This is a genomic window from Paenibacillus barengoltzii G22 (assembly GCF_000403375.2).
GTDB lineage: Bacteria > Bacillota > Bacilli > Paenibacillales > Paenibacillaceae > Fontibacillus > Fontibacillus barengoltzii.
On record NZ_KE159655.1, the window covers coordinates 210,833 to 298,083 of the forward strand.

General features: G+C 52.3%; 82 protein-coding genes and 1 pseudogene. 23 read left to right on the forward strand and 60 right to left on the reverse strand.

The window, feature by feature from the left end:
* The 9 genes from C812_RS18730 to C812_RS18770 all read right to left on the reverse strand — a co-directional run.
* Positions 1 to 1,215 (reverse strand): DEAD/DEAH box helicase (locus tag C812_RS18730; protein ID WP_016314213.1); only part of this gene is annotated, 1,215 nt, incomplete at its 3' end.
* 45 nt (positions 1,216 to 1,260) lie between these two features.
* Positions 1,261 to 2,931, reverse strand: coding sequence for an ABC1 kinase family protein (locus C812_RS18735; RefSeq protein ID WP_016314214.1), 1,671 nt, complete (start codon positions 2,929 to 2,931; stop codon positions 1,261 to 1,263).
* Positions 2,932 to 2,935: 4 nt separating this feature from the next.
* On the reverse strand, positions 2,936 to 3,244 hold the full coding sequence (locus C812_RS18740; RefSeq protein WP_016314215.1) for a phasin family protein: 309 nt from the start codon (positions 3,242 to 3,244) through the stop codon (positions 2,936 to 2,938).
* Positions 3,245 to 3,299: 55 nt separating this feature from the next.
* Positions 3,300 to 4,157 (reverse strand): uroporphyrinogen-III synthase, encoded by an 858-nt coding sequence (locus C812_RS18745; protein WP_016314216.1) that lies wholly within the window; start codon positions 4,155 to 4,157, stop codon positions 3,300 to 3,302.
* An 87-nt stretch (positions 4,158 to 4,244) separates the two neighbouring features.
* The gene (locus tag C812_RS18750; RefSeq protein WP_016314217.1) at positions 4,245 to 5,321 is read right to left on the reverse strand and encodes a GerAB/ArcD/ProY family transporter; all 1,077 of its coding nucleotides are present in this window, start codon (positions 5,319 to 5,321) and stop codon (positions 4,245 to 4,247) included.
* A gap of 32 nt (positions 5,322 to 5,353) precedes the next feature.
* A complete protein-coding gene (locus C812_RS18755) occupies positions 5,354 to 5,581 on the reverse strand; it encodes a hypothetical protein (protein ID WP_016314218.1) in 228 nt (75 codons plus the stop codon).
* Positions 5,574 to 6,779 (reverse strand): Ger(x)C family spore germination protein, encoded by a 1,206-nt coding sequence (locus C812_RS18760; RefSeq protein WP_167669341.1) that lies wholly within the window; start codon positions 6,777 to 6,779, stop codon positions 5,574 to 5,576. Before C812_RS18760 ends, C812_RS18755 begins: the two co-directional genes overlap by 8 nt.
* Before the next feature lie 5 nt (positions 6,780 to 6,784).
* Positions 6,785 to 8,308, reverse strand: coding sequence for a spore germination protein (locus C812_RS18765; protein WP_016314220.1), 1,524 nt, complete (start codon positions 8,306 to 8,308; stop codon positions 6,785 to 6,787).
* 125 nt (positions 8,309 to 8,433) lie between these two features.
* A complete protein-coding gene (locus tag C812_RS18770) occupies positions 8,434 to 9,687 on the reverse strand; it encodes a methyl-accepting chemotaxis protein (protein WP_016314221.1) in 1,254 nt (417 codons plus the stop codon).
* A 710-nt stretch (positions 9,688 to 10,397) separates the two neighbouring features.
* On the opposite strand from C812_RS18770, the gene C812_RS21650 reads away from it, so the two are divergent.
* Entirely contained in the window at positions 10,398 to 11,321 is a 924-nt protein-coding gene (locus tag C812_RS21650; RefSeq protein WP_016314222.1) for a transposase, read from the forward strand.
* A gap of 526 nt (positions 11,322 to 11,847) precedes the next feature.
* Here the strand turns inward: C812_RS21650 and C812_RS18780 are convergent.
* The 5 genes from C812_RS18780 to C812_RS18800 all read right to left on the reverse strand — a co-directional run bounded on the left by C812_RS18780 (position 11,848) and on the right by C812_RS18800 (position 17,576).
* A complete protein-coding gene (locus C812_RS18780; RefSeq protein ID WP_244268364.1) occupies positions 11,848 to 12,663 on the reverse strand; it encodes a response regulator transcription factor in 816 nt (271 codons plus the stop codon).
* The gene (locus C812_RS18785) at positions 12,645 to 13,034 is read right to left on the reverse strand and encodes a Fur family transcriptional regulator (protein WP_016314224.1); all 390 of its coding nucleotides are present in this window, start codon (positions 13,032 to 13,034) and stop codon (positions 12,645 to 12,647) included. The genes C812_RS18780 and C812_RS18785 overlap by 19 nt, the downstream gene beginning before the upstream one ends.
* 462 nt (positions 13,035 to 13,496) lie before the next feature.
* Positions 13,497 to 14,609 (reverse strand): GerAB/ArcD/ProY family transporter, encoded by a 1,113-nt coding sequence (locus C812_RS18790; RefSeq protein WP_016314226.1) that lies wholly within the window; start codon positions 14,607 to 14,609, stop codon positions 13,497 to 13,499.
* 14 nt (positions 14,610 to 14,623) lie between these two features.
* Positions 14,624 to 15,832 (reverse strand): Ger(x)C family spore germination protein, encoded by a 1,209-nt coding sequence (locus C812_RS18795; protein ID WP_016314227.1) that lies wholly within the window; start codon positions 15,830 to 15,832, stop codon positions 14,624 to 14,626.
* Positions 15,822 to 17,576 carry a spore germination protein gene (locus tag C812_RS18800; protein ID WP_016314228.1) on the reverse strand — a complete coding sequence of 585 codons (1,755 nt, stop codon included), beginning with the start codon at positions 17,574 to 17,576 and terminating at the stop codon, positions 15,822 to 15,824. Before C812_RS18800 ends, C812_RS18795 begins: the two co-directional genes overlap by 11 nt.
* 187 nt (positions 17,577 to 17,763) lie before the next feature.
* On the opposite strand from C812_RS18800, the gene C812_RS18805 reads away from it, so the two are divergent.
* The 4 genes from C812_RS18805 (at position 17,764) to C812_RS18820 (ending at position 21,471) form a co-directional block, all read left to right on the forward strand.
* Entirely contained in the window at positions 17,764 to 19,332 is a 1,569-nt protein-coding gene (locus C812_RS18805; protein ID WP_016314229.1) for an FAD-dependent oxidoreductase, read from the forward strand.
* 239 nt (positions 19,333 to 19,571) lie between these two features.
* A complete protein-coding gene (locus C812_RS18810; RefSeq protein ID WP_016314230.1) occupies positions 19,572 to 19,898 on the forward strand; it encodes a PadR family transcriptional regulator in 327 nt (108 codons plus the stop codon).
* Positions 19,895 to 20,524: an HAAS signaling domain-containing protein gene (locus C812_RS18815; protein ID WP_016314231.1), complete on the forward strand. Its 630-nt coding sequence runs from the start codon at positions 19,895 to 19,897 to the stop codon at positions 20,522 to 20,524. The genes C812_RS18810 and C812_RS18815 overlap by 4 nt, the downstream gene beginning before the upstream one ends.
* Complete coding sequence (locus C812_RS18820; protein ID WP_016314232.1) at positions 20,521 to 21,471, forward strand: DUF4097 family beta strand repeat-containing protein; 951 nt, start codon at positions 20,521 to 20,523, stop codon at positions 21,469 to 21,471. The genes C812_RS18815 and C812_RS18820 overlap by 4 nt, the downstream gene beginning before the upstream one ends.
* A gap of 50 nt (positions 21,472 to 21,521) precedes the next feature.
* Here the strand turns inward: C812_RS18820 and C812_RS18825 are convergent, their stop codons facing one another.
* The 3 genes from C812_RS18825 to C812_RS18835 all read right to left on the reverse strand — a co-directional run bounded on the left by C812_RS18825 (position 21,522) and on the right by C812_RS18835 (position 23,879).
* A complete protein-coding gene (locus C812_RS18825) occupies positions 21,522 to 22,277 on the reverse strand; it encodes an amino acid ABC transporter ATP-binding protein (RefSeq protein ID WP_016314233.1) in 756 nt (251 codons plus the stop codon).
* 15 nt (positions 22,278 to 22,292) lie between these two features.
* Positions 22,293 to 22,961: an amino acid ABC transporter permease gene (locus tag C812_RS18830; protein ID WP_016314234.1), complete on the reverse strand. Its 669-nt coding sequence runs from the start codon at positions 22,959 to 22,961 to the stop codon at positions 22,293 to 22,295.
* Positions 22,962 to 23,024: 63 nt separating this feature from the next.
* Positions 23,025 to 23,879, reverse strand: a complete 855-nt coding sequence (locus C812_RS18835) for an amino acid ABC transporter substrate-binding protein (protein WP_016314235.1) — start codon at positions 23,877 to 23,879, stop codon at positions 23,025 to 23,027.
* Between the two features lie 251 nt (positions 23,880 to 24,130).
* Between C812_RS18835 and C812_RS22975 the strand changes: the two genes are divergently transcribed.
* The 7 genes from C812_RS22975 (at position 24,131) to C812_RS18865 (ending at position 29,824) form a co-directional block, all read left to right on the forward strand.
* Positions 24,131 to 24,238 (forward strand): RAxF-45 family protein, encoded by a 108-nt coding sequence (locus tag C812_RS22975; protein ID WP_333556856.1) that lies wholly within the window; start codon positions 24,131 to 24,133, stop codon positions 24,236 to 24,238.
* Positions 24,239 to 24,329: 91 nt separating this feature from the next.
* Entirely contained in the window at positions 24,330 to 26,324 is a 1,995-nt protein-coding gene (gene abc-f, locus C812_RS18840) for a ribosomal protection-like ABC-F family protein (protein WP_016314236.1), read from the forward strand.
* Between the two features lie 14 nt (positions 26,325 to 26,338).
* Positions 26,339 to 27,025 carry a DNA-3-methyladenine glycosylase family protein gene (locus C812_RS18845; RefSeq protein WP_016314237.1) on the forward strand — a complete coding sequence of 229 codons (687 nt, stop codon included), beginning with the start codon at positions 26,339 to 26,341 and terminating at the stop codon, positions 27,023 to 27,025.
* Positions 27,026 to 27,118: 93 nt separating this feature from the next.
* Complete coding sequence (locus tag C812_RS18850; protein WP_016314238.1) at positions 27,119 to 28,417, forward strand: ArnT family glycosyltransferase; 1,299 nt, start codon at positions 27,119 to 27,121, stop codon at positions 28,415 to 28,417.
* Positions 28,414 to 29,139, forward strand: coding sequence for a glycosyltransferase family 2 protein (locus C812_RS18855; protein WP_016314239.1), 726 nt, complete (start codon positions 28,414 to 28,416; stop codon positions 29,137 to 29,139). The genes C812_RS18850 and C812_RS18855 overlap by 4 nt, the downstream gene beginning before the upstream one ends.
* On the forward strand, positions 29,140 to 29,493 hold the full coding sequence (locus tag C812_RS18860; protein ID WP_016314240.1) for a DUF2304 domain-containing protein: 354 nt from the start codon (positions 29,140 to 29,142) through the stop codon (positions 29,491 to 29,493).
* Entirely contained in the window at positions 29,477 to 29,824 is a 348-nt protein-coding gene (locus tag C812_RS18865) for an EamA family transporter (RefSeq protein WP_016314241.1), read from the forward strand. Before C812_RS18860 ends, C812_RS18865 begins: the two co-directional genes overlap by 17 nt.
* 16 nt (positions 29,825 to 29,840) lie before the next feature.
* Here the strand turns inward: C812_RS18865 and C812_RS18870 are convergent, their stop codons facing one another.
* Positions 29,841 to 30,293, reverse strand: a complete 453-nt coding sequence (locus tag C812_RS18870) for a V4R domain-containing protein (RefSeq protein ID WP_016314242.1) — start codon at positions 30,291 to 30,293, stop codon at positions 29,841 to 29,843.
* A 198-nt stretch (positions 30,294 to 30,491) separates the two neighbouring features.
* Between C812_RS18870 and C812_RS18875 the strand changes: the two genes are divergently transcribed.
* Entirely contained in the window at positions 30,492 to 31,202 is a 711-nt protein-coding gene (locus C812_RS18875; protein ID WP_016314243.1) for a Crp/Fnr family transcriptional regulator, read from the forward strand.
* Between the two features lie 957 nt (positions 31,203 to 32,159).
* Here the strand turns inward: C812_RS18875 and C812_RS18880 are convergent.
* The 5 genes from C812_RS18880 to cidR form a co-directional block, all read right to left on the reverse strand.
* Positions 32,160 to 34,055, reverse strand: a complete 1,896-nt coding sequence (locus tag C812_RS18880; protein ID WP_016314244.1) for an ABC transporter ATP-binding protein — start codon at positions 34,053 to 34,055, stop codon at positions 32,160 to 32,162.
* The gene (locus C812_RS18885) at positions 34,052 to 35,782 is read right to left on the reverse strand and encodes an ABC transporter ATP-binding protein (protein ID WP_016314245.1); all 1,731 of its coding nucleotides are present in this window, start codon (positions 35,780 to 35,782) and stop codon (positions 34,052 to 34,054) included. Before C812_RS18885 ends, C812_RS18880 begins: the two co-directional genes overlap by 4 nt.
* A 29-nt stretch (positions 35,783 to 35,811) precedes the next feature.
* Positions 35,812 to 36,282: a MarR family winged helix-turn-helix transcriptional regulator gene (locus tag C812_RS18890; protein ID WP_016314246.1), complete on the reverse strand. Its 471-nt coding sequence runs from the start codon at positions 36,280 to 36,282 to the stop codon at positions 35,812 to 35,814.
* 186 nt (positions 36,283 to 36,468) lie between these two features.
* Positions 36,469 to 37,299 (reverse strand): delta-lactam-biosynthetic de-N-acetylase, encoded by an 831-nt coding sequence (gene pdaA / locus C812_RS18895; protein WP_416285466.1) that lies wholly within the window; start codon positions 37,297 to 37,299, stop codon positions 36,469 to 36,471.
* A 75-nt stretch (positions 37,300 to 37,374) separates the two neighbouring features.
* A complete protein-coding gene (gene cidR / locus C812_RS18900; protein ID WP_036625991.1) occupies positions 37,375 to 38,268 on the reverse strand; it encodes a cidABC operon transcriptional activator CidR in 894 nt (297 codons plus the stop codon).
* A gap of 139 nt (positions 38,269 to 38,407) precedes the next feature.
* Between cidR and C812_RS18905 the strand changes: the two genes are divergently transcribed.
* On the forward strand, positions 38,408 to 38,779 hold the full coding sequence (locus tag C812_RS18905; RefSeq protein WP_028539199.1) for a CidA/LrgA family protein: 372 nt from the start codon (positions 38,408 to 38,410) through the stop codon (positions 38,777 to 38,779).
* Entirely contained in the window at positions 38,776 to 39,459 is a 684-nt protein-coding gene (locus C812_RS18910; RefSeq protein WP_016314250.1) for a CidB/LrgB family autolysis modulator, read from the forward strand. The genes C812_RS18905 and C812_RS18910 overlap by 4 nt, the downstream gene beginning before the upstream one ends.
* Before the next feature lie 197 nt (positions 39,460 to 39,656).
* On the opposite strand, the gene C812_RS18915 is transcribed toward C812_RS18910, so the two are convergent.
* The 3 genes from C812_RS18915 to C812_RS18925 all read right to left on the reverse strand — a co-directional run bounded on the left by C812_RS18915 (position 39,657) and on the right by C812_RS18925 (position 43,307).
* Positions 39,657 to 39,869, reverse strand: coding sequence for a cyclic nucleotide-binding domain-containing protein (locus C812_RS18915; protein ID WP_016314251.1), 213 nt, complete (start codon positions 39,867 to 39,869; stop codon positions 39,657 to 39,659).
* A 12-nt stretch (positions 39,870 to 39,881) separates the two neighbouring features.
* Positions 39,882 to 42,191 carry a nitric-oxide reductase large subunit gene (locus tag C812_RS18920; protein ID WP_016314252.1) on the reverse strand — a complete coding sequence of 770 codons (2,310 nt, stop codon included), beginning with the start codon at positions 42,189 to 42,191 and terminating at the stop codon, positions 39,882 to 39,884.
* Positions 42,192 to 42,329: 138 nt separating this feature from the next.
* A complete protein-coding gene (locus C812_RS18925) occupies positions 42,330 to 43,307 on the reverse strand; it encodes a Gfo/Idh/MocA family protein (protein WP_016314253.1) in 978 nt (325 codons plus the stop codon).
* Between the two features lie 177 nt (positions 43,308 to 43,484).
* On the opposite strand from C812_RS18925, the gene C812_RS18930 reads away from it, so the two are divergent.
* Together C812_RS18930 and gdhA are read left to right on the forward strand one after the other, a co-directional pair.
* A complete protein-coding gene (locus C812_RS18930) occupies positions 43,485 to 44,135 on the forward strand; it encodes a nitroreductase family protein (RefSeq protein ID WP_016314254.1) in 651 nt (216 codons plus the stop codon).
* Positions 44,136 to 44,409: 274 nt separating this feature from the next.
* Positions 44,410 to 45,786, forward strand: coding sequence for an NADP-specific glutamate dehydrogenase (gene gdhA / locus C812_RS18935; protein WP_016314255.1), 1,377 nt, complete (start codon positions 44,410 to 44,412; stop codon positions 45,784 to 45,786).
* A gap of 78 nt (positions 45,787 to 45,864) precedes the next feature.
* Here gdhA and C812_RS18940 read toward each other — a convergent pair whose 3' ends face one another.
* The 11 genes from C812_RS18940 to C812_RS18990 form a co-directional block, all read right to left on the reverse strand.
* Positions 45,865 to 47,043, reverse strand: a complete 1,179-nt coding sequence (locus tag C812_RS18940) for an NAD(P)/FAD-dependent oxidoreductase (protein ID WP_016314256.1) — start codon at positions 47,041 to 47,043, stop codon at positions 45,865 to 45,867.
* A 15-nt stretch (positions 47,044 to 47,058) separates the two neighbouring features.
* A complete protein-coding gene (locus tag C812_RS18945; RefSeq protein WP_016314257.1) occupies positions 47,059 to 47,499 on the reverse strand; it encodes a DUF1641 domain-containing protein in 441 nt (146 codons plus the stop codon).
* A 219-nt stretch (positions 47,500 to 47,718) separates the two neighbouring features.
* Positions 47,719 to 48,618 carry a glutamate biosynthesis transcriptional regulator GltC gene (gltC, locus tag C812_RS18950; RefSeq protein WP_016314258.1) on the reverse strand — a complete coding sequence of 300 codons (900 nt, stop codon included), beginning with the start codon at positions 48,616 to 48,618 and terminating at the stop codon, positions 47,719 to 47,721.
* A 458-nt stretch (positions 48,619 to 49,076) separates the two neighbouring features.
* Positions 49,077 to 50,885, reverse strand: a complete 1,809-nt coding sequence (cydC, locus tag C812_RS18955; RefSeq protein WP_016314259.1) for a thiol reductant ABC exporter subunit CydC — start codon at positions 50,883 to 50,885, stop codon at positions 49,077 to 49,079.
* Entirely contained in the window at positions 50,882 to 52,618 is a 1,737-nt protein-coding gene (cydD, locus tag C812_RS18960; protein ID WP_016314260.1) for a thiol reductant ABC exporter subunit CydD, read from the reverse strand. The genes cydC and cydD overlap by 4 nt, the downstream gene beginning before the upstream one ends.
* Positions 52,618 to 53,634 carry a cytochrome d ubiquinol oxidase subunit II gene (cydB, locus tag C812_RS18965; protein WP_036626110.1) on the reverse strand — a complete coding sequence of 339 codons (1,017 nt, stop codon included), beginning with the start codon at positions 53,632 to 53,634 and terminating at the stop codon, positions 52,618 to 52,620. The genes cydD and cydB overlap by 1 nt, the downstream gene beginning before the upstream one ends.
* Positions 53,621 to 55,030: a cytochrome ubiquinol oxidase subunit I gene (locus C812_RS18970; protein WP_016314262.1), complete on the reverse strand. Its 1,410-nt coding sequence runs from the start codon at positions 55,028 to 55,030 to the stop codon at positions 53,621 to 53,623. Before C812_RS18970 ends, cydB begins: the two co-directional genes overlap by 14 nt.
* A gap of 183 nt (positions 55,031 to 55,213) precedes the next feature.
* Entirely contained in the window at positions 55,214 to 55,594 is a 381-nt protein-coding gene (locus C812_RS18975) for a nitrous oxide-stimulated promoter family protein (RefSeq protein ID WP_016314263.1), read from the reverse strand.
* 1 nt (position 55,595) lies between these two features.
* The gene (locus C812_RS18980) at positions 55,596 to 57,251 is read right to left on the reverse strand and encodes a hypothetical protein (protein WP_016314264.1); all 1,656 of its coding nucleotides are present in this window, start codon (positions 57,249 to 57,251) and stop codon (positions 55,596 to 55,598) included.
* A 2-nt stretch (positions 57,252 to 57,253) separates the two neighbouring features.
* Positions 57,254 to 58,042, reverse strand: coding sequence for an ABC transporter ATP-binding protein (locus C812_RS18985; protein ID WP_016314265.1), 789 nt, complete (start codon positions 58,040 to 58,042; stop codon positions 57,254 to 57,256).
* 134 nt (positions 58,043 to 58,176) lie between these two features.
* Entirely contained in the window at positions 58,177 to 59,640 is a 1,464-nt protein-coding gene (locus C812_RS18990; RefSeq protein WP_016314266.1) for a catalase, read from the reverse strand.
* A 283-nt stretch (positions 59,641 to 59,923) separates the two neighbouring features.
* On the opposite strand from C812_RS18990, the gene C812_RS18995 reads away from it, so the two are divergent.
* Positions 59,924 to 60,757: an aldo/keto reductase gene (locus C812_RS18995; protein WP_036625997.1), complete on the forward strand. Its 834-nt coding sequence runs from the start codon at positions 59,924 to 59,926 to the stop codon at positions 60,755 to 60,757.
* Between the two features lie 153 nt (positions 60,758 to 60,910).
* Here C812_RS18995 and tnpA read toward each other — a convergent pair whose 3' ends face one another.
* Positions 60,911 to 61,384 (reverse strand): IS200/IS605 family transposase, encoded by a 474-nt coding sequence (tnpA, locus tag C812_RS19000; RefSeq protein ID WP_016311435.1) that lies wholly within the window; start codon positions 61,382 to 61,384, stop codon positions 60,911 to 60,913.
* A 216-nt stretch (positions 61,385 to 61,600) separates the two neighbouring features.
* Positions 61,601 to 61,753: pseudogene (locus C812_RS22005) on the reverse strand (Gfo/Idh/MocA family oxidoreductase); the annotation flags it as partial.
* A gap of 157 nt (positions 61,754 to 61,910) precedes the next feature.
* Here C812_RS22005 and C812_RS22010 point away from each other — a divergent pair.
* Entirely contained in the window at positions 61,911 to 62,039 is a 129-nt protein-coding gene (locus C812_RS22010; protein ID WP_016314269.1) for a DUF4023 family protein, read from the forward strand.
* Positions 62,040 to 62,122: 83 nt separating this feature from the next.
* Here C812_RS22010 and C812_RS19015 read toward each other — a convergent pair whose 3' ends face one another.
* Positions 62,123 to 62,308 (reverse strand): hypothetical protein, encoded by a 186-nt coding sequence (locus C812_RS19015; protein WP_009223642.1) that lies wholly within the window; start codon positions 62,306 to 62,308, stop codon positions 62,123 to 62,125.
* Between the two features lie 209 nt (positions 62,309 to 62,517).
* On the opposite strand from C812_RS19015, the gene C812_RS19020 reads away from it, so the two are divergent.
* Positions 62,518 to 63,027: a hypothetical protein gene (locus C812_RS19020; protein ID WP_009223641.1), complete on the forward strand. Its 510-nt coding sequence runs from the start codon at positions 62,518 to 62,520 to the stop codon at positions 63,025 to 63,027.
* Positions 63,028 to 63,061: 34 nt separating this feature from the next.
* Here the strand turns inward: C812_RS19020 and C812_RS23110 are convergent, their stop codons facing one another.
* The 7 genes from C812_RS23110 to menA form a co-directional block, all read right to left on the reverse strand.
* On the reverse strand, positions 63,062 to 63,271 hold the full coding sequence (locus tag C812_RS23110; protein ID WP_157274754.1) for a helix-turn-helix domain-containing protein: 210 nt from the start codon (positions 63,269 to 63,271) through the stop codon (positions 63,062 to 63,064).
* A gap of 121 nt (positions 63,272 to 63,392) precedes the next feature.
* Positions 63,393 to 63,677, reverse strand: a complete 285-nt coding sequence (locus C812_RS19025; protein WP_051135024.1) for a helix-turn-helix domain-containing protein — start codon at positions 63,675 to 63,677, stop codon at positions 63,393 to 63,395.
* Positions 63,678 to 63,898: 221 nt separating this feature from the next.
* Positions 63,899 to 64,573: a hypothetical protein gene (locus C812_RS19030; RefSeq protein ID WP_016314271.1), complete on the reverse strand. Its 675-nt coding sequence runs from the start codon at positions 64,571 to 64,573 to the stop codon at positions 63,899 to 63,901.
* 34 nt (positions 64,574 to 64,607) lie between these two features.
* Positions 64,608 to 65,099, reverse strand: a complete 492-nt coding sequence (locus C812_RS22420; RefSeq protein ID WP_016314272.1) for a DUF7689 domain-containing protein — start codon at positions 65,097 to 65,099, stop codon at positions 64,608 to 64,610.
* Between the two features lie 466 nt (positions 65,100 to 65,565).
* Positions 65,566 to 65,850: a helix-turn-helix domain-containing protein gene (locus C812_RS19035; protein ID WP_051135024.1), complete on the reverse strand. Its 285-nt coding sequence runs from the start codon at positions 65,848 to 65,850 to the stop codon at positions 65,566 to 65,568.
* 144 nt (positions 65,851 to 65,994) lie between these two features.
* Positions 65,995 to 67,095, reverse strand: a complete 1,101-nt coding sequence (locus tag C812_RS19040) for a Gfo/Idh/MocA family protein (protein WP_016314273.1) — start codon at positions 67,093 to 67,095, stop codon at positions 65,995 to 65,997.
* A gap of 82 nt (positions 67,096 to 67,177) precedes the next feature.
* On the reverse strand, positions 67,178 to 68,125 hold the full coding sequence (gene menA, locus C812_RS19045; RefSeq protein WP_016314274.1) for a 1,4-dihydroxy-2-naphthoate polyprenyltransferase: 948 nt from the start codon (positions 68,123 to 68,125) through the stop codon (positions 67,178 to 67,180).
* Positions 68,126 to 68,327: 202 nt separating this feature from the next.
* Between menA and C812_RS19050 the strand changes: the two genes are divergently transcribed.
* Positions 68,328 to 68,621, forward strand: a complete 294-nt coding sequence (locus C812_RS19050; protein ID WP_036626122.1) for a hypothetical protein — start codon at positions 68,328 to 68,330, stop codon at positions 68,619 to 68,621.
* A 1-nt stretch (position 68,622) separates the two neighbouring features.
* Here C812_RS19050 and C812_RS21655 read toward each other — a convergent pair whose 3' ends face one another.
* The 13 genes from C812_RS21655 to C812_RS19115 form a co-directional block, all read right to left on the reverse strand.
* Positions 68,623 to 70,008: a sensor domain-containing diguanylate cyclase gene (locus C812_RS21655; protein WP_016314276.1), complete on the reverse strand. Its 1,386-nt coding sequence runs from the start codon at positions 70,006 to 70,008 to the stop codon at positions 68,623 to 68,625.
* A 180-nt stretch (positions 70,009 to 70,188) separates the two neighbouring features.
* The gene (locus C812_RS19060; RefSeq protein WP_016314277.1) at positions 70,189 to 70,752 is read right to left on the reverse strand and encodes a hypothetical protein; all 564 of its coding nucleotides are present in this window, start codon (positions 70,750 to 70,752) and stop codon (positions 70,189 to 70,191) included.
* Positions 70,753 to 70,900: 148 nt separating this feature from the next.
* Complete coding sequence (locus C812_RS19065) at positions 70,901 to 72,190, reverse strand: NCS2 family permease (protein ID WP_084770908.1); 1,290 nt, start codon at positions 72,188 to 72,190, stop codon at positions 70,901 to 70,903.
* Positions 72,191 to 72,412: 222 nt separating this feature from the next.
* Positions 72,413 to 73,909, reverse strand: coding sequence for an MDR family MFS transporter (locus tag C812_RS19070; protein WP_425270103.1), 1,497 nt, complete (start codon positions 73,907 to 73,909; stop codon positions 72,413 to 72,415).
* Positions 73,910 to 74,124: 215 nt separating this feature from the next.
* Positions 74,125 to 74,694 (reverse strand): TetR/AcrR family transcriptional regulator, encoded by a 570-nt coding sequence (locus tag C812_RS19075; protein ID WP_016314280.1) that lies wholly within the window; start codon positions 74,692 to 74,694, stop codon positions 74,125 to 74,127.
* Between the two features lie 105 nt (positions 74,695 to 74,799).
* Entirely contained in the window at positions 74,800 to 75,657 is an 858-nt protein-coding gene (locus tag C812_RS19080; RefSeq protein ID WP_016314281.1) for a GNAT family N-acetyltransferase, read from the reverse strand.
* Between the two features lie 29 nt (positions 75,658 to 75,686).
* Positions 75,687 to 76,667 carry an aldo/keto reductase gene (locus tag C812_RS19085; protein WP_016314282.1) on the reverse strand — a complete coding sequence of 327 codons (981 nt, stop codon included), beginning with the start codon at positions 76,665 to 76,667 and terminating at the stop codon, positions 75,687 to 75,689.
* A 215-nt stretch (positions 76,668 to 76,882) separates the two neighbouring features.
* On the reverse strand, positions 76,883 to 77,281 hold the full coding sequence (locus C812_RS19090; RefSeq protein ID WP_016314283.1) for an ArsR/SmtB family transcription factor: 399 nt from the start codon (positions 77,279 to 77,281) through the stop codon (positions 76,883 to 76,885).
* Between the two features lie 3 nt (positions 77,282 to 77,284).
* Complete coding sequence (locus C812_RS19095) at positions 77,285 to 77,710, reverse strand: SRPBCC family protein (protein WP_016314284.1); 426 nt, start codon at positions 77,708 to 77,710, stop codon at positions 77,285 to 77,287.
* Between the two features lie 386 nt (positions 77,711 to 78,096).
* Positions 78,097 to 80,199, reverse strand: coding sequence for a glycoside hydrolase family 36 protein (locus C812_RS19100; RefSeq protein ID WP_016314285.1), 2,103 nt, complete (start codon positions 80,197 to 80,199; stop codon positions 78,097 to 78,099).
* Positions 80,200 to 80,306: 107 nt separating this feature from the next.
* The gene (locus C812_RS19105) at positions 80,307 to 81,629 is read right to left on the reverse strand and encodes an ABC transporter substrate-binding protein (RefSeq protein ID WP_016314286.1); all 1,323 of its coding nucleotides are present in this window, start codon (positions 81,627 to 81,629) and stop codon (positions 80,307 to 80,309) included.
* A 124-nt stretch (positions 81,630 to 81,753) separates the two neighbouring features.
* On the reverse strand, positions 81,754 to 83,406 hold the full coding sequence (locus tag C812_RS19110; protein WP_016314287.1) for a response regulator transcription factor: 1,653 nt from the start codon (positions 83,404 to 83,406) through the stop codon (positions 81,754 to 81,756).
* Positions 83,399 to 85,228, reverse strand: coding sequence for a sensor histidine kinase (locus C812_RS19115; RefSeq protein ID WP_016314288.1), 1,830 nt, complete (start codon positions 85,226 to 85,228; stop codon positions 83,399 to 83,401). Before C812_RS19115 ends, C812_RS19110 begins: the two co-directional genes overlap by 8 nt.
* Positions 85,229 to 85,415: 187 nt before the next feature.
* Here C812_RS19115 and C812_RS19120 point away from each other — a divergent pair, with 187 nt between their 5' ends.
* Both C812_RS19120 and C812_RS19125 read left to right on the forward strand, forming a co-directional pair.
* A complete protein-coding gene (locus tag C812_RS19120) occupies positions 85,416 to 86,303 on the forward strand; it encodes a carbohydrate ABC transporter permease (RefSeq protein WP_016314289.1) in 888 nt (295 codons plus the stop codon).
* Positions 86,303 to 87,133 (forward strand): carbohydrate ABC transporter permease, encoded by an 831-nt coding sequence (locus C812_RS19125; RefSeq protein ID WP_016314290.1) that lies wholly within the window; start codon positions 86,303 to 86,305, stop codon positions 87,131 to 87,133. The genes C812_RS19120 and C812_RS19125 overlap by 1 nt, the downstream gene beginning before the upstream one ends.
* Positions 87,134 to 87,251: the final 118 nt, after the last annotated feature.

The window sequence follows — 87,251 nt, forward strand, 5'->3', positions numbered from 1 at the left end:
CCCGCCGGCCGCATCGCTGCGGCGGCCCGGGCCGCCCTCGCCCGCGCCGGTGCGGCGGGCGGCGGCTTGTTTCTCGGCGCCCGTGCCAGCGGCGCCGCTCTTCTCGTATCGCTGCCGCTCCAACTTGCGGCCGATGCCCCGCTCGATCAGACGCAGCGCCTCCATATCCTTCGGCGCTGCGAAGGTCACGGCCACGCCCTTCTCCCCGGCGCGGCCGGTCCGCCCGATGCGATGGATGTAGCTGTCCACATCGTGCGGAATGTCGTAATTGAAGACGTGGGTGACCCCTTCCACGTCGATGCCGCGCGCGGCAACGTCTGTCGCGACCAGCAGCTCCAGCTTCGCGCTGCGGAACGCGCGCATGACCTGCTCGCGCTTCGCCTGCGACAGATCGCCGTGCAGCTCGTCCGACTGAAAGCCCGCGGCTTGCAGCGCTTCATTCAACGTGCTCGCCCGGCGCTTCGTGCGGCAAAAGATCACGGCCAGATACGGACGCTGGCTGCGGATCGATTCGATCAGCGCGCTCTGCTTAGTGCGGTCCGTGCATTCCACCAGGATCTGCCGGATGCTGTCCAGCGTCACGCGCGAGGTTTCAGCGATCTGGATGTCGCGCGGCTTGTCCATATACGTTTTCGCCAAGCGCTTCACATTGCCCGGCATCGTTGCCGAGAATAACATCGTTTGACGGCTGCGCGGCACGAGCGACAGAATCTCCTCCACCTCCGCCAGGAAGCCCATATGCAGCATTTGATCCGCTTCATCGAGCACCAAGTAGCGAACGGCTCCCAGCGTCAGCGAGCCCCGCCGCAAATGATCCAGCAGCCGGCCCGGCGTGCCGATGACCAGCTGCGCGCCGTTCTTCAGCTTGCGCAGCTGCCGCTCCACGTCCTGACCGCCGTAAGCAGCCAGGACGGAGAGACCTTCAATGGCCTCCGCAAGCTTGCGAGCCTCCGCCGTAATTTGAATCGCCAGCTCCCGCGTCGGGGTAATGATCAACGCCTGCGCCTCAGGGCGTTCCGGGCGAATCTTTTCCAAAATCGGCAGCAGAAACGCCAGCGTCTTGCCTGTACCGGTCTGCGCCTGCACGATTGCGTCCTCGCCCGATTGCAGCACAGGGATCGCTGCCGCCTGCACCGGCGTTGGGTTCACGATACCTTGTCCCTGCAGCTTGCGGACCAGGAGGGGCGATACATTTAAACTTTCAAAAGTTGTCAACAGGTTTCACCTCATCTTCTTCAGCTTCCCTATTGTAACACATCCTCAAAACCTGCCCGAGCGGAAGATGGAGTAAAGCAGCCACAGGAACATCAGCGTCGCGACCACAAAGCCGATTTCGATTGCCGGAATATTCCAAAGTAAAGTCGGCATCCGCGAAAGGGAAGAGCCGATGATGAGGCCCACCATAATGATGCTGAAAGCCAGCAATACAATGCTAAACGACAAACGGTTGCTGATTTGGTCCAGCTTACGAAGCAGCTGCTCCATCTCCGGAACGTTCATGTCCATCTTCAGCTTGCCGCGAGCTAGCGCGCTCGACAGTTTGCGGACCTGCTGCGGAAGATCCACGATCGAATCCGTCAGCTCGGCAGCTTCGTCAATCAGCTTCTTGCCAATTCGTCGCGCAGCATATTTGTCACGCATCAGCTTGCGTCCAAAAGGCTCCGCTAAATCCAAAATGCGGAGGTCCGGATCGAGTGCCAGCGCCACCCCTTCAACAGTGAGCAGCGCTTTGCCTAGCAGCAAAAGGTCAGCGGGCAACACGACTTGATGCTTCTGGGCCGTTGCAAATAGATCCTGCAATGCTTGACCGATTTGGATTTCCGCAAACGGGATATCGTAGTACCGTTCACGCAGCCGATCCAGATCCATGCGCAGTCCGGTCGTATCCGCATCGTCTCCGATGAGGCCCATGCGCAGGATCGCTCGCACCATCCCCTCCGTACTGCGCCGCATTAAGGCGATCACCAGCGAGGACAGGTGATCTTTCATCTCCTGGCTGAGCCGCCCAATCATACCGAAGTCGATGAAGGCGAGCTCCCCTTTGTTGGTCACCAGCAGGTTGCCAGGATGGGGATCTGCATGGAAAAACCCTCCCTCAAAAATTTGCTTCAGCAGCGCATTCACCAACCGCTCCGCTAACTCCTTACGGTTGTACCCCAGCGCATCAATCGCCAGCAAGCGGTTGAGGTGCTCCCCCTCTATGAATTCCATGGTTAACACGCGGGAGGTCGTGAGCGGCCAATGGACTTCCGGAATATAGATCCCCTCATCCGCCGTGAATTGCCGGCGAATTCGTTCCATGTTCCGGCCTTCGAAGCCGTAATCCAACTCCGCACGAATCGAACGGGCGAACTCCTCAACCATTTGGGGGATTTGATATCGGGATACCCAGGACCAGCGTTTGTTCGCCAGCGTCGTCAGATGCTGCAGGATGTCGAGATCCGTCTCGATGACCGGGGCGATGCCGGGCCGTTGGACTTTGATCGCAACCGGTTCTCCTGTAATTAGGCGGGCCCGGTGCACCTGGCCAATCGAAGCTGCCGCGAGCGGTGTCTCGTCGAAGCTCTGGAACAGTCCCGCCAGCGGCTGGTCCAGCTCCGCCTCCAAAATAGCGCGGGCCTCCGCCGCCGGAAACGGCGCCACCTGGTCCTGGAGCTTGATGAGCTCTTGGATGATCGCCTCCGGCAGCAAATCCGAGCGTGTGCTGGCCAACTGTCCGACCTTCACGAAGGTCGGACCCAGCTCCTCCAGCACGAGCCGAATTCGCTCGGCCAGGGTCCGCGAATTCCGCTCGCTGGTGTGCCGCCGCCGCGAGGGCAAGCGGATCAGCCGAGCCAAACCGATCTCCTCGGCCAAATAGCCAAAGCCATGGCGCCCAAGCGCCATGGCGATTTCACGATAACGGCCGGTATGTCGAACGAAGCTGCTCATTGCTTTAAGGCTGCTGCAGCTCGGCGAGCTGAATTTCCAGCTCCGCTACCCGCCGTGTCAACTCCTCTACCTCTTTTGCCGTGGCCAAGCCCATGTTCTGCAACGCGGACCGAACCTGCTCATTCACCAACTCCTTGAACTTGCTTTGTTCCTCGGAACCGCGTTCAATCAGCTTCTCCACCAGCTGTTTCGATTCGGAAGGGGCCAGCTCTCCGCGTTTCACCAAATCATCGACGATACTTTCGACCTTCTCCTTACTCATGATCGTCAAACCCCAACCCAGCGAAATCGCTTTTTTCAGTAAATCGCTCATTGCCCATCATCCTTTCATTTGAGGTTTGTAGTACCTATACCTATCATTACCCAATTTAAGCGCGTTGTTCATCCCCGCCGCTGGGAGCTGCAAAGAGCGGTTCAGCTTCCCCCGCATAATAGCGGGCTAACTCCACCATCATGCTGCCCATCCGTTCTTCCTTGGGGGCTAACACCCGGGGCACCCCCGCCTCGTACAGTCCGGCTGCCGTCACTTTGCCCACCGCCACCGCGAGTACTGGACCTTTCAGCGCCTCCAGCAAAGCGTCAAGTTGTCCTTGGCGCGCTGCGTGCTCCATCAGAAAGCGCACCTGCGGTCCGCTTGTAAACGTCACTGCATCAATTTCTCCAGCCAAAATATCGCTTAACAACTTCTCTAACTCCGCTTCAGGAGGTGCAATATGCTTGTAGGGCAGCAACTGGCGGCAACTCGCCCCTTGCTCCTCTAACCACGCAACCAATCGGGGCGCTGGGTCGCCGTGCAGCTGCAACAGCACACTCGCTCCGCGCAATTCATGTTGCGCTAACCCGCGAATGAGGCCCTCTGTGCTGCCGTCATCGTCGCGGACGATCGGGGTCAATCCCCGCTTTTTCAGCGCATTCACCGTCTTGTAGCCCCGAGCGGCAATGTTCTCTTCTTGAAGGCGCTCCAGCAATTGATCGGCAACCCCCATCTCCTGAGCCATATCGAACAGCGCATCCAACCCCATGCCCGTCGTAAAAATCGACCAATCCGGCGGATGCTCCACCCAATCGACAATGCCGCTTCGTAACGCCTGATCGTCGAGCAACACGGTTCCCTGTGCCGGACGGTACAGCGGGATGCCTCCCATATTCTCTACCAGCTTGCCTAGTTCCTCTGCCCGACGGGGTCCGGTTAATGCAACTCTTTTCCCTTCCAGTCTCCGTGCCATCGTATACCTCCCAGGTTTATCCTATTAACTACCTTCAGCTTATACGACGGAGAAAGTGAAGTAAATTGCCATTTCGGCGATCGGCCGTTATCCTGCCTTCGGTTCCGGTTTACTTCCCCGTGGTCGCAGCACGGCAAAGAACAGGATCGGAATGACAAGGTAGAAGGTAATGGCGATCAGCGGAAGCACGAAGTTAAAGTGAAACAGCTGCAACGCATTTTTAAAGAACCAGATGGAGCAGGCAAAAGCCAGTGCGCCAGCGGGAGCCGTCATGAGCCGACCCGACAGCTTGGGGACGACAATTTGCAAGGTGTAGCACAACACATAGAGATCGAACGCAATTTTGCTCAAGGCCATGGGGTACCAGAATCCCAGGAGCAGCAAATCGAAGCGGTCGATAAAATCGGTGATCTGAATTTGACGGACCAGCTCATAACCGGGATGAATCAATCTTTCGGCCAAAGGAATCCCCAACACCATCTGTGTTAACAGCAACATCACCGCCATCAAGACGGTGCCTATGGCCAAGCCGACATAGCCTGAGATAGCCTTGTAGTATTTACCCGAAATCACGAGCGGAAGCACCAAAATTTCCGCCTGATAGGGGAAGACAAACCAGGCGCCCTCTGTAATCCCAGTCCAATCCATTGAAAAATAAGGTACCAGGTATGTCGGGTGCAGGTCCCGCAGTAATACCAAAACCACAAAAAACATGGAGGCGATAAAAATCGGTGCGTAAATTTCGCTGAGTCCCAGAAAAGCCCGAATGCCCCCCTGACAGATGTAAACCGCCGTTGCGGTAACCATCAACCCGAGTATCGGGACCGGTGTCCGATTAAGCAACACCGTATTGGTAAAATCCGAGATAATTCGGATGTCTCTTGCACAAATAAACAGGAGAAACAAGAGGTAGATGACCAGCAGGACTCTTCCAAAAATCGGAAACCTCCCAGCCAACGCCTGCAGCAAATTGCGGTCTGAGAATCGCTTCAGCGTCGTGGCGACCAACCACAACGACAGAAGGCAAATCAGCCCGCTGATGATATAACTGATAACAGCGTGCTGGCGAGCCGCTTGAGTCGCTAACGTGTACGTGTGCAGATACGAAATCGATCCGATGTACAGGACACCAAGCAGAGTGATTTGCCGTTTGGTTATTTTCATGACAGAAACACTCCTCCGTATTCGGTAGGGTATCAATGATGATGATCAAAGGGGAGCAACGGCTGTAACACCCGTCCCAGCCACTCTGTGGGATAGAACACTTGAGGGGACCAGGTCACATAGATCAAAATTCCGAAGGAAACGACCATCACTGAACCAAACGCCCATCGGCTCAGTACTCCTCCTTCCCGAAGTGACCCCCAGTCCCTCCAGCAGCTGAAAACAATCAACAGCAGCAATCCTATGTAGGAACTAATCATTCTTAAGCAGCCCCTCCTTAATCCCTAACGAGTCGATTAATTCGCCGCTATTCTCCAGATGAACCTTTGTACGGACGCGAACCTCGACCTCCGGCAGCAGATCACGCCAGCGATACTTAATTTTGTTCCATTCTTCAGGGTACTTTCTGATCAGAGCGGTGCTAAATCCATAAATATCCGCTCGGTGCTTTTGGAACGTTTCTTGAATCACAGCCTGGATCTCCTTATCCAGTAACGCATTGGCATGCTTCTCCAGCGAGATCATCATCGTATGTTCGAAACTTTGCCGGGTCGTATTTTCCAAGATTAATCCGGTCGCCTCGATCTCCAAGTCGAAGGAGATGCGCTCATCCTTCAGATGAGGCTGAACTTTCCTATGGATTTGGTTTAATACGATCGTCGCCGACTCTTGTGGTTGATGTTCGCCTAGCACTACCGTGATTTTAGGATTCAAAGCTTGCCCCATCGCGATCAGCGCCATGGGCGTTTGCTTATCGGTCAAATAACCTGAGAGCTTGTCACCATGAAAAACACCTAATCCATCCAATTTAACTAAGCTTTGCCCATTCGCGACCTTTTCGGGAACACTGAGTGTTGTCACCATGACTGGAAGTGCAATATCACTTCCTTCGGTTAGCAGGGCATTGGCCAGGCTTTGGATGGAGATCGGCTCTTGCATCGACGACTTGGCCAACTCGCGAATCATTTCCGAAGGGGATTGCTCAATCGGGGCATCAATATCCAACAATTTATACCCTGGCCCTCGGCTAAGTACAATGTAAGTCGTTAGCCGATTTTGCGGAAACCGAGCCCAGATGTCAATTGACTCGGATATCCCCGATTTGGCGAACTCTTCCCCAAGAATCGTAACCCTCCGGTGTGAGAAGTTGATCACCCGCGACAAACTGTCTTGTACCTTTTTGTTGGCCTGATATGCCGTAGGCGCTGTTTGGGAAACCAGCAGGTAAGTTTTGTTCCCGGACGTACCGCCGCCGCCCCCTTGGCTGCCTGCGCCCCCAAGCGAGCTTGGCAAAGCGATTTGTGTAGTTGACCGAATTTGTCCCTGATCCATATCCGTCGCAGATGCCAAAACAAAGGCGACATCATTCACTTCAATGCGATCCCAGCAGCCCGTCAGCAGGCAGGGAAGCAAGACGAACACGCTAATCGTTCGAACTAGGGCTAGACTTGCTTTCACGAACGTCACCATCCTTCATTGGAATCACTCCCCAATGGACGGGATTTTCCGATTCGACGAACGTTCCCTCGGGTTGCGTCCGAAGGCCGGTTCTTCATCTTCCAGATCGGCACCCTGCTGAAAATATCCTTCATATCTCTTGGTTCATATGGGGCTACCCCCTTCATGTAAGGCACGCCAAACGATTTTAACTGCGTCAGGTGAACGACGATCCAAATGGCGCCGATGACGATGCCAAATAATCCGAAGGCGCTGGCCAGCAGCATAATCGGAAAACGCAGCATCCGAACCGTCACCGCAAGACTAAAACGTGGAATCGTAAAAGAGGCGATCCCGGTCAGTGAAACGACGATAACCATCGGCGCGGACACGATACCGGCCTGGACGGCGGCTTGCCCAATGACCAGCGCCCCCAAGATGCTGACCGCTTGCCCAACCGTTTTGGGCAGGCGAATGCCGGCCTCCCGCAGCGCTTCAAAAGAAATTTCCATAATAAACGCCTCCACCAAAGCGGGGAATGGAATGGCTTCCCGGGAGGCAGCGATACTTAAGATTAAAGTCGAAGGCAGCATATCCTGATGGAATGTCGTGACCGCGATGTACAAGCTGGGCAGAAACAGGGCCAGAAACAAGAAAAAAATCCGAATCCAGCGAATCATATTGCTGATGAAAAAGCGTTCGTAATAATCCTCGCTGGCCTGCAGAAGCTGCCACAACGTCACAGGAGCGATCAGCACAAACGGCGTGCCGTCTACAAAGATAGCGATCCTTCCTTCCAACAGCTGCGCTGCAACGGAGTCTGGCCGTTCAGAATATTGCATCTGCGGAAACGGGGACGAAGGATTATCCTCAATCCATTCCTCGATGTATCCGGATTCCAAAATCCCATCGATATCGATGCTTTCGAGGCGGTCTTTTACGTCGGCAATCAGCGAATCTTCGGCCACGCCCTCGAGATAGGCAATCGCGACGTCCGTCTTGGTCATCGTACCGATCACCATGTCGATTAACTTCAGCTTCTCCGATTTGATTTTAAATCGGATCAAGGCGGTGTTGATCCGGAGCGACTCCGTGAAGCCTTCACGCGGACCGCGGATCACCGCTTCGGTCTGCGGCTCCTGAACGCTCCGCCGCGAGCCGCCCTTGACGCTGAACAGCAACACCTCGTTCATACCCTCAACGAAAATAGCCACGTTTGCTGTTAATACTCCATTTATCACCGTCGGCCAGTCGGTAGCAGCCTCTGCTTGGCTTAATGATATTCTCGTAAGCGATAATGGATAGATGTCCCCGTTCGCTTGCGGGTGCTTGGCTAGTCCCTCGATCAATGGACGAAGGATATGCTGCTGAACGTCCTCAACTTTAGCGATCCCTTCAATGTATACCAACAAACCGCGGATATCTTCGGTAAGTTGAAGCTCGCGGTAGATGACGTCGGAACAGTCCTGGAATACGTTTTTCACTTGCTTGATATTTTCCGTTAAATCTCGGCTGATTAGATTCTCTTGTTTTCGTTCCTTGGTCTTCATGGGAACAACTCCTTGCTGGTCCGCCGATTCATGGTGATATGATGTAGAATGTACCATTTTGGAAAATGTATGTAGACAAAAAAAAGCCCTCCGGCCCAATACCGGAGAGCAATGCAGTTGATGAATCAGATTTTACGATCCATCTGGAACTTGTCCACTTTGGCTTTTAATTGTTCAGCGATTTGAGCCAGCTGGGCAGCAGAAGAGGTGATTTTCTCAACGGAAGCAAGCTGCTCCTCCGCAGCGGCGGAAATCGTTTGGGTTTTGCTGGCGAGTTCCTGGGATATCTGACGATCCCCTTGAATGGCATCTTTGGCAAATGCCGTACCGGAAGCCACCTCTTTAACACTTGTAACGAGGCCTTCCATCTTGTCTGCAGCACTGCGAACCGCTTTGCGAATCCGCGAGAACGAGCGGCCCGAGGTATCAACCGCGAGAATTCCTTCATGAACGCCCTGCTTGGCCTCCTCCATGGAGACGACCGCGCGTTCGACTTCCGCCTGCACGCTGCTGATCAGCTCCGCGATTTGCTTGGCCGATTGCTCGGAACCTTCCGCCAGCTTGCGCACCTCTGAAGCCACCACGGCGAACCCGCGGCCTTCCTCACCAGCCCGCGCCGCTTCGATTGAAGCGTTTAGCGCCAGCAGGTTCGTCTGCTGGGCAATACCTGTAATCACTTCGATAATCCCGCCGATATTGGCCGTATGCTCGCCTAACGTTTGGATGACCTCACCCAATTCATCGACGGTTTGCTGAATTCGTTCCATCTTCTCCACAACGCTCAGCACGGAAGTATTCCCTTCCTCTGCTGCGGCAGTCGTCTTCTCCATCGTCTCCGTAAGGTTAACGATTTGCTCCGACATTTGGCTCGCCTGACGAGACATCTCACCCATGTTTTGGGCACCGGCTTCCAGTTCAGACAACTGCCGTTCGCTGCCGGCTGCAATCTCCTGAAGGGCACCATTAACTTGTCCGATCGTGTCCGCCGTTTGCTTCGCACCGGTAGACAGTCGTTCGGACGTAGTCACGACTTGGTTCGTTATATCGCGTATGCCGGTGATGATCCCCCGAAGATGGTCGACCATCCGTTGATATTGGTTCGCCATAGCGCCAATCTCATCCGTCCGGTTTAAATAGTCCAAGCGCCGGGTCAAATCCCCTTCACTTATCCGCTTGGCTGTTTCCGTCAAGCGTTCCAGCGGGACAGCAATCATGCGAATGAGTACGATGGCTGCTACAATCGCAAGCACAATAGAGATGCCCGTAATGAGATACCAGGTTGATCCGACCCCGCCGTTGATAACCAGCGCTAGAATGCAAGGAACCACTGCCAACAGAATCGGTATCAATAATAGTGCTAACCTAACGCGTTTTTGCATTCATGACCTTCCTTTTCTTACATAATAAATAAGCTATTATACTAGATTATACTCGTTGAACCATGTCTTGAATATAGATGCAAAAAAAGCAAATATATTCTGACAGCTTCTGCCCGTTGCAGACAGCGTTTTGCCAACTGCCTACTTCCCCTCGCAATACCTCAATCCCCCATGATCCCTGTTAACTCTCCGCCCCGTATGGTCTTTCGCGCACTTCTTTTTATGATTATCCCTTTCGTTCAGAAATAGAGAGATCGAGTTTTTCAACGTCTCTTTCAACGTCTTTTTCCACATCTCTGTTCGAATCTATTTCCGCACCTCATTTACACGATTATCCCCTTTACTCAGAACTGTGGAGATTTGGATAGGGATTTCTGGGATTTGTGGGATTTGTGGGATTTGTGGATCTTCTGGAGCTTCTGGATCTTCTAGATCTCTAAATTTTCTAGAACTTCTAAATTTCTAAACCTCCTGATTCTTTTAGTTTTTTAGTTTTTCTGCTTCTTTTGCCACCTCTTTGCACCATTATCCCTTTTGTTCAGTATAGAGGAACTCAATAGACGGCATTGTAGGTTACTGGAATCTGATCATTTCTATTATTTATGGAATTTTTTTCTTGCTTTAAGAACATGTGTTTGGTATAATGAAGAAAAATCAGAACGTATGTACGCATTCTTTGGGTTTAGGAAAATGAATTGGAGGGATCGGACATGGAGTTTGGTATGAATACGGAGTTGTTTCAAACTGTCAGCAGCCGCTTTCAAAGCGAGGCAGATTGCATAGAGGCCATCATCGCGATGAAGTGGCCACATGGCTTCGTTTGCCCGCGTTGTGCTTATACCGAGTACACTCGTCTATCCTCTCGTCGTCTACCTTTGTTTGAATGTGGAAAATGCGGCTATCAAGCTTCTCCTTTGGTCGGTACGATTTTTGAAAGAACCCATCTGCCCCTGGTAAAGTGGTTTCGTGCCCTCGAATTGTTCCTGCTTCCCGATGGCATCTCAGCGCTGCGGTTGAGCCAGGTCATTGAAGTGACCTACAAGACCGCCTGGCTCATGCTGCACAAAATCCGTCATACCCTCGGCGAATGCGATGCCCGGGAACTGCTCTCTGGAGACGTGAAGGTCAACTGCGATCAATATGCGTATGATTCGTTACGCTATCATCCAGCTGCTCAGCCTTATGCCACCCCGGTTGTCGCCGGATGCACGGTTACGGAGTTTGGCGAGCCGGAGCGAGTGAAGATCCAATTGATATCGGACACAAGAGGAGACGGACAACGAGCGAACAAGCACGATGTCGCCGCGTTCATCCATAAGCATGTCGATGTCCCTACCTCCACCGTTCAGTCATACCCTTTGGCTTTTCGGCTGTATTTGCCTTTGCGCAAAGAAGTCAGAGCGGCGTGGACTTCGCTGAAGCGCACGTATGTTGCCTTGGGGCTAACCCATTTGCAAGCCTATTTGAATGAGTACACCGTCCGCCGTGACCTACGCATGTCCTTTTCCGAGGAAGAAATGCGCCAAAACTTGCTGCAGATGTGCGTATCCATTCCAGCGATCCCTTACCGCCAGTTAATCAAACGCCATCAGAACGCACATCATCAGAAGCCATACTTTGCAGCAGCGGCCTAAAATTAATTTGCTATCGAGATACGAGTGAGGATAATGAAGTGGCAATGAGACACTAGTGAGATGCCGGCTCAGGTGCTAGTGTGGTGCTGTAATGCTCGTGGACGGTTATACGATTGTGATCGAAGGGGCTAATGGGATACTTAATAGAAATTAATTTGAAGTTTATTAGACATTACTAGTGTTTGCTAGTACTTACTAGTACTTACTAGTGCTTGTTCGATGCTTATTCGATGCTTATTCGATGCTTGTTCTTCTATACTGATACCTAAATACTTATACTTGTTCTATATGATACATATTCAATACTCATTAGATACGAGTGGGTTGCTAATGGTATTTATAGAAGTCCTGACATGTTTATTGCCCTCTCTTCTCTTTCTTCCACACCACTAGCTGACTCAACGGGATAATCATCAAAGGAGGGGCGGGAAGATAGTCCGCTCCCCTATTTCCTTTCAACTAGAACACTGGGGACTAAAAAAACCGTTTGTCCGACGACAAACGGTTTTTTATAAATTGAGTGTGATTAATCCGCTAGACGATAACCAACGCCGCGGACGGTGGTGATGTAGGTCGGACGCGAGGCGTTGTCGCCGAGCTTCTTGCGTAGACTCTTGATATGCACGTCAACGACGTTGCTGCCGCCAAGAAATGTTGTTCCCCATACTTCGGACAGCAACTCTTCGCGGGACAGCACGGTACCTTCATGTTCCAGGAGCTTGATTAACAGCTCGAACTCCGTCTTAGTCAACTCAATTTTGATGCCGCCCCGGTACACTGTCATTTTCTTGCGATCGATCCACAAATCCTTGAAGATCGCCGGTGACGTGCCAGTAAGCAGCCGAGATGACAACGGACGAGGGCCGCTATTGCGAATAATTCGCTGGGCATGGTACACGATTTCGACCGGGCGGGCTGGCCAAACCAGAAGCTCTTGGTTTCTTAAGGCCGGATCGAGGTATTCGAGCATTGATTCTCTCACGAGCAACAAGGATGGGGTGCCCCCGGTTTCCTGTCCGACCAATGAACGGATTACCGCCGCGTCTTTATCCTCCTGATAGGAGGTCAGATCAAAGATCAGCAGATCTGCCGCCAAAGCGTTACGAATGCCCTGCTCCAAATGATGAAATACAAGGACATCAAAGCAGCTCTCCGACAACTCACGTACCAGTTCATGAACATCGCTCGGAAATGGGCTAATTAGAATGACCCGCTGTGTAACCGGGCACGCTACTTTGCCTAATTCCAAACCCTCCGGCTCGGCCACTTCAACACTGGATGGGCTGCGAAAGGGGACGGTATGACCTGAAATTCCGTTTTGCATCACTTCTTCTGCTGACACTGTGGACACACCCCCCCAAATACGACATGTGCATGATGGACATCATATCCTGTTTCCTTAGCCACCGTACGGTACCATTCCTCCGGCACATTCGACATCACTTCATCCACGCGCCCGCAAACCTCGCACAAGATATGCTGATGATCGTCCAGCTTCGCATCATACCGGCTGGCTGCTTCGCCTAGTTTCAGTTCGCGAATCAATTCCTTCTCGGTTAAATACCGAAGTGAGTTATACACCGTACCATATGCAAAATTATACCCTTGCTCAACCAGACGGTTCATGACTTCCGCTGCTGTCGGATGGTCCTTGGCATTACGAACCACATCATATACCGCTTGGCGTTGGGTCGTTAAGTTTAAGGCTTTCATTTATCATCAATCCCTGCAGTTATTTTTAGAATTAGTATAAGTCTTGTTTTATGAAACGTCAATTCCTTTCCCCACTTCCTGTATGTTCCAACACGCTTTTACCCAATACTAAAGGATAGGTTACACTCATCATTTTACCGGGAGGAGCTGCATCTTATGCTGATACGAAAATATCTGACTGTCGTTGTCGTTGCGGCTTTTTCAATGGGTTATATCATATGTACGGATATCCTTGTTGGACTGCCATGGAATAACTTTTTAATTAACTGGGGCTACACCCTACCCGATCCTGCTGAACGGATTTGTGCTTATATACTGGTTCTGTTCCTGATTGTTCCGGACATCCTTCATTTCGTAGCCAGCAAACGAAAAGGAAACGAGCAAAACGCTGGCCATGTGCTTAGCTCGCAGCAAAACGAAGAGTCTTCGTCCACCTCAGCGGACAAAGACTCTTCGAAAACATCAGGAGATTCGGGTTCCGGATTTGCGACGGGTACGGAATCGGTAAATCAAGGCGGCTATAACCAGTCCGGCGGGCAAAATAACATAAAATAATGGGTCCATGATATAGAGGACATCGCCACCTTTCTTGACATGTTCACTATACGTTCGAGAGATCGTTATCGAAGTAAACAACACGATCAGGGCCAATGGATAAAGGATCTTCCGATAAGGAATCTTGAACAGATCGGAAGCTCCGATCACTGCAGCATAGAAATAGATCGCGATTTTGAAAAAATCGCCGATAATCAGCACCATGACCACTAAAATATCCAGTCGTTGAATAAAGTCAGCAATGGAGGCTTTACCAACCATCGTTAGGAGCGGAAAGATGGATCTCTCGGCAATGTCCACGCCAAGGATAGAGATCGTAATCACTGCCGTTCCCGACAAAATCATCCCCGATAGCAACACAGACATCAATCCTGCCCGAACTCCCGCTTTTTTATTATTCAAATACGGCATCACCATAGTGATGCAAATAATCTCCGCAAACGGGAATTGGTAGTTTTGTCGATAAACGGATTTGAGTACGGGTTTAAACCCATCGCTAAGCACTGGGAGAATCCGAGTGAAATCGATGATTCCCGAGAACAACAGCATAAACAAGATGACGATCCCTATCACAAACACAATCCAAAGCAAAATAAACGCCGTGCGAGCTAACACCTCAATGCCCTTGTGCAGCACATAAACGACTGCCAGCATCATCACTGTATTAATGATGAACAGCGGAGTCTCTTTCAACGTAGAGACAAAAACCAAGAGCCCGCCATCCAACAAATCGCGGCTAGATTTGTTCATGTAAAACAAGATATAGGCCAGGCCGATGATCCCGCCCAAGTATTTTCCGAGCAGCAAACGCATGTATTGGGTAGGCAGCTTATCCGGAAATGTGATGTAGAGATACGCATACCCCATATAGAGCAGACACCCGATCAACATGCCGCATAACACGGCAATCCAGGCATCCTCGCGGGCTTCCATGCCCAAATTCACAACCAGGGCCGTCCCGAGTTGAAACAAAACAAGCAGAGCGAAAAGTTGTAGAGGACTTAGCTTCGTATTTTCCAAAGCAATCCTGCCTCCTATTCTTTCTTCAAATTATATTTGAAGGAACGATCTCTCATCTGGGAATTGCGAATGATCGAATCAACCTGATATTCGACAGCGACCTTTGGAAAGATTTCGGACCATTGACCCTTCAATTGCTTCCATACTTTTGGGTGCTGGAGTTCGAGCGTCCGTCCGAAACATATAATGTCACTGTTCAGAGACTGAGCTTTTTGAACGGCAGCCTTGATGTTATTCACGATTTCTTCGTTTACATCCTTCTCAATCTCATTCAAAGCTGCCGGGTCGCGCAAATCGACGATGCCATCCATCTCCCGAACCGAGAGCTGGCTCATCACCTTCACAATAAAGGCAGGTTCCTCCCGGTCCTTCAGGACCGCCTGAATCGAAGTTTTACCTCTGCGGACATCCAGCGTAATCACGCCCTGATCACCCGGCGTGATCACAATCGAAGTGTTCTGAAGCAAATTTCTGAGCCAGACAAACCCCTTGCTTTCCTGCTCATTAAGCCATCCCTTCATCTGATCCCCTTTAAACACTGCCAAATTGGACATGACCAGAAGACCAAGGTTATCTGTTGCTTCTAGGTTGCTTTTTTTCCGTACTTCTTCGACACTTCCTTCGATATCTACGCCGTTAATGACCGGCCCTGAGTTGGGCACGAGAACATCACGTATCAAATCGTCCACCTCAACAGGATAATTGGCACCGAACTCTCGGGAGGATACTTCTGCTTTTTGAGCAAGCGTATACGCCGTGATTTTCCCCATGGGGGACAGCCCGGCAATCACGTCGAGTGCTCGGATTCCTTTTTTCGCCACAAAAACTTTAGAAGTGAGGCGAATATCTGAATCCCGGTCAAGAAAATCAAGGATATCCGATATTCCCTCGCGTGCCAGTTCCTCCGAGATCACCACAATGCGAACATGTGCGGTCGACATCAGCCGCGGTACCTGAATGGAAGCCTTGCGAATCGCCTCTATAATGGATCGTCCTTCGGCGGAATAAACTGTCGTTGGAGTACCACCTCTGCCGATTTTTCCGGAAATCTCATCGGCAATAATCACTTGAAAAGACACCTCATAATTGTTATTTCCGGGGCCGCGATCGATGCCAATCCCGGATACCACCGCACGTTGGTTTAACTCTTCCGCATCCCAGCACCCGGACAGGGGCAACATGACACACAGGATAACAAGCAACCCTATCCCTCTAATTCTCATATTGGTCCTCCTGCTTCCTTGATTCCGTTTTGTGTCCATTATGCTGTGAGTTCCCTTCATCTTGCTGCGCACGGCCTCCATCTTGCTGCGGATGGTTTTCATCCTTCTCTTTCTGTGAATGACTTCTATTTAGTGGTGAGTCGCCTTGACTCTCCTGTCCAGTATTCGACGACCCGCTGGAGTCGCCTGAAGACATCGGTTTGATTTCCCCGGTCTTCTTCACATCTTGCTGGCTTGAAGACATTAACGGTTTCCAGCCGTGCATCCAGATCGGCAGCCGCAGGATGGCATCCTTCTGAGCCTGTGGCACAAACGGGCTGAACGGCGACAAATAAGGTACACCAAACGACCGGATGCTGTTCATATGGGCGATTAGCATAATCAACCCCAATGTGATTCCGTAAAACCCAAATAAGCCGGCCAGCACGAGAAAATAAAACCGAAACAGCCGACCCGCAATGGACAAGTTATAGGAGGGCAAGGCGAAGCTTGCGATCCCTGTCAGTGCGACGACAATAACCATGATCGGCGTGATGATCCCTGCCTCTACAACAGCCTGCCCGAGGATCAGTGCACCTACGATCGACACCGTTTGCCCGATCGCCCGCGGCATCCGTACCCCTGCCTCACGTAAGATCTCAAATACAACCTCCATGAAGATCGCCTCTACGAAAGCAGGAAACGGCACTCCCTCGCGCTGAGCCATTAAGCTGACCAGCAGCAGCGTAGGGATCATCTCATAATGGAAGGTTGTTAAGGCAATATAAACCGCCGGACCCAGCAGCAAAATCACGAAGCAGATATAGCGAATGACACGCATCAGGATGCTGATGTCAAAACGCTGTGCGTAATCCTCCGGCGATTGCATGAACTGGGCAAACACGGTAGGCAGGATCAGGGTATACGGCGTACCATCGACGATAATAACCACTCGTCCTTCAAGCAAATTGCCTGCGGCAACATCCGGACGTTCCGTATTAAAAACCGTCGGAAATGGGGTAATGGTCTTATCCTGAATAAACTCCTCGATATATGCGGATTCCAGGATACCATCGATTTGAATCTGTTGGAGCCGCCGGCGAACTTCAGCGACTAAATTGGGGTCGGCACTGTTTTTCATATACATCATGGCTACGTGGGTATGGGTAACGGAACCGATTTTCATCGACTCCAGCCAAAGATCTGGTGATTTAATGCGCCGCCGGATCAAGGAGATGTTAGTCGCAATCGATTCCACGAAGCTGTCTTTCGGCCCGCGCACAACTAATTGCGAGGTTGGCTCGTTCACCGCTCTCCATTCCCCACCGGCCGTGCCGGAAATGATCGCCTGGTCACTGCCATCTACCAGCAGCACAGTGTCCCCCGATAATGCAGCTAGCATGATATCGTTCCATTCTTGCACGACCTTGGTCTCGCCTAAGGACAAAGCATCTTCGAGGATATATTGGATCAGTCGGTCGGGAGGATAAACGTTAACCTTCTCAGGATCCATCTCCATTAAAGGCTTGATCACGAAATTATTAATCGCTTGTTGGTCGCTGAGGGCATTCAAATATACGATGGCCGCCTTCACCGGTGCCGGAACAGGGCCGCCAAGCTTAAGCTGACGGATGACAATATCCGGGCTGTTTCCGGATTCCTCCATAATGCGGTCCAGCATTTGCTGCAAATCCCCAGTAATTCGTAGTTGTCTGTTGCTTTTGGTCTGCTGGCCGGAGCGGCCGCGGGATAAATGGCGCAGCATGATCAGCAACTCCTATTCTGTCTGCATCTCTCCTCTCCATTATTTGCTTTTCATTCCTTTTTCATGCGACATCGATCGACAGGAACTTCGGAGAATCCCCGGCGGTTTTTCTGCATCCAAGCGGGAAATAATGTATCCGAAACGGCTCCCAATTTACAGGAAAATCAGAAGACAGGAGGAAGCCTCAATGGAGGATATCCCATTTATGTCCGGCGGACTTCCGCGATTCCCCGAATCGCTGTGGCGCAAAACAACGCCGCTGCCGGACTTTAACAAGCTAACCGAAGACATCGAAACCGACGTTGCCGTGGTTGGCGCCGGGATCACCGGAATCACCACCGCCTATTTGTTGGTGCAAGCCGGTGTAAAGGTCGCGATTCTGGAAGCCGGCAAGATACTGGATGGCACCACCGGGTACACTACTGCAAAGATCACGGCACAGCACGGCCTGATTTATGACAAGCTGATCGAACATTTTGGGGAGGAGGGCGCACGGCTGTATTTTGAGGCAAATGAAGAGGCGCTGCGTTGGATCGGCGAGACCGTCAAGGAGCGGAAGATCGAGTGTCAACTTCGTCAAGAGGATGCTTATCTGTATGCGGATTCGGACGAGCAGCTCCACCAGCTGGAAGCGGAGTGGCGGGCTTATGAACGCTTAGGTCTGCCGGGAGAATGGCGGGATACGATAGAATTGCCGCTGCAAGCCAGAGGGGCCGTCGTGATGAAAAATCAGGCCCAGTTCCATCCGCTTCAATACTTGAAGGAATTGCTGGCGTACGTCACTTCCCATGGAGGCGTAGTATATGAGAATACAACGCTAGAAGACGTTGCTGAACCGCAGCCAGATGGTCGGCTTCGCCTGACCACGGAAAACGGCCGTCACATCGTTTGCCGCCACGCGGTATCAGCCTCTCATTATCCGTTTTTTGACGGAAAAGGATGGTACTTCACCCGGCTGCATGCCGAACGCTCCTATGTTGTGGCCATTGAACCGGAGAAAGCCTATCCTGGCGGCATGTACATTAATTGCGGCTCCCCTACGCGCTCGCTCCGGTCCGCAGAGCTAAACGGTAAGCCGGTGGTTCTCGTCGGCGGTGAGTCACATAAGACGGGTAAAAACGACTGTACGATTCAGTCCTACGAAGCCCTGGAGAAATTCGGGCAGCAAACGCTCGGAATCAAATCGATCCCTTTCCGCTGGTCGGCGCAGGATCTAGTAACTCTCGATGGCGTCCCTTATATCGGGCGGATCACATCGAATCATCCGAACATATACGTCGCTACCGGCTTCTATAAATGGGGAATGACCACCAGCACGCTGTCTGCGATGCTGATCCGCGACCTTATTCTGGAGAAAGAGAACCGTTATGCCGAGTTGTTTACGCCATCCCGGTTCAAGGCCGATCCTTCAATTAAGCATTTCATCACCCAAAATGCGGACGTAGCTAAAGAGTTCGTCACAGGTAAAATCGAACTCGTCCACCTGAAGCCAGAAGATCTCGTTCCGGGGCAAGGCGGCGTCGTGAAGCACCATGGCAAACGTGCCGGAGCCTACCGCGACCAGGACGGCTTGCTCTATCTGGTGGATACGACCTGCACCCATATGGGCTGCGAGGTTAAATGGAACGAGGCGGAACGTTCCTGGGACTGCCCTTGCCACGGTTCCAGATTCGATTACAAAGGCGAAGTGATCGAAGGGCCGGCAACCGAGGCGCTCCCTCGGCTGCACCGCCAACCCGAACAAGCCAAGAGCTGACTGCTTCTGACACTCTGCAATCTGACTTTTGAGAAATCGCACAAATCAAAGCGCATCTGTTCGTCCTATTCCCTTGAAAACCAAGGGAAAAAGGAACAGATGCCTTTTTTCATTCACTACCTTGCTTTAATCAGTACTGTGTGATATTATACTTTTCGTTAATACTAATCAATGTTCAGTACTAATGAAATTTCAACACATAACGTAATCCAATTCAGAGGAAACGAGGCGAAGCAGGTTTGGATATCAGCGTCCAATTCAAGAAAGGCGCCTTGGAGTTATGCGTGCTGGTATTAATCCAAGGCCGCGACCGGTACGGCTACGAGCTCGCCCAATCGGTATCCAAGCATATTGAGGTGGCCGAAGGGGCCTTGTACCCCCTGCTGCGCAGACTGGTCAATGAAGGTTATTGCACCACATACCTTAAAGAATCCACAGGCGGCCCCCCGCGCAAATACTACAAACTAACTCCTGAAGGCGAAGCATACACCCAGAAGCTGGTCGTTGAGTGGAGACAGTTCGTACACAATGTTTCAACCTTAATTGAGAAAGGAAGCCGTTTATGAATAAAAGCGAATTTTTGGCGAATCTCCGGGCGCATTTATCGGTTCTCCCGCCGGAGGAACAAAACGAATTGCTGGAGGATTATGAGGCCCACTTCGCTTTTGGTTTGCAAAGCGGACGGACGGAGCAAGAGATCGTGCTGGAGCTGGGGGACCCGGCGGAGCTAGCCAAAGAGGCTATTGACAACCGCTTCGTGCCCCAGGAGCATGTGTATTGGTTTGGCGGAGCAGAACCCGCTGCCGCACCAGGCGCAGCGATACCACCAACCGGTGGTTATCCTAACGAGGCCGGTGTTCAGCACCGCAGCGCTTTTGCCAGTGTGATGGTTTACATCGGGCTATTCTTTATCAATCTCATCGCTGTTCCGCTGCTGCTCTCCTTCTGGGCTGTCGTCGTCAGCTTCGCTGTGAGTGCGGCCGCCGGAATTTTAAGCCCCTTGCTCCTTGGGCTGGAGTATTTATGGCATGGGGACATTTTTAAAGCCAAAATATTTGCATCCATCGCTTACGTCGGGTTAGGCATCCTGCTTATCGTTGTCACTCGATATGCTTATAAGGGTATGCTCTGGCTCAGCATCGCTTACTTGCGTTGGAATGTTCGGATCGCGAAGGGGGATCAACAAGCATGAATACAAAGAAATGGTCACTCCTAGGAGTGTTGCTGATTTTGATCGGCTTGGCCGGCATGGCTTACCAGCATTTCGATTTCGGCGATGAACTGCCGTCCTACCAGCAGAAGTGGACGTTTGAACAGGGCGGGTTACAGAATCTGCTCATCGACAGTGATTATGACGTGGAATTGGAGTTTATCGATAGTCCTGACGGGACGAACTACGTGGAAATCAACGGCAAAATGAATCAGAAGACGATCGATGCGGTGAAAACGGCTCAAATCTCAGCAGGGACACTGAAGCTGGATCTAGAAGATAAGTTCGAATGGACCTTCTTCTCAATCAATTTCCAGTCCACCAAACAACGAATTACCGTTGCACTGAACGACAAAGATGAATTGGATCGGATCGACTTCGAGTCAGACTCAAGCAATGGGACGTTCCGCGGTCTTCGCGCTGGTGAAATCGATTTGTCGATTGACTCAGGGAATCTCCGTGTGGAGAACCTCAAGGGGAATGAGATTCATCTCGAATCCTCCTCGGGGAACGTTACGGCCGAAAACATCCAAGGGAATACGGAAATTCAATTAGACTCCGGGAATATTCGTGTAGAACAATTGGAGGGGAATTTGACCGCGAAGTCGAGCTCCGGCAACATCACCGCCAACCAGGTTAAGGGGACCGTCAAAGTATCGTCCAGCTCTGGAGATATCCGGTTTCATCGTTTTACAGGTGATGGCAGCTTCAAGGCAAGTTCGGGGAACATCACCTTGTCGGAGCAACGCTCAGACAATTTGGACATCTCTGTAGACTCAGGGAATGCAACACTGTCCGTCGATGCGGAATTTAAAGGATTTTATGACCTGCAATCACGCTCCGGCAATACTAGCGCGCCGGATTCACCGCGGCAGACGCAAGACTTGATCAAGATCCGGGCGGAATCCGGGAATATTCGCATTCGCTAGAAATACAGAAGAGCGGTCAGAGTTCATAGCAACTCCGGCCGCTCTTCTGTTTATTCGATTTCCCGTTGGGTAATTCGGTTTAGGAAAGAACGGGCCCGATCACTGGACGGATGATTCAGCACCTGGTCCGGCGTTCCCGATTCGATGATGTTCCCCTCGTCCATGAGCACGACCCGGTCGGCAACCTCGGCGGCGAACTTCATTTCATGGGTCACGACCACCATCGTCCGGCCCTCCTGGGCCAGCTCCTTCATCACCTTCAGCACCTCACCGACCAGCTCGGGGTCCAGCGCGGAGGTCGGCTCGTCAAAGAGCAGCACGTCCGGGCTCATGGCCATCGCCCGGGCAATCCCGACTCGCTGCTGTTGCCCGCCTGACAGCTGATGCGGATAGAAATCCGCTCGGTCACCGAGACCCACCTTATTTAGCAGCTCCAAAGCAACCCGGCGGGCTTCCTCTTTACTCTTCTTCAACACTTGAACCTGGGCTTCCATCACGTTCTGGAGAGCCGTCATATGCGGGAACAAATAATACGCCTGGAACACCATGCCCGTCTTCTTGCGCAGCGCCAGCACTTCGCTAGTCTTCGGCTTCCGACCATCGCCAAATTCCAGCTGAACGTCGCTGATACGAATTGTTCCTCGGGTTGGGACTTCCAGCAGGTTCAAGCAACGCAGCAAGGTCGTCTTCCCCGACCCGGAAGGCCCAATGATGACCAGAACCTTGCCCTGCTCGACCTCGAGATTGACCCCCTTGAGAACCTCCTGGGTACCAAATGACTTGTGTAACTCGCGAATTTCGATCATGATGGTTGGGCCTCCTTACCGGGCGGTGAAGCGGTCCAGCCGCTTCTCCAGTCGATTTTGCAGCGCCGATAGGATGGTGCTGAAGATCAAATAGATGACGCCCGCTTCCGAATAAACAATCAGCGGTTCATAGGTCGTTGACGTGATTTGTTGGGCGGTACGGAACATCTCGGTGTACGTCACGGTAGCGGCTAACGACGTATCTTTAACCAGGCTGATAAATGAGTTGGCCAGCGGCGGCACCGATACCCGTGCTGCTTGCGGCAGGATGATCCGCCGCAGCGCCTGCAGCCGTGTCATTCCCAGCGAATACGCCGCTTCCCATTGACCTGCATGGATCGACAAGATCGCAGCCCGCACAATTTCCGACCCGTACGCACCAACGCTAAGCGTAAATCCGATCACCGCAGCCGGAAACGGATCGAGAACAATTCCTATGGACGGAAGACCGTAAAAGATGATGAATAACTGCACCAATAGCGGCGTCCCGCGGATGATCCATACATAAAATCTAGCTAGCTGCCGCAGCGGCCCAAAGCTGGACAACCGCGCAAGCGCGGTCAGGACAGCTACAACCAATCCTAATGCAAACGTAATTAACGTCAGCGGAACCGTAAAAGCCACCCCCGCTTTCAGCAGGGGAACAAACGAATCTACGATAATATTCCAAATACGTTCATCCATCGCTCAAGCATCCTTTTCGGAAGGAAACGGCCCTCACGGGCCGTCTCCAATGATTTATACAACTTATTTCGAAACATCTTCGCCGAAGTATTTCTCCGAGATTTTCAAGTAAGTTCCGTCCGCTTTCATCGCAGCCAGTGCCTCATTCACTGCCTGCACCAGCTCCTCGTTGCCTTTGTTAAACAAGGCCGCACTCTCTGCCGCTTCCGGCATTTCGTCAACCACTTTCAACTTCACGTCGGGTCTTTGCTTCTTGAGATCCAAGAAGGATAGACCGTCATTAACCGTCGCGTCGATCCGTTTAGAAAGCAGCAGATCGATGGCTTGGTTAAATCCTTCCGTTGCAACGATCTCCGCGCCGTTCTCTCTGGCGATATCCGTCAGGTTACTTGTCAGCGATTGACCCGCCTTCTTCCCTTTCAGATCGGCGAAGGTTTTGATGTCCTCGTTATCTTCATGTACGATCAGCACAGCACGGGAAACGATGTAAGGATCAGAAAAGTCGTACTTTTCCTTGCGGTCATCGCGAATCGTTACTTCGTTAAATACCGCATCAAACCGTTTCGCATCCAGTCCGGCTAAAAGGCCATCCCACGGCGTCTCAATAAACTCAGCTTCCACCCCCAGACGTTTTGCAACTTCTTCTGCGATTTCGACGTCAAAGCCCGTCAGCTTGCCATCCTTATCATGGAACGTGAACGGTGCATAAGTTCCTTCCGTGCCGATCCGCAGCTTGCCGCTGGCTTTGACAGCTTCCGGCAAATTTTGCCCCGCTGGCTGCTCGTTGGCTGCATTTCCTGCGCTGCCTTGGTTCGCACCGGCGTTGTCTGCCGCTTGATTGTTTGTATTGTTATTACCGCAAGCTGCAACCAGCACCGTCAGCACCAGTGTTAACAGCAGTAAACTCCATTTCTTCATTGAATTCATCCCCCGTCTATCTTCTTAATTCCCTATAATTCACTAGGTTTAATTGAATATTACACACTTCGCCATAGATCGTCAAATGTTTTTTCATCCTACTTTTTTAGCCTGCGGTGCCCTTAGTATGTCCAACTAATATCACCTTGATTTCCCATAAATGAACGAATATAATATGGGTAACTATTTTGGTGAAGGAGGTGGGTAGAGTGGATCGCAAATTTGCGTGGAATCGAGTAGGCCAACTGCCGGTGGCAATGTTTGGCATTATTCATGCAACAGCCAACAACGGGAGAAGTCTGTCCATTTTTGGAAACTCGATATCCAAACCAAATTGCGAAATGCCGCTCCTACCCTAACCTCACTTACGCGTGAGCTTTGAAGGCAGCAGGATTTCCTGCTGCCTTCTTTTTTTGTAGGATCGGCATGGGAATAAAGGAGAACGAAACCATGATGATCCAAGGTCAAAATATCCAGAAGTATTACGGCGCTGAGCTGGTGCTCAGCGATGTTACCTTTGAAATCAAGTCGGGCGAGACCGTTGGGCTGATCGGTCGCAACGGCGCGGGCAAGACCACCCTCATGAAGCTGTTGGCCGGCATCGAACGCCCGGATCAAGGATTGCTGTCGGTTCCGAAAAACGCCCGAATCGGCAGTTTAGCACAAATTCCGGATTATACCCGAGAAGAGACGGTATATGATGTCCTGCTGGGCGCCTTCGCCGATGTACGGAGCCTGGAAACACAGATGCGGCAGTTGGAAGCGGAAATGTCAGAAGCGGATTCGGACGCGTTGGATTCGCTGCTTCGGCAATACGGCCGGCTGCAGGAAGCGTTCGAGCGAGGCGGCGGCTACGAAGTGGAGGCGTCCATCGCCCGAGTTACCGGCGGTCTCGGTATCCCGGAGGAGCAATTCGCGCGGCCGTTTGCGTCGCTGTCTGGCGGCGAGAAGACAAAGGTCGGGTTAGCGGTGATTTTAATGCGGGAGCCGGATTTGCTGCTGCTCGACGAGCCCACCAACCATTTGGACATGGCGGCGACGGAATGGCTGGAGGGGTATGTCCGCGCCTTTCCGGGAACGTGCGTCATCATCTCCCATGACCGTTATTTCCTTGATGCGGTTGTAAGCAAGATCATCGAGCTGGAGGACGGGGAGGCGTTCACGTACCACGGGAACTACAGCTATTACAAGGAAGAAAAGGAACGCCGACTGCTGCAGCAGTTCGCCGATTACGAGGAACAGCAGAAGAAGATCAAGAAAATGCAGGAAACGATCAAGCAGCTGATCGAATGGGGCAACCGCTCCAACCCGCCGAATCCCGGGTTTCATCGGCGTGCTGCTTCGATGCAAAAAGCGTTGGACCGTATGGTCAAGCTCAAACGGCCCATACTGGAACGTAAACGCATCGGCCTGGAGTTAGATCATAAAGACCGCTCAGGTAAGGATGCGATCGTGTTGAACGAGGTCGGCGACGCCCGCGGCGGACGCGTCTTGTACCGCGGCATCACCCATACGCTGCGCTATGGCGAGGCGGCCGTTCTCATCGGCGACAATGGTGCCGGCAAGAGCACCCTGCTCAAGAACATCCTGGGGCATGAACCGCCCCAGGAGGGGGAGGTCCGGCTCGGCTCGCGGATTGAAGCAGGGTACTTGGCCCAGCAAGCCGCCCCTGCGGACCATCACGAGACGGTGCTGGAATTTTTCCGCGAAGAGCTGGGGCTCGAAGCGGGAGAAGCCCGCGGGCAGCTGGCCCGCTTCCTCTTCTACGGCGCCGACGTGTTCAAGAAGGTGAGCAGCCTGTCGGGCGGCGAGTGGACGCGGCTTCGGCTCGCGGTGCTGATGCACCGGAAGCCGAACCTGCTCGTGCTTGACGAGCCGACCAACCACCTCGACATCGATTCGCGCGAAGCGCTGGAGGAGGCGCTCGAGGAGTACCCGGGCACGCTGCTCGCGGTATCCCATGACCGCTACTTCATCAATAAAGTAGCGGGGCAGGTGTGGGCGCTGGCCGGCGGGCGCATGAGCGTCACCCTCGGCGGATACGAGGACTACCGGGCAGAGCTTGCCCGGAAGACCGCCGCCGCCGAGGCCGCGGGCGCTGCGCACAGCAGCGCCGGCCGCGCGGGGAGCGCTGGCGCCGGGGATACCGGCGCTGGCGCGAGCACCCCGGGCGACGCGCCCAGCGCCGCCCGCGCTAGGGGCGATGCGGCCGCCGAAGCGGCACGCAAGCCCCGGGCCAACCCGGCCTCCTTGCGCAAGCTGGAGGCCGACTACGCCGCCGCCGAAGCGGAGCTGGCGGCGCTGGACGCGGCGATGCAGGCACCGGAGGTGGCCTGCGACGCCGCGCGGCTCGCGGAGCTGCAGGAGCAACGTGACGCCCTGCAGCTCCGCGCCGACGAGCTCCTCCAGCAGTATGTCACCCTGCTGGAGGAGCATCCCAACTGAAGGAGGTTGTCCCTATGAACCATGGGAAACCGGTCTTTGAGCTCCACCCGGATGACCCCCGGGTCAAGGCGCTGGCCAGCGCCGATCCCCGGATGGGCCGGCTGATCGCCTTGATAGGAAGCCTTGCGACGAAACCGCAAGGCCCTTGGTTTACCGAGCTGGCTCGCTCGATCATCAGCCAGCAAATCTCGGTGAAGGCCGCCTCCACCATTCGCGGCCGTGTCATCGAGTTGGCCGGGGAACTGTCCCCGGCCGCCCTCTTGGCCCAAAGCGACGCTGACCTGCGCGCCGCCGGGCTGTCCGCATCCAAAGTCGCTTACCTCAAAGACTTAAGCGACAAAGTCCAATCCGGTCAGCTCGACCTAGACCGGCTGCAGGAACTTGATGATGAAGAAGTCATCAAGCTCCTGGTTTCCGTAAAGGGCATCGGCCGTTGGTCAGCCGAAATGTTCCTCATCTTCGCCCTGGGCCGCGAGCATGTCGTTTCCTATGGGGATGCCGGTCTGCAGCGTGCGGCAAAATGGGTGTATGACATGGAGGAGCGCCCGGACCGCAAATATTTACAGCAAGCCGCTGCGCAATGGCCATCTTATGGCTCCATCGCCTCGCTTTACTTATGGGAGTCCATCAACCGGGGCCATGTAGATTCGGGAGAAACCTTCAACGAGCGGCTGGCCAGTTTCGGAATTCAGACAGATTAAGCTTGTCACAGGAAGAATTTGGATATATTATAATATAGAAGGTGATATTTTCTATTTTTAGAGATAAATTATAAAAAGTGGGGTCGAATCGCTGTGTTTTCATTATCGGAAGTCCGTCGGCCGGTCAAGTGGTATCTGTTCGGTCTGATCGCATTTGTGGGCATTGTATCGAGTCTTATCGTCCTGATCTATAACGACCACTTCCTCTTAGGCGACCCGGTTCACCCGAACAATGATGACGTGAAGTATATTCAATCCGCGCGCCTTCTCCTGAATGAAGGCGTACTTGCTTATAATACCAAAGAGGCGCCTTCTGCCTTCATCATGCCCGGGCTGCCGCTGATGCTGTCCGGGTTTATGGCGGTTTTCGGCCAAGAACAAGGCGGTGTCGTGGCATTCCGCCTTTTCCAGTGCCTTCTGCAAGCGTTTTGTATTTATCTGATCTTTTGGATCGGTTATCGCACCTTTAACACCCGGGCGGCGCTGATCGCCTGCACCGTGTCTGCCTTCTATCCACCCGACTACTTTTCCTCCGGGGTTATTCTCTCAGAAACAACTTTTCGCACGTTGCTGCTGCTTCTCGTCTGTTGCACCATCCTCGCCATGGACCGAGACGGACCTGCTTTATACGTCCTTATCGGCGTCCTGACGGCTGCGGCGGCTTACTTCAAGCCGCATGCTTCCTTGTACCCCGCCGTTTTGCTGATCATTTGGCTGCGCATGAAGCTGCCTTGGCGGACGATGTTGAAATATACCCTTTTCATCGGAGGGACTTATGTTCTGTTGTTAACCCCGTGGTGGATCCGCAACTGGGTCACATTCCATGAATTTATCCTGTTCACCAATTCCGGCGGAAGTCCGTTCTTGCTCGGCACACGTATCCGTTGGCAACTGCCGCCGGCTGGTTTCTTTGAGGCTTACCCTCAATATGATCCGGAAACGATATTCCAGGGCGCTGATTCCACGGCAATTCGCAAAGGGCTGGATATCCTCCGATACGGATTCACGCATGAGCCGATGAAGTATTTGTATTGGTATACGTTAGGAAGATGGGTGGAGCTGTATTTCCATCCGTTTTATTCGCGCCCGTTTTGGCCGATCAGCCGACCGGTCATGGACCATATCCAAGTTGTGATGATGTACGTTAATATGGGCGGCATTTTATGGGCCGTAGCGAAAAACCGTCTCAAGCTGGATCGCTTACTCCCGCTTTTGTTGGCACTGGCTTATTTCACCATGATTTATATTCCGTTCGTGGCGTTTAACCGCTACGGTTATCCCAATATGACGCTGTTGATCCTGTTCGGGTCATATCTGATTGGCGACTTGATCTCCCGAGTTCTGCGCCGTTCCCATCATCGATCCGAACGAAAGGGGGCCTGTGCCTCATGATACCAAAACCGCCTCGTATACTGATCATCATACCGGCTTATAACGAGGAAGCCAGTATCGGCTCGGTCATTCGCGATATCCGTAAGCACACGCCGGAGGCCGATATCCTCGTCATTAACGACGGTTCTTCCGACCGAACGGAGAGCTGTGCACGGGAAGCCGGAGCCAAGGTGCTGACGCTGCCTTACAATGTGGGGATCGGTGGAGGAATGCAGACTGGTTATCTCTACGCGAAGCAAAAGGGCTATGACATCGCCATCCAAATGGACGCCGACGGCCAGCATCCAGCCGAAGAATTACATAAGCTGCTCGCCGGAATCGGCGAGCAGGATCTTGTCATCGGCTCCCGGTTCCTAGGGACCGCTTCCTTCCGTTCGTCCACAGCGAGACGAGCGGGGATCGTCTTCTTCTCCAAGCTGGTCTCCTGGGTTACCGGCGAACGCTTCACCGACACGACCAGCGGCTTTCGCGCTGCCAGCCGTAAGGTCATTGAGCTGTACGCCCGGTACTATCCAACCGATTATCCCGAGGTGGAATCGATTGTGTATCTGAAACGCCACGGCTGCAGAATCACAGAGATCCCCGTGCAAATGCGAGCCCGCACCGCTGGTAAATCATCGATTACCCCTTGGCGTTCGATTTACTACATGGTGAAAGTGACATTATCCGTGCTCATGAGCGCGTTGCGGCGCCCGCTCCACCAGACGGCGGTGATAGAATAAATGTCGATTTACATTCTATCTGTGTTGGTTGCCGCGTTGTTCCTCTTGTTTGTCCTGGAATTGGTCCGTCGTCAAAAACTGAGGGAGCAATATTCCCTGCTCTGGATTTTGTTTAGTGTCATCCTGCTGATCTGCTCCACAAATATTGGGCTTATCGAATGGATCGCGGATCATCTAGGAGTTAAATATGCACCTGCCGTGTTGTTTCTGTTTGGCTTGCTCTTCTGTTTTGCATTCATTCTTCACCTAACGATCGTCATTACACGCCTAACCGCCCAGGTGCTCCGCTTAACCCAAGAAATCGTCATTCTAAAAGAACGGGAGGCGGTCCGTGAAAATGGACAAAACCATTAGTTACCTCATGCTATTTGGTAATATTCTGCTTCTCGTGACAGGACAAGTTCTGTTTAAAATCGGCCTGGCCCGTACCGGCGGGCTTCACTGGAGCAAGCTGGCGACCTCACCTGCAGTGATCGGCGGCATCGCTTTGTATGGGGTAGCTACGCTGCTATGGTTCGCGGTGCTGTCCCGCCTCCCGCTGAGCGTCGCTTATCCGCTCCAAGCGCTGGCGTACGTCCTGGCGCTTCTTCCGGCCTATTTCCTGTTCCACGAAACGATCACTTGGACCAAGCTGCTGGGTGTATTCGTCATCTTACTCGGTGTAGTTTTATTGGCGAGATCATAACACAGACTAGAATGCCTTACTCATAAATTCGGACTTCATACTCACAGTGTTCGTCGCCGCATACATTACATTTCGTTTCCCGTACGCTCACTTTGCGGCCTAGCAGCTTACCGAGTGCCCCTTCCAAAAAGGCACCTTCCAGATCGCACACCTTCTTCTCCTCCATCACCGGCAATCCCTTGCAAAAACAATCCTCTATCGCAATCCGCATCCATCGCTCACTTTGCTCCACGATCTGCGGCAATCCGATCCGCAGCTCGGCGAATAAATGGAGCAGTTCGTCCAACGTGGTGACGGGTAAGCTTTCGCCAATCTTGCGGCCGATGGAGGCGGTGGTGCCTTTCCCCTCGAGAGGCAACCCCTGGCGCATCCCAATCAGGCGAATCGCCCGGAACAACTCCAGCGGCACCTGATCCCCAAGCTGGGTACGGTCGATTTGTCGCAATTCATCAAATGTAAATTCTTTCATCTGTCTCCTCCTATCCATAGAACTGAACTTGATCCGTTGATAGGTTTAATTTCCCATATCCACATCCGAAAAACCTTGATCTTCATCAAGAAATCGACAGATTTATTGTGATAATAATCACTAGTCCGTCACTCGCCAACGATTAAGTTAGAGGTAGATGAATACGAATACGTCTTTCCAAGAAAGGAGAGATCCCAGATGAAATCCTGTACTTGCCACATTCAAGATACAGCCACGGCCCCCTCCTGCCTCGCGCGCGTGCCGGTATTTGCGCAGCTGCGCCAAACGGAGGTTGAGTTGCTCCATTCCGTCATGCGTACCTCACAATTCCATAAAGGGGAGATCATTTTCCGTGAAGGAGATCGTTCGGATTCGCTGTTTGTGGTGAACCGTGGAATCATTAAGCTGACGAAGCTGGAGGATAACGGCAAGGAACATCTCATTCGGCTTCTGTTTCCTGGGGACTTCTTCGGCCAATTTTCTCTGTTACAGGAAAAACCCCATTACGCTAGCGCCATCGCGGCGGACACGACCGGCATCTGCCGGATTCACCGCAGTGATTTTCTAGATATTCTGCGGCGTGATCCCGATACAGCGGCCCGCTTTATGACCGCGCTTAGCACCCAACTGGAGGAAGCCGACGCCTGGGCAGCCGTTCTGACCTTACTTGAAGCCGATCGGCGTCTTGTCAAGATGTTATTATATTTTCGTCGTAAAGCAGCCCCCAACTCTCGAGAGTTCACCTTACCCATCTCCAAAAAAGACCTCGCCTCCCTCATCGGCACCACACCGGAGACGCTCAGCCGCAAACTCCGCCAGCTTAACGACGAGGGCGTATTAACCGCAACGCGTCGGCAATTGCTGATCCGCGATGAAGCCGCACTATGCCACCTCGCCGGGGAGGGCTAGGCAGCTTCAGAAGCCGCCTCGACTTGGGTTACCGGCCCGGCTTAGCCCTGACTCGAATGCCAGGCCGGGCTTTTACTCTGTGTCCTGACTCTTTGCACGATGATTATCCCCTTGAATCAGTCCCTTGCGAGGGATTATCCCTTTTAATCAGTTCCTTCACCCGACTATCCCGTTTGCTTAGGCACTTTGCACCATGATCCCGTTCCGTCACCTTTAGCACATTATCCCGCTCGCTCAGTTCACTTCCCCAAGAATCTCCCTTGATCAGTTCATTTGCACCATTATCCCTTTCGATCAGTTCATGGACAAGAGCTCTCACTTTACCGGCTCTATTACACCATTATCCCGATTAATCCGTTCATCTACTGGATACTCGCTCATTCACCTGATCAGATGCGGATGCTTTGTATGAACGTCCCTTTGCGCGGTGATCTCTTTGCACGATGATCCCATTGGTTCAGGTTCATTACACCAATATCCCTTTAACTCAGATTACTAAGCTTGGGGATCACTACACCTACTTTCCCTTTTACTCAGATTGCTGAGCTTGAGGAACACTACACCTGCTATCCCTTTCATTCAGATACAATAACAAGAGAAGATCATGTATCCCAATTGTTTGAAAGAGAGTAGGTTGGTATCCCTTTTGCCCAGATACAAAAGCGCGAGGAAGCCATCTGGCACATTGACTCAAATTACAGAACTAAGGAAAAGTGGCTACAGACAACACACACAACATATAACTTTTCAGCATCTGAACAAAAGGGATAATCATGGAAAGGACCCTCCCAAACATACCCCTCCCCGCCATCTGAGCGAAAGGGATAATCGTGTAAAGGCCCCCCGCAGAGATACCCCCCGCCCCCCAGTAAAAAGAAATACGCCCCTGCCAAACAGGGGCGTATCATCATCATTGCTAAATCCATTTGAACGCAGGGCGATTTTGAACGCCAACGCTTATACGGCTTCGGGCTCGAAGCTACCTTGGGTGAATTGGCTGTTGTACAGGTCGGCGTAGAAGCCGCCAAGGGCCAGCAAATCGTCGTGCGTGCCTTTTTCGATGACGGTGCCGTGGTTCATCACGAGGATGAGATCGGCGTCGCGGATCGTGGAAAGGCGGTGGGCGATGACGAAGCTGGTTCTGCCTTTCATCAACTCTTTCATCGCTTTTTGGATTTGCACCTCAGTCCGGGTGTCGACGCTGCTTGTAGCTTCGTCGAGAATGAGGATCGCCGGATCTGCCAGGATGGCCCGGGCGATCGTCAAGAGCTGCTTCTGCCCTTGCGAAATGTTCGATGCTTCCTCATTCAGCACGGTGTTATAACCGCCCGGCAGCGTACGGATAAAGTGGTCGGCGTACGCCGTTTTGGCGGCCTTCACCACTTCTTCATCGGTGGCTCCTTCCCGACCATAAGCGATGTTGTCACGGATCGTGCCATTAAACAGCCACGTATCCTGCAGGACCATGCCGAACAGACTGCGCAGGTCACCGCGTCTCATCTCGGCGATGTTCACTCCGTCCACGGTGATCGAACCGCCATTCACTTCATAGAAGCGCATCAACAGGTTGATCAACGTTGTTTTGCCGGCGCCGGTTGGCCCAACGATGGCGATCGTTTGTCCCTGTTTCACGTCGATGTTCATATCTTCGATGAGCAAATGCTCCGGATCGTAGCCGAACTGAACGTGATTGAACGCCACGTCGCCGCGAGGCTTTTCCAGAACCACGGGGTTCGCCACTTCCGGCACCTGCTCTTCTTCATCCAGGATTTCAAACACCCGTTCCGCAGAAGCCACGGTCGACTGGATGATGTTAGCGATGTTCGCTGTTTGCGTAATCGGCATCGTGAACTGACGGGCGTACTGGATAAACGCCTGTACGTCCCCGATTTCTATCGATTTCTTGGTCACAAGGATCCCGCCAACCACCGACACTAGCACGTATCCGATGTTGCCGATAAAGCTCATGATCGGCATGATTACGCCGGAGATAAACTGCGCTTTCCAACCGGCTTCATACAGCCGTTCGTTAATGGTGTCGAATTGCTCCAGCGATCTCGGTTCGCGGCCAAACGCCTTAATTACCTTGTGGCCGGTATACATTTCTTCAACATGGCCGTTCAGTTGGCCAAGTTCTTTTTGCTGTCTGACAAACTGCTTCTGCGAACGTTTGGCGATTGAGGTGATGGCCACAATGCTCAGCGGCAGCGTCAGCACCGCAATCAAGGTCATCAGCGGGCTGATCGACAGCATCATCACGATCACCCCGATGATCGTCAGGACCGAGGTGATCAGCTGCGTCAAGCTTTGCTGCAACGTTCCGGCAATGTTGTCGACGTCATTGGTGACCCGGCTGAGAATTTCCCCGTGTGTTCGAGCGTCAAAGTATTTGAGCGGCAGCTTGTTCAGCTTGGCGTTTACATCCTTCCGCAGGTCATACACCGTCTTCTGAGCCACGCCGGCCATCAAATACTGTTGGACATACCCAAACAACGCACTCAGCACATACAATCCGATCAGGATCATGATGATCTGCCATACATAATGAAAGTCGATCTCCGCGCCGGGAACCCCTTGAACCTTCGCAACAATTCCTTCAAACAGCTTGGTTGTCGCTTTCCCCATCACCTTGGGGCTAAAAATGCTGAACAGCGTACTCAGAATGGCCATCACAAATACAGCCATTAATTGATATTTATGTGGTCTTAAGTATCGGATCAACCGTTTTAGGGTTCCTTTGAAATCCTTCGCTTTCTCCACCGGCATCCCCATGCGGGGGCCGCCATGACCCGGACCATGCCCCGGACGAGGACCGCCGAATCTGCGTTTATTCGATGATTGCTCCTGACTCATGCGATCTCCTCCTCCGAAAGCTGCGAATACACAATTTCTTTATAGACATCGCAAGTTTCCATCAATTCCTGGTGTGTGCCGATGCCAGCGATTTGACTCTCGTTCATAACGATGATTTGGTCAGCGTCAAGCACAGTGCTTACCCGCTGTGCCACGATGATCACCGTAGCCTCCTTCGTCTCTTCCTTCAAAGCTGCCCGCAGCTTCGCATCGGTCTTGAAGTCCAGAGCCGAGAAGCTGTCGTCAAAAATATAAATTTCCGCCGGACGAACCAAAGCCCGCGCAATCGACAGCCGTTGCTTTTGACCGCCCGACACGTTGGTGCCGCCCTGAGCGATCGGCGATTCAAAGCCTTGCTCCATCTTGGAAATAAAGTCGGTCGCCTGGGCAATATCCGCGGCGCGCCGCACTTCTTCGTCAGACGCATCCTCTTTGCCATAACGGATGTTCTCGCTGATCGTTCCAGTGAACAACACCGCTTTTTGCGGGACAAACCCGATTTTGCTGCGCAGCTCCTCTTGGGTCATATCACGGACATCCACACCATCTACCCGGACACTTCCCTCTTGCACATCGTAAAACCGCGGAATCAAGCTGATCAACGTGGATTTCCCGGAGCCCGTCCCGCCGATGATCGCCGTAACCTGCCCCGGCTTGGCGGTAAACGTAAGATCCTGCACCGCCGGTTGCTCCGCACCCGGATAGCTGAAGGTCACATTTTGGAACTCGACCAGCCCTTTGACCTCAGTCGATGAAGATTTGCCCTTCGCCGAATCTTTGATCACCGGGACCATATCCAGCACTTCATTGATCCGGCTGGCTGAAGCTGACGCCCGTGGAATCATCACGAACATCATCGAGACCATCACCAGCGAGAACATGATTTGCATGGCGTACTGGAGAAACGCCATCAGATCCCCAACTTGCATATGTCCAGAGTCGATCCGCAGCCCGCCAAACCAGATGATTGCTACAGAAGACAGATTCATCACCAGCATCATGACCGGCATCATAAACGCCATAATTTTGTTGACCTTGATCGACGTATCGGTCAAATCGAGGTTGGCCGCGTCGAACCGTTTGCTCTCGTAGTCCGTCCGATTAAACGAACGGATGACGCGAATCCCGGTCAGGCTTTCGCGCATGACGAGGTTCAGTTTATCGATTTTTTTCTGGATCGCTTTAAATAAAGGCAGTCCTTTCCGTGCGATGAGGAAGATCGCTCCGGCCAAGACCGGCAGAACCACCACCAGTACCAGCGACAGCGTGGCATCCTTCGAGACGGCCATAATAATGCCTCCCAGACACATCATCGGCGCCATAACCATCATCCGCAGCATCATAATCAGCACTTGCTGGACTTGGGTAATATCGTTGGTCGTACGGGTAATCAGCGAGGCAGTGCCGATGCGATCAAACTCCTCTAGCGAAAAGTTTGACACATGCTTGAACACCTTACCCCGGAGCAGCTTCCCGAACCCAGTCGCCGCTCTGGCAGAGTAATAGCTGGCAGCGATAGAGCAGGCCATGCCTCCAAGTGCAACCAGCAGCATCAGACCGCCGATTTTCCAAATATACGGAGTATCTCCATTTACGACCCCATTATCTACGATGTCGGACATCAGCGTTGGCAAATACAGCTCGGATAACGTCTGGAAGAAGACGAATACGAGCACCGCTACCACAAGCCAGCGGTAGGGTTTCAAATTGCGGAAAAGTTTGATCAATTCCCATCATCTCCACATGTCTATTCATATCATTGCTCTTGACTCTTATTAGGGTTGGCCTTCATTTCGATATACATGTACACCTGCTCCAACAGTTCAATTAACTGCTGGCTTTTCTCCTCGCCCAAAAATTCGACCAACCCTTGGATTTGGGCCGATCTTTTCTTGGCAAGCTCCTTAATATGTGCGATTCCTTGCTCCGTCAGCTTAACGCGAACCGCCCGGCGGTCCTCCTTGTCGTTATACCTCAGCACCATCCCGCGCTCTTCCAAGCTGCGAACGAGTGGCGTGACTGTCGGAGAAGCCACCTCCAGCATCGCGCTCAGCTCCGAAACCGTTACGCCACGCTCATCCTTCTCCATGCCATGCAAAATATAAAACATCAATCGGACTTCGCTGGGTTTAAACTCCGATGGCGTAAGTTTGCTCAGATCCATTCTCCGAAAGCGGTGAAACGTCTTCAGCAGCCGCTGCGCCTGCGAGTTGTCACCGGTGAACAAATCAACCCCTCCTGTTCATTTGTTTCATTATTTAATATTTAGGTATCCTATTTATTTGCAAAGCTAATTATAATAACCCGCCTAAGCGAAGTCAAGCGCCGTCAAATTTCGGACATAGAACCAAAAAAAAAGACCGCCCCAACCGGTCGAAATGCCCGATTGTTACGGTCGAAGTGGGAAACAGAGTTATGGACGCGACTGCCCTGGTTTCAACTCATACAGACTCTTGAACTCGTAGCCTTGCCGGCGAGCCTCATCGATGATCGCTCCCAGTGCCGCCGCATTGTCCTTGGAGACGGAGTGCAGGAGGATCACGGCGCCGGGATGCAGTTGCGATACCACCTTCTGATATGCATAATTCGCACCGCGCTGGTCGTTCACATCCCAGTCCTTATAAGCCACGGACCAGAACACATTCGTATACCCCAGCTCCTTCGTCACACGCAGCGTCCGATCGCTGAATATCCCGCGAGGCGGGCGCAAGAAGTCCATCTTGGCTTGCCCGGTGACCTTTGCCGTGGCGCTTTTGACCTTCTCCAGCTCCTCCCGAATCTGGGCATCGGAGATCGTCGTCATGTCCGGGTGGCTCCAAGAGTGGTTGCCGATCAAATGGCCCTCAGCAACCATGCGCTTTAGCAGCTCCGGCTGATCTTTGATGTAATGGCCAGTGACAAAAAATATCGCCGGTACCTTCTTCGCCTTCAACGTATCCAGAATCGGGGCGGTATACCCGTTCTCGTATCCGTTGTCAAACGTCAGAAACAACACTTTGCTCGAAGGATCACCGAAGAAAATCGCGCCGTGCTTGTCGATAATATCTTTGAACCCTTCCTCATTAATAGAGGGGAGCTGACCGCCAACGCTCTTTTTAAATCCGAAATGATGAGCAACGTCCGCTTGGGCATCCGCCACAGGGAGCCCTGTTCCGAACAGCAAACTGACCAGCAATGAACAGATTAAAGCAAACTTCACAGCTGTCTCTCCTTCATGCTTTTCAAGGTATTCGAAATTCGACATTCGCCCTTACTATCTGTCAAATTCCCGGGAAATATGCACCTTTTCAAACAACCGTTCACTGCATGCACTCTCGATTTATTCCGAATGTGACGTCAGGACCTCCTGTGCAAACCGGATCCATTCCCGAGTAGCGAAAGACAAATACCGATCGTCACGCCAAATAATGCCAAGCTTCCACGGAATCACCGGGTTGACGAGCGGGATAATCCGCACGCCTTCGTCGTCGATTTCACGGCAAATCGTTTCCGGCAGCAAAGTGATGCCGAGACCGACCGCCACCATTTCACTGATTAGATCCCATTGGGAGCTCTCGTAAATGATATGCGGATGGAACCCGACCTTCGCGCACGCCCCGATGATACGGTCATGCAGTGTAAAGTCCTCACGGAACAACACGAACCCATCCGGGGCTAGCTCAGCCAATTCGACACATTCCCGTTCTGCCAGCCGGTGCGAGGGATGGACGACTAGATTCAGCTTCTCTTCCACAAACGGAAAATAGCTCAGCTCCGCCTCCACGGTCGGCAATACGGCCACGCCCACATCCAGTAATCCCTTGGCGACATCTTGCTCTACTTTTTTGGCGCCGTCCTCAAATAATTGAATCGTAATGTCGGGATAACGTTGATGAAACTCCCCAATCACCCTCGGAAAAAAACTCGCCCCCACCATCGGCGGCAGCCCAATACGAAGATGTCCTTTCTTTAAATTGCGCAAGTCGTCCAGCTCTGCCATCAGATTCTGGAAGGAGGTCACGATCTGCTGGGCCTGCGTTGCGATAATTTGTCCCGCGTCGGTCAGCTCGATCTTTTTGCCAACGCGGTCAAACAGCACTACCCCCAGCTCCTCCTCCATCGCCTTAATCGTTTTGCTGATGGTTGGCTGCGTGATGTACAGCGCTTCAGCCGCCTTCGTGAAGCTTCGCAGCCGTGCGACTTCGATTAAAACCTGCATTTGTCGGATATCCAACCGTCTGAACCCCTTTAGCTCAATTTTCTATAACGAAGTGGAATGATATTTATTCTTTATATTCATTTTACTCATGAAAATAATCGATGTAAAATTTCATTACTAACCAAAAAAGAAAGGAGCTGCTGAAATGAACAAGATGAAAGAGATCGGCATCGGGATTGTTCAAGTCGCCATCCTGTTCTTCGCCGCGATGGCCTTGAATAAAGTCGCGGAGCTGCTCCATTTACCGATACCAGGTTCCATTATTGGCATTGCCTTGTTGTTTATCTTGTTAAAAACAGGCGTCGTCAAGCTGAAATGGATTGAGCGGGGCGCCAATTGGCTGCTGGCCGAGCTGCTGCTGTTCTTCGTTCCTGCTGCCGTCGGCGTCATGCAATACATTCCTCTGCTCGAAAGCGAAGGCGTACGGATCTTGATCGTAGTCATCTTGAGCACCGTCATCGTGATGGTTTGCTCCGGGCTTGTCGCCTCTCGCATCGAAAAACGAAAGGAGGGCCGAACCTCATGATCCTTGGCATACTATGTTTAGCTTCTACCCTCATGATCTATGCTTTATCTAAACGCCTGTACCGGGTACGGCCAAGAGTGTATTTGTCCCCATTGCTGATTACTCCGTTGATTCTGGTGATCGGCTTACTCTGGGCGCAAATCCCTTATGAAACTTATCATTCCGGCGGAAAATGGCTTAGCAGCCTGCTGCAACCGGCAACGATCGCGTTTGCTGTTCCGCTGTACAAATACTACAACGTCCTGAAAAAACACGCTGTAGAAATTCTCATTAGCGTGCTTTGCGGCTCGGTGGTCGCGATGTTCTCCTCCGCCGTTCTCGCGGAATGGCTACATCTGGACACCCAATTGATTAACAGCTTGATTCCACGTTCGATTACGACCCCCATCGCGATGAATGTATCGCAGGTGATCGGCGGCGTGCCGAATATTACCGCGGTCTTTGTAATTTTGACCGGCTTGCTGGGCGCTATGCTGGGACCGCTCGTCATGAAACTGTTCCGCATTGAAGGCGAGGTTGCCCGAGGTGTATTGTTTGGGACCAGTGCCCATGGCACCGGGACATCCAAGGCGTTTGAGCTCAGCACATTGACCGGGACAATTTCCAGCATCTCCATGATCCTGGCTGCCCTGTTTACTTTAGGGGTCGCCCCGATGCTGATGGCTGTATTTCACTTCTAACCCTACGGCACGTTCGGCCAATCAGGGTACTCGTTTAGGTTCCTCCAAATTTTATATATTGATGCTTGAAGCCTCGCTGAAGCGGGGCTCTTTTTTTGTCGCTTCAAACAAACAACCCCCTTGCCTTATTACGCGAGGCGAGGGGGTGTCAGTGATGGATAAAGATTCGTACGCTGGGGTAACTCGACTGCAAGAAATTAACCTTGCCTTACGCCCTGCAGGCTGCGGCAATGCGGGCAATTTTCGTTCGCCACAAAATAGATTGACTCCACCTCATCCCCTTCCCGGAACACCGCCGCCCGCCTTGGCAACAGACGGGGAACGGTGAGCCGAGCAATTTGAGCTGCTTCATCAGCCGTCAGCCCTTGGAATAAGGGGAAGGAGCGCAGGAGATGACTGGATTGGCTCATCTTCCCCGCCCCCTACTCAAAGCTTTCTTCTTCGGCAACATTAGGCTTGCGCAGGTGGAACATCGAACGAACGATCACGTATACCAGCGGTACAATCCCCGCGACGATAAAGATCGTGTCTGGAATCATTCGCAGCCACAGCAGCAGGTTTACCGTATCTTGTTGATAGAACGAGAAGGCGCGCGCCGACCAGAACCCCAAGTCAAACGAATGCTTCAATTGGATAAAACCAACCGGCAGCAGGGTGATGACGATCATCCCGGTTAATCCGATGTTTAAACCCCAGCAAGAGATGCGCAGCAGCTTGTCGTTCCACTGCTCCGGCTTCACGATGTTGCGCATCGTGTACAGCAATACGGCGATGGCGAACATCCCGTACACGCCCATCATTGAACCGTGGGCATGCGCCGTCGTCAGCGTGGAGCCGTGCATGAAATAGTTCACCGCAGGCAGGTTGATCAAGTAACCGAGCACCCCGGCGCCAACCAAGTTCCATACCGCGGTTGACACCAGAAAACGGAAGGCGGAGGTGTAAGGGAACGTCTGACCGCCATCCTTCATCATTTTGTATTGATCGTACGCTTCCAGAATCAACAGCGTCAGCGGAATGACTTCCAGCGCCGAGAAGACCGCGCCCAGGGCAATCCAGATCTCGGCCGACCCGTTATAGTAATAGTGGTGGCCAATCCCGATCACCCCGCTGCCCAGCAGCAGGATCAACTGAAACAACAGAGAGCGAATCGTCGATTCCTTGGTAACCAACTTCATTCGTACCATCAGGAAGCCGATGACGACGACGGCAAACACCTCAAAGATCCCTTCGACCCACAAATGGATAATCCACCACCGCCAATAGTCGGCGTAAGTGAATGAAGTTGTTGGATTAAAGAAAAAGGCAAAGATATAGAAGAATGGCACCGCGATCGCCGAATAGAACAGCAAATGCGTTAACCCGCCCTTATCGGTTTCCATCCGCAGCGCGCTGCGGATTGCGCGGTACACGATGTACAGCCAGATCGCCATACCGATGACCAACAGGATTTGCCAAAAACGGCCCAGCTCCAGGTACTCCCAGCCTTGATGGCCCAGCCAGAACCACAGGTTGCCGAGGTAACCTTTGGCTCCAAGCCATTCCCCGACTGTACTTCCCACCGTAAGCACGACCAGCGCCCAGAACAAGATGTCTACCAGCAGTCCTTGGCGTTTCGGCTCCTTCCCGCCAACAAGCGGGGCCACATAAATCCCCATTCCCAGCCATGCCGTCGCTACCCATAGGATCACGAGCTGCAAATGATACGATTTCGCGATATTGAACGGGAACAGCTTGACGATCCAATCTAACCCAAAGAAGGTGTTGGGTTCAACGTAATAATGCGCCAACAAAGCGCCAAACCCTACCTGGATCAGAAAGAGCAGCACAACGACGAGAAAATATTTCGCCGTTTTCACCTGACTAGACGTCACCGGCATACGGTTCAGATCCAGCACCGGGAAATTGCCCGGCTCATAAGCCTCCTGCATATACAGCCGGTAGCGGTTGTAGAAATACAGGATTAATCCCAGCACAAAAATCAAAATCGTCATGCTGATGCCGCTCCAAAGTACGGCGGAATAACCCATGGTATTGCCCGCATCCTCGAAATACGGCCAGTTGTTCGTATACGTAATCGTGTCGCCCGGTCGCTGCGTACCAGACAGCCATGCGGTCCAGAAGAAGAAGTCTGCAATTTGCTTGCGCATATCCCCTGGCGCCACATAAGCGCGGCCTTCTTCCGGCATCGTATCGTTCTCGAATAAATTCGGCTGGATGCCGCGCCCGTCGCCCTCCGTAAAGACTTGATCATAATAAGCGCGAACCCGCTTCAGACCTTCTGCCTGACCGTCTGTCAGCACCAAGGTCTTTGCATTTTTGTCGTAGCGGTTCTGCTTCATTTCCGCCTTGACCTTCTCAAAAATCAACGTTTGCTGCTCCGGGGCCAGATCGGCATAATCCATTCCGTACTCGGCTTGCGCATGATGGTCATGCATGGCATCCGTAATGATTTTTAGCGCCTGTGCGGTGTAATCCGGCCCCAGATAAGAGCCATGACCCAGCACGGTGGCATAATCCATCAGACCGTACTTCTGAAATACCGCCCGACCTCCGGTAATCTGATCCTGAATCGTCAGAACTTCACCCGCGCTATTGACAACTTTCAGCGGCGTAGGTGCCTGCGATTTAAAAATCCAATATCCTCCGGCAATAAGCACCGTGAAGCTTAGCAAAAGGACACAGATCAAAATTCCCTTCAAAAATGAGTTCTGGGCTTGATTTCCCTTCATTCCTCGTCTCTCCTTTCCTCTAGACAGAATCAGGATAAGATGACGGAACGAAGAGAATTGTGATTCGGATTACAAATCTGGATTTCTTTATCTTTCCACAACGAAAAAGATCACATTTATTTCAAATTTTCCTTAAGTTTACTCTCCAATGCGAACTGGATTCCCCGTGCGGGCCGATTCCAGGGCGGCGCAGGTAATCTGTTGCGTTTTTACAGCATCCGCATAATCGGATAAAATCCGCGACGTATCACCGGTACGCAGAGCATGAATAAATGCCTCCGTTTCAGCCAAATAAGGGTTGTCTTTCCCCGTGTAGGCCGTCTTCGTCCCCGGAAGATCGATCTCCAGCCGCTCGGGACTCCAAGTCAAAATACCTGAATCCGTATACAATTTCAGACCTACTTCGGACACGCCGCCGGGCAAAATACAGGTATTGGAGATGGTGGCAACGGCCCCGCTTTGCAGCTTCATCGTGACGGTGCCCACATCGGGGACGGTGACGTTCTCGAAGCGTTCCTGCACCACACGATTCCCGTAGGCGGCATACACCTCGCGAACCTCGCCGGCGGTGTAGCGAAGCAGGTCTACAATATGGGTCGTCTGCTCCACGAACTGTCCGCCAGACCCGTCTTGGTTACGCCACCAAGCAACTTGCGGCATATCGCCCATCCAGGTGCCTAGAGCCATCCCAATCTTCTGTCCTTCGAGCGATTCCTTCAACTGACGGATCGATTCTTTATAACGAAAATGATAGCCTACCGCATGAACCAACGGCTTTTGCTCCAACCGCGAGAGGATGCGTTGCGGCGTCTCCAAGTCTGCTGCCAGCGGCTTCTCCACGAAAAAAGGGATACCGCGCTCAATCAACTCGGTTTCGATCTCCCCGTGCGCCATTGGCGGGATACAGAGATAAACAGCATCCAGCTTCAGTGAATCCAGCATATCCGTGAGGTTCCCGAAGCCAATCGCTCCTGGGTAGCGGTCTGCCAAGGCCTGTGCTTTAGCGGCTGTCGTTCCGGTAACCCCTGTCACGCGAACGCCGTCCAAACTTGCCAAAATATCCCCATGCACCTTGCTAAACCAACCTGTTCCAACGATTCCGATCTGTAATGTCATGTGTACCCCTCCCTGTATGATCAAACTGTAATCGACCAACTACCTCTTTAAGATACTGTTTATCCTTAAGAACCACAAGTTTTGGTGCTCTGCCACCTGTCTCATTAACTGTACTTGAAATTATTACAGTTGCATTTTATACTAGTCACAGGAAAAAAATGAAAGGGTGGAGAGAACATGAGCACGTTAAATCAAGTGGACGTCAAAGATTTTTATACCGTACTTAAAGAGAGACATTCGGTTCGAGCCTATGACCCGTCTGTGAAAATTCCCCGCGAGGAATTGAAAGAGATCATTGAGCTTTCATTGTCCGCTCCGTCCTCATCTAACCTGCAACCGTGGCGTTTCCTGATCATCGACGAGCCTGAGCTGAAGCAGAAGCTGCTCCCGATCGCCAACAATCAGCAGCAGGTTGTGGATTCGTCCGCTGTGATTGCAGTACTGGGAGACCTTCGTTCGTATGAACGGGCCGAAGAGATCTACTCCGAGTCAGTGCGTCTTGGGACAATGACGGAAGAGGTCAAAAATAATTTTGTCGAGCGTCTGCATAAAGGCTATGGCGGCATGGGACCGGAACGTTTGCATCAAGTCAACCTGTTCGACGCTGGATTGGTATCGATGCAACTGATGCTGATCGCCAAAGCCAAAGGCTACGACACCGTACCGATGGCCGGATACAATGCCGAGCAATTTGCCGAAGCATTTGAAGTGCCTGAAACGCTGAAACCAATCCTGCTGATCGCAATCGGGAAAGCTGCAAAACCAGCCCACGCAACGGGACGTCTGTCGGTAGATCAAGTCACTTCCTGGAACGCCTTCCAGAAATAATTTTCTTCAAATTTAGAGAGACCGGAACCGCACGGAAGGAACCTGTGGAACCAGCCTTTTTTGTGTCTGAACCGTAGATTCCCCGGACATAATACTCCTATTCCGCCTTGTTACAAAGCTGTTCTTCCGCTCCAGTTCATCTCATTCGATCATCAAGTTGATCTCAAATTAGCTTTGTTAATAGCTGACATCAATATTACAATAGAGGTCATAATTATCGTGAAATGGTGAACGTACTCATCCGATTACGCACATCAGAAAGGTGGAGTGGATCATGGCTTTAACACAGCAACGCGAAGCAGGCCTGGAGGCAGCTCGCAAATATGTAGATCAGGTATTTGAGACCGTTCAACAACGGAATCCGGGGGAATCGGAATTCCATCAAGCCGTCAAGGAAATCCTTGACTCGCTGGTTCCTGTCTTTGCCAAACATTCAAAATATCAAGAGCATGGGATTCTTGAACGCATCGTCGAGCCGGAACGAATGATCACGTTCCGCGTTCCTTGGGTCGATGACCAAGGCAAAGTCCAGGTGAACCGCGGCTTCCGGGTTCAATTTAACAGCGCAATTGGTCCTTACAAAGGCGGACTTCGTTTTCATCCATCTGTAAATGCCAGCATCATCAAATTTCTAGGGTTTGAACAAATTTTCAAGAACTCATTGACCGGTCAACCGATCGGCGGCGGCAAAGGCGGATCGGACTTCGATCCGAAAGGCAAATCCGATCTTGAAGTGATGCGCTTTACGCAAAGCTTCATGACCGAGTTGTCCAAATACATCGGTCCAGATACCGACGTGCCTGCAGGCGATATCGGCGTAGGCGCTCGCGAGATCGGCTACATGTTCGGCCAATACAAACGGCTGTATGGCAATGAAACCGGCGTTCTGACCGGGAAGGGCCTGAACTATGGCGGCAGCTTGACGCGGACCGAAGCTACCGGCTACGGGCTGGTTTACTTCACCAACGAAATGCTGGCAAGCCGGGGCGACAGCTTCGTCGGAAAAACCGTTGTTGTCTCCGGTTCCGGGAACGTATCGATCTACGCGATTGAGAAAGCGCAGCAGCTTGGCGCGAAAGTTGTAGCTTGCAGTGATTCGAACGGATATGTGTACGACAAGAACGGCATTAATCTGGCAACCGTGAAGCGTTTGAAAGAAGTCGAGCGCAAACGGATCAAGGAATATGTGAACGAGCATCCAACTGCGGAATATGTAGAGGGTTGCCAAAATATCTGGAGCATCCCTTGCGACATCGCTTTGCCTTGTGCAACGCAGAACGAAATCAATGAAGCCTCCGCGAAACTATTGGTGGCCAACGGCGTCAAATATGTCGCTGAAGGGGCCAACATGCCGTCTACGCTGGAAGCCATCGAAGTTTATTTGAACAATGGCGTATACTTCGGACCAGCAAAAGCTGCCAATGCCGGCGGGGTTGCTGTTTCCGCTCTGGAAATGGCGCAAAACAGCGCAAGACTCGCCTGGTCGTTTGAGGAAGTGGATGCTAAGCTGAAGGACATTATGCGCAACATCTATCGCAGCAGCGTAAACGCAGCTAGAGAATACGGGTATGACGACAACCTGGTTGTCGGCTCCAACATTGCCGGCTTCCTGAAGGTTGCTGACGCCATGATCGCTCACGGAGTTGTATAAACCAAGCAGCGTGGAATAACGAAAAAAGAGTCGCCCCGAGGATAAAACCTCTTGGGCGACTCTTTGTATCTAAGGCGCTTAATAAGCCAAAGAATCCAGCGCTTTGATGTGGGACAAATACCGGATGTTACTTGCTTCCTTCATCAACGTAGCTGGCAAGCCGCGCAGCTGGGTATTGCTTGCCCCGATCGTCGCTACAGCGTCTTTGCGGCCAAGCGAGGCCAGCGTACCGGAGTTGATTGGGCTGAATGCGTTCATCGTCTTGCCGTTAAGGTAAGCGAACAGGTTGTAACCGATCAGCTCACCCATTTGCCAAGCGATTTGCGCCGTTGGCGGATAAGGACGACCGTCCGGACCCATAAATACGGCACTGTCACCTGCAACGAATACGTCTGGATGAGAGACGGACTGCAGGAATTCATTCACCGAAGCACGGCCGCGGTTGACTTCCAGTCCCGATTCGCCAACCAGCGGATTGCCTTGCACGCCGCCGGTCCAAACAAAGGTGTTGGCGACGATCTTTTGACCATCCTTGAGATCGATGGTGTTGCCCTCCACATTGGTTACCGGCAAGCCAGTTAGGAACTTCACGCCGCGTTTCTCGAGGCTGGCAGTCGCGCGTTCGATCAGCGCATCCGGCAACACTGGCAAGATCTTTGGTCCAGCTTCTACGAGCAGGAGCTTGATCTCGCTTTGCGGTACGCCGTATTTCTTCGTCAACTCTGGCAGCTTATCGGCGATTTCCCCAACCAGCTCGACGCCGGTCAATCCGCCGCCGCCGATCACGATCGTAGCATCGGCTTCATTGCCGCTTGCCGCATATTCGCGAATCCGCGATTCGATATGCGCATAGATCCGTTTGGCATCGTCCGCCGATTTCAGCACCATGCTGTGCTTCTCCAAGCCTGGGATGCCAAAGTACGCCGTAATACTGCCCAGACCAACAACCAGTGCGTCATAGGACAACACGGTGCCGTCGGAGAGCTTCACTTCTTTTTTATCCACCGAAAAACTCTCTACTTTCGCGATCCGCAAATCGATATCTTTGCCTTTAAACAGCTTGTCAAGCGGCAAGGAAACCGCGCGTTCGGAAATGCTGCCCGCAGCAAGGCGATGCAGCTCTGTAATGATTTGATGCGTCGGATATTGGTTGACCACAGTGATCCGCGCCTGCGATTTATCCATAAACTTACGGGCCGACAATGCGCTGAGTACGCCGCCATAGCCGGCGCCCAAAATTAAAATATGTTTTGACATAATCGTATTCCTCCGTTAGTTTTGTTGGCGGTCCCGTTCACCGGACACTTGAAGGTAGGCGTTAACGAATCGGAGCAGCTTTTGCGTTTGCGGGTCCTTCAACATCTTCATCAACCCAAACACGCCAATCACTTCTTGGCTTTCCTCTGCGCGATCCTTCGCTTCGATCACGTTAGCAGCCAAATGCTTCACCTTGCCTACCACTGGGCCGGCAATTTCCGAAATGGCGCCAACCGTATCATTCTTCAGGATTTCATCCGTTGCCACCGCTTTGGCAAAATCATACGTTTTCGTCAAAACCCCAACGAGCTCATTTAATTTTGGAAGCTGCTCTACCAGAGCGGTCAGCGATTGCTGCACCTCCGGCTTTAAGAGCTGCTCCAGGAGCTCCTGCTGCCCACTTGCGGTACCAGCTACGGATTGCTCCGTTTTTGTTTCAGTAACTGTCTCTGACATATTCGATTCTCCTTTGCGATAATCTGAGGATTCGCTTGCCGAACTGCTGTTCAAGCATAGTGTTCCTCCTTTGGATGCCTCTAACCCATTTTGAGTTAGTGAAAATTTGCACATCTTAAACCTGAACAATCCGAGTAAATTGTAACACATTTTCAAGAAAAAAGGACCGTGTAAGTGACAAAATTCACGGCCCTTATCGATATCATTTTTCGATGAATCCTAAATTCCGCATGACGACGGCAAATTTTCCTTCAAAAAATCATAAAACAGTTTTTCCGTTGGCGCGAGTTCGCGATTCGCTGGAATGATCACCCCAACGTCCCGGGTGACCTGCGGCTCCCTCATCGGCAGCGATACGATCGTGGAAGGAATATGCTCACCAAGCGCAATCTCGGGAAGCAGTGTCAGCCCCAATCCGGCGGACACCAACCCCTTAATCGCATCAAGATCATCTCCTTCAAATGATACCTTCGGCTGGAATCCAATTTGATCGCAGGCGTCAACCACGATTTCCCGCAGGACAAAGCCTTTTGGGAATAATACGAACACATCCTCCCGCAGTTCGTCCAGCCCGACGGATTCGCGGTCAGCCAAACGATGTCCGGCAGGCAACAGCACCTTGAACCTTTCACGGAACAACACCTCGCCGGTGACTTGGGGTTCCCCTTGGGGCACCGGACCAATCATGGCCAGATTCATCACGCCGCCGCCGACCCAGTCCAGCAACTCCCGGTACGATCCATGCTGCAGTTGAAAATGCACCTCCGGATACCGGCGCCGAAACGCCGACACCACCGTGGGCACCAGGTTGGCCGCCAGACTGCTCGGGAACCCGATGCGGACGGTCCCGCGCTCCGGATCCAGATACTCGTTGATTTCTTGGCGCGCCTGTTCAAGTACCTTCATCATTTGCTCCATATGCTGCAGGAACTGCCGACCGATCGGCGTCAGCTTCACCTTCCGGCCTTCATGGACAAACAGATCGACGCCCAGCTCCGCCTCCAGCTTAAAGATTTGCCGACTGACCGCCGACTGCGACACATGCAGCGCATACGACGCTTCCGTCACATGCTCGAGCTTAGCCGCCTCAATAAAGTATTGGATTTGTCTGAGCTCCATCCCCTCACCCCGTTCGCTGCATTTTTCACGCTATATCCGATTGGGATTGACCAAACCCAAACCCTTATAGCTTACACCTCATGTAAATATATTAAGAACCATTATATCGGCTCCTATATGAAAACGGAAGCAGAAAAGGCAATTTATTAAATCATGAGTTAGCTTAAGCACCACCAACGCTCTGCCAAGTGTAAAAATGCAGTTCATCCCACCCGTTTTGCGCCGAAAATGGACAATGGAATGTAAAAGTACAGTTCATTTTGGGGAAATCGTGATTCCAAGGTAAATTTGGCGGAAATCAACTGCACTTTTGCAGCTAAGAGGCACAATAAGACTATGTCCCCGGAATTCAACTGTACTTTTGCAGTTCGCTCACCTTGCTGTACCTTTCTTCTACCTATAAAAATACGGCGATGCCGGTTTCCCCATGCATCGCCGCCTGATTTTTAGTATGCGTCTTATTCCTCCGGACAATCCAGCCGGTATAAATTACGGTACCGCGGTTCGCGGGCCAGCAGCTCCGCGTGGGTGCCGCGCATCACGATCCGTCCGTGCTCCATGAACACGATCTCATCCATCTTCTCGGCACCCACGAGGTGGTGTGTCACCCAGATGAGCGACTTGCCCTGCGTCGTGCGGAAGATCGTCGCCAGCAGCTCGCGTTCCGTGCGCGGATCGAGGCCGACGGTTGGCTCATCGAGGATGAGCACCGGCGTGTCCTGCAGGAGGATCCGCGCCAGAGCGACGCGCTGCCGTTCGCCGCCGGAGAACCGCTGGCCGGTCTCCCGCATCGGCGTGTTCAGCCCCTGTGGCAGCGCCGCGATCAACGGGCCGAGCTGCGCCGCCTGCGCGGCCCGCGCGATCTCCTCGTCCGTAGCCGAAGGCCGGCCGAGCCGGATGTTGTTCGCCACCGTGGTGTCGAACAGATGGGGGCTTTGATTCAGCACGGAGATGACTTCCGGCATCCGCTCGCCGTAGGCGGCGGCAGAGATGCCGTTAATTTCAACCGTGCCTGCGCTTGGGGCAAGCGCCCCCTGGATCAGCTTCAGCAGCGTCGACTTGCCGGCGCCGCTGCGGCCGATCACCATCACCCGCTTGCCCTGCGGGATGTCCAGCGAGACGCCGTCCACGGAGTCGGCGTCCTCCGCGGCGTAGGCGAAGCGCACGCCGCGCAGCCGCACCTCGGCGGCGCGGGTCCCCCCGCCCGCCTCAGCCGGCCCAGCGCCGCCGGCCCCAGGGATGCCGGGGCGGATCGGCTCGCCCGCTGCGCCCGGCTGCGAGCCGCCTGCCGCCGCTCGGCTGGCACTAGCGCTGTCGCCGCCCGAGATCCGCGCAAGCCGGTCCAGGGACACGCGGTATTGCGGCGTGCGCTCCACTGCTTCGGACACCGGCAGGAACGCGTCCGACAGCGGGAACACGATCAGCACAAACGCCGCAATCAGCGTAGCGTCGATCCGGCCAGCCGCAGCTTCGCCGCCGGCCCAATACACCATCGATACGACGACGAGGCCTACAACGAAGTGACCGATAAAGCTGCGCCAGCGTGCCCAAGCCCGCAGCTTGCGGTCCTTCCGCGCAACGGCAGCCTCGTCTTGCTCATACGATTGAAGGAACTCCGCCGAACGTCCGCTGATCACCCAATCCCCGATCCCCATGACGGCATCGGTCAGCTTCTGGTACAGCCCGTTCCGTTCTTGCTTAACCTCCTCGTTCGTCCGCTTCGTCAACCGCAACGAAAGGTACGGCAGCACGACGACGAGCACAAGGATATACGCGGCTAACAGCAACGCAAATGTCACGTCGAACACGCCCATGGCCACGATCACGGCTGCATAGAGAATCAACGCCACGACGCTTGGAAAGACGGTACGGATATACACATTCTGCAGCTGCTCAATATCATCGGCAAGCGCGCCAAGAATGTCGCCCGTCCGGTACCGGGATCGAATGAACAACGCCTGCGGTTCCAACACGCGATAGAGCCGCACGCGCATTTTCGCCAATATCCGCAACACCGTGTCATGCCCAACCAACCGTTCGACATAATGGATGACCGCTCGCCCGATCCCAAACGTGCGAACCCCTACAATCGGTACATACACCAGCAAGATGTTGTAAGGCTGTAACGCGGATTTTGAGATCAAGAACCCGGAAGTGAACATCAACATCCCGGCGGAAACCAGCGTTAACACGCCCAGAATCAGATATAACGCAAACCGCCCGCTATATAACCGAAAATAAGGCCGAACCCAGGACTCCTGCTTCATTTGATCTCCTCCCGCTGCGCCGCCGCCAACCGATAATATGCTCCGCGCTTGGCCATCAGCTCGGCATGCGTCCCTGCCTCGACGACGCGGCCTTGCTCCATAACCATGATCCGATCCATTTCGCGCATCCAATGCAGCCGATGGGTCGCCAAAATTACCAGCTTCCCTTCAAACAGAGGCAGCATCGTGTGCTTCAGCTCATATTCCGTCTCGATGTCCAAATGCGCCGTGGGTTCATCAAGCAAAATGACTGGCCGCTTGCTCAGCAAAGCCCGGGCTAACGCCACACGCTGCTCCTGACCGCCGCTCAGAGGCCGGCCGCCGCCGCCAATCTGCTCGTTCAATCCGCCCGGCATGCTGCGCACGAGCCCGTCCAGGCCGGCTGCCGCCGCCGCGCGTTCCACCTCTTCTCGCGTCGCTTCCGGCGCATTAAAGCGGATATTCTCTTCCAACGTCCCACTGAAAATATACGGCTTCTGCGGGATATAGGTGATTTGCTCTCGCCAGCCTTGGGCCGTCAAATCCCCCAACTCCGTCCCGTTCAGCACAACCCGTCCCGAAGTGGGCCGCAGAAACCCGCCAAGCACATCGATCAACGTCGATTTGCCAGCCCCGCTTTCGCCGATGATGCCGATTTTGCCCATACCGCCCAGCGTTAGGTTCACCTCGGCTAAGGAAGGCTTCGCTTCCTCCTCATGAACGACTCCAATCCCGTGCAGGCTCAGCGTGCTTTCCGGCCCCCACGTCCAGTTCATTCCTGCAGGAACCGGTGCCGCCTTCGCTGCCTCCTCATCCGCGGCAGCAATGATCTCGTTCATGGCTTCGCCTGCGGCCTTCCCGTCCTGGGTAGCATGGAAGTCTGCCCCCACCATCCGAACGGGCAGGAAATACTCCGGCGCCAGAATTAGTACGGTTAAGGCCGGCAGCAATACCATCTCCCCATTCACCAATCGAAGGCCCAGGCTGACCGCCACCGAAGCGACGGATAACATCGTAAAGAAGTCCAAGGCAAACGAAGACAGAAAGGCAACCCGCAACGTCTTCATCGTCGCCGACCGGTACGCATCGCTAACCCGGTCGATGGATGTGATGTGCGATTTGCTGCGCCCCAAGAACTTCAGCGTCTCCAGCCCGCGCAGCGAGTCCACGAAATGATTCGACAGCGTCCGGTATGACTTCAGCTGCCGTTCCGTCTGTTTGCGCGCTGCAAGTCCGATCAGGATCATAAAGGCAATCAGAATCGGCATCGTGATCGTCAGGATGATCCCGGAAGCCAGATCGAGCTTAAACACATAAGCCAAGATCAAAATGGGGGTGATACCCGTCGCCAGCGTGCGCGGCAGGAACAATTCCAAGTAATTGCGATACTTGGTCACCCCTTCAAGCACCAACGTCACCAAGTTCCCGGTCCCTTCGGTCCCGGCATAACGCGGTCCAAGCTGAAACAACTTCTCCAGCACCCGCTCCCGCAAGCTTCGTCCCGTCTCTTCGGCAAAAGCATACGCTATTTTCTGCCCCATCATTCCACAGCCCTGACGGACGATAAAAGCAAGCAGGAACAAGCCGGCCCCGCCGGCTTGTTCCTGCAGCTTGGCCCCGGCAAACAGGGCGGAGACAACCTCCGCCAACCATTTGGCCTGCCAGATGATTGCAAAGCTCTGAACGAGGGTCAGCAAGGCCATGATCATCATGACCTGCTTGATCCCCGCAATTTTCATTAATCCGCGTCCCATTAATATTCCAAATGCTCCTTTTCGTGTACGCGTTTATGGAATACGAAATAGCTCCATATTTGATAGCCTAACACGAATGGCAACAAGCTGCATGCGACGATCGTCATGACTTTCAGCGAGTAGTGGCCGGAAGAAGCGTTATCGATCGTTAAGGAGAAGGCGTCGCTAATCGAGCTGATCATCACCCGAGGGAACAGCCCCACGAATACCGCCGCAATCGACAAGGCGATCATCACGCCAGTCATGCCAAACGCCCAGCCGTCTTTTTGCTTATTCATAAACCAGCCTGCCAGAACAAAGGCAACTACGCCCAGCACAGCCAGCAAGCCAATCAACAACCCGCGCACTTCAAATACATCCGTCTCAAAATAGGTCAACACGCCAAAGATCACAAACAGGGCAGCCAGCGGAATCAGCAGCTTGTGCGCCAGCTTCCGGGCACGTTCTTGCAAGCTGCCGGTCGTCCGCAAGGAGGCAAACAGCAGCCCGTGAACGAGGCACAGCATCACGACGGTAATCCCGCCGAACAACGTGTACAGGTTCACCATATCAAACAGTCCGGCCTTCATCTCCATGTCTTCACCAATCGGCAAGCCCTTCAGCAGACCGGAGAACACCACGCCCAGCAGGAACGGAGGCAACAGACTGCCAAGGAAGATCGACCAATCCCAGGTGCTCTTCCATTTGCTGTTGTCCACTTTGCCCCGATACTCAAAGGCAACGCCCCGAGCAATCAACGCGAGCAGCAGAACGACAAGCGGGGTATAGTAGCCGCTGAACAACGTGGCGTACCAGTTCGGAAAAGCAGCAAACATCGCGCCCCCGGCGGTCAACAGCCAAACTTCGTTCGCATCCCAGAACGGGCCAATCGAGTTGATCAGCACCCGGCGTTCCATATCATTCTTGGCCAAAAACTGAGTGCTCATTCCCACGCCGAAGTCGAAACCTTCCAAGAAGAAGAACCCCACAAACAACACCGCGACAAGGACAAACCAAAGCTCATTAAGAGACATGATATCCCTCCTTACCAAATGGATCCCCGACCTGATCACGGCTGGCGGCAGCAATCTCATTTGGTCCTTTCTTGATTACTTTGACGAACAAGTACGCCATCACCGCGCCAAGCACCCCATAAATGAGGGTGAAGGCAATCAAGGAGAACAGAATTTGTCCGCCTGTGACGCTTGGCGATACGCTGTCCGCTGTCTGCATCAAGCCAAATACCGTCCATGGCTGACGCCCGATCTCCGTCATAATCCAACCTGAAGTATTGGCGATAAACGGCAGGGAAATCGACCACAGCATCATTTTATAGAACCAGTTGTTGTTTGGCTGCTCTAGTTTTTTGCGCCATGCCAAATACGTACCGTACAACCCGAGCACGATCATCAAGCAGCCGGCGAGAATCATAATCCGGAAGCTCCAGAACGTCGTCCGTACCGGAGGGATGTAGTCGCCAGGACCGTAGGTTTGTTCATATTCGGCCTGCAATTCGTGCATGCCTTTCACCTCGCCGGAGAACTTACTGTAAGACAGGAAGCTCAGCAGGTAAGGAATTTTAATCTCAAAATTATTCTTCTGATCATTTGAATCAATATGAGCATACAGCGTCCAAGGCGCAGGGTCGCCCGACTTGCCCCATAGCCCTTCGGAAGCCGCCATTTTCATCGGCTGCGTCTTCACCAGGTACTGCGCTTGTTGGTGACCAAACATCGCCGTAGCGAACGAAGCGATCAAGGCCACGATAATGCCGATCGTGAACGATTTTTTGAAGAACGCCACATCTTGACGCTTCATCAGCTTATATGCGCTGACCCCAGCGATCAAGAAAGCACCTGTGGCAAAAGCACCCAACACCGTGTGCGGGAATTCCACCCACAGCTGCCCATTGCCGATCAGAGCGAAGAAGTCGTTCATCTCCGCGCGGCCGTTGTTGATCTCGAAACCAACTGGACGTTGCATAAACGAGTTTGCGGCCAGAATCCAGAACGCTGAGACGGTCGTCCCCAAAGCAACCAGCCAAATGCACAACAGGTGCACTTTCTTGGACAGACGATCCCATCCGAAAATCCACAATCCGATAAACGTCGATTCCATAAAGAAAGCAAACAACGCTTCTACCGCCAGCGGTGCCCCGAAGACGTCACCCACAAAGCGTGAATAATCCGACCAGTTCATCCCAAATTGGAATTCTTGGAGAATCCCCGTCACGACCCCTACCGCAAAGTTGATAAGGAACAGTTTTCCCCAAAACTTGGCCATCCGTTTGTATTCTTCTTTGCCCTTCACAACGTACATCGTCTCCATGATGGCAATCAGCAGCACAAGGCCGATGGACAAAGGTACGAAGAAGAAATGGAAAATCGTTGTCACCGCAAACTGCAGGCGAGCAAGCACAATCGGATCCAGCATTTCTTTTCCCCTACTTTCAAATAATTATTATCTAATGTGAATTCTATCACTGATCCATGAAAACGAACGGGGAAAAAGTAATAATTTTGTGACAGAAATCACATGAGATATGTCACAATTCCGAATATTGGCCTGAAACCCGCATCAGATCAACATTTTTTGAGGGTCGTCCAATTTATGAAATTACTGTGAATGGCCTTTCTTCACGCCATCAAGGAGGTGCCTCAGCGTTAACACCGGGTGCCGCCAAAGCATCCGCGGACCGGCAAAAGCCATCACCCGGCGAATCCGCTCCCGCTGGATCGGCGCATAACAATGCACCGGGCACGTCAGGCACGTGGTCTTCCCTTCACCGAACCGGCAGCGGTCCAGCCGCTGCTCGGCATAGTGGTGAAGTTCGGCACACTCGTCACATAACAACACGGACGCGGGATGATGAACCGCTGCACGCCTAGGAGTTCGTTCCCTGTCCTCATGTTCCTTACGGCAATATAGTGCGATCATCCGAGTCACGGTGATCTTTTCCCGGCGAATTCGCGGCCCATCGTTCTTAAGCATGGCCATCTTATCTCGTCACCTTCTGCGTTTCCCGCGTCTGGAAGGCCAGTCTCCATCCCAGCCACGTTACCGCGATCATGAGCAGTCCGTAAGCCACAATCCCAAACGGAAGCGTCGTTGCCAGCCAATGCAGCACGCCAAATGCGCCGAGCAGCAGCATCAATCCCATGACAACAAAGCTTTGGTTCTGCTGCCCTGCGGCTTCGAAGGGTTCAGAGAAGGGCAGTCCCTTGCGAATGAATAGGAAACAAAGAATTGCGAAAGCAAACATTGCCAATCCCACCACGATCAAGTCCGGAATAATGGACGCTCCGAACAGCACGGCAAAAATCACCGCCTCAATCACATATAACGGCAACATGAGCCGCACCAAGCTCGCCAGCAAGGCTCCTTTGTAAATGGACGTTTCGCCGGAGATCGGAGCAGTCCGGTAGATCCAGGCCGCTTTATATCGGCTGGAATAACGCAGCATCATGATGAGTGATGGCAGCATAATCCCGCTAAAGTAAATAAACAAATAAGACCGGGAACCGGAGATCCCCTCCAAGCCCTGATCAAGTCCATTCGAGAATAGGAAGATGAAAGGAAACACGATCGAGAAGCCCAAAGAAGGGTACACCTTCAGCTTAAACTCGCGCTCCGTTCCCAACATTGACCAGGTAAAGCGAAAGAAAGCGCTCTCCTGCGGCGAGGAGCAAAGCCAATCGGAGATTCGGCGCAGCATCTTCCCCGACCGCTGCCCGCTCTTCGCGCTGGGTTCCGCCAGCTTCTGCAGGTTCCGTTCCAAAGCCGGCATTAGCTTCAGATACAGCAGGAAGGCGGCCAGCGGAACAACTACGGACAGAGCTGCCAGCCCGGCATACGTCATCCCTTCGCCCGGATGAAGCAGCGATTGAAATGCAGCGCCAACCCATACCGGCGGCACCAAGTACTGCCACCACGCCGGCTTGAAGACGATGTCCATCTCCGTGAAGTCGAACAGCCGGACCAACACCTGATAACCTACCGCAATTGTGATCGTCATCCCGATTTGCACGTAATTGATCATATCCTTCAGCTTCTCGCCGTCAAAAAACCGCAACACGACCAAATACAACAGCGCGGTCAGCACCACGATCAACAAGTCCATCAGGATGAGCTGCAGCAGCATCAGGGCAAAGAACCCGATCCCCTGCCGAATTAATCCGACCGCCAGCGGAATCACCGCGATGGCTCCGGTCAAAAAGAACAGGTAAATAAAGATATGCACCGTCTTCGCCATCGTGAGCGTACGGCGGTTAATCGGCTTCGTCGCCAAAATGCTTCGATCCCGAATATCTAGCAGCACCGAGGAGAAATCGGAGATCATCGAGGTCATCACCATAAACATCATAATGCCAAACAAGATGCTCATCTGAAACAGCAGATTATCCCCCATCAGCACGAACATCGAGCTCAGTCCGCCAAACAGGACATACATCCACAGAGAGCGGAGAAACTGGTTGCTGTCCTCTGGTTCCTGCTTTCGCCTCTTATTTGAGTTTTTGGCCAGCGTAGGCATCCTTCTCGCATCCATCGCCAGCTTCACCTGAACGATTCGGCGCATCACCGGATATTCCACACCCATCTTCTTGAATAATCCGCGAAACCGGTCCAACACCTGCAAACTCTTCATCTCTTTCATCGCTACACCTCTTGCACGATCGATACAAGCCGGCTGGCAATATCCTGATGCTCGTTAAACCCGGTCAGCTGGTTGAAGATCTGTTCCAGCGATCCTTCATGGTTCTGAGCCTTTAGCTCGTCAAAGCTGCCGTCGGCCACAATGCGGCCGCCGTCCAACAGAACGATTCGGCTGCTGATCTTCTCAACCACGTCCATAATATGAGAAGAGTAAAAAATCGCCTTGCCTTGCGCCGCCAAGAGAGCAAGCATTTCTTTCACGACCATGACACTGTTGGCGTCCAGTCCGCTCAGCGGCTCGTCCAGGAACAGCACGTCCGGATTATGCAGCAGGCTGGAAACCAGCAGCACCTTCTGCTTCATGCCCTTCGAGAAAGTCGAAATTCGGGAGTTAAAGGCGTCCCCAAGACCAAATTCCGTCATCATTCGCCGAGCTTTCATCTCGGCGTCATCGGCGGATAAGCCGTACAGTTCACCAATGAAGGTCAAGTATTCAGAAGCGGTCAACGTATCGTACAGCTCGGCGATCTCCGGAACGTATCCGATCCGTTTCTTGTAGCTGACATCGCCGTCGCCGGGATTTTGCCCAAAGACCCGGACCTCCCCTTGATACCCTTCAACCAGGCCTAGCATAATCTTGACGGTCGTGCTCTTCCCTGCCCCGTTGGGTCCGATGTAGCCGATAATCTGGCCCGGATACACCTCCAAATCCACCCCGTTCAAAACGTGATGTCCCCCATAGCTCATGCGTAAATCCGCCAGCTTAATCACAGGATTCATTGTCGTCGTCATCGATTCAGCCCCTTTCTACTGCCCTCAGTTTACCATACATTTCCTTACGCCCGGAGCTGAAATCTTCACACAAAAAGGCACCTTCCGATCCTAACGGTTCGGAAGATGCCTTCTTTATATAAAAGGGATATCGATTATCCCTGGACATTGGATGGAATGAAACCGCTGATATCTACGCCAAGCCCTTGTGCCAGGCGCATACCGTATTCTTTGTCAGCGCGGAAGAAGTTGCACACCGCGCGCAGTTGAACTGGTTCCGGGGTCTGTTTCAAATCGTTCACCAGGTTAGAGATTAGATGATCTTTCTCCTCAGCCGTAAAGCTTCGATACAGCTCGCCCGCTTGGGTGAAATCGTCGGTTTTGGCGATTTTCTCCCGGCCGATGTGTCCGCTGACCGGCACTACACTGTCGCGGTAAGCCGGATCTTCCTTCGGAGTGGCGTCGAAGCTGTTCGGCTCATAATTGATTGGCGATGGATCCTGCTTCACATTCATGAAGCCGTCCCGCTGATGGTTTCGAACCGGAGCATACGGGCAGTTCACCGGGATTTGTAAATAGTTCGCACCCAGCCGGTACCGTTGGGTATCCGGGTAAGAGAACAACCGGCCTTGCAGCAGCTTATCCTCGGACGGTTCAATCCCAGGCACGAGCACGCTTGGCGAGAACGCTGACTGCTCGACTTCCGCGAAGAAGTTTTGCGGATTGCGGTTCAGCGTCATTGTGCCGATTTTGATCAAGGGATAACTGTCCTCCGGCCATACCTTCGTAGGATCCAGCGGGTCGAAGCTCCAGCGATCCAGATCTTCCACTGGCATGAGCTGTACGTTCAACTCCCACTGCGGGAACTCGCCGCGAGCAATATGGTCATACAGGTCACGGGTCGCATGGTTAAAATCTCGACCCTGCACTTCTTGAGCTTCTGCCGCCGAGAGGTTTTTTACCCCCTGCTTTGTTTTCCAGGTGTATTTGACGTATGTGGTCTTGCCCTCGGCATTAATCCACTTAAAGGCGTGGACGCTAAAACCGTCCATCTGGCGATAATTCGCCGGGGTCCCGAAGTCCGAGAACAGCCAAGTCATCATATGAGTCGATTCGGTGGACAGGGTCATGAAATCCCAATAGCGCGCCGGGTCTTGGATGTTCGTATCTGGAGCCGGCTTCAGCGAGTGCACCATATCCGGAAATTTAATCGCGTCGCGGATAAAGAAGACCGGAAGATGGTTCCCGACCAAATCGTAGTTGCCTTCCTCCGTATAAAACTTCACCGCAAATCCCCGCGGGTCCCGCGCTGTCTCCGGAGAACCTTGCCCGTGAATCACCGTAGAGAAACGGACGAACACCGGAGTTTCCCGGCCTACCTCCTGGAGGAAATGGGCTTTCGTAAACTCCTTCATACTGCGCTCGGTAACAAAAACCCCATGGGCCCCTGCCCCACGAGCATGCACGACGCGTTCCGGAATCCGTTCGCGATCGAAATGGCCCAGCTTCTCCAGCAGATGATAATCTTCCAGCAGTGTAGGGCCGCGCTGCCCCGCTGTTCTAGAATTTTGATTATCGCCTACCGGTGCTCCCGTATTCGTTGTCAGCCGGTTATCCATAAAATCATCCCTTTCAACTTATTATTACACTAAGACTTATTCTAAAAACTATAATAAATAGTACCACTTCCCCCTCTAAATCGCATGAAGGTTCCATGAGGGGTTGATGAAGATTGTTCAGCTGCCTTCTGAAATACCTCCATTATTGAGAATATGGGAGAACCATCATGAGTATGTCAATTCTGTGACATCTGTCGTCTCAGGTAATTTGAAAAATGTACCAAAGGATGCTATACTCACCCTGAAAATTAGGACCATTCACCAAAAGAAGGAGCGAAACGTCATGGAATTCGTCACTTTAAATAATGGGTTACAGATGCCAAAGCTAGGTTTCGGAGTTTGGCAGGTGCCTGATGAGGGGGCTACGGCCGCAGTGGCCAAGGCGCTTGAGGTAGGATATACCTCCATCGACACAGCGATGATCTACCGCAACGAGGTAGGGGTCGGGAAGGCCATCAAGCAATCCGGCATCCCTCGTGAGAAGCTGTTTATTACCACGAAAGTATGGAACAGCGACCAGGGTTACGACAGTACGCTGCGAGCTTATGACGAAAGCCTGAATAGACTTGGGCTTGATTATGTCGATTTGTACTTGATTCACTGGCCGATGCCGAAGGTCGATCGGTACGTAGAAACCTACAAGGCAATGGAGAAGCTGTACCGCGATGGCCGCGTGAAAGCGATTGGCGTGTGCAATTTTGAAATTGAACATTTGGAGCGTCTGCTAAATGAAACGGAGATTAAGCCGGTGTTGAACCAGGTGGAATGCCATCCGCACCTGACGCAGACCGAATTGAAGGCGTTCTGCGCCAAACATGATATTTACGTCGAAGCCTGGAGCCCGTTGGAGCAAGGCGGTGAAGTGCTGACCGATGCGGTGGTGAAATCGATTGCCGAAGCCCATGGCAAGACACCGGCCCAGGTCGTTCTCCGCTGGCATCTGCAGAACAACACGATTGCGATTCCGAAATCAGTGACTCCGTCCCGGATTGAGGAGAACTTTAACGTGTTCGACTTCCAGCTGTCGGACGCTGAAATGGAGCAGATCAGCGGCCTGAATCTCAATCGCCGCAAAGGCTCTCATCCGAACGACATGTACGTTGGTAAGCCGGAATAAGGCTTCTGTCCAAATCATAACCACCCGTCCAACGGGTGGTTTGCTCTTGGGGTATAACCCCTTGTTGCCAAACTGCGCCTAAAGACGCTAGCCTGACAATAAAATTGTTCAGGCTCAGTGTTTTTGTCACTTTCACTTACCAGTTAAACTGGTTTACTTTTTCTTGCTACCGTTTCTGCTAAATGGATCTTCATACTCTTTGACGCTCAGTTTATCGATTGCCTGGTCATGTGCTTCCTGCTCGCGGATATACTTTGCGACAGTGGCCTCATTCAAGCCCACTGTGCTTACGTAGTATCCCTCCGCCCAAAATTTCCGATTTCCATATTTATACTTTAGGGTGGCATGCTTTTCGAATATCATTAGTGAGCTCTTTCCCTTCAGATACCCCATAAATGAGGATACTGAGATTTTGGGTGGTATCGCTACCAGCATGTGTACATGATCCGGCATCATGTGGCCTTCTATGATCTCCACTCCCTTGTATTTGCACAGACGCTTAAATATTTCGATCAAATCTCTCCTCACTTGATTATAGATCTCTTTCCGTCTATACTTCGGGGTGAACACGATATGGTATTTGCACATCCACTTCGTGTGAGCTAAACTATAGCTCTTGTTTGCCATCTAAGACCATTCCTTTCTTTTATTGAGCCTGAACATCTCAATTTTATGGGAATGGTCTAGTTGGTCAAACCTTCGTTCCTCCACCCGCATAGCGGGTGGTTTTTTGTTTCGCACGCTTCGCGAGCTCAACTGGCTAAAGCCATAATACAAAAACGCGGGTTGCCTGAGCGCTCTCAAGCAAACCCGCGTTTTATTTTTCAAATCTATAACTCGACCGTACATAAACGCTTCTGCCAGCAGGACCCCGGCTTTGTCCGCGGCCGCTGCCATTTCCTCCGCCTTGGCGGCCGTCAACGCCAGCGGCTTCTCGCACAATACATGTTTGCCCGCTTCAGCGGCACGAATCGCCCATTCCTTATGCAAGTGGTTCCGTGGTTGTCCCCTTCATTGTACATGTCCGAAGAAGGCAAGTATAGAGCATCCCGACCTGATGAAAAAGGCATGAACGGGGTATAGTAATCCAGAAGAGTCGGATCTATGTAGATCTGCAACCTACCCTATTTCAAGCAAGGAGACGATCAACCTCATGGAAAATCTGCACGAATTTGTCGAGAAGGTTCACGATCAACAGGAGAAGCAAGCCAAAAACAAAAAGCGCGGGCACGGCAACCCGGCCGGCCAGCTTCCAACCAAGCAGCACGGCACGCAAAAATAACATCAAAGTATCTTAGCTACTTCAAGATGGCATCGCCGAAAAAAGCCGCTCACAATCCTGTGCAGCGGCTTTCGGCTTTCGGCTTATCCCTCGTACTTATCATGGCCGGAAATGTATTCGTTCAGCGTCTCTCCGCCTTCAGTGCTATGGTTCTTGATCGTCGCCAAGCGTCCGTTCTGCGCTTCTCCGCCGTTACCGGTCGTTTGATTCTGCCCGTTGCTGCTGCCGTTTCCGGTGCCCGGCTTGCGATGCTGCTTGTTATTTCCCATGTTGTTCTAACCTCCTCAGTAGGATCTGATGGATGGAAAGGCCGCCCTGCCTGTTCCTTCGGTTAGCGTTTCTTCCCCGGGCTGTTTTTATTCCAAGGCAGGGGAACTGGACTAAAGTCCAGCTCTTGTCTCCCCCAGAGACTGAAGTCTTCTTTCGGCTTTTGTAGTATGCTGATCACAGATAAGTACATAAACAAAGGAGTTTGCGTATGAATTGGAATAAAAAATCATGGATTGGGCCCGTGCTCATCCTGCTAGGCCTCTATCTCTTCTTCTTCCGCAAGGAAGCGATCAGCGCGGGAACGCTGTTCGGCACCTTCTGGCCGACCTTATTTGTCCTTCCGCTCGGTCTGTTCTTCCACTGGTTGTATTTCTCGGTCGTTGGGCGCAAGGCAACCGGGCTGCTCATCCCCGGGGGAATTCTCTTCACCGTCGGGCTCGTCTGTCAACTTTCAACATTATTTGACAGCTGGCAGTACCTGTGGCCCGGCTTCATTCTGGCTCCGGCCGTGGGGTTGTTCGAGTTTTACTGGTTCGGGAACCGCAATAAATACCTGCTGATCCCGATCAACATTTTGACCGTGCTTTCGTTATTGTTCTTCGCCGTCTTCTCGCTGGGCGCGTTGTACAACCGCCTGATCTTCGGCCAACCGTTATTAGCGATTGCCTTGATCGCTATCGGTGCAGGGCTGATGATTGCGCCGAAGCGACGGTCTTAACGCCCCCCTTCATGCAAAAAAGCAGAGTGAATCTTCAGGGACTGGGGACTAACCCCGTTTGTGAGACAGGGATCAAAGCACCTCTCAAGATTAAACAGCCAGTTGTCGGAAATGAATCGGTGACTGGTTGTTTCCGTACACATTTGTGGTTTACCGGACACTTCATCCGGAGCAAAGCAGCGATTTTTCGGTATCCATAGCGATATTTATGCCGGATTCGGAGTTCGCAAATTTTCACTACCATGTGGTTCTCGAGTTTATTTTCCCCCTTGCCTTCAAGCGATAGTAAGTGGCGCGAGGGATTCCGATCCAGGCGCAAGCTTGTTGCACACTCACTTCTCCTCGAATCGACTCAATCCACTCTATTACAATCTTTGACGATGCCCCCTCTCCATCTCGTTGTACTTTTTTAGCAGCTCTAGTTGTTGTTTCAAAAACCGGTTCTCCGCCTTAACCTTCCCTAATTCCGAGGTATGTTCGGGTCCTTTGCCATAGCTGTATTGTTTACCTACTGGCTGCTCTAAACGGTTCTGCTCGCCATTGCGATACCATCTCATCCAAGTTTCCGCTTGTGTCTTATTTCGGATATTTAATTGCTCCATAATTTCCTTCACCGGTGTACCAGACATTTTCATTTCAATTGCCTTCATTTTAACTTCTAGGGGGATAACTAACTCTTGTTCCCAATGAAAAAAACACCTCCAAGGTTGTCTCCATATCTTACGACATGGGCAAATTTTCTTGAAGGTGTTTTTATTTGTCCCACACTATGGGGTCAGTCCCTGACTTTCCATCCGAGCGATTTAGTCAAATTACAGCCCCAATAAGTTCTACTTGAAAGGATCACTTACAACCTCAAGTTGGACTATTATTATTTTTTGCTTAAAACATACTCTTTAAGGTCATCAAATTTATCCTTGTTTTCTTTTGCCCATTGTACTATGTCAGTCATTTTCAAGGACTTCGTTTGACTATCCGGAACCAAAGACTGAACTGCTGGGAAAAGTTCAGTTTTACCTGCCTCAAGTTGGTCAATAATAAATGGCACAGCAGGAAGACCCAGTTTTTTTAGAGAAGTAATTTTCTCATCTTCAGTTAATTCAGAATTAGCGATTTTTTCAACTTCTTCAGGAAGTGTCTTAAGTTTTGCCTTCCATTTCTCCGAGAACTTGTCTCCAGTATCCCAAGCTGTACTTTCCTCTTCTTTGAGGTTTACTTTTGTGATTTCTTCGATAGCAACTGAAAAAATGTAATCAAAAAGACCGCTTCCTTCACTTTCATCGATTTTCTTTTCTAAAATTGGAACAGCATCTGTTCCGAGATTTACAATATTTGCATACTCTTCGCTGTTCTTGATGTAATCATAGGGATTACTACTCATGGCTAATTCAGTTTTATTAGTGACTTCCGTTTGTAACTGTTCGGCCAAGCTGTTAAGGTTTTGGTTAATTTGCTTCTCAACGGATGCATTAGCACGTACCGCGTATAAAGAAGAAGTAACAGCAAAACCGAGGGCGAACATTCCAATAAGTAACTTTTTGTTCACTTCGATCACCTCACTATATATTATATACTATTCATTACTTGTATACTTGCAACGCAGATCCGTATATGGAAGATGTGTAAGGGTCCCATCCTAAAGATTGGAGTCTCTCCAATTGGCCCCATTTTGCGTTAGAATAGTTAGTTCCTTCCGCTTTGGAAAAATGAGTGATATTGCTGGTCGACGTGCCATATGCAATAATTTTCACATTAGAAGCACTAGAACTGTATGGGTAAGGATTATACATTCGGGAAGTCATGTAGTCATTTGCTTCTTTCAATGTAGGGTTACTTGATCCCCAAGGCCAGATCCACTGACGTGTGTCTCCTAACGCATATGCTAAACAGTTATAGTTAGGAGTTGCAGCAGCCAGATAATAATAATTGCCCGGTGTTTTAACCATGGATTCATATGTCTCTTTTGGAGCAACAAATAAATTACTATCGTAGCCTGCAAAAGCAACCACTCCCCCTGCACAGAAAAATGCAATGGACACTAGTCCACTAACAAGGTGTTTCTTAAGCTTCATAAACTACCCTTCCTCTCAGAATAAATTTTAAAATATTTACAGCTTTGTTATGAATTGTGATGACATCCCCAGTTGTCCTTACTTAGCACGTAATCTCAGTGTATTTTTGAGGGTCTTGATAGGTATTGTACTAGATCGAATGATACAAGGAGTAAAATTAAAACACCACGAACAGTAGAATATTCCCCATATCCCTACTAACCTCCTTTTCTTAGTTTATTTGAATATATTATTGGAATCACAACTATAATTTACCATATATTTCATCCGGAGCAAAGCAGCGATTTTTCGGTATCCATAGCGATATTTATGCTGGATTCAGAGTTCGCGAATTTTCACTACCATGTGGTTCTCGAGTTTATTTTCTCCCTTGCCTTCAAGCGATAGTAAGTGGCGCGAGGGATTCCGATCCAGGCGCAAGCTTGTTGCACACTCACTTCTCCTCGAATCGACTCAATCCACTCTATTACAATCTTTGACGATGCCCCCTCTCCATCTCGTTGTACTTTTTTAGCAGCTCTAGTTGTTGTTTCAAAAACCGGTTCTCCGCCTTAACCTTCCCTAATTCCGAGGTATGTTCGGGTCCTTTGCCATAGCTGTATTGTTTACCTACTGGCTGCTCTAAACGGTTCTGCTCGCCATTGCGATACCATCTCATCCAAGTTTCCGCTTGTGTCTTATTTCGGATATTTAATTGCTCCATAATTTCCTTCACCGGTGTACCAGACATTTTCATTTCAATTGCCTTCATTTTAACTTCTAGGGGGATAACTAACTCTTGTTCCCAATGAAAAAAAACACCTCCAAGGTTGTCTCCATATCTTACGACATGGGCGAATTTTCTTGAAGGTGTTTTTATTTGTCCCACACTATGGGGTCAGTCCCGTCAATGGATTCACTCTGCTTTTTGCGATTCGATGGCCCAGGGCTGGCGCTCGGTCCGCACCGTCTGCCCAGATTGGACCGCCTGCTCCATCATCAACGACAGGTATTGGTCCTGGGCGGCCTCCGCCAAGCTGTAGAAGGATGGGCCTCCGTGGACGTACTGCCCCATCTTCTCCAAGCTGGTAGCGATCGCGATCTCTTCGTCAGTCAACCGTCCCGGCCGGAACGGGTTCACGTACACCCATTCGGAGCCGGCCAGCACACCTTCGTGGTAATACCCCAAGAGGCTGCCGTTCTGGCCGGCATCCACCCGCCGCAGCTGCAGCTCCACCGGGGTGCGGAAATCGCGAAGGTAGCGAAGCTCCGTCCCGTCGATTTCCCCCCGGACGCCGCGCACCAACACGCGATGACGCCGGATCGGTGAGAAATATTGATCGTAGGTGAAATCGAACAATGCCGTCCGCTCACCGATCCTAAGCAGCGCAATCGTCTGAGACGAAGTGACGATCTGCTCCACCTCCGGCCAGCCTCCGCGGCCGGGGCCTTGAACGAGCGGGGAGGAAATCTGCTCCCCGCGGATTTCCGCCTCCCCGAATCCCGCTCCGAGCAGTTGCCGAATCAGGCTGATGCCGTGATAGCCGTGTCCCGCCGATACCTGCACGTGCGACACCTCGCCCAAGAGACCCGACCGCGCGACGGCAAGGCGGGCCGCATGCATCGGCTGGAACAGGAACTGCTCGGCCACTTGAATTTTCGCCGTAGATCCTACGGTTTCATAGAGTTGGTACAGCCCGGACAGATCGACCGCCGGCGGCGTCTCCGTCAGCACGGGTATGCCCGCTGCAGCGAGCCGAACCAGGTACTCCGGCGTAACCGTCCGAGGCAACGACAACACCACAAAGTCGAAGTCCCGCTGCTTCAGGAAGGCCTCCCAATTTGTTGTCACCGGAACGCCCCATACCCGGTTCACTTCCCGGCCTTTTGCCTCGTCCCGCATATAGATGTTGCTCACTTCAAAACGCTCCGGCAGCGCGCGGGCAATCCGCAAATAAAATTCAGCCCGCCAACCGCCGCCAACTATTCCGATCCGCAGCTTGCCTCGATTGTCCATCGTCTCTTTGCTTCCTCCTCAAGCCTGCCAACCCATGCGTCAGACCCGGATCACACGGATACATCCCCGCCGGAACCCATCGTTAGAAGGGCAACACAACGGCGATAATCAGCGCGAGGATACGCGCCATATTGGTCAGCAGGAAATTTTTCACCGATAAGCCAAACGTAAATTGCTTGGTAGGCTGCGCGGTAAACGTTCGGATATTTTTGGACACTGGCACCACGGTGAGGAGAACCAGCAGCAGTATCAATGGATGAACCCCCAGGATCGCCAGTACAATCACATCCACGTAGGCCGCATAATAGAGCAGCTTAAACAACAGCAGCGCCGGACCTTTTCCAATGTAAATCGGTAAGGTGTATCGTTTGTTGTCGATATCCTCTTCCATATCGCAAATATTGTTGGCCAGCATGATGTTGGCAATGCCAAGAATCGCCGGTATGGAGATGAGGAAGACCAGCAGCGTCTCCAGCAAATGAACTTGGAGAATCACCGTGCCGCCCTGCAGCGAAAGTGAAGCCAAGCGGTTGCCCGCATGGATGTAAGCCGACACAAATATAATAACAAATCCCATGAACAGTCCGGAAAAAATTTCGCCCAGCGGCATCCGGGAGATCGGTATCGGCCCAAAGGAATATAAAATGCCAACCGCAAACGACAACGCGCCCAACAACAGCAGCAGCCACCCGGTCTGAAGGAACAGCAGCACTCCTGCGGTCACTGCAATCGTGAACAGCAAAATAATCAGCGCCAGCACCGCGGTTGGATTCATGCCGTACTTGACGATGGCATTATGTTTTTCGTAGCCATAGCCGTGCTTGCGCTTCGCTTTTTTAAAATCCATATAGTTGTTTATCGCCGTCGTGGTCATGTCGAAGCTGAGCAAGGAAATCAGCATGAGCACAAAATGCCAAGGCTCAAACACATGGAACCGGTAGACAGCATAGACCGTGCCAAACAAAAGCGGAATCATGCTTGCGGCCTTCGTCTGGATTTCCACCAGCTTGAGAAATTTGGTGATCGCCATTCTCCATCATCCTCTTTTTTATCTAGTTAAAAAGAAGATATCTTACTTTGAAATAATGGCTGTTGAATATGTCCTTGACAAATGGGTTAGAGCGAAATTTCACAAACCGATGTTTTCAATTCGTTTGCCATGCCCTGAAGGCTTAAGCTAAAATGCAAGTAAGTTGTACCAATACTGTAGAAGAGGGGTTCGCGTATTGTTCATGTTCTCCACAGAAGACCTGATTGGATCTTTGATTTTTCTACTTATCCTCGCTGTGATCGCCATGTGGAATTTGCGTAAAATGAGTTCCGGGGCTTACGATCTCAAGGCGCTGCGCAAACGCGGCCTGGTGTGGACGGAAGTGGCGGTCGCCTTGTTCCTGCTGCAGCTCTTGCTGCGTAAGGGAGACAACCGCTTTCTTGTGGTCCTTGGCATGGTGGTGTTGTTTGCTGCCAGTCAGTGGCTCGGAGCGATCTATTTGGAACGGAAAGAAAACCGAGGGGAGAAGAAATAAGTCAGCTGGGCAGCGGCAAACTGGATTCAGCGGTCATCCGGATCGTGTCGCCGCCCCGCTTGACATCATACATCGTTGCATCGGCGAGCCGAAGCATGTCCTCCAAGCTTGCGTTCCCATCCGGTGACAGACTGATGCCGATGCTAGCCGAGATGCTGATCCGTCTTCCCCGATACACATAACCTTCAGCCAGGCTGGATCGAATGCGGTCCAGCACTTTTATTACCCCGTCCTCCTGCAGGCCTACCAGCAAAATCACAAATTCATCCCCGCCCAAACGACATACCATATCCTCCGCCCGGACCAGGGTGACCAGCCGGCCTGCGATATGCTTCAACAGTTCATCCCCGGCTTCATGGCCGTAGGTGTCGTTCACTTCCTTGAAATTGTCCAGATCCAGGAACATCAGGGCGACGGGCTCTCCTTGCCCTTGCGTTTCTGCGTACTTGGCATAAAATTTCGCCCGATTGGCTAGTCCCGTCAGCTCGTCATGATAGGCCAGGAATTGAATCTTTTCCTCTAGCTGCTTCCGTTCCGTGATATCAATAACGACTCCTTCCAGCCTTACGAGATGTCCATGGTTGTTGAAATACGGCCGCGCCCGATTCTGGAGCCATCTGATTTCGCCGTCGGGCCGAACGATGCGGCATTCCTTCACGGAGTTCGTTTTTCGGAGGATGAGTTCATGCTGGATCTCGAGGAATAGCTTTATGTCCGCAGGGTAGACGATCTCCTGCACTTGCCTCCCCTTCAGGCTCTCTTCCGAATATCCGGTAATTTGCTCGAACCCGGCGCAAACCTCCAATTCCATTTTGCTGAGGTCATAAGCCCAGACCCCAACGGATGCGCTTTCAAGGATATCATTCAAAGGCAGTTTATCACTTTCAGTGCGAGGTGACAGCATCTTCGTCGTCAGTACATAGATCAAGCAAAACGATAAGATAAACAGGCCGTATACTACAAAAAATGCAGCATCGCCGCGTTCCAGCTTACCGCTCAACAGCGCCCCCCGGTATGCCAGCGCCAAATACAGCATCGACAGAAGATGAAGTGCACCTGCCACAGCGACCGCAAGATAATGATGATACATCAAGCTGAGGAGCGGCAGCAGCCCCAGGAATATATAACTGGTCACGGACAAATCCGTGAATACCATAACATTGAGGTAAATGAACAGCATTACCAGCGTTAAGATCATCGTAAGCCGCGGCCAGCGGCGTCTTACCACAAATCCGGCCAGCACCAGGAGCAGGGAAGCGCCCAAGATCGATTGTGCCACTTCAAAATGCCGATGGACCAGCATTTGCAGCACACTGGCAACGATAAACAAGCCGACAAGCAATTTCAGCATCCAAATGTTTTTGATATGAATTTGGTGGGCGTTCATCCGTTCTCCCCCCTTAAAGTGAGGCTCATGATAAAATGAATGTACTGGGTACAAAGAACTACGTCTAAGGAAATATTATACTACAACTGCAAAATTGTGCTACACGATTTTATCAGCAACGCCAAATAAAAAAAGCCGGAGCGAAATACTCCGACTTGGATCTTATTTGCATGCAGGATTTCACGGCACATATTGCTGCACAATCCGGACGACCTTGCCTTCTTTCAGCGTGAGGTGATATGGGAATTGGCTGAGATCCAGCAGATCCGTCTGTTGGAACAACTCCTTAAATTTCTTAAAGGTTACGGTTTCATCTGCCTTGATTTCGATATCCTCCGGCTTACCGGTACGGTCATAAATTTGCAGTATAACTTCAGCTTCTGGGGAAACCGGATAATTCACCGATTCCACCGCGTCATTGACGATATAATAGCCGTCCGGTGGTCCGTCAAAGCCAGCCTCCGGTTCGCGTTCTGCGAAGATCGCCGCCGCCTCATCCCCCTGATACCACAAGATCGGGTCCACCGTGAGAACTCCTCCGTCAGAATCAAGGCTCACGGCGTTCAAGTATACCGTAACCGTCTCGGGTAACTGCAGCTCCGCCATCCCAACAGTCGACGACTTGGCTCCTGTTCCCGTTCCCGCTCCGGCAAGAAACCCGAAGGACGACGGCGCATGGGCATCCAGCCCAGGTAACATCACAATGAGCGCCAGGGGAAACAGCGCTGTAAACCAATTTTTCATGTCAGGTCCGCCTTTCTCATGTCTGCACATCCAGCGATTTACCGCCTCAGGATTTCCATTGTATGGCTTACAGGTTCATTATATGACGGCCTGCCGAAAAAAGGGTCTCACCCCGGTTAAAACAAGTAACAAAATCTTCTTCAATTTCCTAGTGCGCCGGAAAAAAAGCCAGTTGAATCACGAAGATCACGCCAAACACATAAAGCAGCGGGTGAACCTCCCGCCCTTTGCCGCTGACCAGCTTCATCACCGGATACGTGATGAACCCAACGGCGATCCCGGTGGCGATGCTGGCGGTGAGCGGCATCATCAACAGGATCGCAAAGGCCGGAAACGCCTCATCGAACGATTTCCACTGAATCCGGGCCAATCCTTCCATCATAAAGCAGCCCACAATAATCAAGGCAGGTGCGGTGATGGCCGGAAGACCGGAGATCGCCCCCACCAGCGGCGAGATGAACATCGACAGCAGGAACAGTACAGCGACGACGAGCGATGTCAGGCCGGTGCGACCGCCTGCCGCCACGCCGGTGGTCGACTCGATGTAGGCGGTGGTGGGACTCGTACCAAACATCGAACCGATGGTGGTCGCCGTCGCATCTGCGAGCAATGCGGCCTTGGCCCGAGGAAGCTCGCCGTTCTTCATAGCGCCGGTTTGTTCCGTAACGCCAATCAGCGTGCCGGTCGTATCGAACAGCGTAACGAGCAGAAATGCGAATACGGTCGTGTACAGCCCTTGGCTAAAGACGCCGGACAAATCCAGGTCGAAGAAGACCGGCGCAGGCGGCACAGACACGAAGCCGTCCAATTTCAGTTGACCGGTAAAATAGCCAACCACCGCGGTCAGTGCCATGCCGATAAACAGCGCGCCGGGAACGCGGCGGGCCATCAGCACCAGTGTGACAAAGACGCCAAACAACGTCAGCAACGTCACCGAGCGGTGTAAATCGCCAAATGTCACGAGGTTGTCGGGATTCGCCACGACGATGCCAGACATTTTGAGCCCCAAGAAGGCGATGAATAACCCGATCCCCGCAGTAATGCCGAACTTCAGCGAATCAGGAATCGCGCGGATCAGCGCTTCCCGCAGCCGGGTTAAGCTTAGCAGCAGAAACAGCACCCCGGCAAAAAACACCGTGCCCAGCACGGTCTGATATGATAATCCGGTGCTGGCAACCACGCTCGTGAAGTAGGCGTTCAACCCCATGCCGGGAGCGATGGCGATCGGATGCCCGGCGAACAGCGCCATAAACAGCGTGCCGACAACCGCCGCAATCACGGTAGCCATAAACACCTGATCAAACGGAACTCCCGCCGCGCTTAGCACAGCGGGGTTGACGACCAGGATGTAGGCCATCGCTAGAAAGGTAGTTAGCCCGGCGAACAGCTCGGTGCGAATGGTCGTTCCATGTTCTTTTAATTTAAAAAACCGCTCCATAATCAATGGATGCCCCTTCCTTCTGAATATTCATGTTGTCAGTATAGCCAATCATTCCCTATGCCATCATCCCTGTTCCTTGCCGGATGTTCAATCGAAATCTTCAAGTTTTCCAGAATATTCACATCTAGTCAACGTGAAAAAAACCGGTCCGATGGAAACTTCCCACCGAACCGGTCTGTGTCCGTCTCAAGCATAGACGGCCTTTGATTTCCTTTACGATTAACGCGATTCCGGGTTAACCTCCGGCTTAAACTCCGGATGGCTGCCTGCAGCAACCTGCGTTTCCTCCGGCGCATAAGTGCGGCGCAGGAACAAGCCGATCACCAACGCCACCACGCCAACGTACATCGAAATGGTAAACGCTTGGTGCATACCGGACACCAGTGCGTTCCCCAGCTCGGCTGGATCCTGCGGATTGGCCGAAGCTTTCAAGTAACGTTCTTGGCCATGCGAGAAGATGCTGATGAACAGCGCGGTGCCGATCGCGCCCGACACCTGCTGCAGTGTGTTCATGATCGCGGTGCCATGCGGATACAAGTTACGAGGCAGCTGGTTCAGCCCCGTCGTTTGCCCTGGCATCATCACCAAGGAAATTCCGATCAGCAGCGTAATATGCAACGCGATGACCTCTCCGGTCGAGCTGTCCGTCGACAAGCCGCGCATGAACCACAAGGTGGCGATCACGATGATAAGCCCCGGCGCGATCAACGCGCGCGGACCAAATTTATCGAACAACCGTCCCGCCACCGGTGACATCAGACCGTTGATTACCCCGCCGGGAAGCAAGACGAGACCAGCGGCGAACGGTGCCAGCAGCAGCGCGCCTTGCAGATACATCGGCAAGATAATCAGCGTCGAGAACAAGGTCATCATCATGACCATGAGCAACGCGGCCGACAAGGCGAACATCGGGTACTTGAAGACGCGGACGTCCAGAGTTGGCTCAGCGACTCGCAGCTGCCGCCAAACGAACAAGACTAAAGCGATAAATCCGGCAACCAGGCAGGTATAGACAACAGGACTTGACCACCCTTCACCTTCGCCCGCGTGGCTAAACCCGTATACGATACCGCCAAAACCAATCGTTGACAGCAGAATGGACAGCAGATCCACCCGCGGTCTCGTTAATACCGACACGTTCCGCAAATACAGCGCTCCGTAGACAATGGACAATACCGCGAGCGGAATCACCAGATAGAACAGCCAGCGCCAATCCAGCACATCCAGGATTAAGCCGGACAGCGTAGGACCAATAGCCGGACCAAACATAATGACCAGACCGATCGTGCCCATGGCCGCCCCTCTTTTTTCCGGAGGATAGATCGTTAGAATGGTGTTCATCATGACCGGAAGCAGCAACCCTGTTCCAATCGCTTGAATGATCCGACCCAGCAGCAGCACGCCAAACGAAGGAGCAATCCCGCAGACGACCGTTCCGACCAAGAACAGAATCATCGCCGACAGAAACATCTGCCGCGTCGTAAACCATTGAATCAACAGCGCCGTAATCGGCACCAGAATCCCAATCACTAACATATAAGAAGTAGAAAGCCATTGTATCGTCGAAGGCCCCACGCGCAGTTCTTGCATCAAATCCGTGTAGGCCACATTCAGCAACGTTTCATTTAATATGGACACAAAGGCCCCGATGACCAGGGCGATCGTAATCGGCAGACGCCTGATCCCTTCCACAGCGGCGCCTTGAGCCGATGACATCGATGATGTATTCATTTGTAGGGTTACCTCCATCTTCTCCTATTTTGGGACTTTACGTCTCTCTCTAGGTTAATCTATATGAACAAGGCATAGGTGCCTTGGGGCTCACGACGGGGATACGGGGAAGTTGAATAGACCATTCTATATATCAAAATTGAAATAAAGGGGCGCGAATCTCACTTCCTTCTGCCGCAAGGGCTCCTGAGCAACGGGGCTCAGGAAGGAAAGAGCCGCGGAACCAAACGAGCTGCCGTGTGCAGCGGCTGGCTGCTCTTCTGCGTTAAGCACATGATGATCGAACCTTCGACGATCCCATTGATCAACACGGCTAAATCCGCCGATTCTTCCGCACTGTAGCCGGAGGCGATAAATTTCTTCTCCAGTTCAGCGATCCAAGCGTTATACACGTCGCAGCAGGCTTTACGAATATTCTCGTTGCTGCGGGCGGTCTCATGGGCAACGATGCCAATTGGCACCCCAAGCGTTGCATCCTCGCGATCATAGTTGTCGGCAATCAGAAGCAACAACGCTTGCACAGCCCCAACTGCATCTTCGGTGGAGTCCAGTACAGCGCGCAAGCTCGCCAAAGTGACGTTCTTGGTATACACAACAGCTTCACACGCGAGTTGCTCTTTCCCCTCAGGGAAATGGTAATACAACGATCCCTTGGGCGCACCGCTCATTTGGGTGATCTGGTTCAGCCCTGTGGCGTTGTAGCCTTGGCACTGCAGCAGCTTGGCCGTTGTTTCGATCAGCAACTGACGGGTCGGATTCTGATTGGGCATGCATACCGGTACCTTTCCGCGTAAGATTAGACCGATTGGTCTACATGATGATAAACGATGTCCAAGGACTATGTCAACACTTTTTAGGCCCGGTATGCCCCCATTTTATAGGCGAAGGTACATCTCATGAAGGCTGATTTTATCGCGAACAAACCCATGCCGATCCAAAAATCCTTCCAGCAGTGCATTATCCGGCAAGGAAGCGGTGAACTTCACGAAGCCTAACTCCTCGCGGGCAGCGACCAACATCCGGGTGGCCAAGCCTTGACCCCGGTGCTGATGGCTGACAATCAGCATATTGATCTTACCGGTTGGACTGATCGAGAGCCCTCCGGCCCATTCACCGTCCACCCGGACGCCGTAATAGACGTTAGACGGAGTTCGTTGCTGATACTCCAAGTCGTTTTGCCAGTTGATATGGAAATATCTCCAAGGCCCCACCAGATTGGCGAAGGTCTCGAACTCGATTCGCTCCACCGGCGCTCCCGCGGAAGCCCCCTGCGGGGCCTCCAGTCGGGATGCATCGGGAAGGGTGAAGTACGAGACGTCGTATACACGGCGGTATCCTCTTATTAAATAGAAAGCGATCGCCCGGTCGTTCCCGGCAATGACCTCCAGGAACAACTGCTTGCAACCGGCATGCAGCGCCTCCTCCCGGTGCAGATCCATCAGGCCGGCACTTACGCCTTTGCCGCGATATTCCGGGCTGACGGCCAGTGCGCCGCAGCGCATTGTCCGGACGGACTCATAGACCTTGCTGCCGCCTAAGACAACCCCCACGGGTTCATCGCCGTCGAGAGCCACGAAAGAGTGCTCACGCGCATTGCCTTCCGGACCAAAGAATCGATCCGCAAATTCCGTTTCGGTCAAATTAAATTGGATGATATAATCGGCAAAACCGCGTTGAAACGCCTGATATATCGTGCTCATGTCCAGGTCCGTGCCTCGCTCATATCGAATCATCGTCTCGTTCTCCTCCCTCGTATGGCTTTTTACCAGGCGTACGCTTTTGGCGCTTCACCGCCCGGACCCGGGAAAATCTCGTCGATGGCCTTGAGCGTATCCTCACTCAGTTCGACTTCGACAACCCGCAGCGTTTCCTCAAATTGCTCCAGCGTCCGCGGCCCGATAATCGGCGCCGTCACCGCCGGATGCGCCAGCGTCCAGGCGAGGGCTACCGTGGCTTCGGATTCGCCCAGCTCTTTGCACAGGTTGCTAAACCGCTCAAGCTGCGGGCGCAGCTTCTCGAGCCGTTCGGTCTGCTTCGCCGTACGCGAGCCCGGCTGCGGATTCAGATTCCCGCCGAGAATCCCGCCGTCCAACGGACTCCACGGGATCACGCCGATCCCCAGCTCCTCGGCTGCAGGCAGAACCTCCAGCTCTGGCAGTCGGCACAGCAGGCTGTACTTATGCTGCTCAGAGACAAGGCCCAGCGCCCCGTGAGCTTTCGCCTCATATTGCGCTTTCACAAGATCCCGCCCCGCGAAGTTACTGGCACCAACGTAACCGATCTTGCCTTGTTTTTGTGCGATATCAAAAGCATTCCATAACTCATCCCAAGAAACGTTCCGGTCGACATGATGCATCTGGTACAGTTCGATATGGTCCGTGCCGAGCCGACGCAACGAATCGTCCAGATGGCGGCGGATTTTGTAGGCCGATAAGCCGGATTGGCCTTCATTGGGATCCGACGCAGGATCGCTCATCGCTCCGTACACCTTCGTCGCCAGCACAACCTTCTCTCTGCGGCCGCCGCCCTGCGCGAACCAACGGCCGATGATCTCCTCGGTCCAGCCGCGATGCGACGTTCCACCGTAGACATTCGCCGTATCGAAGAAATTAACGCCGGCATCAATGGCAGCGTCCATGATTTTAAACGCTTCCTTCTCGTCCGTCGTTGGCCCAAAATTCATCGTTCCCAGGCACAAACGGCTGACCTTCAATCCGGTTCTTCCCAAACTGACGTACTTCATGTCAACAACCTCCTTGAGCGTTTTTTTGGAAGTAATTTGCCATGATGAAATAGTCCAAACCCATTATATACCAGATGGGAGACCCGGGAAAGGCAAGCCGATCCCAGCTAAAGGGGATGGTCGGCTCCCCCTTTGAATCCTTCAAACCCGTCATCTGCCGCGTACATGGGAATAGCCCCCGTCTCCCCTATTGAGGTGCAGCCGAGGGCTTTATTTTATTGGCCCGAATTCTCACTTGTACTGCCGGATGGCGGCGCCGGGACGGGAAGGAGCCCCTCCGGTTCTGCGCCCGGTTCAGATTCAACATAGTGCTTGAGCAACGCCAACTTGTTCTCCCAGAACCGCTCGAAAAACGCCAGCCAGCGCTTCAGCTCCAACAGCGGGTCGGCCTCCAGGCGGTAGCGCGTCTCCCGGCCGACCTTGCGCTCGCGCACAAGGCCAGCCTCTGCCAAGATACGCAAGTGCTTGGATACCGCAGTTCGGCTGATCGGGAACTGGCTGCTGATATCCTTCAGCGCCAGCTCTTGCCCGCTCAGCAACTGCAGCAGTTCTCGGCGCGTCGGGTCGGAAATCGCCTGGAACACATCATGTTTTACAGAAGCGGCCTCTGCCATGACTTACTCCTGTACATATTTAGCCAACGCAGCGACGATACCGGTCCAGCCCTGATCCATACGGCCGCGAACCAGCTCGTGCGCCTCGCCGAACTCAGTCACTTGGTCGGCAGTCCAACCGCCGTGAATCAACGTAAATTCCGTTTGCTCCCCTTTTTCCTCCAACTCAAAGGTCACCGTCCAATCCTTACCCCAAGTGAACGACAACCGGTGCGGCGGCTTCAATTCCATCACCTTGCACGGGGAGTCTCCAAACGGGCCGGCATGCAGGACAAACTCATAGCCTAATACCGGCTGAAAACTATTCGGCATAAACCAAGCGGCAATCCCCTCCGACGTAGCTACAGCCTCCCATACCCGCGAGATCGGTGCATTGAGCAGCATCGTATGCCGAATATCCGGCAGCTTACCCGTATTGTTCTGTTCCATCATCTATTCTCCTTTATAATCTTGATTGATTAGCTAACATGAAACCAAATGGTTTCCTAATAAAATCGATTATATGACACCATTTGGTTTCATGTCAACCAAAAGAGATCCACCCCAATCCACGAATGCTAGCGAGGATCAATTTACCGAGAACTCATGAACAAATTTTATTATTCCGATGATAGACATGAATTGGACTAATACGGTAACTTCGACAAAACGAATCTTCCCGATCCCCTTTTGTTTGAGCTTCGCTTCAAACTGGCGGGCGAGAAAATCAAAGAACTTCGCATTTCATTCCCATGACCCGCTATCCTTGCACAAAAAAGGATCCGCATCCCCTGCCAAAAGCAGCGATGCGGATCTTCTTCGGATCTAAGCTCCCCCTATAGTTTACGGCGGATCTCAAACAATCGGGCAGATGGCGCGGAAGGCAGAGTCACTGTCAGCTGACCTGCGGCGGCATCCCAGTTCCATGCGCAATCCAAGTCCTGCGGATAGGCACAGCGGATGTCCAGCCCCTCCCCTTGCAGCGACGGAAGCGGCAAGGCTTGTGAGGAGGTTTCCCCGCGCGTACGCCATACAGCCAGATATACCGTATCGCTGCCCGGCCGGCGCAAGCCAAGGCTGATCCAGTCGTCTTGCTGCTTGGGCAGCCCCAGCGGCCAGAACGGCAATGCCTCCGGAATGTCTGCGCGAATCGTCTTGTAATAGTCCAGCGCCTGCTTCACCAGCTCCCGGCGTCGCGGGCTTAGCTCCGCCAAATGACCGCTCTGATGCACACGCAGAAGCAGCGCATTCACCATATTGAAGACGACCTCTTCATCATCGCCTTCCCGCAGCGGATACGACCAGATAGCGGATTGCTCCGGCGTCAGCGCGGACGGGGATGAAGCGGCAATCGCCGCATAGTTCACGTAATTTTCCTGATCACTGGTCGACTGGATGCTGTGGCGGCTTAACATCGCATAATCCATCCGCATCCCGCCGCTGGAACAGTTCTCGATAACGAGCTCCGGATAGCGTTCAAAAATCCGATCGAGCCAAGCCAAGTATGCTCGGTTATGCTGCAGCAATCCATCGCCGAAGCTGTCCGCCGCCGTTTCCGTCCCGATCCCGGCGTTGATGTTATAGTCCATCTTGATATAGCCGACACCATAGTCCTCCACCAATCGGCGAATGACCTCATCGGCGTGGGCCACCACCTTCGGGTTGCGATAGTCGAGCTGGTAGCGACTGCGGTCCATCACCCGTTTGCCGTGCCGCATGAAGAACCAGCTGTCGTCCGTGTCTGCCAGCTTCGGACTGTTGATGCCCATGACCTCCAGCTCCAGCCATAGTCCCGGCACCATCCCTTTGCTGCGAATATAATCCAATACGTACTTGATCCCTTCCGGGAACCGTTCCGAAGACGGCAGCCATTCCCCCACGCCGTCCCACCACTCACCCGGAGCGTACCAGCCGGCATCGATGCAGAAGTATTCGCAGCCCGCTTCAGCCGCGGCATCAATCAACGGCAGCAGCTTGGTTGTCGTAGGTGAACCCCAAAGACAATTCATATAATCGTTAAAAATAATCCGCAGTTCCCGGTTATCCGCATTCGGTCGGCGAATCCGGCGACGGTAAGCGGTCAGCTGGCCGATCGCTTCCTCGAAGCCGCCCTTCGCCGCGCCAACAGCCACCGGGACGCTGATAAACCGCTCACCCGGTTGAAGCGATTTCCACCAATGGTTATCGTGTTCAGTTGGTCCGCTGAGGAGCAAGGTCAGTTGGTCCACCTGATCGAAGATCTCCCAATGCCAAGAGCCGTTATGTTCGATTTGCCAGAACAAGACGCTCTCCGCCTCGCGGTTCTCCAGAACCGCCATCGGGATATGCTCGGCCGCCGACCAGGAGCCGGTATTGCTGCAGGAGATCCGCTTGGAGCTGCGATCCGTCAAATGAGATAAGCCGAGCTCAGGTAATCGGTATGTGCGCCACTGCAGCTCGCTTTGCCATCCGGTATGGGGGATGGACAGCCGCATTTTCTCGTCCCGATCCTGGCGGCCCTCCTTATCCAACCCGGTCAATGCAAAAGAGGAAACATACTCAATCCCCACCGCTTCCGGCCCGGCATTGTACAGTTCTGCCCAAGCTCGGACCAATTGCACCCCGTCGTAAAATTGGAGGTGTTGCACCGCCTGCAGCCCGGTCTTCGGGTCGCGCAGCGCGATTTCCAGCTTCCTCCCGAACTCGTTCCGTCCTTTGGTATGGCCGGCGTACACCATCCTCAATCCCGGGTACGATGCCCGGTGGGTCCGTCCGTGATATTCGGCCCGGTCCTCTCCAGTGAGTTGCAGCTCCATCAGGCGGAATCCCGGCTTCTGCTCCTCCCGGATCACCGCTTCACTCAATGCACTTGCTCCAAAATGCAGCAGCCGCACATCCTGCTCGTCGGTGACTTCCAATACGAGATGTAAGCCGTTCTCCCTTAGCTCGATTTGATTCATCGCCCTCGTACACTCCTTTACCTGTCCTAAGTAAAAGCAAAACCCAGCACCGATAGTTGGTGCCGGGTTCATTTCGTGGTTTCACGAACAACCGAGATTCCCGTTGATTATTCAGCCGAACCCAGTTGTACCCATGCTTGTTCGATTTCGGTCACAGCTTGATCTTTGGTTTTGCTGCCGCCGATGTAAGCTTGCATGATTTCTCCGAATTTTTGATGGAACGTATCCAGCGAGTAGTTGATCGCCAGGTCGCCCGAAGGCTCGGACTTCAGAATTTCGTTCATTTGATTTGGCATTTCCAACTCTGGAAGCGGAGCGTCCTTGATTGGAGGAATGACCTTCGCAATCGTGGAGAACCAGCTCTTACCGTAGTCGGAAGTATACAGCCAGTTGAAGAATTCGATCGTTTCGTTGACGACCGCAGAGTCTTTGTTAATGCGCAGAGCTTGGTCCGCACCTGTGATAATCATCGATTGATCGGCTTTGTCACTAACCGGATAGCCGGCAATGCCGATTTGAATGTCTGGATTAATTTTCTTAATCGCTTCTTCGTCCCATGCACCTTTACCGGTCATAATTGCCGCTTTACCGGATGCAAAGTCACTTACTTCTGCGTTGCTGTCGCGTTCCAGCGGTTTGTCGGTGCCATGCTTCACTGTCGTATCAATGAAGTTAAAGAAGTTGTCGTACAGTGCCGGATAATCCTTGATTTTTGCATCACCAGCAATAAAGCTCTTCACCAGATCTTGCGACGTTACGCCTGCGTCTTGTGCTGCAGCGTTCACGAAATGTTGGAAGATGTGTTTCCATACCCACCATTCTTTGTACGCATTCGCAAACGGCGTAATGCCTTTGGCTTCCAGCTTAGCAATCGCGTCGTCCAGTTCTGCTGTCGTTTTCGGGAAAGTCATCACGCCCGCTTCATCCAACAGCTGCTTGTTATAAATCAAGGAGAATAAGTTCCCTTTAACTGGCAAGCCAAGCACTTTACCGTCAGAGGAAGTCATATTCGCGCGTACTGCTTCCGTCATAGCCGCAGCCAGCGGTTGGTCCGTCAAATCTGCACTGTACTCGGCAAAGGTATCAATATCCCCGCCCGCAGTGGTTTGGAATACGTCAGGCGTACTTCCTGCTGCGATTCTGGATTTCAATACCGTGTTGTAGTCTGCCTGCATGATTTCCAGGTTGATTGTTACGTTAGGCTTCACTTTCTTATATTCTTCGATGTAAGCATTAAACGCGTCGGTGTATTCCGGAGAAGCCGTGAACATATTGATGGTTACGGGTTTGGAATCATCCGTCGCTGCGCCGTTACCGCTGCCTGCGTTGCTTGCCCCGTTATTCGCCGCGCTATTGTTGCCGCCGCAAGCGGATAACAGGCCCATAATCAACACCAGGCTGAACGATAAGGCCAGAATCTTCTTCTTCATTACTTTGCCCCCACCTTCATTTGGTTAATATTTACTATGCTCCCTATTTTAATGAAAGGAGACAAGTAATAAAATGTAGATATGTGATGAAAAAAGGGTAAAAAAGTGAAGTCTTGTCGTGAGTTCACTTTTTGCCCCTTTGTTCCTCCTGCTGTTGGCGATATTCGGAGGGTGACAAAGCATAGTAATTCCGGAACGCCTTGCTAAAATAGTTCTTATCTTTGAACCCGAGCATTTCCGAGATCTCTTGAATTTTGAGCGACGAATCATCAAGCAGCTCTTTGGCTTTGTCCATACGAACCCGCTGCACATACTCATGGATGCCGCAGCCATATTGTTGTTTAAACAATTTCATTAAATATTCACGGCTTAAGAAGAACCTCTCCGTAAACATAGAGATTTTGATGTCCTCAAAATAGTGATGGTCGATATATTCCTTGATGACCTCAACGCTGAACGGGCGGCCTGCGGCCATCGAGCGGCAGACTTGCTCGTGATAATATTCTGTTAAATGAAGCAGGATGGCCTCGAACTGATCAAACGAAGTGATATCCGTGCTGATTCCAATCTTATGCAGTGACCGATCTCCGCCGGAGGAAGGAAGCTTGTCCGCCGGAACGCCCAGCTCGGAAACCGTATCATTCATGAGCACGACGATTTCCCGCATCAACCGATCAGCCGCGCCGATACTGAAGGATCCAGCGGCTTTGATGCTCTTGGTAAACTCGGCCACCACCGATTTGGCATGGTTAAGATTGCCTGCCTCTAACGCCCCCCGCAAGATCGGCATTCGACTGGAGAAGGAGAACGTCTCCTTGCTCGCTGCCTTATCCACCTCTCCAATGACCGCGTTCCCTTTAAGCTTCAGCAGGTCGATGCTCTGAATGCCCGCAACCGCCTCATCATACGATTCAGCTAAGTGTAACACATCCTCGCAATATCGTCCGATTCCTCCGACAGTCAGCATTCCAAACAGATCACCTATCGTCGATACAATTTTTCGCATCAATTCCCCTGCACGAAACGCGATCTCTTGCGGGTAGCCCCCCTTCACCGTATAGATGGCGATCACTTCCCGCTCTTGCTTCGGATTGGCAAAGCTGAAGCACTGCAGATTGTTCACCACAACCTCATTAATCACATTCGCCACAGCGAAATGGAGCAGCTCCCGGTCGCGATGAAACCGGCTCTCCTGGACAGCTTCCATGTTCAAGATCCGCAGGACGAGCGCGCCATATCGATGATCCGGTTCATCCGCCCCAATTAACGAGAGGAACGCCTGGCTGCTCTGCTTCTTAAAGCTCCGTTCAATAATGGAAAAATAGATCTTCTCCTTTAATTTCGGGAGCGACATATTAAACGCAATGTTTCGTGTGATCGATTCCTTCTGACGCTCGCGTTTGGCATTTAACACATCTACCGCTTTGCGCAGCGCCTGGTTCAAATCCTGACGATTGACCGGCTTCAGCAAATAATCGACCACTTTCGCATGAATCGCCTGACGCGTATATTCAAAGTCGTCATATCCGCTGATCACAATGGTCAGCAGCTCGGGATACTTCTCCTCGACAATCCGCAGGAATTCGACCCCGTTTAACTCCGGCATTTTCATATCTACCATAACGATGTCCGGCTTGTACTGCTCGAGCATGGCAAGCCCCATTTTGCCGTCCGTCGCTTCCCGGATTTCATCCACCTCAAGCTCTTGCCAATTTCCTAGAATCCGAATCGCCTCGCGAAGCGGCTCCTCATCGTCGATAATCAATACATTATACATAACTGCTGCCCCCTCGCGGTATGATCATACACATATCCGTCCCGTGCTCATCGCTCTGGATCTTGAGCTCTGCTTCTTCCCCATAGAGAAGCTTCAAGCGGGTATACAGATTTTTGAGTCCGATGTTCTCGCCTTCCTGCTCCTCCCACTCTTGGCGGAAGGACGTCTGGATTTGCTCCATTCGTTCCGGAGAAATGCCCGGACCGTTGTCGCTGACAGAGATCACCGCATGCTTATCCCTCAGCTCGGCCCGAATCCGAATCGAGATGCCGCTCGACATTTTCTCAAGCCCATGCTTAATGGAGTTTTCAACCAAAGATTGAATAGACAGCTTGGGAATTTGCAGCTCCTTGAGGGCTTCCTCCCACTCGACCGTTACCTGCAGCCGGCTGCCAAACCGAGCCTTCTGCAACGCGAGATAACGTTCAATATGCTTCAGCTCCTCCCTAGCGTACACGATGTCTTTTCCACTAATACAATATCTTAGCGTCAACGCCAAGGCATCCACCATATCGGCTACTTCGTCGTCCCCGCTCTTGAGCGCTTTGGTCGAAATCGCCTGCAGCGCATTATACAGGAAATGCGGGTTAATCTCCGCCTCCAGCGCTTTGAGGATCGCATTCTTCTCCACCAGCTTCATCTTGTAGCGCTCGTTAATCAAATCGTTCGTCCGCCGCACCATCCGGTTGAAATGCCGGGATAAATAAGCGATCTCATCCTGACCCTTCACCGGGATTTCCGCATCAAAGGTCCCTTCGCTGAAGCGGCGCATCTGGAGAGACAAATCCTTCAGCGGACTCGTAATTTTGTTGGAAAACAGAGTCACCAGAATGAGCGAAATCAACAAGAATATTGTGCCGATGAGATATCCAATATTCCGCGTGGCTCGGGCAGCCGCATACAGGTTGCTGTACGGAATCGGTTTGACCAGCTTCCAGCCCCCGTTCGCTTCAATGTTGTAAATAATCAAATATTTGTGGCCAGACTCACTGGTCCAGGTGATCGGCTTCATGGAATCTCCCTCTTCAAGCCGGGCAAGCCAGGGTGCATCCTCAACCTTCTCCAAAAAAGCAGGATCATCCACATGAAACGGAACATTATTCGGATCTAGATACAGCAGGTGCTCTCCGTTCTCGAACGGGACATCCTTCAAAATTTGATCTTTCACCGTGGGCTTCATATAAAAAGAGACAATCGCCTTCGGCTCTCGGGTGACTAAGGACCGCAGCACGCGGTGATACCCCATAAAGTCCGGTTCTACATCCATGTCGTAGCCCGACTTCGCCCCTGGCACGATAAACGATTGATAGGCTTCGTTAAAACGGCTCTCCATCGCCTGCTTATACCACGCCTGATTGGGGATATCCTCCTGATAGCTCACCCGAACCGAGACGTTATAAGCTTCGCGCGTAATAGAGTAGTATTTGCGTTGATCGATCAAATAGAGATAAATGCTCTCCAAGTCATTCCGCGAGTAAAACAGCTCTCGCAGATAGTCCTCCAAGTACATTTTTGACGCGTAATCCGATTCTTCGTTCATAATCGCCTGCAGAATGTCCTCATAGTGAATCTGCGGCAGCGACATTTGTTCCACACCGGCGAGGTAATCTTCCAGCTTCTGATTAATCAGCTTCAGGTTGTTGGTGGTGCTGGCCATACTATGCTCTACGGATTCTTGTTCAAGCATCTCATAAGAGATAACGGTTAGTAGGCCAACTACTAGAATAATGATCGTCGTAAACAACAAAATAAGCTTATTGACCAGCCTACGCGAGATCCGGTCAGTAAGCGTTGTCATGATGCTTCGGATGCGGTTGAACATAGCTCCTCATTTCTAGTACCTCGGGCGAAAAAGCGAGTTCACCTTTTTACCCTTAACTGTTTTCTTAAATCCATTTTGACGGCATAACCGCTGTTTTATAATCATTATAGTCGAAAAAGCCCAAGTGTATAGGGGAGACGGTCACACCGCTGTTTATACCAATACGTCACGAAAAAGAGGTGCCATTATGTTCAAACTAGGGAGAAAACGGGGCGAGAAATTAGAGTTTGGCGTATTTACATTGCCAATTCTGATAGCTATCATCGCGGTCTTCTATTATCCGTTTGTCATGACAATCCGTTATTCCCTGACCAAGTGGAACGGGATATCCAAGCATCCGAAATTTATCGGACTGGACAATTTCAAACAAATTTTCATGGGTGACGCGAACTTCTCGCAGGCCGCCTGGTTTACGATTAAATACGCGATTCTTTATATCGTAATCATCAACGTGCTGGCGATTTTGCTGGCGTTGGTGCTGGATATGAAGCTGAAGACGACGAACTGGCTGAGAGCCGCTTTCTTTATTCCGTACATTCTCAGCTTGGTCATTGTCGGCTTTATCTGGAAGTTCATCTTTATGCAAGGCTTTGAGTCCCTTGGCGACAGCACCGGATGGGGCATATTTGATCTAAGCTGGCTGGGTGAACCTGGACTTGCCTTTGTTTCGATCCTGTTTGTCTCCATTTGGCAATCGATTGGTTTTTACATGGTGATTTACATTGCAGGTTTGCAATCGGTTCCAGATGACCTGAAGGAAGCAGCCACGGTGGACGGCGCTGGCCCAGTCCGCAGATTCTTTAACGTAACGTTGCCGTTGCTTGCTCCATCGATTACGATCTCCGTCTTTATGGCGTTGACCAACTCGATTAAAGTATTTGACGTCATCCTGTCCTTGACCGGCGGCGGCCCTGGCGGCACGACGTACAGTGTGGCGTACGACATTTACCGTGACACATTCCAGAACAACCTGTACGGCTATGGTACCGCGAAAGCGCTAATTCTGTTCGTCGCCGTGCTGATTATTACAGCGATTCAGCTAACGATCTTCAAACGCAGGGAGGTTGAGGCGTAATGAAAAAGAATACGGCAGGCCGCATCGTCCTGGAAATCGTGATGGTGCTGCTCTCGATCCTGTTCCTGTATCCGTTGTTCCTGACGATCATCAACTCGCTGAAGAGCTTCTCCGAGGTCATGACCGATGTCATCGCCTTGCCGAAGAAACTCGCCTTCGAAAACTACAGCTATGTATGGGAGTTCATCAACTACCCGCGGCTGTTCCTGAATAATGCGGTCGTCACCATCCTCGGCTTGGCCGGGATCATATTAATCTCGTCCATCGCTGCGTACAAGCTGGCCCGTACGAAATCCAAAGCCAGCTCGATCATTTACTTTATCTGTATCATGCCGATGCTGATTCCGTTCCAATCGATCATGTTGACGGTGCTGCAAATGGCGAAGAACCTCCATCTCTCGGACAGCACGTGGGGACTTGGCATTCTGTACTGGGGCTTCGGCGCTCCGCTCGCCCTGTTCATCTACCACGGCTTCGTGAAGGGGATTCCGAAGGAAATCGATGAAAGCGCCACGATCGACGGTGCCTCCGGCTTCCGATTGTTCTTCAGCGTGATCTTCCCGCTGCTGAAATCGGTCACGACCACGATCATCATCATCGACGTGATGTGGATTTGGAACGACTTCCTGCTCCCATTGCTGATGGTCAACGGCTCGCCGGCAACCAAAACGCTGACGCTGGCCGCATACACCTTCGTTGGGCAATACACCTCCGACTGGCAATATGCAATGACCGCTATGGTCATGGCGGTGCTGCCTTCGATCATCGTCTTTATCTTCTTGCAAAAATACATCGTCAAAGGCGTTGTCGCCGGCGCGGTGAAAGGGTAATTATAAAACAGCCCCTGATCCTATGGATCGGGGGCTGTTTGCATGTTTAGACCATAACTGAAAAAGTGTCATGACACTTCCAGGTAACGTGTGCAGCTCCGGCTAACGCTTGCCACAG

Excerpts from the sequence above, each read along its gene's own strand:
- C812_RS22010 (WP_016314269.1), top strand. The coding sequence starts at position 61,911 with ATGGAAAATCTGCACGAATTTGTCGAGAAGGTTCACGATCAACAGGAG.
- C812_RS18860 (WP_016314240.1), top strand. The coding sequence starts at position 29,140 with ATGTCGATTTACATTCTATCTGTGTTGGTTGCCGCGTTGTTCCTCTTG.
- C812_RS19120 (WP_016314289.1), top strand. The coding sequence starts at position 85,416 with ATGTTCAAACTAGGGAGAAAACGGGGCGAGAAATTAGAGTTTGGCGTA.
- menA (WP_016314274.1), bottom strand. The coding sequence starts at position 68,125 with ATGGCGATCACCAAATTTCTCAAGCTGGTGGAAATCCAGACGAAGGCC.
- C812_RS18995 (WP_036625997.1), top strand. The coding sequence starts at position 59,924 with ATGGAATTCGTCACTTTAAATAATGGGTTACAGATGCCAAAGCTAGGT.
- C812_RS19110 (WP_016314287.1), bottom strand. The coding sequence starts at position 83,406 with ATGTATAATGTATTGATTATCGACGATGAGGAGCCGCTTCGCGAGGCG.
- C812_RS19105 (WP_016314286.1), bottom strand. The coding sequence starts at position 81,629 with ATGAAGAAGAAGATTCTGGCCTTATCGTTCAGCCTGGTGTTGATTATG.
- C812_RS18770 (WP_016314221.1), bottom strand. The coding sequence starts at position 9,687 with ATGCAAAAACGCGTTAGGTTAGCACTATTATTGATACCGATTCTGTTG.
- gdhA (WP_016314255.1), top strand. The coding sequence starts at position 44,410 with ATGGCTTTAACACAGCAACGCGAAGCAGGCCTGGAGGCAGCTCGCAAA.
- cydD (WP_016314260.1), bottom strand. The coding sequence starts at position 52,618 with ATGGGACGCGGATTAATGAAAATTGCGGGGATCAAGCAGGTCATGATG.
- C812_RS18825 (WP_016314233.1), bottom strand. The coding sequence starts at position 22,277 with ATGATCGAAATTCGCGAGTTACACAAGTCATTTGGTACCCAGGAGGTT.
- C812_RS18800 (WP_016314228.1), bottom strand. The coding sequence starts at position 17,576 with ATGCTGCGCCATTTATCCCGCGGCCGCTCCGGCCAGCAGACCAAAAGC.
- C812_RS18990 (WP_016314266.1), bottom strand. The coding sequence starts at position 59,640 with ATGGATAACCGGCTGACAACGAATACGGGAGCACCGGTAGGCGATAAT.
- C812_RS22420 (WP_016314272.1), bottom strand. The coding sequence starts at position 65,099 with ATGAAGCTTAAGAAACACCTTGTTAGTGGACTAGTGTCCATTGCATTT.
- C812_RS18735 (WP_016314214.1), bottom strand. The coding sequence starts at position 2,931 with ATGAGCAGCTTCGTTCGACATACCGGCCGTTATCGTGAAATCGCCATG.
- C812_RS18765 (WP_016314220.1), bottom strand. The coding sequence starts at position 8,308 with ATGAAGACCAAGGAACGAAAACAAGAGAATCTAATCAGCCGAGATTTA.
- C812_RS18925 (WP_016314253.1), bottom strand. The coding sequence starts at position 43,307 with ATGACATTACAGATCGGAATCGTTGGAACAGGTTGGTTTAGCAAGGTG.
- C812_RS18855 (WP_016314239.1), top strand. The coding sequence starts at position 28,414 with ATGATACCAAAACCGCCTCGTATACTGATCATCATACCGGCTTATAAC.
- C812_RS19100 (WP_016314285.1), bottom strand. The coding sequence starts at position 80,199 with ATGAATCAAATCGAGCTAAGGGAGAACGGCTTACATCTCGTATTGGAA.
- C812_RS19065 (WP_084770908.1), bottom strand. The coding sequence starts at position 72,190 with ATGGAGCGGTTTTTTAAATTAAAAGAACATGGAACGACCATTCGCACC.
- C812_RS18985 (WP_016314265.1), bottom strand. The coding sequence starts at position 58,042 with ATGACGACGACAATGAATCCTGTGATTAAGCTGGCGGATTTACGCATG.
- C812_RS18915 (WP_016314251.1), bottom strand. The coding sequence starts at position 39,869 with ATGAGCCAATCCAGTCATCTCCTGCGCTCCTTCCCCTTATTCCAAGGG.
- C812_RS19085 (WP_016314282.1), bottom strand. The coding sequence starts at position 76,667 with ATGAAGTACGTCAGTTTGGGAAGAACCGGATTGAAGGTCAGCCGTTTG.
- C812_RS19095 (WP_016314284.1), bottom strand. The coding sequence starts at position 77,710 with ATGGAACAGAACAATACGGGTAAGCTGCCGGATATTCGGCATACGATG.
- C812_RS18970 (WP_016314262.1), bottom strand. The coding sequence starts at position 55,030 with ATGCTGGATCCGATTGTGCTTGCTCGCCTGCAGTTTGCGGTGACAACG.
- C812_RS18820 (WP_016314232.1), top strand. The coding sequence starts at position 20,521 with ATGAATACAAAGAAATGGTCACTCCTAGGAGTGTTGCTGATTTTGATC.
- C812_RS18920 (WP_016314252.1), bottom strand. The coding sequence starts at position 42,191 with ATGAAGGGAAATCAAGCCCAGAACTCATTTTTGAAGGGAATTTTGATC.
- cydC (WP_016314259.1), bottom strand. The coding sequence starts at position 50,885 with ATGAAGCAGGAGTCCTGGGTTCGGCCTTATTTTCGGTTATATAGCGGG.
- C812_RS19090 (WP_016314283.1), bottom strand. The coding sequence starts at position 77,281 with ATGGCAGAGGCCGCTTCTGTAAAACATGATGTGTTCCAGGCGATTTCC.
- C812_RS23110 (WP_157274754.1), bottom strand. The coding sequence starts at position 63,271 with ATGGTAGTGAAAATTTGCGAACTCCGAATCCGGCATAAATATCGCTAT.
- C812_RS19040 (WP_016314273.1), bottom strand. The coding sequence starts at position 67,095 with ATGGACAATCGAGGCAAGCTGCGGATCGGAATAGTTGGCGGCGGTTGG.
- C812_RS18805 (WP_016314229.1), top strand. The coding sequence starts at position 17,764 with ATGGAGGATATCCCATTTATGTCCGGCGGACTTCCGCGATTCCCCGAA.
- C812_RS19075 (WP_016314280.1), bottom strand. The coding sequence starts at position 74,694 with ATGCCCAATCAGAATCCGACCCGTCAGTTGCTGATCGAAACAACGGCC.
- C812_RS19125 (WP_016314290.1), top strand. The coding sequence starts at position 86,303 with ATGAAAAAGAATACGGCAGGCCGCATCGTCCTGGAAATCGTGATGGTG.
- C812_RS18980 (WP_016314264.1), bottom strand. The coding sequence starts at position 57,251 with ATGAAAGAGATGAAGAGTTTGCAGGTGTTGGACCGGTTTCGCGGATTA.
- C812_RS18975 (WP_016314263.1), bottom strand. The coding sequence starts at position 55,594 with ATGGCCATGCTTAAGAACGATGGGCCGCGAATTCGCCGGGAAAAGATC.
- tnpA (WP_016311435.1), bottom strand. The coding sequence starts at position 61,384 with ATGGCAAACAAGAGCTATAGTTTAGCTCACACGAAGTGGATGTGCAAA.
- C812_RS18745 (WP_016314216.1), bottom strand. The coding sequence starts at position 4,157 with ATGGCACGGAGACTGGAAGGGAAAAGAGTTGCATTAACCGGACCCCGT.
- C812_RS18750 (WP_016314217.1), bottom strand. The coding sequence starts at position 5,321 with ATGAAAATAACCAAACGGCAAATCACTCTGCTTGGTGTCCTGTACATC.
- C812_RS18870 (WP_016314242.1), bottom strand. The coding sequence starts at position 30,293 with ATGAAAGAATTTACATTTGATGAATTGCGACAAATCGACCGTACCCAG.
- C812_RS21650 (WP_016314222.1), top strand. The coding sequence starts at position 10,398 with ATGGAGTTTGGTATGAATACGGAGTTGTTTCAAACTGTCAGCAGCCGC.
- C812_RS18880 (WP_016314244.1), bottom strand. The coding sequence starts at position 34,055 with ATGAGTCAGGAGCAATCATCGAATAAACGCAGATTCGGCGGTCCTCGT.
- gltC (WP_016314258.1), bottom strand. The coding sequence starts at position 48,618 with ATGGAGCTCAGACAAATCCAATACTTTATTGAGGCGGCTAAGCTCGAG.
- C812_RS18755 (WP_016314218.1), bottom strand. The coding sequence starts at position 5,581 with ATGATTAGTTCCTACATAGGATTGCTGCTGTTGATTGTTTTCAGCTGC.
- C812_RS18940 (WP_016314256.1), bottom strand. The coding sequence starts at position 47,043 with ATGTCAAAACATATTTTAATTTTGGGCGCCGGCTATGGCGGCGTACTC.
- C812_RS18930 (WP_016314254.1), top strand. The coding sequence starts at position 43,485 with ATGAGCACGTTAAATCAAGTGGACGTCAAAGATTTTTATACCGTACTT.
- C812_RS19070 (WP_425270103.1), bottom strand. The coding sequence starts at position 73,909 with ATGTCATCGGCTCAAGGCGCCGCTGTGGAAGGGATCAGGCGTCTGCCG.
- C812_RS19025 (WP_051135024.1), bottom strand. The coding sequence starts at position 63,677 with ATGAAGGCAATTGAAATGAAAATGTCTGGTACACCGGTGAAGGAAATT.
- C812_RS18815 (WP_016314231.1), top strand. The coding sequence starts at position 19,895 with ATGAATAAAAGCGAATTTTTGGCGAATCTCCGGGCGCATTTATCGGTT.
- C812_RS18875 (WP_016314243.1), top strand. The coding sequence starts at position 30,492 with ATGAAATCCTGTACTTGCCACATTCAAGATACAGCCACGGCCCCCTCC.
- C812_RS18740 (WP_016314215.1), bottom strand. The coding sequence starts at position 3,244 with ATGAGCGATTTACTGAAAAAAGCGATTTCGCTGGGTTGGGGTTTGACG.
- C812_RS18785 (WP_016314224.1), bottom strand. The coding sequence starts at position 13,034 with ATGAAAGCCTTAAACTTAACGACCCAACGCCAAGCGGTATATGATGTG.
- C812_RS19060 (WP_016314277.1), bottom strand. The coding sequence starts at position 70,752 with ATGAAAAATTGGTTTACAGCGCTGTTTCCCCTGGCGCTCATTGTGATG.
- C812_RS18845 (WP_016314237.1), top strand. The coding sequence starts at position 26,339 with ATGAACCATGGGAAACCGGTCTTTGAGCTCCACCCGGATGACCCCCGG.
- C812_RS18795 (WP_016314227.1), bottom strand. The coding sequence starts at position 15,832 with ATGAGAATTAGAGGGATAGGGTTGCTTGTTATCCTGTGTGTCATGTTG.
- C812_RS18830 (WP_016314234.1), bottom strand. The coding sequence starts at position 22,961 with ATGGATGAACGTATTTGGAATATTATCGTAGATTCGTTTGTTCCCCTG.
- C812_RS19115 (WP_016314288.1), bottom strand. The coding sequence starts at position 85,228 with ATGTTCAACCGCATCCGAAGCATCATGACAACGCTTACTGACCGGATC.
- C812_RS19035 (WP_051135024.1), bottom strand. The coding sequence starts at position 65,850 with ATGAAGGCAATTGAAATGAAAATGTCTGGTACACCGGTGAAGGAAATT.
- C812_RS18835 (WP_016314235.1), bottom strand. The coding sequence starts at position 23,879 with ATGAAGAAATGGAGTTTACTGCTGTTAACACTGGTGCTGACGGTGCTG.
- C812_RS18910 (WP_016314250.1), top strand. The coding sequence starts at position 38,776 with ATGATCCTTGGCATACTATGTTTAGCTTCTACCCTCATGATCTATGCT.
- C812_RS19050 (WP_036626122.1), top strand. The coding sequence starts at position 68,328 with ATGTTCTCCACAGAAGACCTGATTGGATCTTTGATTTTTCTACTTATC.
- pdaA (WP_416285466.1), bottom strand. The coding sequence starts at position 37,299 with ATGTCGAATTTCGAATACCTTGAAAAGCATGAAGGAGAGACAGCTGTG.
- C812_RS18945 (WP_016314257.1), bottom strand. The coding sequence starts at position 47,499 with ATGTCAGAGACAGTTACTGAAACAAAAACGGAGCAATCCGTAGCTGGT.
- C812_RS21655 (WP_016314276.1), bottom strand. The coding sequence starts at position 70,008 with ATGAACGCCCACCAAATTCATATCAAAAACATTTGGATGCTGAAATTG.
- C812_RS18865 (WP_016314241.1), top strand. The coding sequence starts at position 29,477 with ATGGACAAAACCATTAGTTACCTCATGCTATTTGGTAATATTCTGCTT.
- C812_RS18905 (WP_028539199.1), top strand. The coding sequence starts at position 38,408 with ATGAAAGAGATCGGCATCGGGATTGTTCAAGTCGCCATCCTGTTCTTC.
- C812_RS19080 (WP_016314281.1), bottom strand. The coding sequence starts at position 75,657 with ATGATTCGATATGAGCGAGGCACGGACCTGGACATGAGCACGATATAT.
- C812_RS19015 (WP_009223642.1), bottom strand. The coding sequence starts at position 62,308 with ATGGGAAATAACAAGCAGCATCGCAAGCCGGGCACCGGAAACGGCAGC.
- abc-f (WP_016314236.1), top strand. The coding sequence starts at position 24,330 with ATGATGATCCAAGGTCAAAATATCCAGAAGTATTACGGCGCTGAGCTG.
- C812_RS19020 (WP_009223641.1), top strand. The coding sequence starts at position 62,518 with ATGAATTGGAATAAAAAATCATGGATTGGGCCCGTGCTCATCCTGCTA.